110 protein-coding genes and 2 tRNA genes (2 of these 112 only partly in view) are annotated in these 115,343 nt (G+C 33.7%); 65 read left to right on the top strand and 47 right to left on the bottom strand.

The window, feature by feature from the left end; all coding sequences use genetic code 11:
- Together leuS and ITJ86_RS03100 are read right to left on the bottom strand one after the other, a co-directional pair.
- Positions 1 to 1,237: the 5' portion of a leucine--tRNA ligase gene (gene leuS / locus ITJ86_RS03105; RefSeq protein WP_195870134.1), read on the bottom strand. 1,616 nt of this gene lie to the left of the window's left edge; only the first 1,237 of its 2,853 coding nucleotides appear in the window; its start codon is at positions 1,235 to 1,237; the stop codon falls past the left edge of the window.
- A 186-nt stretch (positions 1,238 to 1,423) separates the two neighbouring features.
- A complete protein-coding gene (locus tag ITJ86_RS03100; RefSeq protein WP_195870133.1) occupies positions 1,424 to 1,981 on the bottom strand; it encodes a porin family protein in 558 nt (185 codons plus the stop codon).
- A gap of 242 nt (positions 1,982 to 2,223) precedes the next feature.
- Between ITJ86_RS03100 and ITJ86_RS03095 the strand changes: the two genes are divergently transcribed.
- The 5 genes from ITJ86_RS03095 (at position 2,224) to ITJ86_RS03075 (ending at position 5,807) form a co-directional block, all read left to right on the top strand.
- A complete protein-coding gene (locus ITJ86_RS03095; RefSeq protein ID WP_195870132.1) occupies positions 2,224 to 3,102 on the top strand; it encodes a cell division protein FtsX in 879 nt (292 codons plus the stop codon).
- An 82-nt stretch (positions 3,103 to 3,184) separates the two neighbouring features.
- A complete protein-coding gene (locus ITJ86_RS03090; RefSeq protein WP_195870131.1) occupies positions 3,185 to 3,448 on the top strand; it encodes a DUF3098 domain-containing protein in 264 nt (87 codons plus the stop codon).
- A gap of 56 nt (positions 3,449 to 3,504) precedes the next feature.
- Positions 3,505 to 4,296, top strand: coding sequence for an undecaprenyl-diphosphate phosphatase (locus ITJ86_RS03085; RefSeq protein ID WP_195870130.1), 792 nt, complete (start codon positions 3,505 to 3,507; stop codon positions 4,294 to 4,296).
- The gene (gene truB / locus ITJ86_RS03080) at positions 4,297 to 4,995 is read left to right on the top strand and encodes a tRNA pseudouridine(55) synthase TruB (protein WP_195870129.1); all 699 of its coding nucleotides are present in this window, start codon (positions 4,297 to 4,299) and stop codon (positions 4,993 to 4,995) included. It abuts the gene before it with no gap.
- 149 nt (positions 4,996 to 5,144) lie between these two features.
- Complete coding sequence (locus tag ITJ86_RS03075; protein ID WP_195870128.1) at positions 5,145 to 5,807, top strand: hypothetical protein; 663 nt, start codon at positions 5,145 to 5,147, stop codon at positions 5,805 to 5,807.
- A gap of 61 nt (positions 5,808 to 5,868) precedes the next feature.
- Here ITJ86_RS03075 and ITJ86_RS03070 read toward each other — a convergent pair whose 3' ends face one another.
- Positions 5,869 to 6,483 carry a thioredoxin family protein gene (locus ITJ86_RS03070; protein ID WP_195870127.1) on the bottom strand — a complete coding sequence of 205 codons (615 nt, stop codon included), beginning with the start codon at positions 6,481 to 6,483 and terminating at the stop codon, positions 5,869 to 5,871.
- A gap of 79 nt (positions 6,484 to 6,562) precedes the next feature.
- Here ITJ86_RS03070 and ITJ86_RS03065 point away from each other — a divergent pair, with 79 nt between their 5' ends.
- Positions 6,563 to 7,126, top strand: a complete 564-nt coding sequence (locus tag ITJ86_RS03065; protein ID WP_195870126.1) for a DNA-3-methyladenine glycosylase I — start codon at positions 6,563 to 6,565, stop codon at positions 7,124 to 7,126.
- On the opposite strand, the gene aat is transcribed toward ITJ86_RS03065, so the two are convergent.
- The 3 genes from aat to ITJ86_RS03050 form a co-directional block, all read right to left on the bottom strand.
- The gene (gene aat / locus ITJ86_RS03060) at positions 7,107 to 7,745 is read right to left on the bottom strand and encodes a leucyl/phenylalanyl-tRNA--protein transferase (RefSeq protein WP_195870125.1); all 639 of its coding nucleotides are present in this window, start codon (positions 7,743 to 7,745) and stop codon (positions 7,107 to 7,109) included. The two genes, ITJ86_RS03065 and aat, sit on opposite strands and share 20 nt — an antisense overlap.
- 200 nt (positions 7,746 to 7,945) lie before the next feature.
- Complete coding sequence (locus ITJ86_RS03055) at positions 7,946 to 8,323, bottom strand: DUF3127 domain-containing protein (protein WP_195870124.1); 378 nt, start codon at positions 8,321 to 8,323, stop codon at positions 7,946 to 7,948.
- A 44-nt stretch (positions 8,324 to 8,367) separates the two neighbouring features.
- On the bottom strand, positions 8,368 to 9,237 hold the full coding sequence (locus ITJ86_RS03050; protein WP_195870123.1) for a flavin reductase family protein: 870 nt from the start codon (positions 9,235 to 9,237) through the stop codon (positions 8,368 to 8,370).
- A 123-nt stretch (positions 9,238 to 9,360) separates the two neighbouring features.
- Here ITJ86_RS03050 and ITJ86_RS03045 point away from each other — a divergent pair, with 123 nt between their 5' ends.
- Both ITJ86_RS03045 and ITJ86_RS03040 read left to right on the top strand, forming a co-directional pair.
- A complete protein-coding gene (locus ITJ86_RS03045) occupies positions 9,361 to 10,512 on the top strand; it encodes a sensor histidine kinase (protein ID WP_195870122.1) in 1,152 nt (383 codons plus the stop codon).
- 163 nt (positions 10,513 to 10,675) lie between these two features.
- On the top strand, positions 10,676 to 11,026 hold the full coding sequence (locus ITJ86_RS03040; RefSeq protein ID WP_195870121.1) for a hypothetical protein: 351 nt from the start codon (positions 10,676 to 10,678) through the stop codon (positions 11,024 to 11,026).
- Here the strand turns inward: ITJ86_RS03040 and ITJ86_RS03035 are convergent.
- Both ITJ86_RS03035 and greA read right to left on the bottom strand, forming a co-directional pair.
- Positions 11,021 to 11,410, bottom strand: coding sequence for an HIT family protein (locus ITJ86_RS03035; RefSeq protein WP_195870120.1), 390 nt, complete (start codon positions 11,408 to 11,410; stop codon positions 11,021 to 11,023). The two genes, ITJ86_RS03040 and ITJ86_RS03035, sit on opposite strands and share 6 nt — an antisense overlap.
- Positions 11,411 to 11,654: 244 nt before the next feature.
- Positions 11,655 to 12,128 (bottom strand): transcription elongation factor GreA, encoded by a 474-nt coding sequence (gene greA / locus ITJ86_RS03030; protein WP_195870119.1) that lies wholly within the window; start codon positions 12,126 to 12,128, stop codon positions 11,655 to 11,657.
- Positions 12,129 to 12,491: 363 nt separating this feature from the next.
- Between greA and ITJ86_RS03025 the strand changes: the two genes are divergently transcribed.
- Positions 12,492 to 12,923: a hypothetical protein gene (locus ITJ86_RS03025; RefSeq protein ID WP_195870118.1), complete on the top strand. Its 432-nt coding sequence runs from the start codon at positions 12,492 to 12,494 to the stop codon at positions 12,921 to 12,923.
- Here the strand turns inward: ITJ86_RS03025 and ITJ86_RS03020 are convergent.
- The 8 genes from ITJ86_RS03020 to ITJ86_RS02985 all read right to left on the bottom strand — a co-directional run bounded on the left by ITJ86_RS03020 (position 12,920) and on the right by ITJ86_RS02985 (position 20,407).
- Positions 12,920 to 15,136, bottom strand: coding sequence for a TonB-dependent receptor (locus tag ITJ86_RS03020; protein ID WP_195870117.1), 2,217 nt, complete (start codon positions 15,134 to 15,136; stop codon positions 12,920 to 12,922). The genes ITJ86_RS03025 and ITJ86_RS03020 overlap by 4 nt on opposite strands.
- Positions 15,137 to 15,582: 446 nt before the next feature.
- Positions 15,583 to 15,987: an alternative ribosome rescue aminoacyl-tRNA hydrolase ArfB gene (gene arfB, locus ITJ86_RS03015; RefSeq protein WP_195870116.1), complete on the bottom strand. Its 405-nt coding sequence runs from the start codon at positions 15,985 to 15,987 to the stop codon at positions 15,583 to 15,585.
- Between the two features lie 2 nt (positions 15,988 to 15,989).
- Entirely contained in the window at positions 15,990 to 17,546 is a 1,557-nt protein-coding gene (locus tag ITJ86_RS03010) for a DUF4301 family protein (RefSeq protein WP_195870115.1), read from the bottom strand.
- Complete coding sequence (locus ITJ86_RS03005; protein WP_195870114.1) at positions 17,543 to 18,112, bottom strand: AAA family ATPase; 570 nt, start codon at positions 18,110 to 18,112, stop codon at positions 17,543 to 17,545. Before ITJ86_RS03005 ends, ITJ86_RS03010 begins: the two co-directional genes overlap by 4 nt.
- A complete protein-coding gene (gene pnuC / locus ITJ86_RS03000) occupies positions 18,073 to 18,705 on the bottom strand; it encodes a nicotinamide riboside transporter PnuC (RefSeq protein ID WP_195870113.1) in 633 nt (210 codons plus the stop codon). The genes ITJ86_RS03005 and pnuC overlap by 40 nt, the downstream gene beginning before the upstream one ends.
- On the bottom strand, positions 18,689 to 18,949 hold the full coding sequence (locus ITJ86_RS02995) for a hypothetical protein (RefSeq protein WP_195870175.1): 261 nt from the start codon (positions 18,947 to 18,949) through the stop codon (positions 18,689 to 18,691). Before ITJ86_RS02995 ends, pnuC begins: the two co-directional genes overlap by 17 nt.
- A 106-nt stretch (positions 18,950 to 19,055) precedes the next feature.
- Entirely contained in the window at positions 19,056 to 19,781 is a 726-nt protein-coding gene (locus ITJ86_RS02990; protein ID WP_195870112.1) for a geranylgeranylglyceryl/heptaprenylglyceryl phosphate synthase, read from the bottom strand.
- Entirely contained in the window at positions 19,781 to 20,407 is a 627-nt protein-coding gene (locus ITJ86_RS02985; protein WP_195870111.1) for a 4'-phosphopantetheinyl transferase family protein, read from the bottom strand. The genes ITJ86_RS02990 and ITJ86_RS02985 overlap by 1 nt, the downstream gene beginning before the upstream one ends.
- Positions 20,408 to 20,537: 130 nt before the next feature.
- On the opposite strand from ITJ86_RS02985, the gene ahcY reads away from it, so the two are divergent.
- A complete protein-coding gene (gene ahcY, locus ITJ86_RS02980) occupies positions 20,538 to 21,854 on the top strand; it encodes an adenosylhomocysteinase (protein ID WP_195870110.1) in 1,317 nt (438 codons plus the stop codon).
- A gap of 247 nt (positions 21,855 to 22,101) precedes the next feature.
- Here the strand turns inward: ahcY and ITJ86_RS02975 are convergent, their stop codons facing one another.
- Positions 22,102 to 24,240, bottom strand: a complete 2,139-nt coding sequence (locus tag ITJ86_RS02975; protein ID WP_195870109.1) for a S46 family peptidase — start codon at positions 24,238 to 24,240, stop codon at positions 22,102 to 22,104.
- An 83-nt stretch (positions 24,241 to 24,323) separates the two neighbouring features.
- Between ITJ86_RS02975 and ITJ86_RS02970 the strand changes: the two genes are divergently transcribed.
- From ITJ86_RS02970 to ITJ86_RS02955, 4 genes are all read left to right on the top strand, one after another.
- The gene (locus ITJ86_RS02970; RefSeq protein ID WP_195870108.1) at positions 24,324 to 25,466 is read left to right on the top strand and encodes a methionine aminotransferase; all 1,143 of its coding nucleotides are present in this window, start codon (positions 24,324 to 24,326) and stop codon (positions 25,464 to 25,466) included.
- 77 nt (positions 25,467 to 25,543) lie between these two features.
- Positions 25,544 to 26,056 carry a hypothetical protein gene (locus tag ITJ86_RS02965; protein WP_195870107.1) on the top strand — a complete coding sequence of 171 codons (513 nt, stop codon included), beginning with the start codon at positions 25,544 to 25,546 and terminating at the stop codon, positions 26,054 to 26,056.
- A gap of 67 nt (positions 26,057 to 26,123) precedes the next feature.
- On the top strand, positions 26,124 to 26,708 hold the full coding sequence (locus tag ITJ86_RS02960; RefSeq protein ID WP_195870106.1) for a hypothetical protein: 585 nt from the start codon (positions 26,124 to 26,126) through the stop codon (positions 26,706 to 26,708).
- A gap of 2 nt (positions 26,709 to 26,710) precedes the next feature.
- Positions 26,711 to 27,493 (top strand): amidohydrolase, encoded by a 783-nt coding sequence (locus tag ITJ86_RS02955; RefSeq protein WP_195870105.1) that lies wholly within the window; start codon positions 26,711 to 26,713, stop codon positions 27,491 to 27,493.
- On the opposite strand, the gene ITJ86_RS02950 is transcribed toward ITJ86_RS02955, so the two are convergent.
- Together ITJ86_RS02950 and ITJ86_RS02945 are read right to left on the bottom strand one after the other, a co-directional pair.
- Entirely contained in the window at positions 27,477 to 29,087 is a 1,611-nt protein-coding gene (locus tag ITJ86_RS02950) for an Ig-like domain-containing protein (RefSeq protein ID WP_195870104.1), read from the bottom strand. The two genes, ITJ86_RS02955 and ITJ86_RS02950, sit on opposite strands and share 17 nt — an antisense overlap.
- 56 nt (positions 29,088 to 29,143) lie before the next feature.
- Complete coding sequence (locus ITJ86_RS02945) at positions 29,144 to 29,821, bottom strand: ComF family protein (protein ID WP_317190611.1); 678 nt, start codon at positions 29,819 to 29,821, stop codon at positions 29,144 to 29,146.
- A 70-nt stretch (positions 29,822 to 29,891) separates the two neighbouring features.
- Between ITJ86_RS02945 and ITJ86_RS02940 the strand changes: the two genes are divergently transcribed.
- On the top strand, positions 29,892 to 30,776 hold the full coding sequence (locus tag ITJ86_RS02940; RefSeq protein ID WP_195870102.1) for a hypothetical protein: 885 nt from the start codon (positions 29,892 to 29,894) through the stop codon (positions 30,774 to 30,776).
- Between the two features lie 77 nt (positions 30,777 to 30,853).
- The gene (locus tag ITJ86_RS02935; RefSeq protein ID WP_195870101.1) at positions 30,854 to 32,395 is read left to right on the top strand and encodes a glycine--tRNA ligase; all 1,542 of its coding nucleotides are present in this window, start codon (positions 30,854 to 30,856) and stop codon (positions 32,393 to 32,395) included.
- Positions 32,396 to 32,499: 104 nt separating this feature from the next.
- Here the strand turns inward: ITJ86_RS02935 and ITJ86_RS02930 are convergent, their stop codons facing one another.
- The 6 genes from ITJ86_RS02930 to ITJ86_RS02905 all read right to left on the bottom strand — a co-directional run bounded on the left by ITJ86_RS02930 (position 32,500) and on the right by ITJ86_RS02905 (position 43,808).
- The gene (locus ITJ86_RS02930; RefSeq protein WP_195870100.1) at positions 32,500 to 33,087 is read right to left on the bottom strand and encodes a DUF3575 domain-containing protein; all 588 of its coding nucleotides are present in this window, start codon (positions 33,085 to 33,087) and stop codon (positions 32,500 to 32,502) included.
- A 105-nt stretch (positions 33,088 to 33,192) separates the two neighbouring features.
- Complete coding sequence (locus ITJ86_RS02925) at positions 33,193 to 34,338, bottom strand: efflux RND transporter periplasmic adaptor subunit (protein ID WP_195870099.1); 1,146 nt, start codon at positions 34,336 to 34,338, stop codon at positions 33,193 to 33,195.
- Between the two features lie 2 nt (positions 34,339 to 34,340).
- Complete coding sequence (locus tag ITJ86_RS02920) at positions 34,341 to 38,663, bottom strand: CusA/CzcA family heavy metal efflux RND transporter (protein WP_195870098.1); 4,323 nt, start codon at positions 38,661 to 38,663, stop codon at positions 34,341 to 34,343.
- 68 nt (positions 38,664 to 38,731) lie between these two features.
- Positions 38,732 to 39,121: a hypothetical protein gene (locus tag ITJ86_RS02915; protein WP_195870097.1), complete on the bottom strand. Its 390-nt coding sequence runs from the start codon at positions 39,119 to 39,121 to the stop codon at positions 38,732 to 38,734.
- Positions 39,122 to 39,219: 98 nt separating this feature from the next.
- Positions 39,220 to 40,254 carry a flavin-containing monooxygenase gene (locus ITJ86_RS02910; RefSeq protein ID WP_195870096.1) on the bottom strand — a complete coding sequence of 345 codons (1,035 nt, stop codon included), beginning with the start codon at positions 40,252 to 40,254 and terminating at the stop codon, positions 39,220 to 39,222.
- A gap of 110 nt (positions 40,255 to 40,364) precedes the next feature.
- Positions 40,365 to 43,808 carry a hypothetical protein gene (locus ITJ86_RS02905; RefSeq protein ID WP_195870095.1) on the bottom strand — a complete coding sequence of 1,148 codons (3,444 nt, stop codon included), beginning with the start codon at positions 43,806 to 43,808 and terminating at the stop codon, positions 40,365 to 40,367.
- Between the two features lie 144 nt (positions 43,809 to 43,952).
- On the opposite strand from ITJ86_RS02905, the gene ITJ86_RS02900 reads away from it, so the two are divergent.
- The 3 genes from ITJ86_RS02900 to ITJ86_RS02890 all read left to right on the top strand — a co-directional run bounded on the left by ITJ86_RS02900 (position 43,953) and on the right by ITJ86_RS02890 (position 47,001).
- Complete coding sequence (locus tag ITJ86_RS02900) at positions 43,953 to 44,714, top strand: exodeoxyribonuclease III (protein WP_195870094.1); 762 nt, start codon at positions 43,953 to 43,955, stop codon at positions 44,712 to 44,714.
- 98 nt (positions 44,715 to 44,812) lie between these two features.
- Positions 44,813 to 45,772 (top strand): OmpA/MotB family protein, encoded by a 960-nt coding sequence (locus tag ITJ86_RS02895; RefSeq protein ID WP_195870093.1) that lies wholly within the window; start codon positions 44,813 to 44,815, stop codon positions 45,770 to 45,772.
- A gap of 191 nt (positions 45,773 to 45,963) precedes the next feature.
- Complete coding sequence (locus ITJ86_RS02890; RefSeq protein ID WP_195870092.1) at positions 45,964 to 47,001, top strand: aldo/keto reductase; 1,038 nt, start codon at positions 45,964 to 45,966, stop codon at positions 46,999 to 47,001.
- Between the two features lie 64 nt (positions 47,002 to 47,065).
- On the opposite strand, the gene ITJ86_RS02885 is transcribed toward ITJ86_RS02890, so the two are convergent.
- Positions 47,066 to 47,536, bottom strand: coding sequence for an Lrp/AsnC ligand binding domain-containing protein (locus ITJ86_RS02885; protein ID WP_195870091.1), 471 nt, complete (start codon positions 47,534 to 47,536; stop codon positions 47,066 to 47,068).
- A gap of 90 nt (positions 47,537 to 47,626) precedes the next feature.
- Positions 47,627 to 48,991 (bottom strand): saccharopine dehydrogenase family protein, encoded by a 1,365-nt coding sequence (locus ITJ86_RS02880; protein ID WP_195870090.1) that lies wholly within the window; start codon positions 48,989 to 48,991, stop codon positions 47,627 to 47,629.
- Positions 48,992 to 49,072: 81 nt separating this feature from the next.
- Between ITJ86_RS02880 and ITJ86_RS02875 the strand changes: the two genes are divergently transcribed.
- Together ITJ86_RS02875 and pckA are read left to right on the top strand one after the other, a co-directional pair.
- On the top strand, positions 49,073 to 49,462 hold the full coding sequence (locus ITJ86_RS02875) for a DUF423 domain-containing protein (RefSeq protein WP_195870089.1): 390 nt from the start codon (positions 49,073 to 49,075) through the stop codon (positions 49,460 to 49,462).
- 65 nt (positions 49,463 to 49,527) lie between these two features.
- A complete protein-coding gene (gene pckA / locus ITJ86_RS02870) occupies positions 49,528 to 51,144 on the top strand; it encodes a phosphoenolpyruvate carboxykinase (ATP) (RefSeq protein ID WP_195870088.1) in 1,617 nt (538 codons plus the stop codon).
- Positions 51,145 to 51,226: 82 nt separating this feature from the next.
- Here the strand turns inward: pckA and ITJ86_RS02865 are convergent, their stop codons facing one another.
- Positions 51,227 to 51,976: a uroporphyrinogen-III synthase gene (locus tag ITJ86_RS02865; RefSeq protein ID WP_195870087.1), complete on the bottom strand. Its 750-nt coding sequence runs from the start codon at positions 51,974 to 51,976 to the stop codon at positions 51,227 to 51,229.
- A gap of 17 nt (positions 51,977 to 51,993) precedes the next feature.
- Positions 51,994 to 52,644, bottom strand: a complete 651-nt coding sequence (locus ITJ86_RS02860; protein ID WP_195870086.1) for a DUF4271 domain-containing protein — start codon at positions 52,642 to 52,644, stop codon at positions 51,994 to 51,996.
- 316 nt (positions 52,645 to 52,960) lie between these two features.
- Here ITJ86_RS02860 and ITJ86_RS02855 point away from each other — a divergent pair, with 316 nt between their 5' ends.
- The 3 genes from ITJ86_RS02855 to ITJ86_RS02845 are packed head-to-tail and all read left to right on the top strand — an operon-like array spanning position 52,961 to position 55,508.
- Positions 52,961 to 53,683: a polyprenol monophosphomannose synthase gene (locus ITJ86_RS02855; RefSeq protein WP_195870085.1), complete on the top strand. Its 723-nt coding sequence runs from the start codon at positions 52,961 to 52,963 to the stop codon at positions 53,681 to 53,683.
- 6 nt (positions 53,684 to 53,689) lie between these two features.
- Complete coding sequence (locus tag ITJ86_RS02850) at positions 53,690 to 55,033, top strand: dihydroorotase (RefSeq protein WP_195870084.1); 1,344 nt, start codon at positions 53,690 to 53,692, stop codon at positions 55,031 to 55,033.
- A 1-nt stretch (position 55,034) separates the two neighbouring features.
- The gene (locus tag ITJ86_RS02845) at positions 55,035 to 55,508 is read left to right on the top strand and encodes a DUF4296 domain-containing protein (RefSeq protein ID WP_195870083.1); all 474 of its coding nucleotides are present in this window, start codon (positions 55,035 to 55,037) and stop codon (positions 55,506 to 55,508) included.
- On the opposite strand, the gene ITJ86_RS02840 is transcribed toward ITJ86_RS02845, so the two are convergent.
- Positions 55,495 to 56,508 (bottom strand): NAD-dependent epimerase/dehydratase family protein, encoded by a 1,014-nt coding sequence (locus ITJ86_RS02840; RefSeq protein ID WP_195870082.1) that lies wholly within the window; start codon positions 56,506 to 56,508, stop codon positions 55,495 to 55,497. The two genes, ITJ86_RS02845 and ITJ86_RS02840, sit on opposite strands and share 14 nt — an antisense overlap.
- A gap of 164 nt (positions 56,509 to 56,672) precedes the next feature.
- Between ITJ86_RS02840 and tyrS the strand changes: the two genes are divergently transcribed.
- On the top strand, positions 56,673 to 57,983 hold the full coding sequence (gene tyrS, locus ITJ86_RS02835) for a tyrosine--tRNA ligase (RefSeq protein WP_195870081.1): 1,311 nt from the start codon (positions 56,673 to 56,675) through the stop codon (positions 57,981 to 57,983).
- Positions 57,984 to 58,159: 176 nt separating this feature from the next.
- Here tyrS and ITJ86_RS02830 read toward each other — a convergent pair whose 3' ends face one another.
- Positions 58,160 to 59,140 (bottom strand): LuxE/PaaK family acyltransferase, encoded by a 981-nt coding sequence (locus tag ITJ86_RS02830; RefSeq protein WP_195870080.1) that lies wholly within the window; start codon positions 59,138 to 59,140, stop codon positions 58,160 to 58,162.
- A 76-nt stretch (positions 59,141 to 59,216) separates the two neighbouring features.
- A complete protein-coding gene (locus tag ITJ86_RS02825; protein ID WP_195870079.1) occupies positions 59,217 to 60,809 on the bottom strand; it encodes a T9SS type A sorting domain-containing protein in 1,593 nt (530 codons plus the stop codon).
- Positions 60,810 to 61,040: 231 nt separating this feature from the next.
- On the opposite strand from ITJ86_RS02825, the gene ITJ86_RS02820 reads away from it, so the two are divergent.
- On the top strand, positions 61,041 to 61,727 hold the full coding sequence (locus ITJ86_RS02820) for a response regulator transcription factor (protein ID WP_195870078.1): 687 nt from the start codon (positions 61,041 to 61,043) through the stop codon (positions 61,725 to 61,727).
- Positions 61,727 to 62,770 carry a sensor histidine kinase gene (locus tag ITJ86_RS02815; RefSeq protein WP_195870077.1) on the top strand — a complete coding sequence of 348 codons (1,044 nt, stop codon included), beginning with the start codon at positions 61,727 to 61,729 and terminating at the stop codon, positions 62,768 to 62,770. The genes ITJ86_RS02820 and ITJ86_RS02815 overlap by 1 nt, the downstream gene beginning before the upstream one ends.
- Here ITJ86_RS02815 and ITJ86_RS02810 read toward each other — a convergent pair.
- Positions 62,753 to 63,781: a glycosyltransferase gene (locus ITJ86_RS02810; protein WP_317190610.1), complete on the bottom strand. Its 1,029-nt coding sequence runs from the start codon at positions 63,779 to 63,781 to the stop codon at positions 62,753 to 62,755. The two genes, ITJ86_RS02815 and ITJ86_RS02810, sit on opposite strands and share 18 nt — an antisense overlap.
- 126 nt (positions 63,782 to 63,907) lie before the next feature.
- Here ITJ86_RS02810 and trmB point away from each other — a divergent pair, with 126 nt between their 5' ends.
- The 7 genes from trmB to ITJ86_RS02775 all read left to right on the top strand — a co-directional run bounded on the left by trmB (position 63,908) and on the right by ITJ86_RS02775 (position 68,731).
- Entirely contained in the window at positions 63,908 to 64,582 is a 675-nt protein-coding gene (gene trmB / locus ITJ86_RS02805; protein ID WP_195870075.1) for a tRNA (guanosine(46)-N7)-methyltransferase TrmB, read from the top strand.
- 3 nt (positions 64,583 to 64,585) lie between these two features.
- A complete protein-coding gene (locus ITJ86_RS02800; protein WP_195870074.1) occupies positions 64,586 to 65,215 on the top strand; it encodes a LysE family transporter in 630 nt (209 codons plus the stop codon).
- On the top strand, positions 65,216 to 65,545 hold the full coding sequence (locus ITJ86_RS02795) for an MGMT family protein (protein WP_195870073.1): 330 nt from the start codon (positions 65,216 to 65,218) through the stop codon (positions 65,543 to 65,545).
- Between the two features lie 156 nt (positions 65,546 to 65,701).
- On the top strand, positions 65,702 to 66,838 hold the full coding sequence (locus ITJ86_RS02790; RefSeq protein ID WP_195870072.1) for an Mrp/NBP35 family ATP-binding protein: 1,137 nt from the start codon (positions 65,702 to 65,704) through the stop codon (positions 66,836 to 66,838).
- A 58-nt stretch (positions 66,839 to 66,896) separates the two neighbouring features.
- Complete coding sequence (locus ITJ86_RS02785; RefSeq protein WP_195870071.1) at positions 66,897 to 67,139, top strand: NifU family protein; 243 nt, start codon at positions 66,897 to 66,899, stop codon at positions 67,137 to 67,139.
- A gap of 62 nt (positions 67,140 to 67,201) precedes the next feature.
- Positions 67,202 to 68,263 (top strand): NAD(P)/FAD-dependent oxidoreductase, encoded by a 1,062-nt coding sequence (locus tag ITJ86_RS02780; protein WP_195870070.1) that lies wholly within the window; start codon positions 67,202 to 67,204, stop codon positions 68,261 to 68,263.
- A gap of 135 nt (positions 68,264 to 68,398) precedes the next feature.
- A complete protein-coding gene (locus ITJ86_RS02775) occupies positions 68,399 to 68,731 on the top strand; it encodes a 2Fe-2S iron-sulfur cluster-binding family protein (RefSeq protein ID WP_195870069.1) in 333 nt (110 codons plus the stop codon).
- Positions 68,732 to 68,763: 32 nt separating this feature from the next.
- Here the strand turns inward: ITJ86_RS02775 and ITJ86_RS02770 are convergent, their stop codons facing one another.
- The 6 genes from ITJ86_RS02770 to ITJ86_RS02745 form a co-directional block, all read right to left on the bottom strand.
- The gene (locus ITJ86_RS02770; protein WP_195870068.1) at positions 68,764 to 69,234 is read right to left on the bottom strand and encodes a hypothetical protein; all 471 of its coding nucleotides are present in this window, start codon (positions 69,232 to 69,234) and stop codon (positions 68,764 to 68,766) included.
- Positions 69,235 to 69,239: 5 nt separating this feature from the next.
- The gene (locus ITJ86_RS02765) at positions 69,240 to 70,136 is read right to left on the bottom strand and encodes a metallophosphoesterase family protein (RefSeq protein WP_195870174.1); all 897 of its coding nucleotides are present in this window, start codon (positions 70,134 to 70,136) and stop codon (positions 69,240 to 69,242) included.
- A 122-nt stretch (positions 70,137 to 70,258) separates the two neighbouring features.
- Positions 70,259 to 71,437, bottom strand: a complete 1,179-nt coding sequence (locus ITJ86_RS02760; RefSeq protein ID WP_195870067.1) for an acyl-CoA dehydrogenase family protein — start codon at positions 71,435 to 71,437, stop codon at positions 70,259 to 70,261.
- 111 nt (positions 71,438 to 71,548) lie between these two features.
- Positions 71,549 to 72,208 carry a tRNA1(Val) (adenine(37)-N6)-methyltransferase gene (locus ITJ86_RS02755; RefSeq protein ID WP_230080193.1) on the bottom strand — a complete coding sequence of 220 codons (660 nt, stop codon included), beginning with the start codon at positions 72,206 to 72,208 and terminating at the stop codon, positions 71,549 to 71,551.
- Between the two features lie 56 nt (positions 72,209 to 72,264).
- On the bottom strand, positions 72,265 to 72,795 hold the full coding sequence (gene rimM, locus ITJ86_RS02750; RefSeq protein ID WP_195870065.1) for a ribosome maturation factor RimM: 531 nt from the start codon (positions 72,793 to 72,795) through the stop codon (positions 72,265 to 72,267).
- Positions 72,796 to 72,973: 178 nt separating this feature from the next.
- Positions 72,974 to 73,486, bottom strand: coding sequence for a 30S ribosomal protein S16 (locus ITJ86_RS02745; RefSeq protein ID WP_195870064.1), 513 nt, complete (start codon positions 73,484 to 73,486; stop codon positions 72,974 to 72,976).
- A gap of 212 nt (positions 73,487 to 73,698) precedes the next feature.
- Between ITJ86_RS02745 and ITJ86_RS02740 the strand changes: the two genes are divergently transcribed.
- The 15 genes from ITJ86_RS02740 to ITJ86_RS02670 all read left to right on the top strand — a co-directional run bounded on the left by ITJ86_RS02740 (position 73,699) and on the right by ITJ86_RS02670 (position 91,053).
- Positions 73,699 to 74,913, top strand: a complete 1,215-nt coding sequence (locus ITJ86_RS02740) for a DUF6252 family protein (RefSeq protein WP_195870063.1) — start codon at positions 73,699 to 73,701, stop codon at positions 74,911 to 74,913.
- Between the two features lie 422 nt (positions 74,914 to 75,335).
- Positions 75,336 to 75,785, top strand: coding sequence for a ferritin-like domain-containing protein (locus ITJ86_RS02735; RefSeq protein WP_195870062.1), 450 nt, complete (start codon positions 75,336 to 75,338; stop codon positions 75,783 to 75,785).
- Positions 75,786 to 76,097: 312 nt separating this feature from the next.
- On the top strand, positions 76,098 to 80,477 hold the full coding sequence (dnaE, locus tag ITJ86_RS02730) for a DNA polymerase III subunit alpha (RefSeq protein WP_195870061.1): 4,380 nt from the start codon (positions 76,098 to 76,100) through the stop codon (positions 80,475 to 80,477).
- Positions 80,478 to 80,700: 223 nt separating this feature from the next.
- A complete protein-coding gene (gene ribB / locus ITJ86_RS02725; RefSeq protein ID WP_195870060.1) occupies positions 80,701 to 81,363 on the top strand; it encodes a 3,4-dihydroxy-2-butanone-4-phosphate synthase in 663 nt (220 codons plus the stop codon).
- Positions 81,364 to 81,939, top strand: a complete 576-nt coding sequence (locus tag ITJ86_RS02720; protein ID WP_195870059.1) for a Crp/Fnr family transcriptional regulator — start codon at positions 81,364 to 81,366, stop codon at positions 81,937 to 81,939.
- A gap of 139 nt (positions 81,940 to 82,078) precedes the next feature.
- Positions 82,079 to 82,642, top strand: coding sequence for a TetR/AcrR family transcriptional regulator (locus tag ITJ86_RS02715; protein ID WP_195870058.1), 564 nt, complete (start codon positions 82,079 to 82,081; stop codon positions 82,640 to 82,642).
- A gap of 64 nt (positions 82,643 to 82,706) precedes the next feature.
- Positions 82,707 to 83,453, top strand: a complete 747-nt coding sequence (locus tag ITJ86_RS02710) for an SDR family NAD(P)-dependent oxidoreductase (protein WP_195870057.1) — start codon at positions 82,707 to 82,709, stop codon at positions 83,451 to 83,453.
- A 106-nt stretch (positions 83,454 to 83,559) separates the two neighbouring features.
- Positions 83,560 to 84,540, top strand: a complete 981-nt coding sequence (locus ITJ86_RS02705; protein WP_195870056.1) for an alpha/beta fold hydrolase — start codon at positions 83,560 to 83,562, stop codon at positions 84,538 to 84,540.
- Positions 84,541 to 84,549: 9 nt separating this feature from the next.
- Positions 84,550 to 85,518, top strand: coding sequence for an alpha/beta fold hydrolase (locus tag ITJ86_RS02700; protein ID WP_195870055.1), 969 nt, complete (start codon positions 84,550 to 84,552; stop codon positions 85,516 to 85,518).
- Positions 85,519 to 85,819: 301 nt separating this feature from the next.
- The gene (gene trxA / locus ITJ86_RS02695) at positions 85,820 to 86,137 is read left to right on the top strand and encodes a thioredoxin (protein WP_195870054.1); all 318 of its coding nucleotides are present in this window, start codon (positions 85,820 to 85,822) and stop codon (positions 86,135 to 86,137) included.
- Positions 86,138 to 86,289: 152 nt separating this feature from the next.
- Positions 86,290 to 87,219: a DUF58 domain-containing protein gene (locus ITJ86_RS02690; protein WP_195870053.1), complete on the top strand. Its 930-nt coding sequence runs from the start codon at positions 86,290 to 86,292 to the stop codon at positions 87,217 to 87,219.
- 77 nt (positions 87,220 to 87,296) lie between these two features.
- Positions 87,297 to 87,370 (top strand) — tRNA-Asp (locus ITJ86_RS02685).
- A 678-nt stretch (positions 87,371 to 88,048) separates the two neighbouring features.
- Positions 88,049 to 88,225, top strand: coding sequence for a hypothetical protein (locus tag ITJ86_RS02680; protein WP_195870052.1), 177 nt, complete (start codon positions 88,049 to 88,051; stop codon positions 88,223 to 88,225).
- Positions 88,226 to 88,380: 155 nt separating this feature from the next.
- Positions 88,381 to 90,378 (top strand): ATP-binding protein, encoded by a 1,998-nt coding sequence (locus tag ITJ86_RS02675; protein WP_195870051.1) that lies wholly within the window; start codon positions 88,381 to 88,383, stop codon positions 90,376 to 90,378.
- 6 nt (positions 90,379 to 90,384) lie between these two features.
- The gene (locus ITJ86_RS02670) at positions 90,385 to 91,053 is read left to right on the top strand and encodes a response regulator (protein WP_195870050.1); all 669 of its coding nucleotides are present in this window, start codon (positions 90,385 to 90,387) and stop codon (positions 91,051 to 91,053) included.
- 236 nt (positions 91,054 to 91,289) lie between these two features.
- On the opposite strand, the gene ITJ86_RS02665 is transcribed toward ITJ86_RS02670, so the two are convergent.
- Entirely contained in the window at positions 91,290 to 91,787 is a 498-nt protein-coding gene (locus ITJ86_RS02665) for a DUF456 domain-containing protein (protein WP_195870049.1), read from the bottom strand.
- A 216-nt stretch (positions 91,788 to 92,003) separates the two neighbouring features.
- On the opposite strand from ITJ86_RS02665, the gene ITJ86_RS02660 reads away from it, so the two are divergent.
- The 5 genes from ITJ86_RS02660 (at position 92,004) to ITJ86_RS02640 (ending at position 97,086) form a co-directional block, all read left to right on the top strand.
- Positions 92,004 to 92,363, top strand: a complete 360-nt coding sequence (locus tag ITJ86_RS02660) for a BlaI/MecI/CopY family transcriptional regulator (protein WP_195870048.1) — start codon at positions 92,004 to 92,006, stop codon at positions 92,361 to 92,363.
- A gap of 2 nt (positions 92,364 to 92,365) precedes the next feature.
- A complete protein-coding gene (locus ITJ86_RS02655; protein ID WP_195870047.1) occupies positions 92,366 to 94,657 on the top strand; it encodes a M56 family metallopeptidase in 2,292 nt (763 codons plus the stop codon).
- Positions 94,658 to 94,670: 13 nt separating this feature from the next.
- Positions 94,671 to 95,801 (top strand): tetratricopeptide repeat protein, encoded by a 1,131-nt coding sequence (locus ITJ86_RS02650; RefSeq protein ID WP_195870046.1) that lies wholly within the window; start codon positions 94,671 to 94,673, stop codon positions 95,799 to 95,801.
- Positions 95,802 to 95,916: 115 nt separating this feature from the next.
- Positions 95,917 to 96,393 (top strand): hypothetical protein, encoded by a 477-nt coding sequence (locus tag ITJ86_RS02645; protein ID WP_195870045.1) that lies wholly within the window; start codon positions 95,917 to 95,919, stop codon positions 96,391 to 96,393.
- Between the two features lie 48 nt (positions 96,394 to 96,441).
- Entirely contained in the window at positions 96,442 to 97,086 is a 645-nt protein-coding gene (locus tag ITJ86_RS02640) for a porin family protein (RefSeq protein ID WP_195870044.1), read from the top strand.
- A 76-nt stretch (positions 97,087 to 97,162) separates the two neighbouring features.
- Here ITJ86_RS02640 and ITJ86_RS02635 read toward each other — a convergent pair whose 3' ends face one another.
- Both ITJ86_RS02635 and ITJ86_RS02630 read right to left on the bottom strand, forming a co-directional pair.
- Positions 97,163 to 98,305: a glycosyltransferase gene (locus tag ITJ86_RS02635; protein WP_195870043.1), complete on the bottom strand. Its 1,143-nt coding sequence runs from the start codon at positions 98,303 to 98,305 to the stop codon at positions 97,163 to 97,165.
- Positions 98,302 to 99,321, bottom strand: coding sequence for a lysylphosphatidylglycerol synthase domain-containing protein (locus ITJ86_RS02630; RefSeq protein ID WP_230080192.1), 1,020 nt, complete (start codon positions 99,319 to 99,321; stop codon positions 98,302 to 98,304). The genes ITJ86_RS02635 and ITJ86_RS02630 overlap by 4 nt, the downstream gene beginning before the upstream one ends.
- Here ITJ86_RS02630 and ITJ86_RS02625 point away from each other — a divergent pair.
- From ITJ86_RS02625 to ITJ86_RS02590, 8 genes are all read left to right on the top strand, one after another.
- Positions 99,301 to 99,939, top strand: a complete 639-nt coding sequence (locus tag ITJ86_RS02625; RefSeq protein ID WP_195870042.1) for an outer membrane beta-barrel protein — start codon at positions 99,301 to 99,303, stop codon at positions 99,937 to 99,939. The genes ITJ86_RS02630 and ITJ86_RS02625 overlap by 21 nt on opposite strands.
- 33 nt (positions 99,940 to 99,972) lie before the next feature.
- Positions 99,973 to 100,527 carry a crossover junction endodeoxyribonuclease RuvC gene (gene ruvC, locus ITJ86_RS02620; RefSeq protein ID WP_195870041.1) on the top strand — a complete coding sequence of 185 codons (555 nt, stop codon included), beginning with the start codon at positions 99,973 to 99,975 and terminating at the stop codon, positions 100,525 to 100,527.
- Between the two features lie 126 nt (positions 100,528 to 100,653).
- Complete coding sequence (gene hemW, locus ITJ86_RS02615; RefSeq protein WP_195870040.1) at positions 100,654 to 101,787, top strand: radical SAM family heme chaperone HemW; 1,134 nt, start codon at positions 100,654 to 100,656, stop codon at positions 101,785 to 101,787.
- A gap of 189 nt (positions 101,788 to 101,976) precedes the next feature.
- Positions 101,977 to 102,729, top strand: coding sequence for a cyclase family protein (locus ITJ86_RS02610; RefSeq protein WP_195870039.1), 753 nt, complete (start codon positions 101,977 to 101,979; stop codon positions 102,727 to 102,729).
- Positions 102,730 to 102,772: 43 nt separating this feature from the next.
- Positions 102,773 to 103,384: a DUF4230 domain-containing protein gene (locus ITJ86_RS02605; RefSeq protein ID WP_195870038.1), complete on the top strand. Its 612-nt coding sequence runs from the start codon at positions 102,773 to 102,775 to the stop codon at positions 103,382 to 103,384.
- Between the two features lie 102 nt (positions 103,385 to 103,486).
- The gene (locus tag ITJ86_RS02600; protein WP_195870037.1) at positions 103,487 to 103,849 is read left to right on the top strand and encodes an MmcQ/YjbR family DNA-binding protein; all 363 of its coding nucleotides are present in this window, start codon (positions 103,487 to 103,489) and stop codon (positions 103,847 to 103,849) included.
- Positions 103,850 to 103,879: 30 nt separating this feature from the next.
- Positions 103,880 to 104,455, top strand: a complete 576-nt coding sequence (locus ITJ86_RS02595; RefSeq protein WP_195870036.1) for a PhnA domain-containing protein — start codon at positions 103,880 to 103,882, stop codon at positions 104,453 to 104,455.
- A gap of 648 nt (positions 104,456 to 105,103) precedes the next feature.
- A complete protein-coding gene (locus ITJ86_RS02590) occupies positions 105,104 to 105,430 on the top strand; it encodes an STAS domain-containing protein (protein WP_195870035.1) in 327 nt (108 codons plus the stop codon).
- Between the two features lie 111 nt (positions 105,431 to 105,541).
- Here ITJ86_RS02590 and ITJ86_RS02585 read toward each other — a convergent pair whose 3' ends face one another.
- From ITJ86_RS02585 to ITJ86_RS02565, 5 genes are all read right to left on the bottom strand, one after another.
- Positions 105,542 to 106,009, bottom strand: a complete 468-nt coding sequence (locus tag ITJ86_RS02585) for a YybH family protein (RefSeq protein ID WP_195870034.1) — start codon at positions 106,007 to 106,009, stop codon at positions 105,542 to 105,544.
- 46 nt (positions 106,010 to 106,055) lie between these two features.
- Positions 106,056 to 107,156, bottom strand: coding sequence for a DUF4407 domain-containing protein (locus ITJ86_RS02580; RefSeq protein ID WP_195870033.1), 1,101 nt, complete (start codon positions 107,154 to 107,156; stop codon positions 106,056 to 106,058).
- A 157-nt stretch (positions 107,157 to 107,313) separates the two neighbouring features.
- A complete protein-coding gene (locus ITJ86_RS02575; protein ID WP_195870032.1) occupies positions 107,314 to 110,319 on the bottom strand; it encodes a M56 family metallopeptidase in 3,006 nt (1,001 codons plus the stop codon).
- A 2-nt stretch (positions 110,320 to 110,321) separates the two neighbouring features.
- The gene (locus ITJ86_RS02570) at positions 110,322 to 110,687 is read right to left on the bottom strand and encodes a BlaI/MecI/CopY family transcriptional regulator (protein ID WP_195870031.1); all 366 of its coding nucleotides are present in this window, start codon (positions 110,685 to 110,687) and stop codon (positions 110,322 to 110,324) included.
- Between the two features lie 173 nt (positions 110,688 to 110,860).
- On the bottom strand, positions 110,861 to 112,249 hold the full coding sequence (locus ITJ86_RS02565) for a dipeptidase (protein ID WP_195870030.1): 1,389 nt from the start codon (positions 112,247 to 112,249) through the stop codon (positions 110,861 to 110,863).
- A 424-nt stretch (positions 112,250 to 112,673) separates the two neighbouring features.
- Here ITJ86_RS02565 and ITJ86_RS02560 point away from each other — a divergent pair.
- The 3 genes from ITJ86_RS02560 to ITJ86_RS02555 form a co-directional block, all read left to right on the top strand.
- Positions 112,674 to 112,755: transfer RNA gene (locus tag ITJ86_RS02560), tRNA-Leu, on the top strand.
- 154 nt (positions 112,756 to 112,909) lie between these two features.
- Complete coding sequence (locus ITJ86_RS17315) at positions 112,910 to 113,041, top strand: hypothetical protein (protein WP_230080191.1); 132 nt, start codon at positions 112,910 to 112,912, stop codon at positions 113,039 to 113,041.
- A 143-nt stretch (positions 113,042 to 113,184) separates the two neighbouring features.
- Positions 113,185 to 115,343, top strand: the 5' portion of a protein-coding gene (locus tag ITJ86_RS02555; RefSeq protein ID WP_195870029.1) for a hybrid sensor histidine kinase/response regulator transcription factor. The gene runs 1,975 nt beyond the window's last position; only the first 2,159 of its 4,134 coding nucleotides appear in the window; it begins with the start codon at positions 113,185 to 113,187; its stop codon lies off the right edge, out of view.

Below are 115,343 nucleotides of genomic sequence, written 5' to 3'. Positions count from 1 at the left end.
CGTAATCGCGTTGGTCTCCACATGGAACAGACATTACAGCTCCTGTGCCATAGCCAGCAAGTACGTAATCGCCAATCCAGATAGGAATTGGTTCTTTTGAAAACGGATGCTCTGCATAAGCTCCTGTAAAGGCTCCTGAAATGGTTTTTACATCTGCCATTCTATCGCGTTCACTTCGTTTTGCAGTCGCTTCAATATAGGCTTCAACTTCTGCTTTTTGTGCTGCGGTTGTTATTTGAGAAACGAGTTCGTGCTCTGGTGCTAAGGTCATAAAAGAGACTCCGAAGATGGTATCTGGCCTTGTGGTGAAGACATCTATTTTTAAAGACTCTTCGACTTCGCTCAGAGTGACATTCGGTAAAACATTAAAAGATACAGATGCTCCAACAGATTTTCCTATCCAGTTTTTCTGACTTTCTTTTAAAGAATCTGTCCAATCAATAGTATCTAAACCTTGTAGTAAACGTTCTGCATAAGCCGAAATTCGCATGCTCCACTGCGTCATTTTTTTACGAACGACAGGATGGCTTCCACGTTCGGAAACTCCATTAACAATTTCGTCGTTAGCTAAAACGGTTCCTAATGCAGGACACCAGTTGACTTCCGTTTCTGCTAAATAGGTGAGTCTGTATTTTAAAAGAATGTCTTGTTGTTCTTCTGAGGAGTAATTAGCCCAATCTTCTGCTGAAAAAAGCTCAATATTATCATCGCAAACAGCATTGATATTTTTATTGCCCTCTGAAGTAAAGGCTTCAATTAAGGTGTCAATATGTTCAGCTTTATTTGAATCGTTATTATACCAAGATTCAAATAATTGAATAAAAATCCATTGGGTCCATTTGTAATATTCAGGATTTGAAGTACGTACTTCACGACTCCAATCGAAAGAAAACCCGATTTGATCTAACTGACGACGATAGGTTTTAATATTCGCTTCTGTAGTAACTGCAGGATGCTGACCAGTTTGAATAGCATACTGCTCTGCTGGCAAACCAAAACTATCATACCCTTGCGGATGCAACACATTAAATCCTTTGTGACGCTTGTAACGTGCATAAATATCACTAGCAATATAACCTAAAGGGTGACCAACATGCAAACCTGCTCCAGATGGATAAGGGAACATATCTAATACATAATATTTAGGTTTATCACTTATGTTAGTAGCTTTAAACGTTTGGTTTTTTGCCCAATAGTCTTGCCACTTTTTTTCTATGCTGTTAAAATCGTACTTCATTTAAATTGTTTTTTCGTGCAAAGGCATTGCGTATTCATATATTCTTTGCGCGAATTTGTCTTTACTTTAGAGCGCAAATTTAATAATAACCTCCTTAACTGCCTATTTTAAAATCAATAGGAATTATAAAAGAAAAAGCACCTTGTTTTAGACAAGATGCTTGTAGTAGGTTTATGTTCCGGTAGATTAAAATTTGTATCCCAAACCAACTTGAAAAACACTATTAGTAATATCTGGATTCTCTGCAACCGTTGAAATCCCGAAGTTATAACGTGCTTGCACAAATAGTTTTGAGTTAAGATTATAACCAAGACCTACATTGGCTCCGATATCTACACTAGACGCATCTGTATCGGCATCGGGTAAATCGCTATCTATGTACTCAGCTTTGTCATTTACGAGAAAAGAAAATTGTGGTCCTACCTCTAAGCTAAAACCTTCAGTTAAATAGTATTTTGCCATAACAGGAATAGCTAAATAATCGACTTTTATTTTTACCACATCTTGAGCTTCTGAGCCTTGTGTTGAGTATAAAAGTTCTGGTTGAAGTGAAAATTTTTCACTTAATGGAATTTCAGAAATGAATCCTACATGAAATCCGACGAGGCTATTTCTGTCTGCATCACCTCCTGTAAAGTTAGAAATATTTAGTCCGGCTTTGGCTCCAAATTCAATATCTTGAGCATTAGATTGTTGGGTGAATCCTAAAGTAGCAAGTAATGCTACAAAACATAATTTTTTCATAATAATTGATTTTTATGGTTTTTATTGATTGTTGAAGATTTGACAAAAACTATGCCATGCGAAAATTGAAAAATCATAAAATTTTAAATCTTTCAGTGTTAGTGTGTTATAAAAAAGGATGTCATTTATAATCATTCATATACTTTTTAATGTCATTTACAACACTATTAAAACTTAGCCGTTGTTATAGTAAACATAAGCAAATTCTTTATTATTTTTACAGCATAAATCTACATGTATTCATGGCATCATCTTTTGACAAATATCAAAAACGTAAACTTATATCGTCTTACGTCTCTGTAGTGATCAGTATCGCTTTGGTTTTGTTTCTACTAGGCTGTTTAGGTCTATTGGTTATCAACTCTAAAAAAGTAGCAGATCACTTTAAAGAGCAGGTAGTGATGACTATTTATTTAAATGATACCGCAAAAGAGGTAGAAGTCAACCAGCTAAAAAAGAGTTTAGCAATGGCAGATTATACCAAGGATGCGTTGTATGTCTCAAAAGAAGAAGCAGCTGAGTATATGAAAGCTGAAACAGGTGAAGATTTTATGGATTTTGTGGGTTACAATCCATTAAAGAATTCGATAGATGTTCATTTGAATGCAGAGTTTGTTACCACTGAAAAATTAACTGAAATTACAGAAGGCCTTTCCAATAAAGCGTTTATTGAAGAAGTAAGATACGATAATGATCTTGTAGAACTCATGAATGATAACGTTAAAAAAATTACGTTTTGGGTATTAATTATTAGTGGTTTGTTTACGTTAATTGCTGTGTTATTGATTAATAGTTCTATTCGTTTAGCCGTTTATTCAAAACGATTTATCATAAAAACAATGCAAATGGTTGGTGCAACCAAATCTTTTATCCGACGACCTTTTGTTTGGAAAAGTGTACAACTTGGTATTATTGGTGCACTTGTCGCCTTAGGAGGAATGGCAATTGTATTGTACTATTTAGACCTAACGTTTCCAGAATTGGAATTACTGAAGAACTCAATGCTAATTATTGGATTATTTGTTGGTATTTTCCTTTTAGGCATTCTAATCACTTGGATTAGTACATTTATCGCCACGCAACGTTTCTTAAACCTAAAGACAGATCATTTGTATTACTAGATGTTAGGAAAATACTAATGTGAACTTATATTTATAAATAAATCTGTTACTTTGCAACGTATTAAAGCATAGCTTAAAGATTATGGGAGAACAAAAACGTAAGGAAGACAATACATCTGAATTCATTTTCGGAAAGAAAAATTATAAATTCTTATTTATAGGTTTAGCATTTATTGTTGTTGGGTTTATCCTAATGTCTGGTGGTGGTAGTGACGATCCTAATGTTTTTGATGAATCTATTTATAACTGGAGACGTATCCGTTTAGCACCAACACTTGTATTAATTGGTTTTGGTATTCAAGTTTATGCTATTCTTTTAAATCCTAAAAAGGGCGTAAAAAAATAATTCATTTTTTATATACATTTACAGCGTATCACTCTCTTAATTGATACTTTTACCTCATGGAAATTATAGATGCAATTATTTTAGGGATTATCCAAGGTCTCACTGAGTTTTTACCGGTATCATCAAGTGGTCACTTAGAAATAGGAAAAGCCATTCTTGGCGATAATTCTGTACCAAAAGAAAGTTTGTTATTTACAGTTGTCCTTCATTTTGCCACAGCATTAAGTACTATGGTTATTTTTAGAAAGGATATTCTTCTAATTATAAAAGGAGTTTTAAAATTTGAATGGAATGAAGATCTTCAGTTTATTTCAAAAATCGCCTTATCCATGGTACCAGCAGTTATTGTTGGAGTCTTTTTTGAAGAAGAATTAGAACAACTCTTTAACGGAAATATTTTGCTTGTAGGATGTATGCTTATTGTTACAGCGGTTTTACTTTTCTTAGCAGACAAAGCGAAAGACACACAGAAAAAAGTATCTTTTTCTAATGCGTTTGTAATTGGTATTTCTCAAGCTATTGCAATGCTACCAGGTATATCGAGATCTGGAGCTACAATTTCTACCTCTGTATTATTAGGTAATGATAAAACTAAAGCAGCACGATTCTCTTTCTTAATGGTTGTCCCTCTTATTTTTGGTAAAATTGCGAAAGACCTTTTAGGTGGAGAATTAACTTATGATAGTTCTAATGTTACCGCTTTAGGTGTTGGATTTATTGCTGCATTTGTCGCAGGTTTATTTGCTTGTACTTGGATGATTGCTTTGGTGAAAAAAAGTAAATTATCTTATTTTGCTATCTACTGCGTCGTTGTTGGTCTTATTGCTATAATTTGGTCTCTAGTATAAATGAAAACAGAAGAAGATTATAAAACCGGACAAGTCTTATTAATTGATAAGCCACTAACATGGACGTCTTTTCAGGCCGTTAATAAATTGCGCTGGTCTATACGACAAGCTTTCAGTATTAAAAAAATTAAAGTAGGTCATGCTGGTACTTTAGATCCTTTGGCAACAGGTTTGTTAGTGATTTGTACAGGTAAAATGACCAAGCAAATTAATACGTTTCAAGGTCAAGAAAAGGAATATACAGGGACTTTTGCTTTAGGTGGCACAACTCCGTCTTTTGATTTAGAAACTGAGGTCAATGAAACCTTTCCAACAGATCATATTACAGAGGAATTAATTTATTCTACCACCCAACAATTTATTGGTAAAATAGACCAATTTCCACCAGTGTTTTCTGCGATTAAAAAAGACGGAAAACGTTTGTACGAATTTGCAAGAGCAGGTGAGGAGGTTGAGGTAAAATCGAGACAAGTAGAAATTACAGAATTTGAAATCACAAAAATAAGTGGTTTAGAGTTACATTTTAGAGTGGTTTGTAGCAAAGGAACTTACATTAGATCCTTGGCAAACGATTTTGGAAAAGCTTTGAATTCTGGAGCACATTTAGCGTCATTACGTCGCACTCGTATAGGTGATTTTAAAGTTGAAGATGCTCTTACTCCCGAAGCTTTTATAGCCAATTTGCCTTCTAAAGCTTGATTTAACACGGGTTTATGATGGGTACTTAAACTTTTTCTTCATTATATTCGTATCTATTAATAGACTAAAACTATTTTAAACTGAATTTTGTTGATAAACATAAAGCCGCAATAATTACATTTCTTTTAGTAGGAATTGTAGTTTTTGGTATGTTTAGTCTTCAGTTAAAGATCCAAGATGACTTAGTAACTGAGAGTTATTACCTTATGGAACCAGAGCCTGAAATCACAAAAGAAGAGCTTCAGGAGATTGAAGATATCAACGGTGAATCTACCAACAAAGCATTTAACGAAGATCAGGAATACAAAGAAATGATGCGCAACTTTAAAACTGTTGACGCTAATGATTTTGAACGCACTACAAAAGCCATGGCAGAAGCTAAGGCAAGTGAGGTACAGGAGGAAACGAGTATTACTAAAACCTATTCAGGTAGTAATGCATATGCCTTAAATTCTGACGAAACACAATCGTATAAAAAACTACAAGAAGCGTTAAAACAACGTCTTAACAACAAAAAACAAGCAGACGAACACGCCAAAACAAAAAGCACACTTACCTATTCATTAAAAGGTAGAACTCTAGCGCATTATAAAACACCACGATATTTATGCGAAACTGGTGGGAAAATAGTAGTGAGTATTAGAGTTAATGCGTCAGGAGATGTTATTGATGCTTATATCAATGGATCTTCTAATTCTAACAACCAGTGTTTAATAAATCATGCTATTTCTTATGCCGAAACGGTTCAGTTTGACACCTCAGACAAAAACGAACAATTAGGCACCATTACGTTTTTGTTTAAAGGGAAATAGTTGAATTTGCGACCTTTTTTAACTTTACCTAGCGCTTATGTTAGCTACTTGATTTTAGTTGTTATTTTAATAAGTTAACCAAGTCTTCAATAGTAGATTGGCCTTTATCTTTATTATACCAACGCTGTAAATCTTCTTTAAATTCTGGTGTTAACATACCATGCTCAGCCTTATAAGCTTGCACCATGTTTGTTGCAACTGTAGGTCGTGGTCCATAGGTGTTTAAAACAGTATTGGTTTCAGAATCTAACATAATTAACTTAGGTATAGATTTCCCTCCATTAGTTAAAAACTGATCCATAAGCGCTTCGTTGTCATCTCTGAGTACAATTTTATAATCTATAGCATCATTGAGTTCTGCCACTTTATTAAGTATCGGCATTACATGTGCAGCATCACCACACCAACTTTCAGAAATAACCAACCATGTTACTTTTTTATCAAAATTCTCAATTGTAGATTTTGTAGCGTCAGCAACTTTTGCAGTTTTATCCCAACGTCTCATACGTCTATCGTTTAGTTGGGTATATGCAACAATAGCTTCCGATTTATCGTTTCCGGTTGCAGATTGCTCTTCTACTAAAGTTGTAACTAAGGCTCTATATTCAGCATAAGTCATACTATTTTTTAGACTTTCTGAAATAATATCGTTTAAAGTAAGTGTCTCTGTATTCATATAACAAAAATAAGAATCTGTTGCTGTTTATTGTGCAACTGTTGTTACATTAGTAGCACTAATTTAATTTCCTTACAGTATGAAAAAACAGAGATGTGGTTGGTGTGTTGGTGATCCGTTATATGAAGCCTATCACGATGAAGAATGGGGAGTTCCGGTATATGATGATGCGACCTTATTTGAGTTTTTAATTTTAGAAACCTTTCAGGCTGGTTTAAGCTGGATTACGGTTCTAAAAAAGCGAGAGAATTTTAGAAAGGCTTTTGATAATTTCGATTATAATACAATTGTAAAGTATGACGCTTCAAAAGTTGAAGACTTATTACAAGATGCAGGTATCATAAGGAATAAGTTGAAAGTAAAAGCAACGATAACTAATGCCGAAGCTTTTGTAAAGATTCAGGAAGAGTTTGGGTCGTTTTCAAAATATATATGGGATTTTGTAGATGGGAAACCCATAAAGAATACAATTAAAAACTATAAAGAAGCTCCAGGAAATACACCGTTAAGTGATGCCATAAGTAAGGATTTAAAAAAGCGTGGTTTTAAATTTGTAGGTTCCACTGTGATATACGCACATATGCAAGCCACAGGTATGGTGAATGACCATGAGGTCTCGTGTTTTAGATACCATGAGGTTTAATAAAATCTAGAAACTCAATGCGTGAGATATGTTTTGCTCCTAAACTTTCGAGGTGTTTGGTGTGTAATTGACAATCAATTAATTTGTAATTAGAATTTTGAATATATGTTATAAAACCCGCTTTACTGGCATTACTCACTTTAGCAAACATACTTTCGCCACAGAAAACAGTATCATTAACTTCAATACCATATAATCCACCGACAAGTTCATCGTTTTGCCAGACTTCAATAGATTTGGCATAACCGAGTTCATGTAACTTTAGGTAAGCGTTAATCATATCATCTGTAATCCATGTGCCATACTGATCATTGCGTTTTACATTTGCACAGTTTTCTACAACAGCCTTAAAAGCTTTGTTTGTGGTAACCTGAAACGTTGATTTTTTTAAAACCTGTTTCATGCTTTTAGACACCTTTAAATCTTCAGGGAACAAAACAAATCGTGGATCTGGCGACCACCAAAGTATTGGTTCATCATCTTGAAACCACGGAAATATACCTTTTGAATAGGCGTAAAGTAAACGCTCTGGTGACAAATCTCCTCCAATAGCTAGAAGTCCATCAGCAGAAGCTTCAGATACCTCTGGGAATTCAATTTTTTGAGTTAAAAAGTGCATCGTTTTAAATAGAATTCAAATTTAAGTGCTGTAGTTTATGGTTGAATTTTTTAATAAGTTGATAAAAAATTAATTATCAAGGCAAAAGCTAAAACCATATTTCAATTTTAACTAAATAACTAAATAACTAAAAAAGAAAAAGACCTGTTTTTAAAATTTAAAAAACAGATCTTTTTACTATATGTGTTTAATCTTTCTGGTTAGAAAGGTAAATCATCGTTATCATCATCTTTTAAATCACTTACTGGTTCAAAAGCTTCTGTTGGTGGTACAGGAGGCATACCTTCACTTGGCGCTTGCGCTTGTAAAGCTTCAATTCTCCAACCTTGTATAGAGTTAAAGTATTTCGTTTCACCTTGTGGGTTTACCCATTCTCTTCCTCTAAGGTTTATGTTAATTTTTACCTGCTGACCTTCTTTATAGTTGTTTAATAACTCTGTTTTATCTTGAACAAATTCCACCATAATATGTTGTGGATATTGCTCTTCTGTAGTTACTACAACTTCTCTTTTTCTAAACCCGTTACTACCAAAAGTTTGAGTCTCTCCTACCATTTTAATTCGTCCTTGTACTTCCATTTTTGCTTAATCTATAATTTATTTTATTCTTAATTTTTTTGAGGCTACGAAAGTAATAACTTCCAAGCACTTTCTACGTCTCCATAGCTCAAATAATTTTGAGCTAACTTGTGTTTTTCTCTGTGAGAAGCTATTTTAATGTCTGGATAGCGCTCACTAATATCTTCAACAAATTTACTCACGTCATCTTTATTTGGCAAAGCTTCTACGTTAGCAAGCATTCCAAGATTGTTTCCTGTTAAGATCATGCTGTTTTTTACATGTTCTGGCATATTGTCTACACCAATTCCCATATTCTTTAACGGTTTAGGAATTTCAAAAAAACCTTTGTTTGCTCTACTGTAATAACTGCCTCCAGCTCTTGCGACCAAATCTAAAGCGTTTTGATTTATGGTTTGATCGTCGTTTAGAACTTCTTCTGAAATATGAAGTTTTACCACTTCACAAATCACTAAATTTCCGGCGCCTCCTTCAGTTCCCAATTGAATAATATCGTTTACCTTACATTCTAATTGTATAGGTGATTCTGCTACTCTAAAAGGCTTTACCTTATCTGACGCTAACATGGATAATCCAGATTTTTCAAACTCATTGGTGCCTTCAGGGTATTCTGTACTTGCTAAGGATGTTTGATGTACAATATCATAATTTACCACATTAATTACTACTTCTTTAGTGGCTTCTACATTATGCAATGTATGTTTTGTGGTATTATCTCTAACACGCCTTGCAGGTGAAAAAACCAAAATCGGGGGATTAGCGCTAAACACGTTAAAAAAGCTAAATGGCGATAAATTTGGATTTCCGTTGGCATCAACTGTACTAGCAAATGCAATTGGTCTTGGTGCAACAGCACTTAGTAAATAGCCATGTAAAGTGCCAGTTGTAAGATCTTTAGGGTCAAATGAAGCCATGTAGTTTGCTGATTTTCAACAAATATAATTATATTGAATTGGAGACAAAAGTATTTTGGAGATAACTAAGAACAATAATATTAACAATTTTACATTATATTTAAAATGATTTAAACCCAACTAATGACTTTTAGCTACAACCGAAATGTAATCCGTTGGATTATTATAGCATCCTCTTTTATTATTATTTCCCTTATTCTTTGGAATACCTATACGTTTTTTCAAAATTTTAAAGCCGAAGAGCGTTCTAAAATGAAAACTTGGTCCTTAGCTCAAAAAGAGTTGAGCAAGACGTTAGATTTAAATACAGATATTGGAGAATTGCCATTATCTATTTTATCAAGCAATACAACAACACCAATGATTAATGTTTCAAAGGATGGGAGTTTGGGATATAATAATATTGATGAAGAAAAAGCGCAGGATTCACTTTACCTTATTCAATTAATTGAAAAATTTAAAAGTGAAAATGAACCAATTCAAATAAGATACAAGGATGAAATTTTTTCTACTGTATATTATGGCAACTCACCTTTATTAAATAAATTAAAATATTATCCTTTAGCTTTATTGCTCATTATATTGCTCTTTGCAGCTGTTGTTTATTTCTTTTACCGAAGTTCAAAAATTGCAGAACAAAATAAACTCTGGACAGGTATGGCAAAGGAAACAGCGCATCAAATTGGGACTCCTTTATCGTCGCTTGTAGGTTGGACCGAAATTTTAAAAACTGAAAATGTAAATCCAGATTACATTGTAGAAATTGAAAAAGACATTGATAGGCTTCAAACCATAACAGAGCGTTTTAGTAAAATAGGATCTGCTCCAACCTTAAAAACAATGGATATTGTTGATGTTACGAAGTCGTCTTATGACTATTTAAAATCGAGATCATCTAAGTTAATTAATTTTGAAATTGTACTTCCCGAAAGAGCAATTCCGGTTAAATTAAACGAACAACTTTTTAGTTGGACCATTGAAAATTTAGTGAAAAATGCCATCGATGCCATGAAAGGTAAAGGCGATTTAAAACTAGAATTAACACAGATAGAAAGTAAAGTATTCATTAATATATCAGATACCGGAAAAGGAATTCCGAAGTCGTTGTTTACTAAAATTTTTGAACCTGGTTATACGACCAAAAAACGTGGTTGGGGACTTGGACTGTCTTTAGCAAAACGAATTGTGGAAGACTACCATAAAGGAAAAATTAAAGTCTTGTCTTCTGAAATTAATAATGGTACTACAATACAAATTTTATTGATACAGGTTTAAATGTCATTCTAAGCGGAGCGAAGAATCTCAATAGGTTTATATAAGGTGTTTTTTAAAAGAGACCATCTAAGAAATTCATCAATAACAGTGGTTCTTATGTATGACCAATGTCTAAAAACTAGACCTTAAATAATAAAATCAAATTTTTAGTTTAAATTTGAGCATGGATTCGTCGCGATTTTTCACATTAAAGGAAGCTAGGATAGGTAATAACTGTCCTGAATGTTATTCTAATGATAGTTTAGAAATTACCTTTAAACAAAAACTAATTGAAACTAAGCTTTACAAAGCTATAACGGACGAAACCAATTGTCAATTACGATGTTTAAATTGTGAAGTTCAAATATTTCCAATTCGTTGGACAGATGATATTGAACGTGTCGTAGATTATCACAACAGAGGACTTAAAATGAAACAGAAGTCTACCAAACTAAAACCAATGGCTTGGGCTTTGCTTATTTCTAGTGTTGTTGTTTTACTAGTAATCGTATTATTTGCGTTAGGAATCTTATAAAAACGATCCTATTTTTTTAGCTAAGGCTTTAAACTCTTCGGGTGTTACGGTTTGCTTATTGGTAAAACGAGCATCGTCCATAGTGTGCAACGGAATTAAATGCACATGAACATGAGGTACTTCTAGACCAATGACAGACATACCAATACGTTCGCATGGTACCGCTTTTTCTAAAGCCAATGCAACACGACGCGAAAATTTCATCAATGCCATATACGTAGCTTCGTCTAAGTCAAAGATTTTATCCACTTCTTTTTTAGGAATGCAAAGTGTATGGCCTTTAGAATTTGGGTTAATGTCTAAAAACGCAAAGAAATCTTCAGTTTCAGCGACTTTATAGGATGGTAATTCGCCAGAAATTATTTTTGTGAAGAGTGTTGCCATGTTTCTTGATTATATTTAGTGTTTAATTAAGCTATTAGTAAAACCAATGTTTCGTGCTAATTATTAACCATAATGGTGTCACTTTAGGTATGAAGTCTTTATTCTTTGTTCTAAAAGCGCAGCGGTCTTGATTCTAGTTTAAATATAAATATAAAAAGATTCCTTTTAACGAGGAATCTTTTTATTAATAATTGCTGAGATTACAGCTTTGCTAAAACGTGTTCAGCATAAGTCACAGAAGGTCTTATCTCGAAATTTCTAAAACATCAAATTTCATAATACCACTTGGTACTTGTATTTCGGCAACATCTCCAACAGATTTGCCTAATAAACCTTTACCTATAGGCGAATTCACAGAGATTTTTCCCGAAGCTAAATCGGCTTCACTTTCCGCAACCAAAGTGTAGGTCATTTCCATACCATTCACTTGGTTTTTAATTTTAACTTTAGAAAGTGCTAAAGCTTTAGTTAAATCTAATTGCGACTCATCTATAACGCGTGCTCCAGATAAAATTTCTTCCATTTTAGAAATCTTCATTTCTAGCATACCTTGTGCTTCTTTTGCAGCATCATATTCTGCATTTTCACTTAAATCACCTTTGTCTCTAGCTTCTGCAATTGCTTGTGATGCTTTAGGACGTTCCACATCTTTAAGTTGGCTTAATTCGTCTCTTAATTTTTTTAAACCTTCAGCTGTGTAATAAGATACTTTACTCATAATTTAATCGTTTTAAATATAACACGTTCTAAAAAGCAAATTCTTTATCATTTTTGAGCCCGTCCGAAAATCAGACAGGCTCAAAAATAACAGTAGATATTTTGTGCTTCTTAGAAGTTTGTTATAGTGTAATTATAATGTTAGCATAAAAAAAACCTCGCGCTGACGAGATTACTATGCAAATATATAAAATATTTACGGTATTGTTTAATTAATAGTAAATTGCGCTTCAAATTTTGAAGTTAAAATGCATTAAGAATGTTAATAATTTAAAAATTGATTAAGCAAAGCGAGCATTCTCGTGGGTTAAAACGTTTTTTTGTTTTAATCTACTAAATTTCAAAACATTAAAAAAATAGAGCTGTGAAGAAATTATTTTTAATACTTAGTTGTGTGGTTATTTTTGGTTGTAGTAAAAATGATCCAAAATACAACTGTAACTTCTTGCTAGATGTTGGTGTTAACCTAACGGTAAATCTTAATCTTCCTCAGTATAATCAACTTTTATTTCCTGTAAATGCGGTTAGAGTAGAAGGGTTTGGTAATAGAGGAATTATCTTAGTTAGAACCAATGCAGATTCTATTTTAGCTTGGGATGGTGCAGATCCTAGCCATACGCCTTCGTCTTGTTCTTCTTTAACCATTGTCGGTTTAAATGCCGTTTGTGGTTGCGAAGATGGTAATGAGTATAGTTTAATAACTGGTACACCCTTAAACGATAATCCTCAACCCTGTACATTAAAGCCATACAGAGTTGAAGCTATCGGAAATAATACATATTATGTAAGCGATTAAAATTTCATAGTCACTCCAACTAAAAAGTTTGTTGTGGCTTGTGGATAAAATCCAGCACCTTCAATAGTGGTTACACTAGTTGGACTTGACCAAGTATCGTCATAGGTGTAATAATAACCATTAGACACATATTCTACATTAAATATATTATTGACTAAACCTGAAAATATAATTTCGTCGAAAATTGAAGCTGTTTTTAAAGTATAATTAATGTTGAAATCATTGATAAAGAAACTATCTAATTTAGACAAGTCGGCTTCCGTATTACTCATATATTGTTCACCAACAAACTTGCTTAACAAGGCCATTTGAAGCTTGTCAATAGGTTGGAAAACAATAGCATTTGAAGCCACTATACTTGGTGAAAATGAGATGTCTGTTTTACCCAAATTTTGTAATTCGTCATCAAATGAAATAACAGTCTCATTGTTTTTATTAGAACTAAGTGTCATGTTAGGTTGTAAAGTCAGTTGAGAGCTCACCGGAATTATTGCTTCCAGTTCTAAACCTAAACGGTAACTTTCTCCGCTATTTGTTCGTATTGGATTTCCAACATCATCTAAACGACCAGACAATACCAATTGCTGATTGTAAAACATGTAATACGCGTTGGCGTTAAATATAAAGTTGCCTTTTTTGTGTCTCCAACCCAATTCAAAATCATTAAGTTGTTCTGGTTTTATGTTTTCATCGGTTTCAAAATCAGTTCGGTTTGGTTCTCTGTTGGCTCTAGCGTAAGAGAAGTAGAGATCATTACCTGTATTTAATGAATAGGTGATTCCGGCTTTTGGATTGAAAAAAGTAAAATCCTTATCTATTGCAAATTCTACAATATCAGATGTTGTTCCTGTGGTTTTATAGGTGACGTTCCTAACTTGTAGATCTCCAAACAGACTTATTTTTTCATTTAATCTATAATTCGCTTTTGAAAATAAAGACAAGTCATTTTTTAAACTATTTCCATCATAATAACGATCTCTAATTTCGGTCTGGCTTGCGTATTCTGACCAAATCACTTCACCAAAATGATCGCCATCGTAGTGACTAAATGAACCTCCAAATAATAAATCTAAATTATTCGCTTTATAATTCACGTTGGCGTTTATGACATAAAAATCGTTATCTAACCAACGTCTTCTAATTAAATCCGTTTCATCTATTATTTCACCATTAAATTCTAGTGGTTCTAGACCATAATCGCTAAAATCTTCATCGTCTTTATATTGCTCAAAAAAACCTTGACCTTTGGTGTAGTTTAAACCTAATGTGGTAGACCATTGGTTGTCGTAACGCTGATTCCAGTGCAACTGGTAATGATCTTGTTTGTAGTCATCAACTTCATTATCATAAAACTGTGTGTCGCCATTATTATCAGTGTATTCGCCAGCAGTATTATAGGTTCGGTCGTTTTCTAATTTGTCTAAATCTTCAAGACCATTCCAAGCTTGATATGTGACTTCCTTACCACCAAAAGTAATGGCTTTTATTAAGGTATTATCATCAACATAAGACCCTTGTAAAAAGTAAGATTTTAAATCTGCCGAAGCACGATCTATATAACCATCTGAAGCTATATTAGATAAACGACCAGCAATTTCTATATGATCATTTAGCAATCCTGTGCTAAACTTAACGGTGTGTTTTCTCGTATTATAACTTCCAAAGGAATTAGCAATTTCACCAGAAGCGTCTTTAGAAATGGCATCTGTTAAAACATTAATACTCGCACCAAAAGCACCAGAACCATTGGTTGAAGTTCCCACACCACGTTGCAGTTGTAAGCTTTCTGTAGAGGATGCGAAGTCACCAAGATTCACCCAAAATGTCCCTAAGGATTCGGCATCATTATAAGGAATACCGTTTATAGTAATGTTGGTAGATTGTGAGCTAACTCCACGCACTCTAATACCTGTGTAACCAACTCCTGCACCAGCATCTGTTGTGGTTACTACCGAAGGTAAAAAGTTAAGTAACATCGGAATGTCTTGCCCTAAATTACGTTTTTCCAAGTCTTCTTTAGTCACATTACTATGTGTAATTGGTGACTTTGCGTCTACACGGACGGCTTTAACAAGAACTTCGTCTAGTTTTTCAACTTTAGTAGAATCTTGTTGTTTTTCTTGTCCATAAACTGAACAAATTCCTAAAAATGCAATTGAAAGTGATAATCTCTGCCTACTTTTTTTTGAGAGATTGTTGAATAAAAATTTCATACGACTATAGTATTATAATCGAATAAAAAGAGGTCATTATTCTGGGTTAATAAATATGTTTTTGAGCTACAAGCAAGTACTTAAGTTACATGTTATTTTTTATTTTGAATCTATACATGAATATTAAAGTATATCAAGATTCAGAAGTAAAAAAATAAACATTGATAACCTTATCGCACGCGCTAAAAATGTCCTCAGGACATTTTCTTTAAGCTCGCTTCCTAAACAGCATTACCTGTTCTAGGTTCAATGGGTATGATCTCAGCCGATAATAGGCACCCCTTTATTGAGAACGCGGCAAAGATATAATAGATTTTAGATTTTAGAATAATGAATACTAATTTTTTTTTGAATACAACAAAGAAAAAGGAAGGGGTAATCGTACAGATTTGCGGCACTGATACTTAGCGTGAGTACATTGGGAGTTGATTTTTTAATTTTGGGATTTAATCTACTTTTGGTGGCTTCCGATTCGCCTTTTTTTCAGCAGTAATACGCTTATTTTTTAAACGTTTCTTTTTGGCTTTTCTAGGAATTCTGGTGGGAATTCTTTTTTTGTTTTCCTTTAATCCTTCTTGAATTAATTCTATAAACCGCTGAGTCACCAAAGCTTTATTTCTAAACTGGCTTCGGCTTTCGTCACAAGCGAGAATTAAAATAGCGTCTTTAGTCAATCTATTAGTGAAGAATTCTAATAGTTTTTGTTTTTCGTCGTCGTTAAATACGGCTGAGTTTTTAAGGTCAAAGTATAATTCTGCTTTAGAAGAGACCTTATTTACATGTTGGCCTCCACTGCCAGAGCTTCGAACGTATTTATAGTTTAATTCAGATTTAAGTAACTCTGTGTCCACAATTATTTGGTTTGGTGTGGTGTTTTTAATAAATCATTGACGGTTTTTACTGGGTTAAATGTGATAATTGGAACTTCGACAAAAATAGTGGTCCAATCTGCCATACTGCCATTCCAAAGACCAGGTAATTCTAAGGCTTTTAAATCTTTACCGTTCTTCGTTTTTTTGGTGATAAATGATGCATTATGATCGACATATTGTTCTAAATCAAATTTTTCTCCTTTATAATTTTTTACGCCACAGACTAAATCTACGGGATTAAAATGCGTGGCATTTTTAAGAATGTTTTCTTGTTTTGGGTCGTCTAAATTGATTTGAGCCGACTCAACAATTTGAAGTGATTGATTAGATTTATGGTCTTTTACCCAAAAAGGACCTCCTCCAGGTTCACCTTCATTTTTAACCATTCCACAAATTCTAATTGGCCGATTTAGTTTTTCTTGGAGGTATTCAATTTTATAACGGTCGGCATATTTTTTATATTCATCTGATATTTTGATGCTTAATTCAGATGTTAAAAAGTTTTCGATAGCACTTAAAGTAGCTTCTGAAACTTCTTCTGAGTCTAATTGGTGTAAATATTCGAATGCTTTTGATTGTAATTTTAGAAGAATTCCTGCCAATACTTTTTTATAGGTTGCCACTTCCTCCTTGTACTTATATACTACTACATTATCTATATTCTTCACAAAAATAATATCAGCATCTAAAGCATTTAAGTTCTTTAGTAAAGCACCATGTCCAGAAGGTCTGAACAATAACGCACCTTTAGAGTCTCTAAATGGTCTATCCTTTAAAGTTACCGCTATGGTATCTGTTGACTGTTGTTGGTATGAGAACGAAATATCGAATTTTACTCCTGTGTTTTCTTCAATCTGACTCTGAATACTTTTAAACTCTTGAGTAAACTTGTTCTTGTAAACTTCAGAAATTGTAAAATGAAGTTTCGCTACACCATTGCTCGATGCGTATAATGCAGCTTCATATAAATGCTCTTCAAAAGCAGTAGAAATATGATTGTTTTTATAATCGTGAAATGGTAATAATCCTTTAGGTTGATTTCCAAAATTAAGTTGATTTTCATCTAACATAGCTTTAGAAAAATGCCATATTTTTTCTTGATTAGATAAGGTTTCATACGCAATCCCTTTAGACTTGAGCAATTTCAAGACTTGGTGGTAAAACGGAAACTTTTCTAAACCAACCATAAATAGAGAAAGCTCTCTTAAATTGGTTTTATTGATGTATGAATTAAGAGATTGTTCATTTGCATTGTATTCTTCAACAAATCGGAACAAAAACTTAAACATTCTAGTTGCAGCTCCTGAAGCTGGAACAAATTTTAATATCGACTTTTTATCTTTTTCAGCTTCAAAAGTTTCGGTATATTCCTTAATACTAGCATCATTTAAGGGTATAATCCCATGATTCAACGTGGCAGCATCAGAAATATTTGTATGCGGAATTCCTGTTTCAAAAATTTCGATTTGCTTTCTAACGGCAGTTAAAGTTAAGTCGTGAGATTCTATTTGAATAATGTCGTTTTCGGTAAAACTCATGTTTTGCTTATTAATAATTTGTCGATATGCTTAACAGCTAACTCTAAGCGCTCCTTTTTATTTCCTTTTAAAAGTATATAAGGTTTATTATAGGTTTTTAAAGCGGATTCAAAAGCGTTAAACATACGTTTACGTTCATTGGGCTTGTCTCTTAGGTCATCTGCTTCCCAAGGCGTGTCAATATAAGTTAAAAAGTAAAGATCATAAGAATTTTTTAGAGCATATGTTTCTAAAATCGGGTCACATGTACCTTGGTAATAGGCTTCGCTATAAACTTTAGTTTCAAGCAGATCTGTATCGCAAATTAAAACAGAGTCGGTTTTTTGTGCCAATTCGTTTTCGAGTTTTATTTGCCCAATGGCAATTGGAAGTAAATCCTTAGGTTCACAAGTTTTACGCTCGTTATTCCACTTATCTTGTAGGTACACGCGTGCATATTCTGGCACCCAAACCGAATGGTAATGTCTCGCTAATTGCCGAGATAAGGTTGTTTTTCCTGTAGATTCAGGCCCAAATAAAACTACTTTTATGCAGTTTGAAGGTTGTTGTTTAAGTGCTTCTTCCATGCTAAATATCCAAATATGGCTATTAGTGTAAATCCTAAATATTGAAAACTGGTGAACGTAAACCCTTTATAAAAATACAAAGGAATAGAGATAAGATCACCAATAATCCAATAGATCCAATTTTCTATTTTACGTTTTGCCATTAACCACATACCAACAAAAAAGGTTGCCGTTGTAACCGTATCTACATACGCAACCCAACCCGTCCATTTGTCAAATGTTTTATAAACTATAAAAACAAAAAGAAGCGTTGCTATAAAAATTGCGATGCTTATTTTTGTTTCCCTTTTAGTGGTTCTAGAGATTGGGTTTTCAGGTTGTCCATCTGCTTTTCGAGTCCAGACATACCAACCAAAAACGCTCATTATAAAGTAGTAAGCATTAATCATCATGTCTCCTAAAAGTTGCCATTTTAATAATAAATACACAAAAATACAGGTGCTAATCATACCTGTTGGGAATACTAAAATGTTATTCTTCTTAGAGAACAAAACTGATAGAAACCCAAATATTACAGCTACAATTTCTAAGACAATATCTATGGTTTGATAGTCGGCATACTGTCCGAAAAAGAAATTAAAAATGTGGCTCATAATCACTTCTATTGGTTTTAACCACTTTCATAGTTAAGACAGAAATATCCACATCTTCAAAAGAACGTTTTATTTCTTGTGTTAAAAAGGGCATTAATTCGTCGTAATTTCCAAATATTTGCGTGCTTAATGGGTTTTCTAAAACTTTGAATTTCGAATTGCGTAAGGCTTTTATAAAATTGATGACATGCTTTTCATAATCATCTTGTAATGGCGAAAGTGTTAAATCTACTGATATTTCCATACTATTTGCCGCCAAAGCGGTAAGCTTTTTAATTTATTATACCTACAAGGTTTTTAAAACCTTGCAGGAACTAGTTAAGATGCAGAAACGAGTTCAGCATGACAATTTACTTTTGTAAATTGTCAAAAAAAGTGTCATCGTCTTCAAAAGCTGTTCCGATAACAACCAAATCTGCTCCAGCTTTGTAAGCCGATTCTAATTCGGTTTTAGCTCTAATACCACCTCCTACAATTAATGGTATGTGTAATTGTTGTTTAACTTCTGAAATGATATTAGACTCAATAGCATGTGTGGCTCCACTTCCGGCTTCGAGATATATTAATTTCATGCCTAATAATTCTCCGGCTTTTGCTGTGTCTTTTATGGTTTGAATATCTTTTCGTTGTATTGGGTTTGTTTTACTGACACGCTCAACAGATGTTTCTTTTTCATTCTTTATAAGCAAATAGCCTGTTGGAATGATTTCAAGATTAGTTGTTGCCAATTTAGGAACAGCCTCTACTTGTTTACCAATTAAATAATCTGGATTCCGACCAGAAATTAATGATAAAAACAAAATACCATCAGCTTTATCCGTAATCTGAATCACATCACCTGGAAATAAAACAACAGGTAGCTTTGTGTGTTTTTTTATCTCAATAACCAAAGTTTCAGTTACGCCTTTATCAACCTCGCTACCTCCGACAAAAATATGGGTTGCTATAGATTGATTCACTTTAGAGATAAATCCTGAAACGGCATATAAGGTCATCTTATCAGGATCGATTAATACAGCCAAAAGTTTTTCATTTTTAGCACTTGACGTTATTATATTTTGGTAAATACTATTCATTACGGAACGACATAGGCACAAGTAAATCCTTCAAATTCTAAAAACGCTGTTGTATATCTGTATTTTTTACCTTTATAATCTATCCAAGCTACGGTTTTTCCATCTTCAACCATAAACGGAATCACTAAAAAATGCTCTTTAAATAACATGCCTGGTGTCGCAAAAAGTTTATAAAGTGATTCTTTAATGCCCCAAATCACGGTTAATCTTCTAATGGAATCTTCATCTATGGTGTTTAAATAACTGAACTCATAGTCTACAAACTTATGAGCTATGATTTTTATTTTTTCACGTTGTTTTTCAATATCAATTCCCACTTCTTTATCACTCACTATAATGCCTGAAAATGTAAACGAATGCGTAATTGAAATGTGCTTTCCGTCTTTAAGATGAGGTTTTCCGTTATCGTCATAGAACAAATCTTGATCGGTATAACCAAACTCATGCAGCAAATGTCTTACACTCAAAAAGCCACGTTGGTGTAGTTCACTTTTCATACCTAAAACGCGCTTTAAACTTTGTGGTTTTAAATCTAAAGGCTGAAATAGAGAGTCGTACGATTCTTCAATCTTCCAGATTTTAACAGTAGTTTGTGAATTTACACTAATGGATTTATATAGTGGCATTTAGAATTGTTAATGATAATGATTATCTTTGCATCGCCTAAGGCGAATTTGGCATTTTTGATGTAGCGAATTTAACTATTTAAGTGTTAAACCCAAAGGCGTTTTAAAATATAAAAACAAAGAAAAAGATATGAGTACAAAAACAGTTGCTTACGTACCTAATAAGGTAAAAGATATGTCGCTTGCGGCTTGGGGAAGAAAAGAGATTGAATTGGCTGAAGCAGAAATGCCAGGCTTAATGAGTTTGCGTGAAGAATATAAAAACGAGCAACCTTTAAAAGGTGCACGTATTGCAGGATGTTTGCATATGACGATCCAAACTGCGGTTTTAATAGAAACGTTACAAGCTTTAGGTGCAGAAGTGACTTGGAGTTCTTGTAATATTTTCTCTACGCAAGATCAGGCTGCTGCTGCCATTGCTGCTGCAGGAACTGCAGTTTATGCATGGAAAGGATTATCTGAAGAAGAATTTGATTGGTGTATAGAACAAACCTTATTCTTTGGTGAAGATCGTAAGCCATTAAACATGATTTTAGATGATGGTGGTGATTTAACCAACATGGTTTTAGATAAATACCCAGAGTTATCTGCTGGAATTAAAGGATTGTCTGAAGAAACAACTACTGGAGTTCATAGATTATACGAGCGAGTTAAAAATGGTACTTTAACTATGCCAGCTATTAACGTTAATGATTCTGTAACAAAATCTAAGTTTGATAATAAATATGGTTGTAAAGAATCCGCAGTAGATGCGATTCGTAGAGCAACTGATATTATGTTAGCCGGAAAACGTGTAACGGTTTGTGGTTATGGTGATGTTGGTAAAGGAACTGCTGCTTCTTTTAAAGGTGCTGGTTCTATTGTTACGGTTACAGAAATTGACCCAATTTGTGCTTTACAAGCGGCAATGGACGGTTTTGAAGTGAAGAAATTAGAAACTGTTGTTGGTAACTCTGATATTGTTATTACAACTACTGGAAACAAAGATATCGTTAGAGCTGAGCATTTTGAGGCCATGAAAGACAAAACTATTGTTTGTAACATTGGACACTTTGATAACGAAATCCAAATGGATTGGTTAAACAAAACGCATGGTAATACTAAAGACACCATTAAGCCACAAGTTGATAAATACAATGTGAATGGTAATGATATTATCGTTCTTGCTGAAGGTCGTTTAGTAAACTTAGGTTGTGCAACAGGTCATCCAAGTTTTGTAATGAGTAACTCGTTTACCAACCAAACCTTAGCACAAATTGAACTTTGGAAAAACAGTGACAAGTACGAGAATGATGTGTATATGTTACCAAAGCATTTAGATGAAAAAGTAGCAAAATTACACTTAGAAAAAATTGGTGTTGAGCTTACCGAATTAGCAGAATATCAAGCTGATTATATTGGTGTTAAGGTTGAAGGACCTTATAAGCCTGAGCATTACAGATACTAACAAATTCCTGCGAAAGCAGGAATCTCTTAGTCTAAATTCCAATAATTAAATCTCAAATCCCAAGCAGCAATGTTTGGGATTTTTTTGTTCTTTACATTTAATGTGAAATCAGAGTGTCACTTCGAGTGATTCCGAAGAATGAGGAATTGTATCGAGAAGCGAAAATGTCAAACACAAAAAAACTTCACCGTTAAAAAACGATGAGGTCTAATAAATTTCGTTTCTAATAATAGCTGTTAACTGCTAACTAACTACGTTTCTTACGTTTATTCCTCTTCTTTTTCTTAGACTTAGAGCCATCAGTCTTAGGATGTACTAATTCCATCTCATCAATTAAATGTTGTGCACCAGCATATTTATCAATAATAAAAAGCACATAACGTAAATCGACCATGATGTTACGGCAGATTTCTGGGTCGTAATTCATGTCACTCATAGTCCCTTCCCAAACGCGGTCAAAGTTTAAACCCACTAAGTTTCCATGTGCATCAATGGCAGGACTTCCAGAATTACCACCTGTGGTATGATTGGTTCCTAAGAAACAAACCGGTACTTTTCCGTTGCTGTCAGCATATTGACCATAATCTTTAGATTCGTATAACTCAATCAGTTTTTGTGGGACATCAAATTCATAATCGCCAGGAACGTATTTTTCAATGACACCATCTAAGTAACTCACCGGACTGTAATATACAGCATCTCTTGGCGAATAGCCTCTAACTTGTCCGTAAGTAACACGCAGTGTACTGTTAGCATCTGGGAAGTAACGTTCTTCAGGTAATGCTTCCATTAAGGCCGTCATGTATTGTGTTTGTAAGGCTGTAATTGGTGTGTTTTTATCTTCGTATTCTGGATTAATCGTTTCAAAAAACTCAGCGATAATAGGTTTAGCATAAGCATAGGCCGCATCATTGTTAAGATTTTTTATCACGGTTTCCGCATCACCTTCTAATAATTGTAAAGCGGAATCTAAATTAGTAAAGGCTGTTTTTTTATAAATAGAAGCATCTACATTATCCGTATAAAGTGGCATGACATTTTTATAGACACCTTTGTCTAAATCTGCATCGTAGTTTTTATGAATACCTCTTAATTGGCCCGTTAAAACTTCTTTTCCTCTTTCAAGTATTGCAGGGTTTTCAATTAAAGCTTGTTCTACTTGATAAGCTCTAAAAGTCATTTGCATCAACTCATTGGTGGTTAAAAACACTTCTATAAAGTTTCGGCGCTTAATATTTATAGCGGCAAAATCTTTGTATAACTTATCAAATTCTGGTAGAATATGGCCGTATTTATCTTCTAATCCTTTTTCTTTTAAGGCTTTTGTGAATGTAGCTTCAAAGGCTCTACGTTGTTCTACAGCATTACTTTTTTCGATACCTAAATTAACCCCAATCCATCGTTTCCAAGAGTTAGCAATCCTAGCTTGTTTAGACGCATACTTGATTCGTACTTCGTCACTTGATTTCATTTTTTCATCAATGACTTGTAAAGCAGCTTCTCTAATAGCAATATTGGTTGGGTTAAACTCTTTAGTAATATGCTCAATGGCAACAGCCGGAAGATATTCTTCTGTAGTCCCTGGAAAACCAAAAACCATAGTAAAATCTCCTTCTTCTACACCATCTAATGATACTGGAAGGTAGTGTTTTGGTGTGTAAGGTTTGTTATCCTTACTGTATTTTGCCGGACGGTTATTTTCATCGGCATATATTCTAAATAATGAAAAGTCACCGGTATGTCGTGGAAACACCCAGTTATCAGTGTCACTTCCAAATTTTCCAATACTAGTTGGAGGAGCACCCACCAAACGGATATCTTCAAAACGCTCTGTGACGAAAAGGAAGTATTGATTACCTTCATAAAAGGCTTTTGTTTTTACATCTTGCCACGATTCTCTTGGCCAGGTTTTCATGGCAGCATTACTGTTTTTAGAAATTTGAGATTGCTTCTCTTTTTCAGTCATGCTATCGGTTATACCTTTTAAAACCACATCAGATACATCGTGTATACTTACAATAAATTCAATGAATAAACCTTCGTTAGGTAATTCTTCGTCTTTAGTCATGGCCCAAAAACCATCTTTTAAATAATCGTTTTCTAAAGAGGAATGCGATTGAATTTGGCTGTATCCACAATGGTGATTGGTAAGGATTAAACCTTGGTCTGAAATCACTTCACTAGTACAACCACCATTAAAATGACCAATGGCATCTTTTAAGCTAGAATTGTTAACATCGTAAATATCTTGAGCCGTTAATTTACTACCCAAACTTTGCATTTCGTCTTCGTTCATGCCTTCTAAAAGTGAAGGAATCCACATACCACCTTGTTGGGCTGAAACTTGAAAAGCAACAAAAAGAAAAAGAATTTTTAATAAGCGCATAGTTAATATTTTATTAGTTTTTGTAAAGATAGAAAAGCTTGTTTTATATCTTTAATGTTTTAGCATATAAAGCATATAATTTCATGAATTTTAAATCTAAATTACCGAATACAAGCACGTCAATTTTTACGGTGATGAGTGCTTTGGCAAAACAACATAATGCTATTAATTTATCACAAGGATTTCCTGATTTTCCCAGTTCGAAAAAGTTGAATGATTTGGTAGCCAATGCCATGAATACAGGTTACAATCAATATGCACCAATGGCTGGTAATTTAGACTTGCGTCTGGCGATTGCTCATAAATATGAGTTACTTTATAAAAGCCATTATCACCCTGAAAAGGAAATTACAGTGACGGCAGGTGCAACCCAAGCGATATATACTATTATTTCGGCATTTGTAAACAAAAATGATGAGGTTATCATTTTTAAACCTGCATATGATAGTTACCAACCCGCTATTGAAATTAATGGAGGAAAACCAATCGCTGTTCAATTAGAAGCCCCTAATTATAAAGTGAATTGGGATGAGGTGGCTTCAAAAATATCGTCTAAAACCAAAATGATAATTATTAATTCGCCGCACAATCCTAGTGGAACGATTTGGTCTAAAGAGGATATGCTTCAACTTCAAAAATTGACAAACGGTACCAACATTATTGTTTTGAGTGATGAGGTATACGAGCATATCGTTTTTGATGATGCTCAGCACCAAAGTGTTTGTTTATTTCAAGATTTAAAACAACGCAGTTTTATAACGGCTTCCTTCGGAAAAACATTTCATAACACAGGTTGGAAAATAGGCTATTGCTGTGCGCCAGATTACTTAATGTCAGAGTTTAGAAAAGTGCATCAGTTTAATGTCTTTTCGGTACACCATCCGTCGCAAAAAGGGATTGCAGATTATATGCAAGATTCAGAGACATACTTGGGTTTAAATGCTTTTTTTCAACAGAAACGCGATTTGTTTTTAAAATTAATTTCAGAATCGCGCTTTAAGTTTCAACCTTCAAAAGGCACCTATTTTCAAGTTTTAGATTATTCTGAGGTTACAGATGAATACGATGTGGATTTTGCAAAACGATTAACCAAAGAGTTTAAGATGGCTTCAATTCCACTATCTGTATTTAATGACAATGGGAAAGATGATAAGGTGTTGCGTTTTTGTTTTGCAAAAACAGATGAAACACTACTACAAGCGGCAGAAATTGTAAATAGGATCTAATGTTAAAACTTTCGTAAAATCGTGACTTTATGTGTTATTGGGTGTCTAAAAAAATAGAACCAATACATACTATAACTATGAAATTTCAAAATATAATAATGTGCTTTTCTTTAGTCTTAATGTTGTCTTGCGGAAGCAGTGAACGTGTCATTACAGATGAAGGTAAAGTGTATGAAGTAAAAGGTAACACCATTAAAAATGACGGAAATAACGTCACTAAAAACTTGAGTGCGGAAGAAAAAGAAGCGATAAATACTGTTCTTGAAAGAAAAGAAAATGCAAAAAAGGCTTTTGACAAGAAGCAAAAGGAATTAGAAGATGCCATTGAAGAACAAGAAAACATCCAGGAAGCAGCAGAAAATAAGCAAAAGGAACTAGAAGAAGAACTAGAAACATTGGAGGACAGTCTTAAAGAATCTCAAGATGCACGCGATAATTACGCAACAATTAAAGCGCGTTACAACGACAAAAGAAATAAGTTTAAAAAGTTGAAGAAAGAAGGTAAACTTTCACCGAATGATATCGAAGACTGGAAAGAAAAACTCGAAAAAATAAAAGAAGACGTAAATGAAGCAAAAAATAAACTTTAAACGTAATTTTAGATGTTACTTTTTAAGCATTTTTGTGTCTTATAAATGAACAATAAACTCCAAAACAATGAAATCTTATATACTCTTATTATTCGTAGCCTTTTCTTTAAACTCGTTTGCTCAGGAAGTTGTAAAAGACGGAAAAACTTATGAGGTAAAAAATGAGAAAATCTTTAAAGACGGACAAGATGTAACTGAAACCTTAAGTCTTGAAGAAAAGACCTTAATTTTTAAAGAAGCTGCTGTAATTTCAGAAAAAATTAAACTTGTAGAAAAGGCTAAAGTTGAAGCAGAAAAGTTAAAAAAGGAAGAAGCTAAAGCAATAAAAGAGGCTAAAAAAGCAAAGAAGGAGGAAGAGAAAGCTTTAAAGAAAAAGGAAGCCGTTGCCGAAAAACTAGAAAAAGAGAATAAAAAAGCTGAAAAGGCACGGAAAAAGGAAGAAAAAGCACAAAAGAAAGCTGAGAAGGAAATAAAGAAAAAGGAAAAGCTTCAAAAGAAATTTGAAAAGGCCGAAGACAAATTAGAAAAGGCTCAGAAGAAATATGAAAAGTTAAAAAGAAAAGGTAAATTGTCACCTGTAGATGAAGGAAAGTGGCTTGATAAAATTGACAAGCTCACAGAAAAGCTTACAAAAGCAAAACAAAAAATGTAACTATGCCTAACGTATTAAACGTAGCCTTAATACAAACGTCTTTAGCTTGGGAAAACCCAGAAGAGAATAGACGTTTATTGTATCATAAGATCGATGCCATTTCAACAGGTGTCGATCTTATTGTTTTACCAGAAATGTTTACCTCTGGTTTTACAATGAATCCTGAATCTGTTGCTGAAACAATGGATGGAAAAACAATGGCATGGTTAAAGCAATTAGCTAAGGATAAGGATGCGGTTATTATGGGAAGTCTTGTGATTTCTGAAAATAATAAGTTTTATAATCGAATGGTTTGCGTTGAGCCTTCTGGCGCAATTACAACCTACGATAAGCGTCATACCTTTACATTGGCAGGTGAACACAAGGTCTATACAGCAGGAACTGAAAAAGTGATTTTCAATTATAAAGGCTGGAAAATTTGTCCGTTGGTCTGTTACGATTTACGTTTTCCTGTTTGGGCAAGAAATGCTGAAGACTACGATCTTTTAATTTATGTTGCCAATTGGCCTAAAGTAAGAATTGCTGCTTGGGATGCCTTGTTGCAAGCAAGAGCCATTGAAAATATGACCTATTGTATTGGAGTGAATAGAGTAGGATTAGATGGTAATAACCATGAGTATTCAGGGCATTCAGTAGCTTATGATGTTTTAGGAAATAGAATGGATAATTTATCTGAAGACCAAGACGCTACTGCAATCGTGGTTTTAGAAAAAGATGTCATTACTAAATACCGTGAAAAGCTGAATTTTTTAAACGATAGAGACGGGTTTAATCTAAAAGCGTAAACTCTTCAACAAAATCGAAATTAGAGCGCACTTCTTCTATAGGTTCTGAGTAACTAACACGTTCTGGTTGAATACCTAATAAGAAATTACCAGTATCGTATTTTCCATTTTCATTGGTGTCGAAAATGGCCCTTAATTTGTATCGTCTTGGTACTAAATTTCTGAATTCTACAACAGGCGAATCTTTCGCATAGCGTTCGTACATAACTTTGCCTTGTTCATTAACAAGTTGAACAATTAATGGAAATTTAGCGTTTCTAATATTGACTCTAATATTTCCATATTCAGATTTCATTTTGGTTCTAATAGAATAATTTAAAGTGTCTTTATTAGTGCCCTCATAGAAATCGGTAAATGCACCTGGAAGCATAGTGAAATTGTATTTCTCATCTTCTTGCTTGTCAATTGGAAATTTATACGTGTTAAAAATAGAATCATACTCTACTTTTAACGGTACCGCTAAAGAATCTTTGTTTATTATTTTAATCTTAGTAGTGTCAATTTTAGATAACGGAATATTAGATTCCATCGTAAAATCTTCATCAAAATTTAGGATACCTTGTGTAACAGGTTTAAGAGTTAAAGAGTCTCCTTCTATGGTTCTAAAACGATGTTTAAACGTGTCTATCTGTTTGTTATTGGTGACAGTAAAGAACGTCGTGTCAATCTCAAATTTTGGTTTGTACCAATAATATAGGGTATCTGTTGTTGGGTGTTTAACAATGCGAGACTTGTAACCTTCAGGTGTTTCTCCAAGCACTTTAATTCGCATGGATTCATAATCACCTTCATACGGAAAAATAAGTCGTGTTTCACCATCTTGTGATGGCCTAAAGGCTTTATAGTTTACTTCTTCATTAAAAAGTTTAAGCTCATAAGTGTCATCGGTTGGCACTGTTATAAAGTCCTCTTTAAAACCTATTTTATCGTTTTTCTGATTGAACAAATAATTAGAATTTTCATCCTTTAACGCAATCAGTTTATATTTTCCGGCTTTAATATTATCGATACTAAATGTGGTAACACTGTCTAATGTGTTAGTAATATATCGTGGCTTTTCTTTATAAATAATAGAGTCCGTATAAGTAGAATCTACCTCGTACAACATTACAGAAATAAAAGTGTCTGGTTTTTCCTGCAGTGCATCTACAACATAACCTTTTACAGCTAAAGAATCTATAGTGCTTCCAGTAGAAAACACGTAGCGATAATAAGGATAAGGGTTTTCTTCGTTGTTATCTACAATGCTTTCTCCAAAATTAAATGCATAGGTTGTATTGGCTTCTAAAGTATCAATTATTTTAATTGTAATGTATTTACTCGCACCACTCATTGGTGTTACAATAGGATCCGTATCCATAGGCGGAGATACAATAAGTTGTTTTCTAAGATCTCGTATTTTAACGTATTCATTAAAGTAAATTTTAATTTCATCTCCTTTAAAATTGGTCGAAAAATTTTCTGGGACAGCTTGTGTTATTTCTGGTGGTAAAATATCTATTTCTCCTCCTGTTGGAGTACCACGATTAGCACAACTTGCAATGCATATTGCAATTAAAATCAGACTTAAAACTCGCAGTAATGATAAACGCATCTATTCAAAATAATTTAGCACAAAGAAACAATATAATTTATTTAGAAACGAAAAAATTAATCCGCAATTGCCATAGTTGCAAGACTTAACTTAATATTATCAATTTTTAACAAAACGGTAGCACAAGCTTCAACCGTTGCGCCAGTTGTAATGATATCATCAACGAGTAAAATATGTTTTCCTTCCAATGATTTGTTTTCGGAAATATCAAATAATGCTCCATCGTCATTCCAACGTGTTAAACGTCCTTTAAAAACTTGTGTTTTAGTCGATTTTATTTTGATTAAAACCCTGTCGTTATAGTCTGCATGGAGTGCGTTTGCAATTTCTTTTGCAAATTTCGCCACTTGGTTATAGCCACGTTTTCTTAACTTAGATTTATATAGAGGTACAGGGATCACAACATCGATGTGTTTATAAGCCTCTACAGTTGCTAATTCTGCTCCAAGCCATTCGCCAAAAAACCGTCCAATATCTTCATGACCTCTATACTTTAAGTTATGAAGTATTTGCTGAACAATTCCTTTTTTCGAAAAATGTAATAAGGCTGTTGCTTTTTCTAATTTTACGCGTCCGTAAACTATTTTTTTTACATCTTCAGTATTGTCAAAATGAAAATTAGTGACAGGTAAATGATGTCTGCACGTTGTACATAAAACGACCTCGTTATCGGTTAAAACGTTATTGCAGGCTTCACAAACCTTAGGAAAGAACAAGTTTAACAAGTTTTTCATCATTTTGTCGATTAAAATAAAATCAGACTTCAATTAGCTCTAATTTCGCTATAAATTAATAAAATTAATAATGATAGTTAACCCTCAGCTATTTAATTATAGATTAATTATTAGTTCTTTATTAGTCGTTTTAACCGTTTTAGGAATTTATAGTTTTAATAAAAATCAATCTATTGATGCTTACGAAGAGTTCTTAAAACAAGAAAAAGTTTTGATAGAAACTGAATTAGCAGATTTGCTATCTAGTTATGACGCACTTAGCCAAGACTATAATTTTATGACAACTCAGCTCCAAGCTGCGAAATTAGAGACTAGTAATGCTTTAGATTCGTTACGGTTGTTAAAAAGTGATTTATCTATAATTGCTAAATATAAAGATCAGCTTGCCGTATTAAAATCTAAAAGTAAGGTTTTGCTTCGTACTATAGATTCTTTAAATTCTGCTAATAAGAAATTGCAGAATGAAAAACGCTACGCATTAAAGACTATTAAGAATAACACAGTTACGATTACCGGATTAGAAGAAGTTAACGATTCGCTTTATAAAACCATTGATAATGCTGCTGTATTAAGAGCAAGTAATATTAATGCACAATCGTACAGGTTAAGGTCGGGTAAAAAGCGATTTACCGAACGTGCAAAACGCGCCAATGCCATTGACGTTTGTGTTACCTTAAATGAAAACCCGTTGTCTATAGAAGGGCAAAAAGATATTTATATACAAGTTGTAAGTCCTCAGGGTAATGTTGTTTCAGATAAAGGTGAAGTGTTTTTCGGAAGCACCTCATTAAATTACAGTCATAAAGAAATTGTAACTTACAAGAAGGAAAATTTAGAAATTTGTATAGCAATAGTTGCCGATAATGACGATCAACCTTTTTTAAAAGGCAGCTACTTTATTAATGTTTTTCATGAAAATGTAAAGCTTGGAAGTACAAGTCTCAATTTTAAATAAATAATTCATACAATTAAACATATAATTTTTGAAAAACCGTTCTGTTAGTCAGAGCGGTTTTTTATTTTTGCAGTATTATGGCAAACGACGATCAATTTAAAAAAGTAATCTCTCACGCAAAGGAGTATGGTTACGTGTTTCAGAGTAGTGAAATCTACGATGGACTAAGTGCAGTGTACGATTATGCTCAAAATGGAGTAGAATTAAAGAAAAATATTAGAGACTATTGGTGGAAATCAATGGTGCAAATGCACGATAATATTGTGGGTTTAGATGCTTCAATATTTATGCACCCAACCACTTGGAAAGCTTCTGGACACGTAGATGCATTCAGTGACCCTTTAATTGATAATAAGGATTCTAAAAAACGTTATAGAGCAGATGTTTTAGTGGAAGATTATTGTGCTAAAATTGAAACTAAAATTGAAAAAGAAGTCAAAAAAGCAGCAAAACGCTTTGGTGATGCTTTTAATAAAGATGAGTTTTTATCAACTAATCCACGTGTAGTAGGTTATCAAGAAAAAATCAATTCAATTTTAAAACGTTTAGGTCAGTCTTTAGAAAAAGAAGATTTAGCTGATGTTAAAGCCTTAATTGAAGAATTGGGGATTGCTTGTCCTGTTGCAGGTAGTAAAAACTGGACAGATGTTAAGCAATTTAACCTAATGTTTGGAACAAAACTTGGTGCTTCTGCCGATACAGCAATTGACTTATATTTAAGACCAGAAACAGCACAAGGTATTTTTGTAAACTTCTTAAACGTTCAGAAAACAGGACGTATGAAGATTCCTTTTGGAATAGCACAAACCGGAAAAGCTTTTAGAAACGAGATTGTTGCAAGACAGTTTATTTTTAGAATGCGTGAGTTTGAGCAAATGGAAATGCAATATTTCATAAAACCAGGTACACAGTTAAAGTGGTTTGAGTATTGGAAAGAAGAACGATTAAAATGGCATAAATCTCTTGGTTTAGGTGAAGAGAATTACCGTTTTCACGATCACGAAAAATTAGCGCATTACGCAGATGCTGCGACAGATATTGAGTTTAGATTTCCATTTGGGTTTAAAGAGTTAGAAGGTATTCACTCACGTACCGATTTCGATTTAAAACAACATGAAGAATTTTCAGGTAAAAAATTACAGTATTTTGACCATGAAGATAACGCAAGTTATACGCCTTATGTTTTAGAAACGTCTATTGGTTTAGATCGTATGTTCTTGGCTGTTTTTTCAAATGCTTTGGTTGAAGAAGAATTAGACAACAATACCACAAGAACCGTTTTAAAATTACCAGCAGTTTTAGCGCCTAATAAAGCAGCGATTTTACCATTAGTTAAAAAGGATGGTTTGCCAGAAATCGCAAAACAAATTGTTGAAGATTTAAAATGGGATTTTAACGTCACTTACGATGAAAAAGATGCCGTTGGAAGACGTTATAGAAGACAAGATGCTAACGGAACACCATTCTGTATTACCGTAGATCATGATACGTTAGAAGATCAATCGGTTACCATTCGTCATAGAGATACTATGGAACAAAAACGTGTAAAGATTGAAGATTTAAAAGATATTATAAAAGCTGAGGTTGATGTGAAGCATTGGCTGAAGAAAATGAAATAATAAGTTCCTGCGAATCCCGATAATTATTGGGAAGGAATCTCAAATACTAAAAATGTCCAAATTCTAATCATTTGGACATTTTGTTTTTATAAATATACTATCTGTTAAAAACGATAACCAAAGTTAACACCAAATCGTAATTCAACATTACTTAAATAATCGGTATCAAAATTCCCTAAGTTTCTTGCTACATCACCTTTAAGAGTTAAGGTGAATTTATTGCTAAACATCCATTTATGGCCAATCCCAAATCCTGCAGAAATACCTGAAACATCATAAGTATATTTATCTTCAACATAAGATTCAGAAAAACCATCATTATAATAATAGTAACCGTCATCCACCGAAATTTCTCCTGTTCTTGCTTTAAGTTGTGGAAAAAAGAAAAAACCGGCATGGTCTTTATGTTTTGAAAAATAAACAAGATATGCCGCATTTAAACTCATAGCTGTAGTTTTATCAATATAACCAACATCATAATATGCATAACTATCGAAGAAGTTAGCACCAATATATAGCGATTGATTGTTGTCGTATAAACGCTCATAATTCACATTTAAAGTTCCTGCAATGACCAAATCTAACAGGTTGGTTGAAATTTCTGACTCTTTAGAGGTGTCCTCAATTTGTGTTTGGGCATAAGTGGTTAAGATAGAAAATAGCAGAAATAGAGCAAAAAGTGATGATTTCATAAGTTGATTTTGATAGATTGATGATTTTTGATTTGTTTCAATAATTTATATTTTATAGATACCTAATACAACAAAAGGTTGCGTTTAAAATGCAAATTTAATTTTCTAGTGGCTATGACCTCCTTCGCTTTCATTCAGCAACATACCTTTGCCTTTAATTAATAGTTGTTTGTTTTTTAACTCGTCTGTATTTAAAACTTCAACAGCATCTTCAGTTTGTTTTCCTATTTCCAGTTTTACTTTTTTAAGATGAAATTCACCTTCTTTTTCTTCGTCCAAAATTAAAACATAGGTGCCGTCTTCTAAGGGTATTAAAGCGTCTTTGGGTAAACCCATTTGTTGGTTGCTTTCGGTGATAATTTCTGCTTCTACAAACATGCCTACAATAAAATTGTGCGCTTCATTATGCACATGACCATGCACTTGTACTCGTCTGCTTGTTGGATCAATAGTGGTACCCACCAAATGAATTTCTGCGCCAAAAGTTTCATTTGAGGCTTCTGGAATTTGAAAACGAATGCTTTGACCTTTTTTGATTTTCATAACGTCTTTTTCAAAAACTTCCAATTCTAAATGAATGTGGTCCGTATCCACAATTTCTAAAATTACATCGCTTGGCGCTACGTAAGCCCCATTACTTACGTTAACCTTACTTACAGCGCCAGAAATTGGTGAATACAACGTGATTTGAGATGAAATTCGGCCTGCTTCTACTTGCTTTGGACTAATATTCATCATTTGCAGTTTTTTGCGTAAGCCATTATAATGGGCCAAATTACTCTTGTAGGTACTTTCTGCTTTGAGATAATTTTTCTCTGAGGTTATTTGCTCATCAAACAAGGTTTTTTGTCTGTTGAATTCCGATTTTAAGTAATTCAACTGCTCTGCGACTTCAAGATAGTTTTGTTGAATTTCAACATATTCAGGATTTTCAAGTGTGACTAAGGCTTGCCCTTTTGTAACACTGTCACCAATTAATAAAGGTGTTTTGGTAATATAGCCACCTATAAACGTAGAAATGCTCGATTTGCTTTGTGGTGGTACATCTATCATGCCGTTGACCTTGATGCTTTCGTTAAAATCGAATTCACTTAAGTTTCCAAACACCATATTTTCACTTTCAAATTGGGCTTTAGTAACGGTAATGTGGTCATGGTCTGCTTTTGTCGGTGCGACTTCGACTTCATTGTTTTTTTCGTTTCCGCAGGCTGTAAATAGCACGGCGAATAAGAGTATATATAAATATTTCATCTTTAAAATTGATTTAAAATAAGGTGATTAATACTAATAACAGTTTGGTTGTACGCATTTAGATTATCGAGATACGTGAGCTCAATGTCTGTAGCGGTTTCTAAACTTTGGATGTATTGAAAAAAGTCAATTTCACCTTCTTTAAAGGTTCTATTGGCTGTTTTAATAATTTCATTTTTTAAGCGTTTGCCTTGGGTATTGTAATAGTGAATAGCTTCTTCAAATTTCTGTAGTGTGGTGAGCAACGATTTGTATTTTGAATTTAATTGCACTTCATAATCTTGTTTCTGCTCTACAATGATGTCTTTGGCAATTTTAGAGGCTTTGATTTTTGAAGAATTTCCAAAGAATAATAAGGGAATTTTTAGCCCGAATTGATAGCCTCTAATATTATCATTTAATTGGTCGTTGGTTCCTTGAAAATATTCGAAACTAAGGTCGGGTAGAAGACTTTGCTTTTCGGATTTATAAAGAGCATTCTGGTAATTTTCGGCATTTTCGAAATAGCGTAAACCAGAATTATCTTGAAGCGAAGGACTGTTTAATTCTAATTGGTCTAAGTCCTGGTCTATTATAACAATAGTGTCGACTTGTACAATTGCTTTTAATTGCTCTTTTGAATATGCAACATCTTGCAGTGCTTGCTTATACAAGGTTCGCAATTGCTTTTGCTTAGATTCGGCCGTGATGGTTTCTAAATAATTGGTCTCGCCAAGTTCAAAACGTCGTGCAGATTTCTGCGCAAAATCATGATATAAACTATCTAAAAATCGATAGGTTTCTGCCTTTTGTTTCGCATAACCTAATTGATAATAACTAGAATAAACTTGTTTTTTAAGCTGTTGTAATTGAATATTGTATCTAGAGGTTTCTAAATCTACTCTGGCTTTGTTCGCTTTTTTATCTGCAAAATAAGCCGTTGGAAATTTAAAATCTTGAGCAATTCCAAATACTTTTAAAGGTTTGTTGTTCGCTGCTAAGTTGCTCTCGTCATAATTATAATACAACGCCGTTTTATTAAAATTAAAAGCACTTGCAACCAAAGCATCCCTTTTTTCAATTTCTAAATGTGAAGCTTTTAAATGGGCATTATTCGCTATAGCGACCTCTAAAGTTTGCTCTACCGTAAGTGGTGTTTGGGCATTGCCTTGCCACATAAATAGAAAACCAAGGATAGTGACTACTGTTGTTTTATTCATCTTATGGGCTGTTTTATTTTTATACCATGTATATAGAACGGGTAAGACCACTAAGGTTAAAATAGTGGCAGTAAACAGGCCGCCAATCACTACCGTGGCTAATGGACGCTGTACTTCTGCACCTGCACTAGTAGAAATAGCCATAGGTAAAAATCCTAAGGCCGCAGCCGAAGCTGTTAATAATACAGGTCTTAAACGTTCCGTTGTTCCACGCTTTACAAGCGCTTCAATATCATTCATGCCTTCCTCATCGTGTAACGCCTTAAAATGTTCTATGAGCACAATACCGTTTAGTACGGCAATACCAAATAGAGCAATAAAACCAACCCCTGCAGAAATACTAAATGGTAAGTCGCGTAACCATAATAACAACACACCTCCAACAGCAGCTAGCGGAATGGCAGAATACACTATTAGAGCTTCTTTTACGGAATGAAATGCAAAATATAAGAGTACAAAAATTAGAATCAATGCTATGGGAATTACAACAAGCAAACGGTCTTTAGCACTTTGAAGATTTTCAAACTGACCACCATATGTAATGTTGTAACCCACCGGAAGTTGTAATTGCGTATCGAGAATAGTTCTAACCTCTGTCACTACCGATTCTAAATCTCTATTTCTAACATTTACGCCAACAACGATTCTACGTTTGGTATCATCTCTCGAAATTTTTGCAGGACCTTCCGTGTAAGTAATCGTTGCTAATTCACGCAAAGGAATCTTGCTACCATTGGGCACATCGACATATAAGTTCTGAAGACTTTCAAGATTTTTTCTACTGTTTTCATCTAATCTAACTACGAAATCAAATCGTTTTTCACCTTCAAAGACATTCCCAATGGTTTTACCAGCAAATCCCATAGAAATAAGATTATTAATATCTGAAATGTTAAGGCCATAACGGGCTATTTTATGTCTATTGTACACCACGCTCATTTGAGGTAAACCTTCTACTTTTTCTACCACAATATCAGATGCTCCTTCTACATGTGCTATTAAGGATTTAACCTCATTGGCTTTTTTTGCTAAAACTGATAAATCTTCCCCAAAAATTTTAATAGCAACATCAGCTCTTACACCTGTAATAAGTTCGTTAAATCGCATTTCAATAGGTTGGGTAAATTCTATTTCCATCCCAGGAATTACTGCTAAAGCACCTTTAAATTTCTCGGCTAATTCGTCTTTGCTATTTGCTGAAACCCATTCTTTTTTGGGTTTTAATTTTATAATTATATCACTTTGTTCCATGGACATGGGGTCGGTAGGGACTTCCGCTGCACCAATTCGGGATACGACTTGTTCTACTTCAGGAAAATTATCGATTAATATTTGTTCTATTTTTGTAGTGATTTCTATGGTTTTTCCGAGGGAGGTTCCTGTTTTAAGAACGGGCTGAATTACAAAATCACCTTCATCTAGAGTCGGTATAAATTCGCCACCCATTTTGCTAAAAATAAATGCACTTATTACCAATAAAACTCCAGAAAGACTAAGGACTATTTTTTTGTGAGCTAAAGACCAACGGATAATAGGTTCGTACCCTTTTTTGATAAAATTCATTAAGCGTACCGAAACATTCTTTGAAGATGGTTGGCTAGGTTTTAAAAATAAGGATGCTACTACGGGCACATAGGTTAAACACAAAAGCATAGCACCAACGAGCGCGAAGCTAAAGGTGAGTGCCATGGGTTTAAACATTTTGCCTTCCACACCAGTTAGTGTTAAGATAGGAATAAAAACAATGAGGATGATTAATTGCCCAAAAATGGCCGAATTCATCATTTTTGAAGCACTTTTTAGGGTAATATTGTCAATTTCGGTCTGTCTTTCGTGTTTGTTGATTGTTTTTAGTTGGTCACTTTTTGAAATTATTCGAAAGGCAATAAACTCTACAATGATAACAGCACCATCAATAATAATTCCGAAATCAATAGCGCCAAGACTCATTAAATTGGCATCTACGCCAAATACATTCATCATAGAAATGGCAAACAATAAACTCAAAGGAATAACTGAAGCGACGACCAAGCCAGAACGTAAATTTCCTAACAATAAGACCACTACAAAAATGACAATAAGTGAACCGAGGATTAAATTTTCAGACACCGTAAATGTGGTTTTGTTTATCAGTTCGCTTCGTTCTAAAAAACCATTGATATAAACGCCCTCTGGTAAGGTATGCTGAATAGAAGTCACACGTTCTTTTACGGCATCGATTACGGCTTTCGAATTACCATCTTTAATCATCATAATTTGCCCTAAAACCTTTTCGCCTTCCCCGTTTCCGGTAATGGCTCCAAAGCGTGTGGCACTGCCAAAATCAACCTTAGCAACATCTTTGATGTAAATTGGTGTGCTGGTGTTTTTAACAACAATATTTTCTATGTCTGTTAGAGATTTTACTAAACCTTCGCCACGTATAAAAAAGGCTTCATCATTTTTTTCAATATAACCACCACCAGCAACGGAATTGTTTTTTTCTAGTGCCTCGTAAATTTCAGAAATTGAAATATCCATGGCGTTTAATTGCTTCGGGTTAATAGCCACTTCATACTGTTTTAAAAATCCACCCCAAGTATTCACTTCAACCACACCAGGAATCCCGGATAGTTGCCGCTTTACTATCCAATCTTGAATGGTTCTTAAGTCAGTTGCTGAATATTGGTCTTTATAATCCGGTTTTACATCTAAAATGTATTGGTAAATTTCACCTAAACCTGTGGTAATGGGTCCCATTTCTGGGCTGCCAAAACCTTCAGGGATTTTTTCGGAGGCCGACTTTATTTTTTCCGCGATTAATTGTCTGGGTAAGTAGGTTCCCATAGCGTCTTCAAAAACAATGGTGACGACGGATAAACCGAATTTAGATACCGAACGAATTTCTTCTACGCCAGGTAAATTCGCCATTTCTAATTCTACGGGGTAGGTGATAAATTGTTCAACATCTTGGGTTGATAAATTTCGCGAGGTGGTAATAACCTGCACTTGGTTGTTGGTAATATCGGGTACAGCTCCAATAGGAATTTGCGTTAAGGAAAAGATACCGAAACCAACAATAAAAGCTGTAAATAGGAAAATAATCAGCTTATTTTTTAAGCTGAATTTTATAATGTATTCTAACATAATTCATAAAAATTAAGAAATAATGATTGCCTGTTTTGTAAAAAAAACAGGATTAAATCTAAAATGAATTAGGCGTGTTTAGGCGGTTGAAAAACAGAAGATTTCTCAAAGTTAGTATGAGAGTCTGTATAGTAAAAGTTGAAAGGAATTTTTACAAAATCTTGTTGCGTAAAATCGTAAGTAATAGCCGTGTTTATAAAAACCGGACTGATATGCGAACAAATGTGATGTGCATCTTTAAAAGGTAAGTCTTCGTGCTCTTTATGGTCGTTATCGTGGGTGACTTTAGCATCACCATAATGCTCTGTTAAAAATTCAAAAAAAGTGTCCCCATACATTTCTTTATGATAGTCCGCATGCTCCAATAAAACACCAAACTTAGAAAAGTCTTCTAAGCTGATATTGAAACTTTGGAACAGTATCAATAGTGAATATGTAAAAGCCACCAATTTAGTCATAACATTTACGAAGGTACAAATTTTAGCTAATAATTATGTCATAAATGTTACATGGCTATTAAATAAGTTGTTATTTTAAATGATTCTATTGTAGTTAGTTATAGAATTTTGTTGGCTAAATATTTGGCATCTTTTTTAATACCGCCTAATGTTGCAGAACCGCGTGTGTGTAACCAAGGTAAACCAATAAAGTAAAGGCCTTCTGTGGTGCTTATACCTCTATGGTGTTTAGGATAACCGTCTTCAGCGAGTTCTAGATTTTCAATCCATTTAAAATTTGGTTTATAACCTGTTGCCCAAATAATATTTTTTATGTCAGTTAGCTCCTTAGTAGCTGTTTTAATGGTGTTTGCTTCAGCATCTAGTGTGTGTCCAACCGTTTCTACATTATCACGATTTATTATACTTTTTACATCTGTACCAATAATGGGTTGCTTCGATTCGCTTATCTTTTTCCCTATCCATGAAGTTTTACTAAAACTTAAAAACCCAGTAATGGTAAACCACCACCATAAGGTTTTTCCTAAAATTTCTTGTGGCAATGTTCTAATATCTGTACTTCCCGAAAAATAGGTGGTTTCTTTGGTGTTTTTTGAAATTTCATCTAAAATTTGAAAACCACTATCACCTCCACCAACTACCAAAGTTGATCCTTTTTGTAATTGCGCTGGTGTTTTATAATAATTGCTATGAACTTGATAAATACTATCTGATAGCTTTTTGTGAAATTCAGGTGTGTAAGGAATATGAAACGGTCCTGTTGCAATGATTATATGTTTACAGCAAATGTCTTTTTGGTTGGTTGTTATAATAAAATGGTCGTTCTTTTTTTCAATACGTTCTGCTAAGGTGTTAAGCTGAATGGGGAACTGAAAGGTGTCAACATATTGTTTAAAATACGCTGCCACTTCAAATTTATTTGGGTAATGGCCTTTTGGAGCCGGAAACGGCATGCCTACTAAATGATTAAACTCTGTTGGTGTAAATAATTTTAACGAATCCCAACGGTTAAGCCAAGAGGCGCCAATTTGGTCTTCGCGGTCTATAATTAAAAAATCTTTTTGTTTCTGTTTTAGAAAATAAGCCATAGAAAGCCCGGCTTGTGCGGCACCTATGATTACAAAGTCTTTCATTAAATTGTTTTGTTGGTATCTGGACATAATACCATTTTTAACGGTTTTATACAAATAGATTGTCGTTAAATATCCTTGCCGTTAGATAAAGAACTTAGGCATGTATCTATCTAAAAATACGCCTTCAACTGAATAGTTCCTGTATGAATCATTTTTGAGGTTTCTGATTTTCTTCCGAAATAATTCAAATTTAAATCTAAGTATTTGGTCAGTTTTTTTTGTGCTAATAAACTCCAAGTGAAGTTTTTTCCAGGTTGTAAGCCTTCGAGCATTTGGTACGCAACAGGCGAATTTGCATTCCCTTCAAATTCATTTTCAAAAAAGTTAAACTCTCCTGTTAGTGCTATTTTTTGAGCGTTGTTATAAGTGAAAGATAAACCGTAATTATTTTGCGCCAAGGATTCTAAACTTCCTATGGTGTTTTCCTTAGAGGCGTATTGGTAAAACACATCGAACTGTGCGTTTTCGCTAAATAAATAACTCAGTTTAGGTTTTAATTGGTAATTGTCAATGATGTAATTTCTATTTGTGAAATTCTCGCTTTTACTGTCGTCATTTCCGATGCTCGCCAAGGTATTTACCAGCCAATTTACATTAAACTTATGATTGAAATTTAACTGATGACTGTTGGTTTTGTTTTGCTGAAAACCTGTAGATAATAAGTTTCTGCTTTTATTGGTTAAAAAGGTGTATGATGTGGTGTAGTGTTGTTTCCCACGGTTGAAAAATAGCACATTTCTAATACTGTAATTTAAGGATACAAAATCTTCGGTATCTAAATCGTCTTTTAAGGCTTCAAAAGGATTGAGGTTAAAAGAACTTTCATCTTTAAACTTTTTACTATCCACAATAAAAGAGGCTTGGTCGTAGAAATGGGACCAAAATTGTTTCGATTTATTTTCTGACACACTCCAGCTTTGTGGGTTTATAGTCATGGTTTGTCCAAATCGATTTTGATGGGTTTGTACAAAAACTTGGTTGGGCAATAAGACTCTAATATAGCTGCCTTGGTCTGCAAATTGGGCAATTTCAAACTCGTCTAATTCTTGAATGCCATTGTCGTTATAATCAATCCACGTGTAAGCACCTTGGCCTGCTTCAACTTCAACATACGTAAAATCTTGTTGTGCTAAGGTACCCGAATTGGTTTCAAAACTGGTATTTAAGACGATGAGGTTATTGAATAATTTCTGATTAAAATTCAATCTGCTATTCAAACTTTGTTCATCATCTACGCTACTATCTTCCGATTTTAAATCTCTATAATTTAAGAAAACTTGAAGGTTTGTATTTTGATTTTGAATCAATCGCGATTTCAAATAATAAGTGTTAGAGCTGTTAACACGCTTTAAAGAATTGTTTCGTAAACTGTCGTTATACCGTTTTACATAACCCACTTCGGCGTAAACTTTGGTACTGTCGCCAATACCAACAAAAGCTTCATACGCCTTGAATTTCTGACTCAAAGGTGTTAAGGAATCTGTTGCAAGTACACGTTGTTCGTTGTCTTCTGTTGAAAATTTAGCACCAGCCCATTTATTGTTTTTACCATAAACCACTCGGTTAAACGAGCGTAAAAATGTTGATTGATTAATGCTGCTTTCGTTGTTTAAAAGGCTTGAGTTTGAAAACACCTGAAAATCACCCAAACGTAAATTGGCAGTAACATTATGGCGGTTTCCATTGAAGTTTTCAGAATAGTTTAAATGTTCAAAATTATACGTCGCCATCCCTTTTTTAGCATGCGATAATCGCAGTCCAGAAGTGAATAACAGTTGGTTGCCATAATCAATAATTTCTTCGGTATTATCTGATGAGGTATTTAAATTCCAATCCCGATTAAATTCGGCCCTGTATAAACGTTGAATGGTATTAAAGTTCTTTTGAATAAAATCAGCATCAACAAGTGCGGAAACATTCCAAAGACTATCCGATTGTATAAGATTTTGCTTTAAGGTAAATTTTCCGGCATAGCCATCATTGTTGTTGTCATCTAGGTCTGAAAATAAATTGTCATCCTTTTTACTGGCTGCCAATTCAAAAAAGACATCCGTGTTTTTACTTGGATTGTATTGGCCGTTTACAGTGGCAATTTGCAAACGTTCTGGCGCTATGAGTTGTGTAATAGGTTCGTAATTTCCTTGAGGAACACCAGCAATTGGCGCGACATATTCATAAATATTGTTGATGGCATTGCTATTACTTAAGATGTAATTACCTTCATTTTCGCCTACTAAAGTAAAACGAAGGCTGTACAATTCATCTTCAGCATTATTAGAAAATACATAGATTTCCTCTGTGCCAATGACTTCTTTTCGATATAAAATACGATTTTCAGAATAGGTGGCAGGCGAAGCTGAAGGCGCTGTCATTAAATCTAAATCATCACCTGCATTTGCTAATATTTGCGTTTGCTCGGTTGAAAGATTTTGTTGTAAAGGTTGATTTTTAGCATCACTTTCAGAATAAACAGCGACATTTAGTTTTAAAGTTTCGGTTTCATAATTAGCACCACCAAAAACGGTAAATCTAGAATAATTACGTTCACTAAATTGATAATCGACTGTAATTCGCATTTCGGAAGTTATCGGAAACGTGGAATTAAAAATAATTTCACCGGCATTATAATCAATAACGTAATCGTTGTTTTCACCACGTTGTAACGGCACACCATTAACGTAAACGGTTTCACTTCCTGAAACCACAAGGACGTACAACTCATTGTTAGAACCACGTAATTTATAAGGCCCTTGATTCCCTTCTTGAGCCGTAAATTGTGTGGTGGTAAATTGGCCACGAACCAAAGCACCAGAAGCAAAAACAGAAGTCTTATCGCTTAAATTGGCATTGACCAACAAACCTTGTACACGCTTTGAAAAATTAGCAAAATAGCTTTTCGTGTTTTCTAGGTCAATATCACCAGCGCGTATATTCCAATCGTCACTAAACAACTCGATAAACACCTGGTCAAATTCATCTAAACGTTGCGAATAACCACTTTCTTGCAACGGAATATTGGCATCTTGAATAGAGGCTCTCAATGAGACTTTATCGCTCAGTTTTCCTGAAATTTGTAAATCGAGTTCACTATTCAATACCGAATTTTGATTGTTTCCTATGGTGACACCTCTAGAAATACTTCCGGAAGTCGTTAAACCATCAAAGGGTGTAAATGTATCTTTATTTGTAGTGTTTTGTAAGGTGTATAATTGCTGGTATTCTGAAGACCGTTCTATCACCACAGCATCATCTAATTGTTTGTAAACTTTGGTTAAGAAATCTGGATAACGCAAATAGTCTATTTGAATGCTATCGATTTCAGTAGGCATTTTAAAACGCAATAAAGCCTTTGGGAAATCGACAGTGTATAAGGTAGAATCGATAACCTTATTGTCTAATGTTTTCACCGTAAAGCGTGAAGGATTAATACTAACAGAATCAATTTGAATAGAATCTTTAACAGCTACTTTCTTTTGTATATAATTACTATTCTGCTCTTGGGAAAACCCCAAAAAAGCGCATAGCATTAGTAGAAAGGAAATAGCAATTTTCATGTAGAATAATAACTGATTTAAGCTAAAAATATTTTATCGTTAAAACAAGCTTAAAATAATGGTGTAAAAGTAGCGTATTATTTAATTTAGCGGTTAATCGAATGTATAACTAAAATGAGGTTCCCGTTTTTTCGGGAAATGTGTATGAAAATAGTGTCTTATAATGTTAATGGTATTAGAGCAGCCTTAAAAAAAGGTTTTATAGAATGGTTAACAGCGACAGATCCAGATGTTATTTGTTTGCAAGAAATTAAAGCAATGGAAGAGCAACTCGATTTAGAGGTGTTTACCGAAGCAGGTTATAAATTTAATTATTGGTTTAGTGCACAGAAAAAAGGCTATAGTGGTGTGGCTATTTTATGTAAAACGGAACCTAAGCATATTGAATTCGGCACCGGAATAGAATCTATGGATTTTGAAGGTCGAAATATCAGAGTAGATTACGATGGTGTTTCTGTAATGAGTATGTATTTACCTTCTGGAACTAATGATGCTCGATTATCGCATAAGTTTGAATATATGAACCTTATTCAAGAGTACTTAACCGAACTTCAAACAGAAAAACCAAATTTGGTGGTTTGTGGCGATTATAATATTTGTCATGAAGAAATTGATATTCACAATCCTAAAATGAAAGGTGTATCAGGATTTTTACCTGAAGAACGCGAGTGGTTAGGGGCGTTTATAGATAGTGGATTTATAGATAGTTTTAGGTATTTAAACCCTGAGCGTCAGGAATATTCATGGTGGAGTTATCGCGCAAACTCTAGAGCGAATAATAAAGGTTGGCGATTAGATTATGCCATGGTGAGCAAACCTTTACAAGAAAAAATAAAACGCAGCGTTATACTAACAGAAGCGGTTCATAGTGACCATTGTCCAATTTTATTGGAACTAGACTTATAATTACTAACAAAGAGATTTTTACCCTTAAAGTTCCTAATTTAGATTGTCCCCTTGAGGGGACTTAAGGGGTGTTAAAACGTATATAAAAATAAATAAAAATGATTAAAAAACTTTCAATCTTAGCCTTATCGATTACACTATTCACCTCTTGTGTATCGAAGAAAATTTATACAGACCTTGAAGATAAATACGCCAATTTAAAACAAGAAAACCGAGGTTTATCGGATGAATTAGAAACATTATCAAGTGATAATACAAAATTGACTAATGATTTAAATCAATTACAAGCGTCCTACGACCAAGCGGTTGCGGAGCGCGATAAACTTCAGGCAGATTATGCCGCAGCGAAATCTAATTTAGAAACTTTAAAAGCCTCTTACCAAGCTTTAGAAGAAAACAGTTCGGCTGCGATTGCTAAAAACTCACAGAAAAACAGAGAATTATTAGCGCAATTAGAAGCAAAAGAACAAGCCTTAGCAGCAGAAAACGAACGCTTAAATACTTTAAAGCAAGAATTAGAAAGTCGTTCGCAACGAGTTGCTGAATTAGAAAATGTTATTGCTAGTAAAGATGCTGCCATGCATAAATTAAAAGATGCCATTTCTAAGGCCTTAACTAATTTTGAAGGCAAAGGCTTAACGGTTGAACAACGCAATGGTAAAGTATATATTTCTATGGAAAACAAGTTGTTGTTTCAATCTGGAAGCTGGTATGTTGGAGCACAAGGAAAGCAAGCGGTAAAACAATTAGGAAGCGTTTTGGCTGAAAACCCTGAAATCTCAGTATTGATTGAAGGTCATACTGATAATGTCCCTTACAAAGGCAATGCACAATTGAGTGGTAACTGGGACTTGTCGGCAAAACGTGCCACAGCGATTGTAAATATTCTTAGAGAAAATGCCGCAATTAATCCTGAAAACTTAACCGCAGCAGGTCGTGGTGAATTTGCACCAATAGCAACGAATGATACAGCTGATGGTAAAGCGAAGAACAGAAGAATAGAAGTGATTTTAACACCTAAGTTAGATGAGATTTCTAAGTTGTTAAATGAAATATAAATCAGAACGCCATTGCAAATCAAGCATCAAAGCGTGATTTACAATGACGAATTAACAATTTTTTAGACCTCACATGTTTTTAAAACCTGTGAGGTCTGCTTATATTTACTGTCGGGTTGAGCGCAGACGAAACCTAATTTAGAAACTAAATGTTGAACTAAAACGAGAGTCCTGCTTTCGCAGGAAATGAGATGAAATACACAACACTACCAAATACAAATATAAAAGTTAGCAAAATATGTTTAGGCACCATGACTTGGGGCAACCAAAATACACAAGACGAAGGGTTTGCTCAAATGGATTTTGCTTTAGATAAAGGGGTTAATTTTTTTGATACAGCAGAATTGTATCCTGTTCCGGCAAGAAAAGAAACCTATGCTGAAACCGAACGCATTATTGGTAATTGGTTTGCTAAAACGGGAAACAGAGATAAAGTTGTTTTAGCTTCAAAAATAGCTGGAACGGGAGATTATACAGCGCATATAAGGACCAATGGTTTTAGTAAGGAAGCGCTCAACGATGCTGTAAACCATAGTCTAAAACGTTTAAAAACCGACTATATAGATTTATATCAACTGCATTGGCCAGAACGTAATACAAATACTTTTGGTGTACGTGATTACAAGAATAATCCGAAAGATAAGTGGGAAGATAATTTTAACGAAATTCTTCACCACTTAGATGAGATTATTAAGTCAGGAAAAATAAGACAAGTTGGTATTTCTAATGAAAAAGCTTGGGGAACGATGCGTTATTTAGAAGAATCTAAAAGGCACAGTTTACCTCGAATGGTTACCATACAAAACGCATACTCTTTAATTAATAGAGTTTTTGAAGGTGATTTAGCAGAAGTTGCACAGCGCGAGAATATTGGCTTATTAGCTTATTCTCCAATGGCATTTGGAGTCTTATCTGGTAAATATATAAACGGAACAGCGGCTAAAAATGCAAGATTGAATATGTTTACGCATTTTTCACGATATAGTAGTACAAATGCTACAGAAGCTACAAAGCGCTATTTAAAAATTGCTGAAGATCATAATATGTCTTTGGCACAAATGTCCTTAGCTTTTGTAAATGAAAGACCATTTGTAACGAGTAATATTATTGGAGCCACTAATATTGATCAGCTCACTGAAAATATTAATAGTATTAATATGTCATTGTCAGATGATGTGCTGAAAGCTATTGATAAGGTACATTCTGAAATCCCAAATCCTGCGCCATAAGAGGTTTAATAAATGAGATTCCTGCTGTCGTTAATCTTGAGCGAAGTTGAAAGGCAGGAATTGTTTAAATCTTAATCTGACGATTAATTTGTTCTTGTAAAGAAATAAACGTTTCTGTCCTCGAAACCCCTTTTATACTTTGTATTTCAGAATTAAGCACGTGCATTAAATGCTCATTATCTTTTGAAAGAATCTTTATAAAAATAGACCAGTTTCCTGTGGTGTAATGACATTCAATAACCTCAGGGATTTTTTGTAATTGCTTTACTGCTTCAGGATTACTAATGGCTTTATCGAGATAGACACCAACAAAAGCCATGGTGGTATAACCTAAAGCTTTTGGGTTAATCATAAATTTTGAACCGGCTAAAAGGCCTGATTTTTCAAGCTTTTTTATACGTTGATGAATTGCAGCACCAGAAATTCCGACATTACGAGCAATTTCTAGAATAGGTGTTCTCGCATCTTCCATTAATGCGCGTAGTATTTTTTTGTCTATGCCGTCAATATAAATACCGCTATCGCTAATCTTCATAAGTAGTTGTCTAATAAATTGAAAGTGAAAGATAAAAAAAGCGTTTCAATACGAAACGCTTTTATAGATTATTATATAAAAATATTCAATTTATACATTTAAAGGGTTATAACCTAAATAAGGCATTTCATATTCTTTAAAGATGACATCATGAGATTCCATTGCTTTTAGGATAGGTCCATAGACTTCTTTTGTAATTGGAATTTGTACACCAGGTGTTTTTATTTCACCATTTAATATTGCTAAGGTTGCAATAGCAACGGGTAAGCCTACAGTTTTAGACATCGCTGTATAGGTCTGGTCTTTTCCTAAGGTTACCATAGTAGCATCAATTTGATGCTTTTCACCATCGAGTTCGTATCCAAATTTATGGTACATCACAATCATATCTTTATCATCTTCGCTAAGCGTCCAACTATCCATTAAGATTTTCTGAAGAATTTGAGCAGGTGTTGCTTTATCAAGTGCTACCATTTTTTCAGAACTAAAGATATCAAGCTCTAAAAACTTATCCCAAATCATATCATCTTGGTCTATTTTTAAGGCGTGTCTAAACTTAAGCTCAACCGAATCCGTTGGACTGTATGGTAAAAACGAATTTACAAAATCGCGATAGCTCATATTTATACTGTCGTCAATGGTGTAGCTATCATCCGTCATTCCAAGTTGTACAAAAACATTCCATGCGCGACTGAAACCAACGCGTCTCATAGTACCACGGTATAATGTTTTTACATGTTCTAAACCATAAACATCTTGATATTTTAAAGAATCTCTATTGGCATAGCCTTCAAAACGGCCGTAACCTTCCACATCTAAAAATTCGGTACGTCTAAATAAACGGTTGTAGGGGATGTACTTGAATTTATCTTCTTGTAAAAATTTTGCAGCACCACCTTGTCCGGCAACCACCACGTTTCTTGGATTCCAAGTAAATTTATAGTTCCAAAGGTTATTATCACTTTCAGGGGCGACTAAACCACCTGTAAATGATTCGAATAATATAATTTTTCCACCTTTGGCTCTAATGCGGTCAATAACGTGCATAGCACTCATATGGTCAATACCTGGGTCTACACCAATTTCATTCATAAAGATGAGGTTGTTGGCTTTAGCATCTTCGTCTAAGGCTTGCATTTCTGGACTCACATAAGAAGCCGTGACCATATTCTTTTTATAAGTAATACAATCTTTAGCAACTTCGATATGAAACCGTGCAGGAAGCATAGATATCACAATATCTGCGGCTTTAATCGCAGGAATTCTTGAGTCAGCATTAAATACATCTAAATGAATTACCTCTGTATTGGGATGCGAGCCAACGAGCTTTTTAGCATTATCTACATTGAGATCGCCAATGGTGAGATGAAGTTTTTCGGATTCAGAATTATCTAGTAAATATTTTATAAGGTATGAGCAAGATTTTCCTGCTCCAATAATTAATATGTTTCGCATAATGAGTTTATATAACTAATTTTGTATTGCACGAATGTAATAAATACATCATGCATTAGAAACCGAATTAACGTTTTAATTATGAATAGAAAGGTATTAATAACTGGAGCAATTTTAGGTATTTTAGGTATTATTTTGGGAGCTTTCGCTGCACATGGTTTAGAAAAATTAGTTGATTCGGATGCTATTACATCCTTTGAAACTGGTGTGCGTTATCAGTTATACCATGCGTTTTTTCTTCTCATATTAGGAGGGACGTCAATTGTGAGTTTGAACATGAAAAAACCTATTTTTTATTTAGTGCTTATTGGTGTTATTTTCTTTTCAGGTTCTATATATGGATTGGCTACAAACGCGCTTTTAAGTTTTGATTTTAAGACTGTTGCGTTTGTAACGCCTATTGGAGGGTTACTCCTAATTATGGCTTGGGTACTGATGTTAATCGATATAATAAGAAATAAGGTCGATTAATGTTAATCAAAGGTGTGGTTTCAAAATAAAATTTTAATTTTGCAGCATTAAACAACACAAATATTATGGCAAATCATTCCCAATCAACGAAAACGATTTCGTTAGGTCAATATGGAATTAAAAATGCGAAAGTAAATTATCAATTATCATCAGATGAACTTCATGCTGAAACCATTTCAAAAGACCAAGGAGTAGAATCTTCTTCTGGCGCTTTAGCGGTTAATACAGGTGAGTTTACAGGTCGTTCTCCATTGGACAGATTTATTGTGAAAGATGATGTCACCAAAGACAAAATTTGGTGGGGAGATATCAATATTGCTTTTGATAGTGATAAATTTCAAAAACTTTACGATAAAGTTATTGACTATTTATCGGACAAAGAGATTTATGTACGTGATAGTTATGCTTGTGCAGATGAAAATTACAAGTTAAATATTAGAGTCATTAATGAGTATCCTTGGAGTAATATGTTTGCTTATAACATGTTTTTACGTCCAACGGAAAAGGAACTAGAGAATTTTTCTCCAGAATGGACTGTAGTCAATGCTCCTGGTTTTATGGCAGATCCTGAAGTCGATGGTACACGTCAACACAATTTTGCGATTTTAGACTTTACACGCAAAATTGCCTTAATTGGAGGAACTGGCTATACAGGTGAAATTAAAAAAGGCATCTTTTCGGCGTTAAACTTTATTCTTCCTGTATTTAAGAATACCTTACCTATGCACTGTAGTGCTAATGTTGGTAAAGAAGGTGATACAGCAATTTTCTTCGGTTTATCGGGAACAGGAAAAACAACCCTTTCCACAGATCCAAATCGTAGTTTAATTGGTGATGACGAACATGGTTGGACAAAAGAAAATACCGTTTTTAATTTTGAAGGAGGTTGCTACGCGAAAGTGATTAACTTATCGCAAGAACAAGAACCAGAGATTTTTGCAGCCATTAAAAAAGGAGCCATTCTAGAAAATGTAATTATGGATGATAATGGCAATGTTGATTTTGCTGATACATCTATAACTCAAAATACTAGAGTTAGTTATCCAATTTATCATATTGAAAATATTAGGAAACCATCAATAGGTAAAAATCCAAAAAACATCTTTTTCTTAACAGCAGATGCCTTTGGAGTGTTGCCTCCGATTTCTAAATTGACTCCGAGTCAGGCAGCATATCACTTTATTTCTGGTTACACGGCCAAAGTTGCGGGTACAGAAGCTGGAGTAGTAGAACCTGTTCCAAGTTTTTCAGCGTGTTTTGGAGCACCTTTTATGCCGTTGCACCCAACAGAATATGCAGCTATGTTAAGTAAGAAAATGAAGGACGCAGGAGTTAACGTTTGGCTAGTGAATACAGGTTGGACAGGTGGTCCTTACGGTGTAGGAACGCGTATGAAATTAAAATACACACGTGCTATGATTAATGCGGCTTTAAATGGCGATTTACATGATTATACTTATGAAGATTACCACATTCATTCTGTGTTTGGCGTGGCACAACCAAGAACGTGTCCTGGAGTACCAACAGAAGTGTTGAGTCCTAGAACTACATGGAATGATGATGAAGCGTATTACAACATGGCGTTTAAATTATCTAATGCCTTTAGAGAAAACTTTAAAAAGTTTGAGTCTTATGCTTCTGAAGAAGTGAGACGTGGAGGGCCTCAACGTTATGCGTTTTAATAAGTACTGTTTATAAACTAAAAAAGCGATTCAAAATTTTGAATCGCTTTTTTTATATAAAATAGAAACAATAAAGATTTTATTACTTCCCTTTGTTTACAGTGTCAATATACTTTTGTAAGGCCATGGTCATAGAAGGTGTTTCTGGTGTTGGTGCAGAAATATCTACGCGCAAACCTTTTTTCTTTACTGCTTTTACAGTTGTGTTTCCAAACACCGCAATTCGAGTTCCGTTTTGCTTAAAATCTGGGAAATTATGAAATAAAGATTCTATACCAGATGGACTAAAGAATACTAAAATATCATAAGTAACATTTGACAAATCAGATAAATCACTGATGACTGTTTTGTAAAACGTAGCTTGTTTCCAATTGACGCCTAAGTTATCTAATAATTCAGGTATAATAGGTTTAACCTTATCTGTAGTTGGTAATAAAAACGATTCGTCTTTATATTTTTTAATCAATGGCATTAGATCTTCAAACGTACGTTTACCTACATAAATTTTACGTTTTCTGTAAACCACGTATTTCTGTAAATAATATGCCACAGCTTCAGACTGGCAAAAGTACTTCATAGAATCTGGTACTTTAAAGCGCATTTCGTCTGCTACTCTAAAAAAATGATCTACTGAATTTCTACTTGTAAGAATAATAGCTGTGTATTTTGTAAGATCTACTTTTTGCTGTCTCACATCCTTAGAGGATACACCTTCAACATGAATGAAGGGTCTAAAGTCCACTTTTACTTTTTGCTTTTCTTGCAAATCAAAGTATGGAGAATTTTCTATTTTAGGCTCTGGCTGCGATACTAAAATCGTTTTCACTTTCATACGTAAACTAGGTGTTTTTAAGTGTTATACTCCCTAATAACCTTATATAAAACAACATAAGGCCCAATTTCGAGAGCGCAAAGATACAACAAAAAATAGAAAAAATTGGGATTAATTAATTTTAGATGTGTTTTGAGTGAAGATATAAATCCAATTGCATTTATCAGAAAGACAAGTGATAAAGCTGCGATTATAATAATATTGACGGCGATATCTGTGTATAATAGAAACAAATTCGCAATTAGAAAGATAAGGCCAGAAAAATTCTTGAACGTTGTTTTTTGAAACAAGTAGTCGTCTATTAAACTATCCATTTCAAATAGGCTCCCAATTAAACGTTCTAAAAGGGTTTTTATAATTATAATAGTAGAAACTGCAAAAACTAACTTTAGAAACGAAACAAGTTCAAAATCAACAGGTGATACAAATGTGTTGTAGGTGAAATATATAAAGATACTTAATGATAGCGAGAGGTTTACAAAAAGAAAACTATCAAACTGATCTATAAATTTTTGATCTTTAGCATATATTTTTAGGTATTTAGGACTTCCTATCACATACAAAAAGTCATTAAAGCGCAGCGTATTTAAATATTTTGCCACCACAATGGTAAACAATCCTATGATTGTGAAGATGGTAAACCATTCGTGTGTTATATAATTTCGCATGCTGCTAAATTAGTAAGAATTTTAAGTTAACATCCATTTCAATGCTAAATTCCGTTCAATATTACAGTTAAGTAGATCGCCTACCACATAAAATTGTTAATTTTCAATTCATCTAGTTCAATATTTTTAGATTAAAAATGATGCTTAAAACATAATAAATAATATAGGCTTTTATGCTCTGTTTTATAGTGAAACAGTTTCAAGTCTTAGTTGTTATAATCTATCAAAAACGTTAATTCTCGTATTTAATCATATAAAAACTTTATTTTTGTCCATATCCTAAAAGTCACTCAAAAGAGTGTTTAAAAGTGAATTAATGTCTGACGCAATTGTCATCATCCCTACTTATAATGAGATTGAAAATGCAGAATCAATCATTAGAGCTGTATTTGCACAGCAAAAGGAATATCACGTACTTATTGTTGATGATAACTCACCAGATAAAACAGGAGCTACAGTAAAACGCTTGCAACAAGAATTTCAGGATCGTTTATTTTTGTTAGAGCGAACTGAAAAGAGTGGTTTAGGAACGGCCTATATTGCCGGATTTGAATGGGCTTTAGAAAAATCCTATCAATATATTTTTGAAATGGATGCCGATTTTTCACACAATCCAGACGATCTTACAAGATTATATGAAGCTTGTGCCACTAACGGAGCAGATGTCGCGGTAGGTTCGCGGTATGTTAAAGGTATAACGGTTGTAAATTGGCCAATGTCTCGTATTATGTTGTCTTATGGAGCATCGCGTTACGTAAGGTTAATAACGGGTATGACGGTTAAAGACTCTACAGCAGGATTTATTTGTTATAAAAGAGTGGTTTTAGAAACCATCAATCTTAAGTCCATAAAATTCGTTGGTTATGCCTTTCAAATTGAAATGAAATTTAAAGCCTACAAAAAAGGGTTCAATATTGTAGAAATACCTGTTATTTTTAAGGATAGAACCAAAGGAAAATCTAAAATGAGTGGAAGTATTATTACCGAAGCTATATTTGGAGTGATTAGTTTAAAATTAAAAAGCTTATTTGCTAAGTAAAGATATATGAAGCGAGATACCCTCATAAAAAACGCAAAAATTGTCAACGAAGGAAAAATTGTTGAAGGAGATATTCTTATTGAAGACAATATTATCAAAAAAATTGACAATTCAATAAGTGTTAAATCGGCAGATATAATGGTTATTGATGCAGAAGGAAATTATGTATTTCCAGGAATGATTGATGACCAAGTACATTTTAGAGAGCCAGGATTAACACACAAAGCTAACATAGAAACAGAGTCTAAAGCAGCTATTGCAGGTGGTATTACATCGTTTATAGAGATGCCAAATACCAATCCGCAGACCACAACCATAGAGAAATTAGACGAGAAATTTGCTATTGCAGCCAACGCATCGTATGCTAATTATTCGTTTATGTTTGGAGGCACTAATGATAATCTAGATGAGATTTTAAAAGTTGATCCCAAAACTGTTGCAGGTTTAAAACTGTTTTTAGGATCTTCTACAGGAAATATGCTGGTTGATGATCCAAAAGTGATTGAAAAAATATTTTCGAGCACAGACATGGTCATTTCTGTACATTGCGAAGACGAAGCCACAATAAAAAGAAACTTAGAAACATATAAAGCAGAGTATGGTGATGATATTCCTATGGAATTGCATCCTATAATCCGAAGCGAAGAGGCGTGTTATATTTCCTCTTCAAGAGCTATTGAATTAGCGAAGAAAACAGGAGCGAGATTGCATGTGTTTCATTTATCAACAGGAAAAGAAACGAGTTTATTTTCAAATAAAATTCCACTAAAGGATAAAAAGATTACAGCAGAGGTTTGTGTACATCATTTATGGTTTTCAGATGAAGATTACGCTAAAAAAGGAAGTCATATTAAATGGAATCCTGCAGTGAAAACTTCAAAAGATAGAGACCAATTGTGGAAAGCGTTGTTAGATGATAGAATAGATGTTATTGCAACAGACCATGCACCACATACCTTAGAAGAGAAAAATAATAATTACACCAATGCTCCTTCAGGAGGACCATTGGTACAACATGCCTTAGTAGCTTTAATGGAAGCGCATCATAAAGGTAAAATTTCTGTTGAAAAAATTGTAGAGAAGGCATGCCATAATCCGGCCATACTTTTCAATGTTGAAAAACGTGGTTTTATAAAAGAAGGCTATTTTGCCGATTTGGTAATTGTAAATCCTCAAAGCCCTTGGACCGTTAATAAAAGTAATATTCTTTACAAATGTGGATGGTCACCTTTTGAAGGTAATACCTTTAAAAGTAGAATAAGCCATACGTTTGTTAATGGACAATTGGTATATAACAATTTTAATGTTTTAGACGTTAAAGCAGGACAACGATTAACCTTTAATAGATAAGATGTTAAAACGAACCTATATTATACTAGTTTTAGGTATTGTGCTTTTGGCCTGCAATGGTATTAAAAAACCAAAAAAACCAGATAATTTAATATCTAAAGCGCAAATGACGGATTTGCTTTATGACTTATATCTGTTGAATGCCGCTAAAGGAGTTAACAGAGCAACTTTAGAAAAAAATGATCTTGATCCAGAGTTTTATATTTTAAAAAAATATAATATAGACAGTACACGCTTTGCAGAAAGTAACGCTTATTATGCGTTTGATGCCGAAACCTATAAAGCGATTGTTGATGTGGTGAAAGAGCGACTAGAATCTAAAAAACAACACTATGATGAGGTTAAGAAAAAGGAAACAGATTCTATAAATAGACGTAGAGACTCAATTGCAAAATCAAAACGAACTCCTAAGGATTCTATTAAAAAGACAATAGATACCATTAATGTTGAAACGATAAAACCTAAAGATTTTTAAGGAATAGTTTACTGACTTCCTCTATACTTGAATCAATGGGTTTGAATTCAAAATTTAGAGTATTTTTTAGTTTTGAAGCATCGTATTTTGTAACACTAATCGCAGATTTAGTGACTTGTCTGGCTAATTGCCTACGTTGACCAAAAAGTTTATGATTTAGCCAGTCTAATCGCCATGCAATTCCTAATAACCAAGGTTTAGCTTCTTTTGTTGGCGGCTTTACGTTTAAATGATTTGCTATATTTGAAAAAAACGTTTTAAAGCTTAAGTTTTCTGAGACTAAAATAAAACCTTCGTTTTTAATGTTGCCTTCCATGAGTTGTTTCATGGCGTTAACGACGTCCCAAACATCAACATAACCAGTAACACCATTAGTGTAATAAGACATACCATTATAAATGCGTTTAAACAAACCACCACTATTTCCGCCATGCCAATAACCAGCTCCTAAAATAATTCCGGGATTTACAACCACAGCATCTAAACCTTCTTGTGTACCACGCCAAACTTCAAGTTCTGCACCATATTTCGTAATGGCATACACGCTATTATCATCTTCAGGACTCCAATCGGTTTGCTCATCTATTAATATATCGGGATTATTATGATGTCCAATCGCAGCAATAGAACTCATGTAGCATAACTTTTTAACGTTATGACTAATAGATAAGTTAACGATGTTAGCTGTGCCTTCAATATTAATTTTTCTTAAAACTTTAAACTTATCAGGTTCAAACGTGATAAAGGCAGCACAGTGATAAACATGTGTAATATCTTTAAAAGCATCTTGAAGTTGAGGAATATCAGTTAGATCTGCTTTCACCCATTCAATTCTATTAAAAAGTGATTCAGAATCATCTGAAAAGTAAGAGAAGACGTTTTTTGTACGAGCTAAAGTTTTTTCGCGACGATAAATGGCACGTATAGGTTCATTACTTTTTAAAAGTTGAAAAAGTAAATGCGAACCAACCAAACCTGTACCTCCTGTGACTAGAATCATTGGGTAAAGTTACGTTTTTTTAAGCCTTATTTAAAATGTGTAATTTGAATAATGAGGTTTTGAATTAAATAAATATTTGGAGAGCTAAATTGAGTTAAAATTGTCTTTTGACTTTAAAAGCGGAAACATATCTTTGCGAACATAAACCTGAAACTAAAATAGCAATGGCAAATACGTTTGTAGAAGAATTACGTTGGCGAGGAATGGTACACGATATCATGCCTGGAACAGAAGAGCAATTAGACAAGGAGATGACGACAGCCTATATTGGTTTTGATCCTACATCAGATTCGTTGCATATTGGTAGTTTAGTGCCTATTATTTTATTGGTTCATTTAGAAAAGGCAGGTCATAAACCGGTTGCTTTAGTTGGTGGTGCTACCGGAATGATTGGTGATCCGTCTGGTAAAAGTGACGAACGTAACTTGTTAGATGAAGTTGCTTTAGCACATAATGTAGCTGGAATAAAATCAGTGTTATCTCGTTTTTTAGATTTTAATTCTAAAGCCAAAAACGCACCAGTTTTGGTAAATAATTACGATTGGATGAAAGACTTTAGTTTCATCGATTTTGCACGAGATGTTGGTAAACGTATCACAGTAAATTACATGATGGCTAAAGATTCTGTAAAAAAGCGTTTTTCTGGTGAAGAAGGTAGTATCGGAATGTCGTTTACAGAGTTTACCTACCAATTAATTCAAGGCTACGATTTCCATCACTTATACAAAACCATGGGTTGCAAATTGCAAATGGGAGGTAGCGATCAATGGGGAAATATTACCACAGGAACAGAATTGGTAAGACGTATGCACGATGGTGAAGACCAAGCGAAAGCTTATGCCATGACCTGTCCCTTAATCACAAAAGCAGATGGCTCTAAATTTGGAAAATCTGAAGGTGGAAACATTTGGTTAGATGCAGATAAAACATCGGTTTATAAATTTTACCAATTTTGGTTGAATTCTTCAGATGAAGATGCAGAAAAGTATATCAGAATCTTTACCTTTTTAGATAAAGAAACCATTGAAGCTTTAATTAAAGATCATAAAGAAACACCACACTTAAGATTATTGCAAAAACGCTTAGCAGAAGAGATTACTGTATTTGTTCATAGTAAAGATGATTATGATAATGCGGTAAAAGCATCCTCAATTTTGTTTAGTAAAGATTTTAAAAATGAAATAGAACAATTATCAGAGTCGTTGTTTTTAGATGTTTTTGAAGGTGTGAAACATGCTAAAATTTCGCAAGTGGAATTTAATGAAGGTGTAGACATGATTGGTGCATTGGCCGCGAAAACAGACTTTTTGAGCTCAAATGGAGATGCAAGACGCGCTTTAAAGGAAAATGCTGTAGCTGTTAATAAAGTAAAAGTAAAGGAAGACTACGTATTGTCTACGGAAGATTTAATTCATGATAAATATATTATTCTAAGCCGAGGAAAGAAAACGAATTTTATTTTAGAAATTGTTTAAGGCTCAGCTTTAAAAAATATAAAAAAGACCTGTTTCGTTATACATATGAGACAGGTCTTTTTATATAAAAAAAGTGCCCAAAATAACTTTTGGGCACCCACTACCAATCAATTAATCAACTATTGAAAATCTTACTTTTTCATAGCAAAGGTTAAGTCGAAATAAAATTTAGTTCCTTACAAAGCCATTAAATTACAACCTCTAATATCTGAGTTATCAAATCTTCCGATAACTTCAAATTGACCATTGTTATAGACTTTACCTAAATCTTGAGTCGCAATAAACGAACACGAATTTATGTTTGCCAAATCAATGACGTTGATGCCTCCGGTTTTATGGAGTGGTTGTATTGTTAAGGCGTCTTCAGTGTCTCGTGTTAGTATTTTCATCCATGGTGGACACTCAAAAACACCATTTCCTTTAGAATATGCTTGGCTTAACAATTCTGTCATTCCGTATTCACTATGAATTTGGTTAACGCCAAAACCAGTTTTTAGAATTTGATGCAACTCTTGTCTAATAATTTCCTTTCGTCTACCTTTCATTCCACCAGTTTCCATAATAATGGTATGCTTCAACTGGAGTTGATGTGCTTCAACCAAATCTAATAAGGCAAAGGAAACACCTATGAGTAGTGTTTTTTGTTTTTTTGCCTCGAGTGATTTTAGTGTGTTTACTAATTCGTCTAAATTATTGAGATAGAATCCGCTTTCAGTTTGGTTAGATTTTTCAATTAAATCATTTACCATATAGATAAGAGAAGAACCGTCGCGTTCTAAATAAGATGGTAATAACGCTAAGACTACATAGTCTTCAATGTTTCCATAAAAGTGTTTAAAAGCATTTAGATAACTCTCTTCGTATAGGTTTAAGTCTGAAACGAAATGCTTACTTGTATTATTTCCAGTGGTGCCTGAGCTAGAAAAGGTTTTTTGAATGTCTAAAGACGTGCTTAAAACCGTATGGGATTTAAAAAACTGAATAGGTAAAAAAGGAATATCTGTAACTTGTTTTACATCTGCTGGGTGTTTATTAATTAAGTCACAAAACGAACGATAAACTTTATTGTTTTTAAACTGAAACTTAAAAATATCCAATGCTAAAGCATCACATTCAGCATTAGATTTTATATTGAAAATGGCGTCTTTAGATATCATACAGCAAAAATATGGAAAATAAAAAAAGCGTCCCGATAATTTTCGGAACGCTTTTATATGGTATAAATCTATTAGCTTACTTAATCACTAATTTCTTAGTAGTAGAAGTATTGTTTTGGTTGATTTTTACAATGTAAACACCAGACTTTAAGTTAGACACATTTAATGTGTTGTTTGTTACCGTTTGGTTTTTTACTTGCTTACCTAAGATATCAAATACTTGTACAGAGATAGCATCGCTACTTGTAGAAGAAATTGACACAGAACCTGTATTCGTTGGGTTTGGGTATAAGCTGAATGCGTTTGTGTTAAAATCAGTTACACTTAATGGTGCAGCAATATCAGTAGTGTATCTTGGGAAAATTTGATAATCCTCATCGAATTGTCCACCTAAACCAGTAATGCTTACAGCGGTTGTAGGTATAGCAGTACCAATTAAATCTTCATCACCAAATGCAACTCTACAAATAGTTGTATCCGCTCCGTTTGATATGTCGTAGTTAGTGTTATCAGCGAAAGTACCAGCATCAGCAAAAGTTGCACTATTTACAGTAATTAATCGGCTTTCGTAGTTTTCACCATCGTTTAAAAGATCTGAAACACTCACTACGATTGGAGTTAATGTGTTACCTGTAGAAGACGCACTTGCTACGTTTTGAGTAGGAACAAACTGAAGCGTATTAGCAAATTCAGAAAGCTGTCCTCTTAACCCTGTAATACCATCTCCAATATTAAAAGGAGTACTTAATAAACCAGCAGAATCATCGATTAAGATTCCAGCTCCTCCATCTTGGATGTATTTTTGGTTTCTACTACCATCAGTAACGATATAAGATATAATAGCCTCACCTGTTAGTTCGTAAGTACCACCAAGAGTACCAGCTCTCAATTCAGTAATATTAGAGACTTGGTTTATAGATGCGACACTAAATGTTATCATATCAGAATCTACACTTGAACCACCATCTATTAAATCAACTGTAACATCGTAAGTTTCACCATCAGTAGTTGCAATTGTAAAAGGGCTTGTTGCGTTTGTGTTTGGAGTACCATTTACTGTTACAGTAACAGTTTCACTACCAGCTAAATTAGCTGTAATGAATTCAACATCTACAGATGACATGCCTGGAGCAAATGTTGTGTTGTCGCTTGGGCTTGAGATACTAATACTAGGAGGAGCAGTTCCTGCAAAACCTGTCCAAACAATATCATCAACAGCAACTTGTCCTGCGCCATTTTCTGCATTTATAAATTTAATAGTAACATCACCTGGTGTGTTGACCGTGATTGTTCCAGATGCTTTTATAACATCTTGCTCGTCTGAGCTTGTTACATTTCCTACAACTACACCGTTCACTAATACATTTAAATTAACAGCAGTTCCAAAAGCCTGCATATAATTAAAACTAATAGTACCAACACCTCCAGAAATTAAACCTGAACTAAATTCAGCTTGAGGACTTCTGTTTCTTCCAATCATTATCGATTGTCCTGTAATTTCGTAGTCTCCTCTACATTGTGTGTAGTTCCATGTAGAACCATCTTGGCCTGTAAAAGTACCATCAGCATAGCTGTTTCCATCTACAGAAAAGCCATCAAAAGTTTCATTGCCTTGCGCAAACGAAAGCATTGAGGTTAATGTAAATAATAAAAAGTAAATTTTTTTCATAATTATTTGTTATAAAGGTTTAAGTAACAAATATAAGAACAAATGGTCAACTATAATAATCAGAATCGTTAATACTTGCCATTTTACAATATGATAACATCGTAAATTTCAGGTGTTTCTAATAGTCAAGATTTTATAATTTCAATGTTAGGTAATTGTTATCAATTTCAGAATTTTAGAAACATAACATAGATATAATTTATATTTACAATTATTTAAAACTTATTTCAATTGAAAAAGAAAGACATTAAGATATTATTGGTAGATGATGACTTAGATATTTTAGAAATCGTAGGGTTTAATTTATCTGCAGAAGGATATCAAGTTATTACAGGTGAAAATGGAGAAGAAGCTGTTAAATTAGCAAAAAAACATCAACCTCATTTAATTATTATTGATGTAATGATGCCTAAAATGGATGGTGTTGAAGCTTGTGAACGCATTAGAGAAGAACCGAGCTTAAGCGATACTATTATTACGTTTTTAACAGCAAGAGGTGAAGATTACTCTCAAGTAGCCGGCTTTGAGGCAGGAGCAGATGATTATATCGCTAAACCTATAAAACCAAAAGTTTTGATCAGTAAAGTAAAAGCCTTACTGCGACGCCTGAAACATTCTGAAGGTAGCGTTGATGCCGTAATGCAAATCGGTGATTTAACCATTTATAAAGAGGAATATAAAATTACAATTAAAGGTGAAGAAACGGCTTTACCTCGAAAAGAATTTGAATTGTTATCTTTGTTAGCAACCAAACCAGGAAAGGTATTTAAACGAGACGAAATTTTAGATAAAGTCTGGGGAAATGAAGTCGTTGTAGGCGGAAGAACCATTGATGTACACATTAGAAAACTTCGTGAAAAAATTGGAGATAAATCCTTTAAGACCGTAAAAGGTGTTGGTTACAAGTTTGTTGACTAATGCAAAATAATAGCCTTAAGAAATCTTATAAATTCGCATTGCGAACAGGATTGTATGTTACCTTGTTTACAACGTTTTTAGTTGGTGGTTTTCTACACTTATATGCTAAAGTTAGTTGGCACTTGCTGCTTTATTCTTTGGTCTGTTTCCCAATTTGTTTTGGGATTATTCAATATAGAGTTGAACGTTATATATACAGACGCGTTAAGAAAATATATGATGACTTAACACTTTTAGAATCTACAAGTTTAAGGCGACAACCCATTACCACAGATATGGGAACGCTAACAAAAGAAATTGATAAATACGCCAAAAACAATAAATTTGAAATTGAAACTCTAAAAATTAGAGAAGAGTATCGAAAAGAATTTATTGGTAATGTCTCCCATGAATTAAAAACCCCTTTGTTTACTGTTCAAAGCTATTTGCTAACACTACTAGATGGTGGTGTTGAAGACGAAAAAATAAAGAAAAAATATTTAACTAGAGCAACAAAGGGAGTCGAGCGCTTAACCTATATTATTAAAGATTTAGACATGATTACCAAATTGGAAGTTGGTGATTTAAGATTGGAGAAGGAGAGTTTTGATATGGTTAAAGTGGTTCAAAATGTGTTTGATCTTTTTGAGATGAAATCTGCAAAAAAGAATATTACCTTAACTTTTGATATAGATTATCCCGAACCCATAATGGTTTATGCAGATAAAGAACGCATTCAGCAAGTTTTAACCAATCTCGTTGTGAACTCCATAAAATACGGACGCGAAAAAGGGACTACGGAAGTAAGCATAGAAAATCTTATAAAAAACAAAGCTATTATTAGAGTTACCGATAATGGTGAAGGGATTGCAAAAGCCAATCTTCAGCGTTTATTTGAGCGGTTCTATCGTGTAGATAAGAGTGGGTCACGAAAAGAAGGTGGTTCAGGTCTTGGCTTATCTATAGTAAAGCATATTATTGAAGCACACGAAGAAAAAATATATATCGAAAGCGAGTTAGGAGTTGGAAGTGAGTTTTCTTTTACACTAGAAAAGTCCAAATAGCTTCTTGTAATTTAATTCGTATTCTTTGGCAGTAAAACCGCTAAACTCATCAATTTCAGATAGCATATTAATGTCAAAATCATCTTGATTGCAATACGGAGCAATACTTTCAGCATGTAGTCTTTGAGCCAAATAGTTTTGTTCAAACTGTCCAGGGGTTGGTATAAAAAATGCTTTCTTTTCAAGTTTTTCCAAATCCATTATTGTTGTATAACCCGATCTGCTGAGTATAAGGTCGCTTTTATTGATGGCAATTTCAAGTTGATTACTCGTCATAAAGTTATAAATAACCACATTGTCAATAACCGTTTTGTGTTGCCTTGGTTCTACTTTTCCTTTTACAAAAAGGACACGTCCTTTATAGTGTTTTAATTCATTTAAAAGTTTTTCTTCTAAAAACGTACGTTGTGGTTCAGGTCCTGAAAGTAAAACAAGAAGATTGTATTCGGTTTCGACGTTTAGTTTTTTAAATCGAGATAAAGGTCCTAAGTATTTTACAGATGCCGTAAAGTTTTTAGGATGCCCTAATTCACCACTTAAATTAACAGCTCCCCTTTGATCTGGCACCCAACATTCAGTAAATTTCGAAATTATCTTTTGATGTAACTTACTACTTAACCATGTTGTATTTCCACTTAATACGCGCAATTGGTGCGTAATAAATACTGAAGGAATAGCTTTATGTCTTACTCCAAATCTATTATCTGAAATAATACCAGAAATGCTTTCTGTTTCAACTAAGGCCTTAATAACCTTTTTTTCGCGTTTAATAGTTTTTAATAGATGCGGTGAGTCTTTTAATAATTTAATTTTAAAGTCGTTTGCTTTTTTTGCATACGTAATATTATATGATGGTAATTCAAAGGTGCTTAGTCTTGGGAATTCTTTTTGTAATAACTCTAAGGCAATACCATCACTGGCAATGACAGGTTCAAACCCATTTACGATTAAAGCATTAATAATTGGAATACATCGTGTAGAATGCCCTAATCCCCAATTTAGTGGAGCCACCAATATCCTTTTTTTTGTATTCAACTTATAGCAATATTTCTAATTTGTAGATTAGGTTGTATTTAACAAAGGTAAACCTAAAATGTTTGCTTAATTTTACCGAATTATTAATAAATCTAAAATTTAGTGGGAAGTAAGAACAAACTCAAACGCTTTAAGGAAAATGAAACCTTTCATAATGTGTTTCAACCAACACGAGAAGAATTGGTAGATGCGACGTATAAACTAAAAGGAAAATGGAAGTCAGAAGTTTTTAAAAACAACAATCCATTGGTTTTAGAATTAGGTTGTGGTAAAGGGGAATATACCGTGGGTTTAGCAAAACGTAATGCTGATAAAAATTATGTAGGTATAGATATTAAAGGAGCTCGATTTTGGCGAGGAGCTAAAACAGCGATTGAAGAAGGGATTCCAAACGCAGCGTTTATAAGAACACAGATTGAACTTGTAGATCGTGTTTTTAGCGAAAATGAAGTTGATGAAATATGGATTACATTTCCAGATCCGCAAATAAAATACCAGCGCACAAAACACCGAATGACCAATTTGCAGTTTTTAGAGCGTTATAAAAAAGTTTTAAAACCAGGTGGTTTAATGCACTTAAAAACGGATAGTGAATTTATGCATGGTTACACGCTTGGCTTACTACATGGATTAGGTTTAGAAGTGTTATACGCTAACCATAACGTATATAGATTAGAAGGCAGTCCAGAAGAAGTTACTGAAATTCAAACCTTTTACGAAAGTCAGTATTTGGAAAAAGACAAAGCAATTACGTATATTAGATTCAAAATCAACTAAAACTTGAGTATAACAGTCATTTTTTTTCTTGGTCTAATAGTAGCGATGATTGGTGTTATTCCACCAGGATTGTTGAATATGACAGCCGCAAGAATTAGCCTAAAGGAAGGAGCTGCGCGTGGAATTATGTTTTCTACAGGTGTTTGTATTGTAGTTTACATTCAAACGTATTTGGCTGCGATTTTTGCTAGATATTTGTCTAGTCATCCAGATATTGTAGAGATTTTAAGACGTGTAGCTTTCGTCATATTTGTATTAATAACCATATATTTTTTAGTCCTAGCATCTAAGGAAGAAGAAATAAAAAAGGAGACTGAAATAAAGAGTAAACATGGTAGGTTACTGCATGGAATGTTGTTGTCTGCGCTTAATATTTTTCCAATTCCGTATCAGGCTTATATGACCATTACTTTGGTGTCTTTTGGCTGGATGGATTTTCAGAAATTAAGTATCGTTACATACGTTACAGGTGCAGCAACCGGAACATTCGTTATGCTCTATTTTTATATTTTCTTTTTCGACAAGATTAAAGATCGAAGTTTTACGTCTCAAAAAAGTATGAATCTAAGTATTGGTGTTATTACCGGAATTGTTGCATTAATTACCTTTATTAATATCATAAGAGATTTCTAAATGCAACCAGAGACGCTTAGTTTTTTTGAAAAAGTATACGAGGTTGCTAAAAAAATTCCATACGGAAGAGTCACCAGTTATGGTGCTATAGCAAAATACTTAGGTGCAGGTAAAAGTGCCAGAATAGTAGGTTATGCTATGAATGGTTCTCACGGAAAAGATGTACCAGCACACAGAGTTGTGAACAGAAAAGGACTTTTAACAGGCAAGCATCATTTTGAAGGCACTAATCTCATGCAGCAGCTTCTAGAAAGTGAAGGAATTGAGGTTGTTGACCATCAAATTCAGAATTTAGAAGCGGTGTATTGGGACCCTGTAAAGGATCTTTAAAGATCTAAAATAAACTTCAAGCATCGTGCTTCATTCTTCTAGCTTTAATACTTATCTTTGCATTTAGAATTAATCTTAATAAGAATATAAATGTTGTCTGGTTGAGGGTAGTCGAAACCTATTCAGAAAAGACTTAATTGATATAATTAAAACCTTATGAAACTTAACAAACAAGATATCTTAAACGCACTTAAAACCATTACAGCACCTGGTGAAGGAGAAAATATGGTAGATAGTGGAGCCGTAACAAATGTTGTTACTTTTGCTGATGAGGTGATTGTAGATATTACCATAAAAAATCCAACACTTCAAGCACGTAAAAAAACTGAAGTGGAAATTTTACAAACCATCCACAAAGACGTTTACGAAAAAGCTAAAATAAAAGTCAACGTAAAAGTTGATGCACCTGCAGCAGCACCAAAAAATGAAATAAAAGGAAAAGCAATTCCAGGTATTCAAAATATTGTCGCTGTTGCTTCTGGTAAAGGAGGAGTGGGAAAATCTACGGTAACGGCAAATTTAGCGGTGACGTTATCTAAAATGGGTTTTAAAGTAGGGGTTTTAGATGCCGATATTTACGGACCATCTATTCCTATTATGTTCGATGTGGCTAACGAAAGACCATTATCTATAACAATTGATGGTAAATCTAAAATGAAGCCTGTAGAAAATTATGGTGTTAAAGTATTATCTATCGGGTTTTTTACAAAACCAGATCAAGCTGTTATTTGGAGAGGACCAATGGCATCTAAAGCTCTAAATCAAATGATTTTTGATGCTGCTTGGGGAGAATTAGATTTCTTACTAATAGATTTACCTCCAGGAACAGGTGATATTCACTTAAGTATTATGCAAGCGTTGCCAATTACGGGATCTATTGTAGTAAGTACACCACAAAATGTGGCTTTAGCAGATGCTAAAAAAGGTGTGGCTATGTTTCAGCAAGAAAGTATAAATGTGCCAGTTTTAGGTATTATTGAAAATATGGCTTACTTTACACCTGCAGAACTTCCAGAGAACAAGTACTATATATTTGGTAAAGAAGGAGCTAAGCATTTAGCTGAAGATTTAAAGGTCCCATTTTTAGGAGAAGTACCATTAATTCAAAGTATAAGAGAAGCCGGTGATTTGGGGAGACCAGCCGCTATGCAAACAGCAACACCAATTGAAGACGCTTTTGAAGCTATTACACGAGATGTTGTTCAACAAGTAGTGGATAGAAACGATGCATTACCTGCTACCGAAGCCATTAAAATTACAACAATGGCAGGTTGCTCTGCTGTTAAAAAATAATAATACATCCTGTTCCTATATGTTTGAAATAGGAAGGATGTGGAAAACAAGATTGAAAATGAACGCAAAGGATCTTAGATTAAACGTAGAAAAAGCATTGGATGAAATCCGTCCGTTTCTACAAAGCGATGGAGGTGATATTAATTTATTATCTATCGATGATAATAAGTTTGTAAAAGTAGAACTTGTAGGTGCCTGTACGTCTTGTAGTGTTAATCAGATGACCTTAAAATCTGGTGTAGAGATGACTATTAAGAAATATGCACCCCAAATCGAAAAAGTTATTAATGTTGAAAAATAGTATGACATTTATCACATTTCTATTGCAACAACATTAGTAGTTTTGTACTCAATTTTACATTCATGATTACAACAGATATACTTATTATTGGCGCAGGACCAACCGGACTTTTTACGGTTTTTGAGGCCGGACTTTTAAAATTAAAATGCCATTTAATTGATGCTTTACCACAACAAGGTGGTCAATGTACTGAGCTTTACCCTAAAAAACCTATTTACGATATTCCTGCTTATCCAGAAATTTTAGCTGGTGACTTAACGGAAAAATTGATGGAGCAATGTAAACAGTTTGAACCAGGTTTTACATTAGGAGAACGCGCAGAAACCATCGAAAAACAAGAGGACGGAAGTTTTATTGTAACCACTAATAAGGGTACAAAACACCAAGCTCCGGTAGTCGCCATTGCTGGTGGATTAGGAAGCTTTGAACCGCGAAAACCTTTAATTCATAATATCACCGATTTTGAAGATTCAGGTGTTGAGTATATGATTAAAGAACCTGAAATGTATCGTGGTAAAAAAGTCGTTATTGCAGGTGGAGGTGATTCTGCATTAGACTGGAGTATATTTTTATGTGATATTGCAGAAAGTGTAACTTTAATTCACAGAAGAAACGAGTTTAGAGGTCATTTAGATTCTGTTCAAAAAGTTCAAGAATTAAAAAATGAAGGTAAAATAAACTTGATTACTCCTGCTGAAGTTATTGGTATTGTTGGCGATGATAAGGTAAAAGCAGTTGTTGTTAAACAAGCGCAACACATAGAAAAAGAATTTGAATTAGAGTGCGACCATTTTATTCCATTATTTGGCTTATCTCCAAAGCTAGGACCTATTGCAAATTGGGGATTAGAGATAGAGAAAAATGCCATTAAAGTTAACAATGCATTAGATTACCAAACTAATATCCCAGGAATTTTCGCAATTGGTGATGTAAATACCTATCCAGGAAAATTAAAATTAATTTTATGTGGTTTTCATGAAGCGACATTGATGTGTCAGGCTGCATATAAAATAATCAATCCAGGTAAACGCTACGTTTTAAAATATACAACGGTTGCAGGTGTCAATGGGTTTGACGGATCACGAAAAGAAGCCCCAAAGGCAGTTGTAAAAGCATTTGAATAAGCAGGCCATTTTCTGTGCTAACTTAAATGTAAAAAGAAAATTAGATCTCTCAACATCAAAAACTTGTCAGGTTTCAATTAATAACTAATTTTACTTAAAAAATCTAAAAAAACAAATTCGGTGTTATAGTTAACTATGGAACAAGACATAAATATTACAATAATAGACAGAGAAGGAGTAAAGCATAACGTTGAAGCCCCAACTGATATGGCTATGAACCTTATGGAAATAGTGCGTTCTTATGAGCTAGCTCCAGAAGGTACTATTGGCGTTTGTGGAGGTATGGCCATGTGTGCTTCTTGTCAATGTTACGTTTTAAGTGATACCGAATTGCCAGAAATGCAAGACGATGAAGAAGCGATGTTGTCTGAAGCGTTTTATGTTAAAGACAATTCGCGCCTAGGATGCCAAATTCAAATGACACCAGATATGGAAGGTTTGGAAGTTGAGTTGGCGCCTGAGTCCTAAATTCCTGCGAACGCAGGAATCTCATAATTATCTCAACACGTATTCTCTTTTATAATAATTAATAATAGAAATAGAAGAATAACAGGTGTCGCTGATATAAAAGAAGTGTACCAACTGTAATAGCTTTCATATTTTAAATCTCCTATGTTTTCTTGATAAATTCCGTCAGAGAGTTCTATTTTAGAGCTACCAATAATTTGTCGTTTACTATATATCTGAAATCCTTCTTTTTTGGTGATTTTTTTAGATACTATCATTACAGCTTTGCAGATTAGTAATGTTATAAATGGCGAAAAAGTATAAACTAAACATTGGTAACCACAGAGATAATTCCAGTCAGTCAAAAGCATTACTATTCCAATTAGACCAATAATAAAAGAAATTTTAAGGTATTTCTTATATCTGTTTTTATCTTTCAAATCTTCAGTCAAAATTATTATAGGCATGTTCAAAACACCACAAATAATAATTATCATCCAGAAGTACATTTCTAACAGCTCCATATCGATTATTCCGTCTTATAATCAGCTAACTTTGTAGGTCCTTCCAATAAAAACCGATCAATCTTTAAGTTACCATCTTCTGAGGTTATAATTTGCCATTTAATTAGTGAAATGGCTCCATTTTCAATTTCTAAACCCGTAATACTTCGTGGGTGAACACAACTACCATCATTAAAATAAGCAATGTCACCAGGTTCTGGAAAACGTGGTCGGTGGGTATGGCCTACAACGGTAATTAAGTTGTTTCTTTCAATGATCCATTGTTTGGTTCTCTTTTCTATTTTAATGAGTTCGGTATAATTTTTAGCCGGACTTGTAGGATCTGCAATACCCATAACATTTAAAGGTTTCCACAACACACGAACCATAAATCGGCTCCATTTCCAAAATAAAAAATTCCACCAATCCGCTTGATGACCATGGGTTAAGAATAATTGTTGATTGGTTTCAGTATGTTCTAAAACAATAGCTTCATGATATTTAATATCGCAGAATAAATCTTCATCATTACCGGTTTTAGGGTCAAAAAAAGTATTCAGATGTTTTTCTACATATTTAGGGTCACGATACACCATGTCATGGTTTCCCCAAATCATATGTAAACGCGCTTCATCATGAAACTGTTTCATTAGCATATACACATTTTTGTGTGCACTAAATATGGATTCAAAGGATAGATTTTCCCAAAGTTCATCGCCATCACCAAGTTCGCAATAGCTAAAGCCCTCCAAATAATAATGTCTTAGTGCATGATAATAAATGTTACGATTATTAGCAAAATCATCGGCAAAACTGTTATCACCTCTGTGACAATCGCTAAATAGTATGATTTTAGAGGTATCGTCAAACTTTAGGTGTTTGGCATTTTTATAAGCGCGATCTAATCTCGATTTTGAAGACATGTGTATTCTTTGTTCAACTAATTTAAACAAAAAATGCTTCCCAATAATGAGAAGCATTTTTTATGAATTCTAATTTATAACCATTAGGCTTTTAAAAAACATGAAAATATAGGTGTTAAACACTATTTAAAAGCATTTAAGCCTGTAATATCTAATCCTGTAATTAGTAAATGAATATCGTGAGTTCCTTCGTAAGTTATTACACTTTCAAGGTTCATCGAATGACGCATAATACTGTAGTCTCCAGATATTCCCATGCCTCCAAGCATTTGTCTCGCTTCGCGTGCAATGTTAATAGCCATTTCTACATTATTGCGTTTGGCCATAGATATTTGTGCTGAAGTTGCTGTACCATTTTCTCGCATTACCCCAAGTCTCCACGCTAATAATTGTGCTTTGGTGATTTCAGTAATCATTTCGGCGAGTTTCTTTTGTTGTAGCTGAAACTGACCTATTGGTTTTCCAAATTGCATACGTTCTTTACTGTAGCGTAAAGCTGTATCGTAGCAATCCATGGCAGCACCAATAGCTCCCCAAGCAATACCAAAACGCGCTGAATCTAAACATCCTAATGGAGCTCCAAGTCCAGATTTGTTGGGTAATAAATTTTCTTTAGGCACTTTGACGTTATCAAAAATAAGCTCGCCTGTAGCAGAGGCTCTTAATGACCATTTATTATGTGTTTCAGGGGTTGAAAAACCTTCCATACCACGTTCTACAATAAGTCCGTGTATACGTCCTTCTTCATTTTTAGCCCAAACTACGGCAACATCACAAAACGGAGCATTAGAAATCCACATTTTTGCGCCATTTAAAAGATAATGGTCTCCCATATCCTTAAAGTTCGTCACCATACCTCCTGGATTAGAACCATGATCGGGTTCAGTTAGCCCAAAAGATCCTATCCATTCTCCAGATGCTAATTTTGGTAGGTATTTATTCCGTTGTTCTTCGTTACCGTATTTCCAAATAGGATACATCACAAGTGACGATTGTACAGAAGCCGTACTACGAACTCCAGAATCTCCACGTTCAATTTCTTGCATTATTAAACCATACGAAATTTGATCTAAACCTGCTCCTCCATATTCTTCAGGTATGTATGGACCAAAAGCTCCAATCTCTGCTAAACCTTTTACAATTTGAGTTGGAAACTCTGCTTTTTGAGCATACTCTTCAATAATAGGAGAGACGTCGCGTTTTACCCATTCTCTAGCGGCATCACGCACTAATTTGTGCTCTTCAGTCAATAATTCGTCAAGGTTGTAATAATCTGGTGCTTCGAATAAATCTGGTTTCATTCTAATGTTGTTATTTATAGCTTCTAATTTTGAGAATTTGCCAAAATTGAAGCGGTTATTTTATAAGTTTAACAAAAGTAACGAAAACGTTAGCATTGCCCAACAATAGAATTACATTTTCAGATAAAAATCTTTGGTAAGATTAATATAGTCTTCAGTGTATTGATGACGTGATGTTTCTATGACTAATTCAGCGGTTTTAACGTCGGTATCTTCAAATGAAAACTCTAATAAACTTCGCTTAATTTCAGAATCAGGGTGGCCTTTAACACGAAGTATACGATTAGGGTTTAAACCTACTGTTGACGCTAAATCAATAAGATTGGCTTCTTCTTTATGTGGAATTACTATTGAAAATATTCCGTTTTCAGATAGTAAATTAACAGCAGCAAAAATGAGATGTTTAAAAGGCATGGCATCGTTAAAACGTGCTAAATCTCTAGACTTATTTTCCGTTTTGTAATCTTCAGAATAAAACGGAGGATTGCAAATAATGAGGTCGAATTCGTCATTTACGGCTTCTACATATTCTAACAATGAGGCATGAAAACAATACAAACGATCGTTCCAAGGAGAGTCTTCAAAGTTTTCTGCACACTGTTCAAACGCATCGTCGTCTATTTCAATAGCTTCAATAGTTTCTGCGTGACTTCGTTGTGCAATCATTAAAGATAAAACACCAGTTCCTGCTCCAATATCTAAAACCGAAAAAGGCTTATGGTCTACAGAAGTCCATGCACCAAGGAGAACACTGTCTGTGCCAATTTTCATAGCGCAACGGTCTTGGTTAATTGAGAATTGTTTGAATTTAAAAGGAACACCGCTCATTATGCTTCAAGATATAGATCTATTAAACCTTCAGGCGTATCAACTTCTATGGTCTTGTTTTTTCGATCTACTTTAACAATAAATTCGTCATTCATAGGGATCAGTATTTCAATTCCGTCTCGGTCTATTTCAAAAAGTGCTTGGGCAGTGGAGTCATTGATTGCTGTAATAATCCCAACATGTCCAAAGTTTTGATCTTTGATTGCATAACCTATAACTTCATGAAAATAAAATTTATCACCCTCAAGTTTTGGTAGCAATTCTAATGGTAAGTATAATTCTGTTTTTATTAAAGCATCAGCATCGGCTTCAGAATCTACATCTTCAAATTTTATACGCAACAAATCCGATTTATGTAATTGGGACGATTCAATAAAGAATGGTACTAAATTACCTCTAAGATCTAAAAAAACAGCATCTAGATCATCATATAAGTCGGGTTCATCTGTATCTAGTTTTGCAAGAAGCTCTCCTTTAAAGCTATATTTCGATACAATTTTCCCTAAATAAAAACAGTCTTCTTTTTTCATTACAAATCTTTGATTTGTTGTTCCCGTAAAAACGGGAATCTTTTTAATGTTAATTCTAATATATTGGGCAGATTCCCACCTTCGTGTGAATTATTTAATAAACCCCTTTAGCGGCTTTATTAAATAAAAAAACCCAGACTAAAAATAGTCTGGGTTAAAAGTATAAAAAAATAATTTTTTATTCTTCTTCGTTAGCTGCTGTTTCTTCAGTTGCAACATCTTCTGCTACTTCTTCTTCAACAACTGGTGCAGCTGCAGCGATACGTGCTTCGTTTACTGCTTTTTCTGCTTCATGTGCTTTAGCTTTAGCTTCAGCATCTGCTTTAGATAAACCTTCAGTTTTTGCTTCAACCTTAGCTGCTTTTTCTTCTAACCAAGCATTGAATTTTTCTTCTGCTTGCTCTTCAGTAAGTGCTCCTTTTCTAACTCCACCAGCTAAGTGATTTTTTAGCATAGCTCCTTTATAAGATAAAATAGCTTTTGCAGTGTCAGTTGGTTGTGCACCGTTTTGCAACCATTGTACAGCTCCGTCAACATCTAATTCGATAGTTGCAGGATTTGTGTTTGGGTTGTAAGCACCTAATTTTTCTAGGTATTTACCATCTCTTTTAGCGCGCGAATCCGCTGCTACGATCCAGTAATAAGGTTTTCCTTTTTTACCGTGTCTTTGTAATCTAATTTTTACAGGCATAATAATTAATTAGTGAGGTTCTCGACCTCTGTTATTAATGAGGGCGCAAAGATACTATTATTTTTTGTAATCTGGTGAAATAAATTACTTTAACTTGTAATAAGTTCAGTTTCTCTAAAAGAAAAATCAGTGTGGCACTCATTATTAAAAATTATTATACTTTTGACATTCGTGTTTCGTTATATTTGGAGCATAGATAAAAGATATTTTAAATGATGAAAAAACTAATCCTCTTATCTCTTGTTTTTTTAACTATTTTTAGCTGTGGTGATGAAGTAAAGTTTAATACACCTGCTTTTCAAGGAGATCGCGAAAATCAACTTTGGAGAGCTTCGGGCTTTACTGCTAGTATTGGAGCTAATGGCTTTTTAACCATTACAGGTACAAAAAATGCAGAATCCGTTAAGCTTACAGTGCCTTCTGTAATCGAGTCCACTTTTATTGTCGGTGACATAGATATTATCGAAGCACAATATATTGATGCCTTAGGAACAACATATTCTACGAATAATAAACCTGATGAAAGTGTTTCAATTTATCCTGAATTAGGTGAGGTTACTATTGAAGAAATAGATGTTGTTAATAACACATTTACAGGTACGTTTAGGTTTTTAGCTTTTGATGCTGCTGGATTAAATTCGGTGGGATTTACCAATGGTATCTTTTTTAAAGTGCCTTTGGTTTCAGGTGAGTTTCCAACAAACCCAATAACCTGTTTTGATGTAGAAACTGAAGCTGAAATTGCATTATTGGCTTATGAAGCTACTTTTGCTTCAGATTTAGATTTTGTAAATAGCGATGCATATCTGGCTGCTTGTAATGCTTATTCAAATGCATTAATCAATCAGCGCACCTATTGTGGTGATGCAAATGGCGCTTTGCAATCTATTATAGATGATTTGGGTGATTGCCAGATTTCTTGTGAGATTGCTGAGGCTAATGTTGTTGAAGCAAATTCACAATATGCAACGGCAACCATTGGTAATTATATTGATAAATGTGCACAGTACTTACTTTACTTGCAAGAGCAAATAGATATTTGTGGAGATGTGGATGGTAGTATTCAGGCTGAAATAGAAGGTTTAAATTGTAGTGATACCGATGGAGATAGCATTCCAGATGTTTTTGAAGATTTTAATGGAAATGGTGATCTTGAAGATGACGATATAGATAGTGATGGTGTTCCAAATTATTTAGATGATGACGATGATGGTGATGGCGTCTTAACACAATATGAATCTAAGGATGAAAACGGAAATCCAATGGATACAGATGGAGATGGTGACGTTGATTATCTAGATAATGACGATGATGGAGATGGTATTTTAACTATTGATGAAAATGCAGATCCAAATGGAGATGGAAACTCCGATGATGCCTTAGATACGGATGGTGATGGAGTTCCTGATTATTTACAGCCGAACTAGAAACAAATTATTAAAATATATAGAAGCGTTATTCAACTTGAATAGCGCTTTTTTTTGTTCCATAGAATAGTGTTTGAAGAAAAAAGTTGGGACCTCAACGGTATTGAAACTTAGTAGTTCAGAATTTTTTGAAACAACCACACCTAATAAGTTTTAAAAGTGAAAAATTATCAAAAGAAACACCGATTATTTCTATGTAAAACAGATGTTTCATATGAAGTCAGAATCAAGTCTAATTTCTCACATCTAACAGCAAAAGCGGACTAATATCATTTACAACCTTCACTATGTTAAAAACCTATAAGCCTTTGTTAAAGGTGTTAATTTCTTCGTTTTCTCCTGCTGATTCTTTTATATTGTTTATGGTTGTGAAACAATAACCAACCTAAAAGAAATTATTGAGAATTTAAACACATTATAAAATGAATTTTTCAAAAGATATATCAAACAAACTAAACGAATTATTAATTAAAAATTACGATGCTGAAAAAGGCTATTTAAATGCTGTCGATAATATTGAAAGTGATAGACTTAAAATGTTTTTTAAACGAAGAGCCTCTGAGCGTAGCGAATTTGCTAAGGAATTAAGAACTGAAATATTACAATACGGTGAAATTCCAGAAGACTCAGGAAGTTTTAAAGGTACAATGCACCGAAATTGGACAAGCCTAAAAGCTACCTTTTCCTCTAACAACGAAGAAACAGTTTTAGAAGAAGCCATAAAAGGTGAGAAAGCCAGTTTAGAAGAGTACAATGAGTTACTCAAAGAACGAAATTTGCCACCAACTATTGATGCCTTATTGTTAAAGCATAAAAATGCAATACAAGCAGCGATTAATACAGAAAAAGTGCAAGAAGAATTAGTATCGTAATTAACATACCAAATCGAAAAAAGTCAGCCTTTATAGGCTGGCTTTTTTTTATGTTCAAAACTCTTCATAATTTCATTTCAGATAAGTACAAATTCTACGTAATTTTATCAGCTATTTTATTTGAAAATTTGCTGTCATTTCTTGCGAAGTCGAGAAACCTATAAATGGTTTTTGTAAAAGACGCTTCGACTTTACTCAGAGTGACATTTTGAAGCATTTCAGATTTTATAAAAATTTACAATTAGAGTTTTCTCTTTGTGCCTTATGCGCCTCTGCGAGAAACAACTTAACGTCAAACAACGCAACAAAAGCATGTACTTAATATTCGATACCGAAACCACAGGATTACCAAAACGTTGGGATGCACCAATTACAGACACCGATAATTGGCCAAGATGTATCCAGATTGCATGGCAATTGCACGATGGTATGGGGAATTGCATTGCGCATGAGGATTATTTGGTGCAACCAGAAGGCTTCAATATTCCTTATGATGCCGAAAAAATTCACGGTATTTCAACCGAATTGGCTCAAGAACAAGGTGTACCACTTTCTGAAGTTTTAGAGAAATTCAATGCGGCTTTAGCGAAAACCAAATTTGTAGTCGGACAAAATGTAAAGTTCGATTTAAATATTATGGGAGCCGAATTTGTGCGTGAAGACGTCACAAATCCACTTCAAGAATTACCAGTTTTAGATACCTGTACAGAACACACAGCAAGTTTGTGTCAGATTCCTGGAGGACGTTATGGGAAATTTAAATTACCAACCTTAACAGAATTACACCAATATTTATTCAACAAACCATTTGCCGAAGCACACAATGCCACAGCCGATGTTGAAGCGACCACGCGTTGTTTTTTAGAATTGATTCGTCGTAAGCAATATACTAAGGAACAGCTCGATGTAGAGCCTGAATATTTTGAGAATTTCACGCAAGAAAATCCTGCTGAAATTCAATTAATTGGCTTAAAACACATTAATCTTAAGAAGGAAAGTGCTAAAATAAACGCACGTCTTCAAAAAGAACAAGCCACACCAATTGTTGTTGATAAGGAAGCGGCTTCACAAATAAAAGATGTTGATTTTGCGCATTTGCATAACCATTCGCAATATTCCATTCTTCAATCCACCATAAGTGTTAAGGATTTGGTGGCTGCAGCGGCAAGGGAAAATATGCCAGCCGTTGCCATGACCGATCACGGAAATATGATGGGAGCGTTCCACTTTGTGAGTGCCGTTTCTGGGCATAATAAAAAAGTAAAAGCCCAACATGAAGAAGCTGAAGAGGCTGGACTAGAAAAGAAAGGCAAAATAATAAAGCCAATTATAGGTTGTGAATTCTTTGTTTGTGAAAATCACGCAGACAAAACTCGAAAGGACAACGGTTACCAAATTGTGTTACTAGCGAAGAATAAAAAAGGCTATCATAATTTGGCGAAATTATCGTCTGCAGCCTTTACTGATGGGTTTTACTACGTACCTAGAATTGATAAAAAACTGATAGAACAATACAAGGAAAATTTAATCTGTCTTACAGGAAACTTGTATGGCGAAGTGCCAAGTAAAGTGTTGAATGTTGGTGAAAATCAAGCCGAAGAAGCCTTGTTGTGGTGGAAAGAGACGTTTCAAGATGATTTATATATCGAGTTAATGCGTCATAACCAGGAGGATGAAAACCGCGTAAATCCTGTGTTGATCCAATTTGCAAAAAAGCACGATGTTAAATTAGTCGCTACTAACAATACCTATTATGTTGACCAAGAAAATGCTAATGCGCACGATATTTTATTGTGTGTAAAAGATGGCGAAAAACAAGCCACACCAATTGGTCGTGGTCGTGGTTATCGCTACGGTTTGCCAAATCAGGAATACTATTTTAAGTCTTCGGAGGAAATGAAGGCTTTGTTTAGAGATGTGCCTGAAGCCATTGTGAATATCCAAGAAGTCGTCGATAAAATTGAACCTTATGAGTTGGCTCGAGATGTCTTATTGCCTGCTTTCAATATTCCAGAAGAATTTAAACACAAAGAAGATGAAGCTGATGGTGGTAAACGTGGTGAGAATGCGTTTCTAAAGCATTTAACTTACAAAGGTGCAGAAATCCGCTATGGTGAAATCACGCCAGAAATAAAAGAACGTCTCGATTTTGAGTTGAGCGTTATTGAAAACACAGGATATCCAGGTTACTTCTTAATTGTTGAGGATTTTATTCGCGAAGCCCGAAACATGGACGTTTCCGTTGGTCCTGGTCGTGGTTCGGCAGCAGGTTCTGTGGTGGCTTATTGCTTGTGGATTACCAATATAGACCCGATTAAGTACGATTTACTTTTTGAGCGTTTCCTTAATCCAGACCGTGTGAGTATGCCCGATATCGATATCGATTTTGATGATGAAGGTCGTGGTCGTGTTATGGATTATGTGATCGAAAAATATGGGGCTAATCAAGTGGCTCAGATTATTACTTACGGAACGATGGCTGCAAAATCTTCGATTAGAGATACGGCCAGAGTTTTAGATTTACCGCTTAATGAAGCCGATCATATTGCGAAATTAATTCCGTTGATGTCCAAACTCGGAAAGATTTTTGGACTTTCGGAAAAAGAATTGGCCAGTAAATTTAGAGCCGAAGATTTAGAGAAAATTAATGAGCTTTTAAATATTTCTGATGGAGACGATTTGCAAGCCGAAACCATCAACCAAGCTAGAATCTTGGAAGGATCGGTTCGTAATACAGGAATTCATGCTTGTGGAGTCATTATCACACCAGGTGATATCACCAATTATGTTCCCGTTTCCTTAGCGAAAGATTCCGATTTATATGTCACACAATTTGATAACTCTGTCGTTGAAAGTGCAGGGTTATTGAAAATGGATTTCTTGGGCTTAAAAACCTTGACTTTAATTAAGGATACGGTTAAGATTGTAAAGGCGAAGCACGACATTGATTTAGACCCCGATAGTTTTCCGCTCGATGATGTAAAAACGTACGAATTATTTCAACGTGGTGAAACCGTTGGTGTCTTTCAGTATGAATCGCCTGGTATGCAAAAACACATGAAGAATCTTAAGCCTACGGTTTTTGATGATTTAATTGCCATGAATGCTTTATATCGTCCTGGTCCAATGGAATATATTCCAAGTTTTATTGCGCGAAAACATGGTGATGAAGAGATTGTGTACGATTTACCAGAAATGGAGGAGTACCTTCAAGAAACGTATGGTATTACGGTTTATCAAGAGCAAGTGATGTTGTTGTCTCAAAAATTGGCAGATTTTACAAAAGGTGAAGCCGATGTTTTGAGAAAGGCCATGGGTAAAAAGCAGATTGCGGTTTTGGATAAGATGAAACCAAAATTTATTGAGCAAGCGAGTGCCAAAGGTCTAGACGCTAAAAAACTCGAAAAAATCTGGAAGGATTGGGAAGCCTTCGCCAGTTATGCTTTTAATAAATCACACTCTACTTGTTATGCATGGATTGCTTACCAAACGGCGTATTTAAAAGCGCATTATCCAGCAGAATATATGGCTGCGGTTTTATCTAATAATATGAATGATATTAAATCCGTAACCTTCTTTATGGAAGAATGTAAACGGATGAGATTACCAGTGTTAGGACCGAGTGTTAACGAGAGTTTCTATAAGTTTTCGGTAAATAAAGACAATGCGGTTCGGTTTGGAATGGGAGCGATAAAAGGAGTAGGACATGGAGCTGTAAAAACCATCGTTGAAAACCGAAAAGAAGATGGTCATTATAAATCCATTTTCGATTTGGCGAAGCGTATCGATTTACGAGCAGCCAACAAAAAAGCTTTTGAAGGTTTAGCCAATGCAGGCGGTTTTGACTGTTGGCCAGAAACCCATAGAGCACAATATTTTGCACATGATGGTGATGGTATTACCTTTTTAGAAAAAGCGGTTAAATATGGTGCTAAGCATCAAGAAAATGAAAATTCGGCGCAAGTCAGTTTGTTTGGTGAAGCCAGTGATGTTCAGATTGCAGAGCCGATTGTACCACCATGTGAAGATTGGGGAACGATGGAAAAATTATCTCGAGAGCGAGAAGTTGTAGGGATTTATATTTCTGGTCATCCACTCGATGATTTTTCAATTGAAATGAAAACGTTTTGTAACGGAGTGGTTGCACATTTTAATAATTTAGAAGCTATTGTCAATAAAGAAGTTACGTTTGGAGGTGTGGTTACAGATGTACAACATCGCGTGAGTAAACAAGGGAAAGGTTGGGCGATTTTCACAATAGAAGATTATACTGATAGTTTTGAATTCCGCATTTTTGGGGAAGATTATCTTAAGTTTAGACACTTCTTTGTGATTAATTCATTCGTGTATGTACGCGCTTTTGTTCGTGAAGGTTGGGTAAACAGGGACACCGGAAAAAAAGGGGATCCTAGGATTCAGTTTAATAGTTTCCAGTTGTTGCATGATGTGATGGATACCTATGCTAAAAAATTGTCCATTCAGCTTAATATTAGGGATTTAGAGCGAGAAACAGTTTCTGTGTTATATGATTTAATAAAGTTCCACGAAGGCAATCAAACCTTAAATTTTGTGGTGTATGATAATGCTGAAAAAATAAAAGTACAGATGCCAAGTCGAAAAAATAAAGTCAAGATTTCGCAACAGCTCTTAAATAGTTTAAAGGAGAATGATATCATGTATAAGTTGAATTAGAAAGTTTCTTTGAGAATTTGAACAATAAAAAGAAGATTGGTAAATCCGATACGATACCTATGTTTGTGATAAATAGCTTGCGTGTTTCTCTTCAGACTCCGATTTTTTTTTATTATCTAAAACCAAACCAATAGGTTTTATTTAAATAAATTTATTGACATAGATCAAATAGTTTAATTTGAGCCGACACTAGTTTTGTGCCCAACTTAATCAGAATTAAATAATGGTACTTACAGAATTAGATAGATTAAAAATTTTTGGTAACAACGCTCAAGAACGCATAGAAAAAGCTATCGAACACCTCAGAAATGGCAATGGCATTATCTTAATGGATGATGAAAACAGAGAAAACGAAGGTGATTTAATATTCTCAGCGCACCACATGACAAACGAACAAATGGCCCTTATGATTCGTAAATGCAGTGGTATTGTATGTCTGTGCTTAACCAATGAAAAAGCAGATGCGCTTAAGTTACCTTATATGGTAAAAGAAAATACCAGTAGTTTTCAAACGCCTTTTACCATCTCAATCGAGGCTAAGGAAGGGGTTACAACAGGAGTTTCGGCTAAAGATAGATTGCAAACAATCAAAGTAGCTTCTCATGAGGGTGCTACAAGTAGGGATTTGGCAAAACCTGGTCATATCTTTCCGTTAAGAGCGAATAATAATGGGGTTCTTGAAAGAAATGGACATACAGAAGGCAGTGTAGATTTAATGAAATTAGCCGGGTTAAAACCAGAGGCCGTACTGTGTGAATTAATGAACGACGACGGTACAATGGCAAAAATGGATACTATTACCGACTTTGCATTTACACATAACTTGATGGTTCTATCAATTCAGGATATTGTTCATTATCGTAAATTTGTGAGAGATTACAACTAAATGAAAAACGATATTGAACTTACTAATTTTATAAAAAAGAATATAGATATTAAGGATGCCGATTTAAAAATTGTGCTGTCTTATTTTAAAACCATTAAGAAGAATAAAAAAGACATTTTACTAGCTCATGGCAAAAATAGTCAGGTAAGTTATTTTGTTAAAAAAGGCTGTCTAAGGTTGTATTATATTGATGAGCATGGTAAAGATATCACACGGTATATTGCATTCGAAAATCAATTTGCAACCGAATTGGTTAGTTTTATAACAAACGAACCTGCGCAAGAAACGATTCAGGTTATCGAAAACAGTGAACTTTTATACATTTCCCACGATGACTTTAGACATCTGATGACCATCGTACCTAAATGGAAAGATTTTTATAGTGTCTATTTGGAAAAAGCCTATGTAAATAATTCAAAAAGACTATTATCATTTACCACGCTAGATGCTTCAGAGCGCTATAAGCAGTTATTTAAGGTTAATCCTAATATTGTTAAACGGTTACCTAACAAAATAGTAGCATCTTATATTAATATTTCACAAGAAACTTTGAGTAGGATTAAATCTAAACTCTGATGTCTCACTACTTATCATTGAATTTATTCTAGGGCTAAAGGACTTGATTTTCAGGTATTAAATAGATGTCTAAGTCTTTAAAATAAAAAAAAATAGACAGACTTGTCTGTTTTTAAAAAATAGTTTATATATTTGCATCATGAAACATGCCGAAGTAAAACATAGAATTACAGAAACGGCCTCATTTTTATTTTATAAGAATGGGTATAATTCTACAGGTATCAATCAAATTATTGCCGAAGCAGGAATTGCTAAGGCAACATTATATAATCATTTTAAATCTAAAGAAGAGATTTGTCTGGCGTATCTTCAGTACAAGAACATCAATTTTTTAGGGGATTTTGAAACGTTTACAACGTCTAAGCCAAAAGGGAAAGATCAGATTTTAGCGATATTCGATTTCCTTCAACTGTTTTATCAAGATAAAGATTTTAATGGCTGTTGGTGTATTAAAACCGTTTCGGAAATTCCAAAAGATAATGAGATGATCCGGAATGAGATTCAATCACAAAAAAATGATTTTATTGCCATCATAGCAAAATTGATTGCTAATAATTTAGAACAAGTGAAAAGTGCGCAAGTAAATTCACTCGCAAGACAGATTTATTTACTCTACGAAAGTGCCGTAGGAGAAAGTCACTTGCATCAAGAGGATTGGCCTATTATGGAGTCTAAAAATTTATGTGAAAAAATAATAGCCTAAAAAAATTTGAACAAACAAAGACAGACTTGTCTGTCTAATTTTAATACTTAAATAAAAAAATAAAATGAAAGAATTTGAAAACAAAGTAGCCTTAGTCATTGGAGGAACAAGTGGCATAGGTAATGCCACTACAAACGCCTTATTAGAAGGTGGAGCAACCGTACATATTGTAGGTAGAAATACGGATAAAATTGCAGACGCACCAAACTTAGTGAAACACACAGCAAACATCTCTAGTACAACAGACGTGGATGCTTTAATCGCTAAAATTGAAGACTTAGATAACTTAGACTATTTGGTAAACGCTTCAGGGATTTTTGGTCCTAAACCTTTTTTAGATCATACGATGGAAGACTACAATTCGTATTTAGATTTAAACAGAGGCTTCTTTTTTATCACACAAAGTGCTGCTAAAAAAATGAAAGCGACTCAAGGTGGTTCTATCGTAAACGTCGGTTCTATGTGGGCAAAACAAGCTGTAAAAGCAACACCTTCTACAGCCTATTCTATGCAGAAAGCAGGTTTACATTCGCTAACACAACATTTAGCAATGGAATTAGCAGAAGATAATATTCGTGTGAACGCCGTGTCTCCTGCCTTAGTCAATACGCCTGTTTATCATGGTGTTTTTGGAGGTGAAGCAGCAGCCAAAGAAGCCTTAGTTGGTTTTAATGGTTTTCATCCAATAGGTCGTTTTGGTGAGTCGGAAGATGTTGCCAATAGTATTATCTTTTTATTGTCAGACAAGGCTGCTTGGGTAACAGGTGCCATTTGGGATACCGATGGAGGTGTTATGGCTGGTAGAAATTAAAAACCTAAAAATAATTATGAAGCCATAATCGTAACTCATTTCGGTTATGGCTTTTCTGTTTTATAAGTCTCAAAATTATTTTGAGATTTAAATTTGAATTCAAACTATGAAAAATTTAGTCCTAATCTTAAGTATTGTTTTATTGTTTTTTTCTTGTAAAGAGGAGGTAACATCAGAAACATATCGTGTTTCTAAAGCAAGAACATCTAAGGTAACAAGTGAAAAATCAACATTAAAATATAAAACATTAGAGGTTAATGGAATTAACATTGCCTATAGAGAAGCTGGTGATCCTAAAAATCCGACTATCGTTTTACTTCATGGTTTTCCTGCATCATCGTATCAATATAGAAAAGTGTTAGCACAATTATCTAACGAGTTTCATTTAATTGCTCCTGATTATCCTGGTTTTGGGAACAGTGATTTTCCAGACGTGGACACGTTTACTTACACATTTGATAATATTGCGACTACGATGGAGTCCTTTTTAGAGCAAAAAAATATTAATTCTTATGCTATAATGATTCAAGATTATGGCGCTCCTATTGGATTTCGTTTAGCTACTGCGCATCCTGAACGAATTACAGCCATCATTAACCAAAACGGTAATGCTTATGAAGAAGGTTTAGGTGAGGCTTGGGCTGGCATAAAAGCACTTTGGAAACATAGAACTAAAGAAACGGAAGCGGCGCTATTGCCTGCATTTTCTTTAGAAGGTTTAAAATGGCAATACACTCATGGAGTTAGAGATACTGAAACTGTAGATCCGGATACTTACAATTTAGATTATTTAAGGCTCTCTAGACCTAACGCACATGCTGTAAATTTAGATTTGTTTTACGATTATCAGAATAACGTAAAATTATACCCAAAATGGCAGCAATATTTAAGAGATCACCAACCTCCATTATTAATAGTTTGGGGTAAAAATGATGCGTTTTTTCCTGAAAGTGGATCCGAAGCGTTTAAAAAAGATGTAAAAGACATTGATTATAATATTTACGACACAGGCCATTTTGCATTGGAAGAAGAAGGGGATGCTATTATTGAAAATATGAGAGTATTCATGAGAAACCTGAATAAATAGATATAAAGTATGAAACAATTTGCACTAACATTGATTATTATAGCGTCTTTATTTGGTTGTCAAAATACTTCAGAAGACACCAAAAAACAATTCTTTTTACCGCCAACGACGACATATAATTATGTGGAAATTGATAGTGTAAAACTGTTTTATAGAGAAGCAGGCGATAAAAGCAAACCAACAATTGTATTACTTCATGGCTATCCATCGTCTTCACATTCGTATAGGCATCTTATTCCTATGTTGGCAATGTATTATCATGTGATTGCACCAGATAATTTAGGTTCGGGTTATAGCACGCATTTAAATCCAAGTAATACGACGTATACGTTTGATTTATTAGCGGATTATACAGAGAAGCTAATCAATACACTTGAAATTAAGAATTATGTCATGTATATGCAAGATTTTGGTGCTCCCGTGGGTTACCGAATGATGATGAAAAATCCCAAACGGATTGAGGCTTTAATTGTTCAGAATGCGAATGCGTATTTAGATGGTTTAACGCCTAAACGGCAAGATTTTTTTAGAACGGCACAAACCGATACCTCACAAGCTAAGTACGATTTCTTATACAGTCTTACAGGTAAAGACGCGATAATTAACAAACAATACTTATTTGATTTAGACAGTTCAAATATCAATATACAAAGTCCGGATGCATGGACGCATGATCTAGCATTTCTAAGCTCTGAGAAAGACAGGGCAATTCAGGTACAACTGTTTCAGGATTATAATACCAATTTAATACGTTATCCAAAATGGCAAAAGATGTTGAGAGAAAATCAACCTAAAACCTTAATTGTTTGGGGCAAAAAGGATTTAAAGTTTACTGCTGATGGAGCAAAGGCTTATTTAAGAGATTTACCTGATGCGGAATTACACTTATTGAATGCTGGGCATTTTGCGGCAGAAGAAAAGACTAAAGACATTGCAAAACTCATTTTAGAATTTTTGTCTAAGACTGGTTTAGAGTAAAGGACTTTATGCGAGACGTACTTAATGTTCGTATTAAAGGAAAAGGCTTGTCTTTATCCTGAATTTGCGCAAAGGATGGAAGTGGCATCCTTTTTTGCCATTAAAAGCAAAAAAGATATAACGGACAGCCTGACCCTTTGGGTTGCGCCCCAAAACCAATACATATAAGTCCTCTATAAAGCTATAACCAAAACATATACAGGCTTTGTAAGGTTTGCCAATTATTTTGACTAATTTTGTAATTCTAACGGAATTATGTTAGAAGAAAAGTGAAGTACAATACATTAAAAAAATAAATATTATGGCATTAGAAATAACAGATGCAAATTTTGAAGAAACAGTATTAAAGAGTGATAAGCCAGTAGTAGTTGATTTTTGGGCTGCTTGGTGTGGACCTTGTCGTATGGTTGGACCAATCATTGACGAAATCAGTACAGAATACGAAGGTAAAGCTATAGTTGGTAAAGTAGATGTTGATGCGAATCAAGAATTTGCTGCTAAATATGGTGTTAGAAACATACCTACTGTTTTGGTTTTTCAAGGTGGAGAAGTTGTTGGTCGCCAAGTTGGAGTAGCACCTAAAAAAGCATACTCAGACGCTATCGACGGACTTTTATAATCACGATTTGAAATAAGTTTCTAAAAGAAATGATAAAAGGTTTGCCAAAATGGTGAACCTTTTTTAGTTTGGACAAAGAAGTAAAAGAGTATTAGGTAATTAGTACAAAGTATAAAGTGTCTTCCCTTTGGGAAGGTTAGGATGGGCTTTTTATGGATTTACAACACGAATTAAATAAAGCAGGTGGATTTAAAAACCTTGAATTGTTAGCAAAACAAGTCGTGGAAGGCTTTATTGCTGGCATGCATAAGAGTCCTTTTCATGGGTTTTCGGCTGAATTTGCTGAACACAAAATTTATAATCCTGGAGAAAGTACCAAGCATATTGATTGGAAATTATATGCCAAAACAGATCGTTTATATACGAAGCGCTATGATGAGGAAACCAATTTACGTTGTCATATTATTTTAGACAATAGTAGTTCTATGCATTATCCAGAAACCGCTGGTACATCTATTGATAATTTGAATAAAGTGGCATTTTCGGCTTTGGCGAGTGCCTCGTTGATGCATATTCTTAAAAAGCAACGCGATGCTGTTGGTTTGAGTATTTATAGCGATAATTACGATTTTTATTCACCTGAAAAGGGTAGTGAGCGTCATCATCAAATGTTATTGCATAAATTGAGTGAGGCTGTGGTGTCTAAACCAGAAACTAAAGCGACAGAAACATATAGGTATTTGCATCAGATTGCAGAGAAAATTCATCGGAGATCATTGATTTTTGTCTTCACAGATATGTTTCAAACATCGGAAGATGATGAAAAACTGTTTGAAGCCTTACGACATTTAAAGCATAATAAGCATGAAGTGGTCTTATTTCATGTGTTTGATAAAGAAAAAGAACAAGCTTTTGATTTTGACAATAGACCAAAGCGTTTTATCGATGTTGAAACTGGAGACCACATTAATTTGTACGCAGATAACATTAAGGAAAATTACGAAAAAGCTGTAAAAGAGTACTTTGCGGACTTAAAAATTAAATGTGGTCAATACAGAATTAAGTACGTTGAGGCTGATATTAATGCTGGATTCAGCAGCATTCTCACCACATATATGATAGAGCGACAAAAATTTATTTAGAATAATATCTTTTTTTTTTAGTTTTTTGTTTGTCAAATTAAAAATCCAGTGTATATTTGCACTCGCAATTAAGCAACGGTCTGGTAGTTCAGCTGGTTAGAATGTCGCCCTGTCACGGCGAAGGTCGCGGGTTCGAGTCCCGTCCAGACCGCTAAAATTGCAAAAAAGAAGCTTCAAGAAATTGAGGCTTTTTTTAAGCAATTTAACGACGTTGTGTTGTTCTCAGAGAAATCTGAGAAGTAGTTTACCAAAGTAATTTGGTATTCCAATGAGAAGCTTTCCTTTCTTTCTGAATAAGAAGATTGGGATGCTTTTTTGTTTTTATGCAAAATGTAGTATTTATCACATGTGACTTTATTAAAACTATTGTGTCTTATAAACGCTATTAACCAACAAAAAAAAGGTGCGATAAGAAATTGTTGCCCTTTTTTTTATGCTGTTTAATCAAGTTAATGGCAACTTAAAACGCTGGGTTTTACTCGTGTGGCAAACATTTAGACTCGGCTGTATGCCTGAGTTTTCAACAGGTTATTAACAAAAAACATGTAGTTGGTCGTGTAATATTAGCGCTTAATCGATGTTAAATTTGGATAATATAGAAATATGTTTATATTTGTAGTCCTTTTTAAGCTCTCAAATCACTTATTAAGGACAATTTTAATCCATTACTATTAGACATTTATATGTCTAGAAACGTCCCTCGTTTTAATTTTAGTATCGTTTTAGGCCTCGCCTAAAAATTTTTAATTATCCATTCCCTTCCCTCAGTGTATCGCTATAGCGTTACCGATTTTGATAATAGTAAATTTTTAACCCTAAAATAATACATATGAAAACCCTAAAAATTACTTTTGCTTTACTAGCTGTTATGTTATTAACTGTATCTGGTGTACAATCAGATCGTGTTTCTGTAAATGATGAAGACAATACATCTGTTCAAAAACCAACTAATATCGACCTTTTAGCACATAGAAAAGCAAAACTTAAAATCATTACAAAAGGTTAATGATATAAATTTAGTTTTAATTTTAAGCCCTTACACTACGTAAGGGCTTTTTGTATTTTCTATATTCTTGGTAAGTGAAGATATTTTAACTTAAATTTGATTTCATTAATCAACGGTTTCATTAATTGAATTTTAAAAGCTTTACTTCTATCTGCTTGGTATTAATATCGAGTCTTGGTTTTTCACAGTCGCTCAGTGATAAGGTGTTGGTAGACAGTATTCAAAAATTAGTCAATTATTCTTCGGATACTAACTTAAATGAAGCCAAACGTTTTGGATATGCTGAAAAAGCAAATGTGTTGGCTAAGTCGTTGGGCAATGACTCTATTAACCTTTTAACTAATAGTAATGTAAAAGATTTTTACGTAAGGCAAGGAGATTTAGAAGCTTATAAAATAGCTAATAGAAAACTAATTGTTTTATCTGAAAAATTAGAAGATTCTTTAACATTAGGACATGCGCATTATGGTTTAGCGTATTCACTATCTACACAATATCAAGACAGCGCATATTCTCATTTTAGTAAAGCTGTAAAGATATTTGACAAATTAAATGAAAGAACTTTACTCTCTTATGGTTTGGGTAGTTTGGCTAGCTTACAGCTAGATGGTAAAGATTATTTTGGAGCTGAAGAAAATGCAGTAAGAGCTCTAAAAGTCTTAGATGGAGTTGATGAAACTAATGATATTTTAGACCAAAAATGGATTCTTTACAATCTTCTTGGAAACGTCGCTAATTCTTTGAAAAACTATGACAAATCCTTAGAATATCATTATGAAGCAATAGATGTGGCTAAAGCGATGGACGATGATTTTAATAACGAAATCTATTCTCTTAATAATATCGCTTATGTCAAAGGAGAACAAGGTTTATATGACGAGGCCGTAAAAATTTATAAAGACATTTCTCAACGAAAAAACTTAAGCATCGAAGACCCTTCTTTTTATGCTTTAATATTAGAGAACTTAGCATATTCCACTTATTTAACAGGAACCTACGATAAAAATACAGTAGAACATCTTTTTGAAAGATCTTATACCATTAGCGATAGTATAGACGATCCTATAACTAAAACCTATGCCACCATTAGCATGGCTAAATATTATAAAGGTATTGGAGAAAGCGCGAAGGCAAAGTCGTTTGCTATAGATGCTTACAATTTAGCCAAGCGTCTTAATTCTAATGAGATTTACTTAGAATCAATGAAATTGTTGTCTGAATTGAATGAAGGTGAAAAAGGTAAGATGTATTTAAATGAATACATAAGGGTTAGTGATAGTCTACTTAACGTTGAGCGAAACGTAAGAAATAAATCTGCTAGAATTGAGCTTGAAACGGATAAGCTTGCGGCAGAAAACAAACAAATATCTAAAGAAAACCTATACTTAGTTATTCTCTCAATTGGTCTGTTACTTACCGCAATATTGACGTACTTGTTCATTGCACAACGTGCTAAAAACAGAAAATTGAAGCTTATACAAGTTCAGCAAAAAGCTAATGAGGACATTTATAATTTAATGTTAGGTCAACAAGATAAAGTAGATGAAGCTAGAGCAAAAGAAAAAACAAGAGTGTCAAAGGAGTTGCACGATGGTGTTTTGGGTGGACTCTTTGGTGTACGTTTAAGTTTAGATAGTATTAATTTTCAAGAAGGAAAAGAGGCGATGATGACTCGGGCAAAATACATTAGTCAGCTTCAAACAATAGAACAAGATATTCGGAAAATATCACACGAGTTAAATACTGATTTTGTATCAGGTTCTGGGTTTATTGACATTATTAGAGAGTTAATAGAAACACAATGTGATGCCTATGGTTTAGAGCATAAATTTAATTATACTGACGATATTAACTGGGATTTAATATCTAATAAAACAAAAATAAATTGCTTTAGAATCATCCAAGAATCGATGCAAAATATATATAAACATGCCAATGCAAAACACATTGAAATTAGTATTTCATTAGAAAATAACTTAATTTGCTTAGCTATTATTGACGATGGATCTGGTTTTGATACCTCTAAAAGTAGAAAAGGTATTGGTTTAAAAAACATGCATTCTCGAGTAGATGATATCCAAGGCAGTATACTATTTACGTCTAAGCCTGGTACAGGAACAACTGTTAATGTAAAAATTCCCTACACAAATTAAATTCAAATGGACCACATCAAAATATTAATGGTAGATGACCATCCCATAATTATTGAAGGCTATCAAAATGTGTTGATGGCGACTAAAAAAGAGAATCAAACATTATACATTGATACAGCAAATAACTGCGATACTGCAGTAGCTATGATGGAACGCGCATCAAAAAAGTACCCGTATCACGTTTGTTTTTTTGATATTAGCTTACCAGGTTCGGCAGATGGGAAATATGCTTCTGGTGAGGATTTAGCGTTATTGGCAAAGCGTATAATGCCAAGAACAAAGATTGTAATTTTAACGATGTTTAATGAAACGTATAGAATACATAATATTATAAAGGAAATCGATCCAGAAGGATTTCTTATAAAAAGTGATTTAACATCTATGGAATTAGCTGATGGTTTTCAGCAGATTTTAAAATCGCCTCCATACTATAGCAGTACAGTAAGTAATTATACTAAAAAAGCAATTTCGAGTGATATTTATGTCGACGATATTAACCGAAAAATTTTGCACTTATTATCCCAAGGCATAAAAACTAAAAGTCTAAATGAGTATTTTGATATTTCTACGAGTGCCATAGAAAAACGTAAAAAACAGCTTAAAAATTTGTTTTCTGTTGAAGACGGAAATGACGAAACTTTACTAAAAGAAGCGCGAGAAAAAGGATTTTTATAAAAAATATAAAGAAAATTGCCGATTTTAAGATGTTATAAAACGCTTGAAATCACCATAAAACATGAAAACTACGGTTTTACCACAGTAAGTTTACGGTTTTTCCACAGTAAAAAGTTAAATGTGTTTTATATATTTACAATTGTCAACAAGAGTTAATTAATCCCTTATTAAGTATTTGTTGAATTAATAGCAAGAATAAAAACCTAGTTATATGTTATATAGCTAGGTTTTTTCTATTAAAACCAATAGGTATTGTGTTCTGAAATTTTCACAATAAAAAAGCCTAAGTAAATTATAGCGACAATAAATTTTAAAAAAGTTGAAGCAATAAACCCTAGGAACGACCCAAAAGCAGCTTTCAGAGCTTTGTTAAAATCATTTTTATAGATCATCTCGCCAATAAGCGCACCAACAAAAGGGCCAATAATAATACCAAAAGGAATAGGTGAGAACAAACCAACAATTAAGCCTAGAGTTGTGCCTATCATTCCGGCTCTACTACCACCAAAACGTTTGGTACCAATGGCTGGAATGATGTAATCTAAGACATAAATAAAAATAGCAATTATAAGCGTCATGATTAAAAACGTCTGACTCAATGTTACACCTTCTGTAAAATGAAGCACCAAAAGACCTGCCCAACTTGTTAGAGGTCCAGGTATAACTGGTAGAAAGCTACCAAGAATTCCTAAAATCATTAAAAGTAGTGCAATAAGCACTAGAAATAGTTCCATATAAATACATTCAATTCATAAATAAGACGTCATAACAGTGCATTTGTTACATTTTATTAACTAAAAAATTAGTTTGAACTAAATTTTTAGTTATATTAGCGGTGTGATTTGAAAATATCATACAGCGTATCCTGAATTTGTTTCGGGATTTCAAATTAGTATTAAAACTGAATTTCATTATATATTAATGAGATTCTGAAACAAGTTCAGGATAAAATGAAACAATTAACAAAAGCCGAAGAAGAAATTATGCATGCTTTATGGCAACTTAAAAAAGCCAATGTAAAAGCAATTATTGAAACACTGCCAGAACCAAAGCCTGCATATAATACGGTATCTACAATCGTAAGAATTTTAGAGTCTAAAGGTTTTGTAGACTATGAAAAAAAGGGAAAAGGCCATGTGTATTTTCCTATAGTTGCTAAAGAATCTTATAGCAATCAATCTATTAATAAATTAGTAGATAATTATTTTCAAGGCTCTTTTAAAAGTATGGTGTCTTTCTTCGTTCAGAAAAATGATGTGGATGTTAAGGACATTGAAACTTTACTGAACGAAATCAATAAAAAGGACTAATCATGTTGTATTCTATTCTTCAAATTATCGCATTTCAGGCTTTGTTTTTATTGATTTACGATTTGTTTTTAAAACGAGAAACCTTCTTTAATTATAATAGAGCGTATTTAATTGTAACCTCAATTTTAGCGCTTGTATTACCATTTCTAAAGTTTCCAGAGTTAAAAACAATGACCACTAGAGATATGGTCATTCACTTGCCAGAGGTGTTTATCGGAACCAAAACACCAACGGTTTACGATATACAAATTGCCGAACAAGCAGGTATTATTTTAGAACAGCCACAAACACCTATTTGGCAACAAATTGTTGTAATAGGCATTGTCTTTACAGCCTTAATTTTTCTTGTAAAACTCACCAAATTATTTTGGTTAAAATACAAAAATCCAAAACGTTGGAAAGGGAATGTGCTTATTGTTCATTTAATAAAAAGTAGTGCTGCGTTTTCATTTTTCAACACTATATTCTTAGGAGAACGTATTTCAGAAACAGAAAAACCTACGATATATGAGCACGAGTTGGTGCATATTAAAGAATTTCACACGGTAGATTTATTGTTTTTTGAACTGCTCAGAATTTTGTTTTGGTTCAATCCGTTAGTGTATCTGTATCAAAATAGAATTAAGGAGTTACACGAATATATTGCCGATGCTAAAGCCGTAAAACAAAGTGGAAAAAAAGACTACTACACAAGTTTACTCAATCAGGTATTAGACGTTAATCAGGTGTCTTTTACCAATACATTTTTCAATAAATCATTAATCAAAAAACGAATCGCTATGTTACAAAAATCAAAATCAAAACAGCTCAATCTCATCAAATACGCGTTGTTAATTCCTATGGTATTTGGGATGTTAATCTATACATCAACAGAAGTTAGAGCGCAGCAAAAATCAACGCAAAAAGAGCAAGTTGCTAATCAAGAATTAACAGATGCTGAGTTAATAAAAAAGTACTATGATAAATATGTTGCCATGGAAAAAAGTGGTTCAACGTTTTTCGAAATTTCAGATTATGCAGGACCTGCAGATAAGAGTATGATGAAATATCTACTCAGTAGAACAGAATTCTTAAAAATGAAAGCATATGGACAATATATTTCTGATGGTATTGCTCAAAGAAAATCTGAAGATGGAACCTTATCTCAGAAAGATGTTTCGACTTTAGGTTTAATGAGAATGGATAAGTTTGAAACTTATGACGATTTTAAAGCCTTTAAAAATACAAAAGCTGAAAAAGAACGATGGGAATCTCATACGCAGGATGGCATTTTAAGACTATATGTAGAAGACGCTGGTAATAAAACAGAAGCAGAAACAAAACGTTTTAATGATTTAGTAAATCAGCTTGAAAACAATGATTATTTTAAGAAACTTGTTATTTCTAGTAATACCACAACGTTGATTCTAGATGCACCAAATACTCAAAACCGAGAAACTCATGTGCTTAAAGACAAGGTGCAACGTGTAGAAGTTCCATTTTCTGTTGTAGAAGAAAGTCCTACACTACCTGAGTGTAAAGACTTAGAAACTAATTTCGAACGAAAAAATTGTATGAATAATTTTGTTAATAAACACATTGGTAAAAATTTCAATACAAGTGTCGGAGATAATCTAAGTCCAGGAAGAAAACGCGTTTTTGTGCAATTTAAAATTGATACCCTTGGTGCCGTTAAGGATATTGTTGCCAGAGGGCCAAGCCCAATGTTAGAGGAAGAAGCTAAACGTGTTATTGCGACATTACCTCAATTTATTCCAGGGAAACAAAAAGGAAAAGTTGTTGTAGTGCCTTTTTCTGTGCCAATCGTTTTTCAAGTTAAAGGAGATGAGGTTAGTAGTCCTAAAAAAGATAGTTTACAAATAATTAAAGAGCATAAGCAATTAGCAACTGCATTACGAAAATCCCGTCAAGATAATGCGAAACCATTAGAATTTGTTCCGTTTTCTCGAGTAGAAGTCGCACCTACACTTCCAGATTGTAAATCGGTTTCTAATGATAAAGAACAAAGACAATGCACTAACAATAAAATATTGAGTTCAATCAATAAAAACTATAATACTAGCATTGCGGCTTCAGTGGGTTTATCATCAGGTAGAAAACGTATTTTTGTACAATTTATAATCGATAAAGAAGGAAACACTAAAAACATAGTTGCAAGAGGTCCACATCCTCAATTAGAAGAAGAAGCGGTTAGAGTCATAAAATTATTGCCTCAGTTTATTCCAGGTGAACAAAAAGGGAAAGCTGTAGATGTGGCATTTTCAATTCCAATTACTTTTCAAGTTGTAGACTAAAACCATATAAATTATGAAATTAAACCTGTGGCTCTTATGTTTTGTTTTTACCATTAATTTATGTTCTCAAAATCTAAAAGAAGAGGCCGATGATTTTTATAATAATGGCAATTTTTCAAAAGCTATAGAAACGTATCAGGCTTTAGATAATTTAGATGTTGTTTACGATGAGATTGCAAAGGCTTATATGGCAATCGGTAATTACGGTGAAGCTTTAGTAAATTACGAAAAAGCGATTACAGCTAATCCAGAAGATCTTTTGGTACAGTATGAATACGCAAAACTTTTATCTAGAACTAAAAAGTACGATAAGGCAAATCAATTGTTTTCAAACTTAATCGCATCAGATAGTTTAAACCCAAATTACTATTACGAATTAGGTGTCGTTTTAGAAAAGCAAAAAGATACAACGTCTTTGCAAAAGTTTTTACATACGTTTGGCTTAGATCAAACGCATCAAAAAGCGGTTTTTAAAATTGCCAAACATCATCTCATTAAGCGAAATTTTTTGGAAGCTCATAAGTATATAGATCGCGGTTTAGAAAGTTATAAAAATAATGTAGAGCTTATAAGTCTAAAAGCGCAAACCTATTACCACCAAGAATATTATACACATGCTGTGGTTTGGTTTAATAAACTTTTAGATTTGGGCGAAAAGTCTGAGTTTATTCATGAAAAATTAAGTTTAAGTTATGCTCAAAATTCAGATTACAAAGCTGCTATTTACCATAGACAACAGGCTTTAAAATATAATCCATATGATGCCAATGCTATTTTTGTTATTGGTAACTATTATCAACGTTTAGAGAATTTTGAAGAGGCCGAAAAACATATCACACTAGCTTTAACCATGAAAGATCTTCCCCTTTCAGACGAATATCAACAATTAGGAACCATTTTTAATCGCCAGAAGAAATATGACCAAGCTATTAAAGCGTTTCAAAAATCGTTAAAAGAAGATCCTTCAAATAAGATGTCTGAGTTTTTTTTACTGCGAACAAAAGACGAATATTACGCAGATGTTGATAGTAAAATAAAGTTGTACGAGCAATTTATTGAGAAAAACGAAAAGAACCCATTTGTGAGTTATGCTCAGGGGAGATTAAAAGAATTGAAGGAAGAAAAATTTTTAGCAGGAGAGTAAAAATTGAAACAAAAACTGAAATAAACACATTAATCGGATTCGTAATTCTAAAAGCGAAGTGGACTGCCCTCTTTTTGAATAAAAAATTGTACTTTTCGCTATTAGAATACTAGTAATGAATCGAATTGTTTGTCTTTTAATCTTACTTATCGCAACTTCTTGTGATTATTTTGAAAAGAAGAAAGTCTATCCTGAAGAACTTCTTGAGGAAGAACTGCAAACCTTTAATTGGAACGAGGTAGATACATACCCAACATTTATTAATTGCGAATCTTTAACCGAAAAGATAGAACGAAAAGTCTGTTTTCAGAATACCTTAATTAATAATGTTAATCACTATTTAGAAACGCAAAACTTAGTGGTTTCTAATGATGTAAATGATACCATTACTTTAAACATAAAAATTGATAAAACAGGGCAATTAGAAGTAGAATCCATTAAAATTCACCCTGAAACTATACAAGAAATTCCTGAAATTGACAGTTTGCTGCGTCAGAGTTTAAAAGGCATTCCTAAAATATATCCAGCGATTAAAAGAAACCAACAAGTGACTACAGCTTTTGAGCTGCCTGTGATTGTTAGGATTAATTAAAACTATCTAGCTAGCAAAAGAAATAATTAAATTAAGCAACTCTAAGTTATGAAGAATATCAAACTACTTTTACTTGCATTGGGATGCGTCTTTACGTCTCAGATAAGCGCCCAAAATGATTTTAAAATTGGTGTTAATGCAGGTCTCAACTATCCGAGTAATAGAGGCTATGTCTACGCTAAAAACAACAATTTTAAAATCGGACATTTATTTGGAGTTACCTTAGAATATTACCTCAAAGAAAACCTCTCAATAAAAGCAAATGTTAACTACGAGCGAAAGGTTAGAAAAAAGCAATTAACCTATTTTAATAATCAAGCAGAAGAAACAGGAAAGGAAAATTTTGAGGACCTCTATGAATATATCAATATACCAATTGTATTAAAACACGAATTTGGAAACTCTAAATTCTTTGTCAATGGAGGCGTGTTTGTCAATTATTTATTTAATCAAAAATTAGATACAGATTATCCTAATGACAATAGAATTAGTAAAACGGAACAGAAAAAAATTGACTTTGGACTTTCGGTTGGAATAGGAACTATTATTGCACTTAACGAAAAAAACGAATTAACCATTGAGTTAAGAGACGACTTGGGAGTTATAGATACAGGCGGAGTTCCTGAAATTTATGAGGGATCCATAAATACTAATGCTGTTAAATTAATATTAGGTTGGAATTTAGGGATTTAATATCCTGTAAATTTTTGCTTATCCTGCAAGGCGGCCAATAACTTGTAGATTTTTATAGTTGAAGTAATCAATGCTTTTACTTAGCAAAACGTCTGCCTTTCCAGTTATAAGGTGTAAAGAATGATAAAAAAGCGATACAGACATTAAAAATTGGATATAAAAAACTCGAAAAGACGTAAGACACTAAAAGTGTTTCCTGCTTAAAAAAGCGTACTGTTTTAAATAACAATAAGAAGTCGATACTAAGTTTAATAACAAATAAAGCTATAGCTGTTTTTAGCGTTATACCATTGAAATACATGGCAGGAAGTAATCCTAAACACACAAAATTTCCCAAGAAAACGATTAATCCAACGGCCTTTGTAAACCAATAGGTGTTTTGGCTTGTTTTAGAAGCCCAACGCAACCGTTGCTGAATTAAATCAGTCATGGTTTTTGTAGCATTTGTGGTGACAATCGCATGTCTAGATTTTAGATACTGTACTTTTTTAGCGTCTAGTTTTATAAATTTTTCAAGTAGAAACACATCGTCACCACTTGCTATAGTATCGTTGCCTTCAAAACCTTTAACGGATTTAAATTCAGATTTTCGATAGGCAAAATTAGCACCATTGCATAAGAATGGTTTTTTAATACCAAAGCCACCAATAGTTGCACCTTGTAAACTCAAAAAATCCAAGGTTTGAAAACGATTTAAAAACGACGTTTTACTATGATATGTTACAGGAGCTACAATGCAATTTGAATGGTTTAGCTGAATACAATCATTAAAAGTATCGAGCCAGTATTGAGGCAAAATACAATCGGCATCAGTAGTTACAATCCAATCATATTTTGAAACCCTAATAGCAGATGTTATCGCATCTTTTTTTGGGGAATTAGATGTTCTCTTATTTTTAATGACCTGAATGTCACCTTGAGCGCAGTCGAAAGGTCTATCGGAAATCAATTTATTTAGTATAGCAACCGAATCATCCTCAGAATCATCATCAACTAAAATAACTTCAAACATGGATTTTGGGTAATTCAATTTTGAAATGGACTCTAATAGTTTCGGTAGATTTTCAGCTTCATTTCGAAACGGAATAACCACAGAAAATGTTGTCTTTAATGGTAAATCTTGCATTTTAAAATCGTCAACCTTATTAAATCCATAACTCAACCATCCTATAATAAATAGATAGGCCATTATGATAAAAATGAATAAAAACGATATCATTTTGCAACGGGTTTTGGAAGTTTAAAATTAAGCACAAAATAACTTCCAAATAGACTTGGAATCACAAAATTGAGCAACCACATTAGGCTTGTGGTGGATAGAATGATAAATTCATTCACGCCAAGATAACTGAATAAAAATACAGCGACACTGCCTTTAATTACTACATCGAAAATTGAAATGGATGGCACAATTGACGCTAATAAATACATACTCGTTATAACGACCATAGCATCATAATAACTAATATTGACACCAAAAATGAGTAATAAATAATACAATTGAAATGAAAATATAAGATAGCGCGTTAATGAAAAAACCAGATTAAACCCATGTGATTTTAAGGGAATAGATGTTATAAAATTGATGATTGAAGCAAATGAAAATCCTTTTATTTTAAAACGGTTTTGTTTACTAGCAAGCCAAACAAATAACCCAATTAATAACATTAGGATTCCAACAATTACAATCTTATAATAACTAACAGCAATAGGATAGCGATTTATAAATATTAAAAGCCCAATGCCACCCAAAATTGTAGTTATGGTCATTTGCGCCATGTTTCCTAACAGGTTCAGTAATACAATTTTTGTTCGTAATGTTTTGGCATAGTAAATTGCTTTCGCACCATAATCACCGATACGGTTTGGTGTTATTAACGATGCTGTTAAGCCGGCTAAACTTTGTTCTAATGCAGATGTAAAGGAAATGGATGTAATATATTTAACTAAATATCGCCATTTTAAAATTTCAAAAAACCAGTTAAAAAAGCTTAAAATCATTAAAATAATGATGTTTTTAAAAGAAAAAACATCATTTTCTTTCAAAAAAGACAGAAAACTGCTGAATTCTAATTGGTCGTTTTTAATAATTTTAGAATAAATAAAAGAAAATGCAGCAACAACAATACTCAACTTAATAAGTACAAAGAAGAATTGTTTAATTTTGTGAGGTACATTGTAACGCATACTACAAATAAAATCAAAAACTAACAGATGCAATACTATTTTAAACAATACCTTTTCTATTTTGCTATCGTTTTAATAACATGGAGTAGTCAAGCACAATTAAAAGATACAGCACAATGGAAAGCGTTGTTTGCGGTTGGAGTTAATTATGCAACTACAGACGGGTTTGTGAAAGGCTCTTATGCAAAGGCTATGAATTTTCCAACCGTTAATCTAGGCGTTCAGCATATGATAAAACGAGAATATGGTGTAAAATTAGATTATGGTTTTAACCGTTTTAAAAACCATGAAGATACACCAGAATTTAAAATTAACTACTCTCGGATAAATGCTCAGTTTGTTTTTGATCCTTCTAACTATATGGGCTTTCTTCCAAGGCGATTTCGAACGGTTCTTCACGCAGGACCAGGAATGTCTTTTGTAAAGCCATTGGGAACCTTAGGCGATAATAAGCAGTCTTTCGTTAACCTATTAGGTGGTTTAGAGTTGCATTATGCCATTAATGAAAAAGTTTCAGTATACACAGATGTTGCCTACATATACGGATTAACATCCTTAGATGATTACGATCCTGTACAAAATGGCTTAGGTGCTTTTAATGGCAGTGTTTTTAACCTTACCTTTGGCTTAGCGGTTTCGTTAAGCGGTTGTCAGTATTGCGATTAACTAATAAGATATCCATTTACTTGGGTAATAAATATGAGCAAAGAAAAAATTATATTAGGCATAGATCCTGGAACTACCATTATGGGTTTTGGACTCATAAAAATTGTGGGTAAAAACATGGAATTTTTGCAGCTCAATGAGCTTATACTAAAAAAGTACGATGATCATTATCTAAAACTCAAACTTATTTTTGAACGCACGGTAGAACTCATTGATACCTATCATCCAGATGAAATTGCGATTGAAGCACCATTCTTTGGTAAAAATGTACAGAGTATGCTTAAGCTAGGACGCGCACAAGGAGTTGCCATGGCTGCAGGTTTATCTCGCGAAGTGCCGATTACAGAATATGCACCTAAAAAAATTAAAATGGCAATTACCGGAAATGGAAATGCTAGTAAAGAGCAGGTCGCTAAAATGTTGCAAAGCATGTTAGGACTTAAAACTATTCCTAAGAATTTAGATTCAATGGATGGTTTAGCTGCTGCTGTTTGTCATTTTTATAATGAAGGTCGCGTTGAGGTTGGCAAGAGTTATTCAGGTTGGGCTTCTTTTGTGAAACAGAATGAAGATCGCGTTAAAAAGTAACCTCTTTGTCATTTCTACGAAGGCAAACAAACCTTTAAGTTCAGCGAAACTAATCTAATTATTATGAAGCATTTTTTTCCTATTCCACTAAGTTGATATTACAATAAGCCCAAACGAAAAAACTAAATGAGCGGCATATACATCCACATACCATTCTGCAAGCAAGCATGTCATTATTGCGACTTTCATTTTTCAACCTCATTAAAGAAGAAAGATGAATTAGTAAATGCCTTGTGTCGAGAATTAGTACTTCGTAAAGATGAGTTTAAAAATACGAGTGTAGAAACCATCTATTTTGGAGGTGGCACACCAAGCTTATTGGCTAATGAGGAATTACAGGTTTTAATTGACTCCGTTTATCAAAACTATCAAATTTCTGAACATCCTGAAATTACGCTCGAAGCCAATCCGGATGATTTATCTAAAGACAGAATCATAGAACTCGCTAAAAGTCCAATTAACCGCTTATCTATAGGTATTCAATCTTTTTTTGAAGCCGATTTAAAACTGATGAATCGCGCACACAACGCAAACGAAGCTATAGAATGTTTATCTGTGGCGACGCGCCACTTCGATAATATTTCTTTAGATTTAATTTATGGCATTCCAGGAGCTTCAAACACACAATGGTTAAAGAATATTGAAATGGCATTAGAGTTTAATGTGCCACATATTTCGAGCTATGCGTTAACGGTTGAGCCAAAAACAGCTTTAGCATCGTTTATAAAAAAAGGTGTGATTGAGGATGTTGATGACGAGCAAGCACACCAACAATTTCATCTGTTGAAAGAAACATTGGAAGCATCAGGATTTGTACATTATGAGTTGTCTAACTTTGGAAAAGAAAGTTATTTCAGTAGAAATAATTCGGCTTATTGGCAAGGGAAGTCCTATTTAGGTATTGGACCTTCGGCACATTCGTTCAATGGCAAGCAACGCGGTTGGAATGTGAGTAACAATTCAAAATATATAAAAGCTATTCAACAAAACGAGTTACCTATAGAAATAGAAACCTTAACACCAACAGATCAATATAACGAATATGTAATGACAGGGTTACGAACCATTTGGGGAGTGTCGTTTTATAAAGTTGAAAACGACTTTGGAACCGTTTTTAAAGATTATTTAATTGAGCAATCCAAAGTTTTTATAAATCAACAATTATTGTATATTGATGATGGACATTTACGTGTCACAAAGCAAGGACAATTTTTAAGTGATGGTATTTCTAGTGAACTATTTATGCTGAATTCGTTTTAATATATGTTTAAATTTGTACACCAAAAAAATGGCTTTATGCAAAGTGTCAGTCTGAGCGCAGTCGAAGATATTTGGAATCTAAGTTTTAAAAGCATTTCGACTGCGCTCAATGTGACACATTTTTTGTCATAGTCTTATCAAAATAATGAAAGAATAATAATAAAATTTACTGAAATAAATTCAGCATAAATGATCGCAACAATTCAATACAATTCCCGAAAATTAAAGGTCAACTTATTACAACCCTTAGATATTTCAATTCCTGTTACAGGAAAATCAACTAATGTTAATGCATGGTGTTTAGAGCCGCCAAAAATAGCACCAGAAGTTATAGATGGAAAAACCATTAGTGTAGCCAAAGGAGCTGTTGTAAATTTTAATACTATAAGTTTTAATCCACATTCGCATGGCACACATACGGAAACAGTTGGTCATATTACGGAAAAAGAATACTCTATAAATCAACATTTAAAGCAGTTTTTCTTCTTAGCTGAGGTTGTTACTGTAGCGCCAGAAAAATTAGGTGATGATTATGTGATTTCACGTAAGCAGTTACAATTTGCTTTGGGTAATAAAAAGCGTGAAGCTATTGTCATTAGAACCATGCCAAATACACGAGAAAAGCATACAAGACAGTATTCAAATACAAACCCTACGTATTTACTCGAGGAAGCAGCAAATTATCTCAAGTCAAAAGGCATAAAACACTTATTAATAGACTTGCCAAGTGTAGATAAAGAGCAAGATGGAGGTGAATTGTTAGCGCATAATGCATTTTGGAATACCAAAGGAAAACTACGATTAGACGCTACAATAACAGAGTTTATTTATGTGTCTAATAAAATTAAAGATGGTAAGTATATGCTCAACCTTCAAATTGCACCTTTTGAGAATGACTCAAGTCCAAGTAAGCCTATTTTATATAAAATTATGAATAAATAAGATGTGACGCTTAACATAAGCTCGTGTCAAATATTTATATACTATGGAAACATTTTTTATAATTATCATCAGTATTTTAGTCACTTTAGGATTAGTGACGATCTATAAACAGTGGAAATCCAAAAAGGTTTCTGATGAGCAATCCATTTTAATATTAGACAAAATAAAACGGGTCTGTAAGTTTGTAACTGTTGAAGGTGATTTTGCTGAAATTTACCACTACGAAGATGTTAAGGAGAAGTTCTTAAAATTAATATCTAGCCGCAAAAAAGCTTTAGTCGTCATTAATGCTAAAGCACATATTGGTTTTGATTTAAGTAAGGTTGAAATGTCTGCAGATGCGCAAACAAAAACAGTAACCTTTGCTCATTTTCCACAGCCGGAGATTCTCTCTATAGAAAGTAATATTAACTACTACGATAAAAGAGATGGTATGTTTAATAGGTTTGAAGCTGCCGATTTAACAGAGTTACACACCAAAGCTAAAGCACATATTGCAGATAAGGTTCCGGAAAGTGGCTTGTACAATGTGGCGAAGCAAGAAGCTTTAGAAGCGATTCATCTTATTGAAAATTTGGTGGAAACTATTGGTTGGACCTTGGATTATTCGGCCTTGAAAATTGAAGGTGGAGACGATAAAAAGATGTTGAAGTAGTATTCTGTTTTTGAAAGCTGTCACAATGAGTATCGTCTATTTACTTTAATTAAATTCGCTGTATTATACATTAATAAGATTCCTGCTTTCACAGGAAATACTATGAACATCGAAGACTATAGAAATTATTGCCTCAATAAAAACGCGGTTACAGAACATTTTCCGTTTAATGATGATGCGTTGGTGTTTAAGGTTTTAGGTAAAATGTTTGCTTTAACATCTTTAAAACGATGGGAAAATGGAGACGCTTTTATAAACCTTAAATGTGACCCAGAATATGCGCAAGAACTCAGAGCGGAGCACGACAGTATACAACCGGGTTACCACATGCACAAACAACAATGGAATAGTGTTTATATCCATAATGGCGACCTCTCACCAAAATTAATACTAGAGTTAATTGATCATTCTTATGAGATGGTAGTAAAAGGCTTACCTAAAAAACTACGTGAAAGTCTGAATTAATTTTACATTTGCAGAATACAATAATTTATTATGTCATTAGAAAGAGAATTACAAAAACGCAGTGGCTCTAAATGTGAGCTTTGTGGTAGTGAAGAAAAATTGTCAGAATACGGAGTATCTGATATTAAAGAAAACGGATTAAAAACAGTTTTGTATGCATGCCAAGTGTGCGCAGAACAAATGAATGATTCAGATGCTATTGATGCCAATCATTGGAGGTGTCTTAATGATAGTATGTGGAGCGAGCACGATGCCGTAAAAATAATGGCATGGAGAATGTTGAACAGGATTAATGCCGATTGGACGCAAGATTTACTAGGAATGATGTACATGGAAGATGAAACTTTAGAATTGGCTAAAGCGTCTGGAGATGGTGAAGATGAAGCTGAAAAATTAATTCATAGAGATGTGAATGGTGTGATTTTAGAACACGGAGATTCTGTAGTTTTAATTAAGGATTTAAAGGTGAAAGGTTCTAGTATGGTAGCCAAGCAAGGTACAGCGGTTAGAAACATTAGACTAGACCACGAAAATGAAACCTATATCGAAGGTCGTGTTGATGGTCAGCAAATTGTAATTATCACAGAATATGTGAAGAAAACTTAATCAGAATCTTTCTTATTAAAAAAATCGAAACTTATAGGTATTAAAAATACCATAAACAAATATTGGCCTGTTACTAATCCATAAATTGTGATTGCGGCTAATATTACCATTAATATGATCTTATACTTGTATTGCATAATGCAAAAATATAATTTTGAGCTGTAACAAATAAGATCGACATACGAAAGCTACAATAATTCATGGCCTTTTGACGCTGTAGAAGTAATGATTTGCAGCTTTTGAATGCGCAGCGGTTATATAGGTGGAATCGCATTGTAAATAGAAGTTTGTACAAGCTTGTAATGGTAGTTTTTAAAACAACCATTAAGACCATCTTACTTACTTAAAAATTATGCTGTTTTTTAAATTACTTTGCACTAATTTTTGGATATAGGAACATATCTTCAAAAGCCTGATTCTTAGTTGATTCAGGTTTTATTTTTCTTACAATTTATGAGTTTTAAAACGTGTTGTTTGTCGAAAAAACAAACAGTCTATCTCACGTAAACCATTCAAATTAACCCTTTATCGAAAATATCTGAAAGACCGACAGTTAAATGCGATATTGCAGTCATCCCTCTAAATAATAGCACAGAGTATACTGATTAATAGCCTTGAATTAGTATGAACACTTAAACATTATTTATTATGGATTTACACATTTCAAATTACAACAATCGTTTTCAAATTAAAGGTGATTTAAATAAGTTGAATTTAAAAATCTTTAACGATCAATTTTCTAACATTTTTGATAAACGCGATAGTATTCTACTCGATATAGAACATGTAAGTAGTATAGATAGAGCAGGTGTAATGGCATTAGCTAAATTACACAATGAGTCTATAACAAAATCTAAACAATTATCTATTGTTGGTATTGGCTGTAAAGAGTTATATCAGCATTTTAAATCTGAAGAGCCAGTACGAGTTGTAAAGGAACACGTTGATTTTTCAAATGCAATTGTCGCGGCTTAAAAACCTGAATTAAATATGTCATAAAGCGTTTCCAATGTGCCTATGGTGATAAATAGGTGTTTTGGATGCGTTTTATTTTTAAATTGAAATTATCCACGTCGTTATGGAGTTTCAACAAGACATGTCGGCGACAATTTTCCATTTTCCATTTATCTTCTTAAAAATAATAATGAATATGCCATTAGCATCGCCAGCAATACGCTTTAGATGGTATTCTCCCATAACCCAGTAGTTATCACCTTCGATTTTGGAAATATCATTAATCACAAATTTTAGTGTGCCACTTTCTGCTTTTGTTGGATACCCTTTTTTATAATTCGCTAAGGTTTGATCCCAACCAAGCGTCAATCCGTTACTTCCATGAAATTTAAGCGAATCGCTTTTCCAATAGCCTTGCATAAAACCTTCCAAATCGTGATTGTTCCATGCGTTTTCTTGTTCAGCCATAACCAATCTAATACCAGCTTCAGCATGTTCTATAGAATCAGATGTTTTAACGGTATCTGTGGTGACGTCTGCCTTGATACTAATACAGCTAAATAATAATAAGGTCATTGTAACGGTAACAATATATTTCATATGATTGAAGGTTTTTATTTTCAATCTAAAAGTATTAACAAATTGTCTAAAGAATACCCTTTTGTTGCTTTAAAAAAGCATCGGCTTGATTTTGCATAAGTATTCTTGCCTGCTTCCGTTTATAATTCAATATGTCTTTTTCATCAGCAACTTCATTATAAACTTTGTTATTTATAGTATTATCTGTTTTTATAAGGAGTTTACGTTCTTCAACCTTTTGCAGTGTCCATGTTTTAATGGCCGTTTCTTGGTCTTGAAGTTTATAATCAAATTCACTTTTAGGTGCCAATAATTTTGCAATGATTGGCGAGGTTTCAATGGCCAAAAACAATAGAAAAATAAAGAACGAAGGCAGCCAAGGTAATGCTCCCAAAGCTGTAATACGTGCCATTAAACCATCAAAATTGTCAATAATAGGTTGCGATGTTTCAACAGTTGTAGTATAATTATCTTGAAGTGTTGCGATTTGTGTTTCAAGAGCTTCAATTTTAGTTGTAGTGACTGTTTTTAATTGTTGAAGTTCGGTCAAGGCAGCATCATGCTTATCACGTTTTTCTTTGTAAACAGGACCTTTTCCTAAAAGGTTAGTGCCTGCGGTACCTTCTGCTTCTGAGATATAAGTATCGTACAAGGCATTGACTTCTGATTCTTTGGTTTCTATTTGAGATTGTAAACTCGAAATTTCAGTTTCCAACTCCGCAATTTTAGGATTGTACTGTTCCGCAATCTGATGTTGATTAGCTAAGGTTAAATCATTTTTTTGCTCTAATAATACCTGATTGATTTCCTTTTCAAAAATCTTTAATTCTAAAGGTTTAGAAATAACGATTGCAATAATAATAGCCAATATAATTCGTGGAGTGGCTTGAAGGATTTCGCTAATAACATTATCTCGTTTTTTAATCGTGGAAACAATATAACGGTCGAGATTAAAAATAAGTAAGCCCCAAATTAACCCGAAAAAAATGGCGGTGTAAAGATTGTCAAAAACAGTAAAAAGCGCATAACTAGCGGCTATGGTTGCCATTACTGCGGTAAAGAAAACGGTAGCTCCAATACCAGCATATTTGTTTTGTTCGCCATTAGAACAGTCGTTTAAAATGTCGGTGTCAGCGCCAGAGCAAAGGATGAAGAATTGCTTTAACATAAGTGTTTGTTTTTTGATTGACCTAAATTTTAGGCTGATTGATTGACTATTAGAACGCTAAAGGATTGGTTTTGTTACACTTTTGGGTAAAAAAAATAGACCTCAAAGATTTTTAAATGCTTTGAGGTCTGAAAAATTTTAGATTTTTACGATAATGTTAGTCTATAACTTCTATAGAAACCGGTGAAACTTCGGAGTCCTTATCATCTTTAATATCAAATAGGACTATAAAATCTCCTGTTTTAAGGGTGTTGAGGTTTTTTATGGTGTCACTGTTAGCAATGTTTCCTTTAAATTGCTGGGTTTTTATTCCGGGAATTTTCAATTTAAAAGCAGTGACTTTGCTATTTGGTAATGTGAGTATTATTTTTTTAATTTCAGTTAAGGACATAGATAATTGTCCTGTTTTTAAAACCCTACCATTAACGATAGGCAAAATACTTTCTTGTTTTTGAGGCTGAGGGTCTTCTACAACTTCAATGATTTCACCACTTTCGGTTTTAAATTTATAAGTTTGCTTTTGTTTAGATGATGGAACTGGTGGAGCTGGTGGTGGAGGCAGTCCTTCCGATTTCTTTTGTTGCTCTTCTGTCATTAGGTTATAAATGCCTGTGAAGTATTCATAATGTTCTTTTTTAACCATGAGATGGTTGCCATTTGGGTCTTTTAAACTTTTAACCCATTTATTATACGACTTAAATTGACTGTCACTTATTTTGCCAGTTTTAATAGCTGGTGGAGGTGGAGGAGGTGGTAAATTATCCATTTTTACTTCTTTACCATAAGTGTCATAGTACGTTGTTACACCATTTTGTTGCGAATAATAATAGTTTGTTCCGTTGATTTCTATTGGACCAGATTTTTGCTTAGTTTCTTTGACAGAAGTCACTTTAGTTTCAATAGCCCAAGGAGAATCTTTTGGTAGTGTAAAATCTTTATATTTCTCAAGTCTTTTTTCTTGTTCAATTTTTGCTTGTTCAACAGTTAAACCTGCGTTAGGGCTAACGTGTTTAGCTTTTAAACCTGTTTTTTTTATGCTTTCTAAATAACGAACACTGCTAGACATTATATCTGCTTTATGAAGTTCTAATTGGACTTTTTTAACGAAATCAATGTTATTATTACTTTCTGTAAAAATAGAAGCAGTCACATAATTTCTGCGTTCTTCAATAGTGAGATGTTTGTTGATTTCGGTAGCTGATTGAGCTAAATCGTTAAATTTTATAATCTTTTCATTCAATAGTATACTGTTATCTTTTTTGATTAGTATTTCTACAGGTTGTATTACTTTATTGCTTTGTGTTTTAGTAGGAGTATGCGGAGTTGATGGAACTGGTGGAGCTGGTGGAGGCGGAGGTGCTATTAAAGGTGCATCTGCTTGAATAACTTTAAAGTCATATTTTCTTATCAAGGTTATGACGTTTTTCAATGTCTTTTCTGAAGCATTACTTTTATCGTATCTAACGAAAACTGAGTTAGAATCGTCAAAGGACTTTGATAATGTTTTTAGTTTAGATTCAATGCCCTCCAAAGAAGTACTCTTATTCTTTGCTAGTAATTCTCCGTTTCTGTTTATTAGAATTACCATGATTGGTTCTTCTTCACTTTTAGAATTACTATATTGAGCTGGCACAGGTGGAGCCATTAAAATATTATATTTTTTTATTTCTTCTTCTGTAAATGAATTATAGATTTTATCTATTTGCGCTTTTAATATTTTAAGTTCAGAATTATCTGTTTGAGGACCTTTTAAGTATTTTCCAATAGCTTCAGAATACGTCTTGCTAATCTTATTATAACTATTTATAGCAGATTCTTGATAATGGGTTTTAAAACCATTTTTTGTATATAAGCTAAATTGAAACGGCTGTGGAAACTTTTTACTCCGTGCGTTATTATGAATTTTAGAACCTGTAAAATATACGATATCGTCAATAGTGTAATTGTTAAGTTCAAAGTTTGAAACATGATTTCCGTCTAACCATATTGCATATTCGTTTTCATTTTTCCAAGATTTAAATTGAGCGGTAGTTGGCTTTTTGGGTTGAACTTTTGATAAGTTGCTTTTAGGTAATAAATTATCTGGATACTTTTCGACAGTGGCACGTTGTTTATCAGACATTAATTGGTCATAAATTATAATTGCACGTTCGTATTTTTGACTATAAATGATGTTAGTGTCTTTGTATTCGATGATAAAATTGCGATACTCTTCCATTAATTTTTTAGAAGCACCATCATTTTGAATTTGGTTTTCAAGTTGGAAGACTTCTGAAGTATCAATAGACTTTTTTTCAACATATTCCTTTTTAGTAAAATTGTAAAAAAGAATAGCAATAATTGGTAGCACTAATAACGTACTTAGCCAAATTCTGGTTTTGGATGTTTGTGTTTTCATAACTGTAAATCGTTTTTTGATTGATGAATAATTGATGGCACTCGCTAATTGATGATTTTGAGTGTTTGATGAAAATTGTAATAAAATAGTTTGATACGTTTTAATATCAGAACCTTGTTGTAAAACCGCTTGATCTGCTAAAAATTCGTGATTGAGTTTTATATGATGTTTCAGAATGTATATTAAGGGATGAAACCAAAATATAATTTGAAGTAGTTCTAGTAATACAATATCTATGCTATGTAATTGCTTGGCATGGGTTTCTTCGTGTAACACTACCTCTTTAGGAATGTGATTAGATTCATATCTAGTTTTATTAAAGAAAATATATCTAAAAAAGGAATGTGGAATGAGGTTGTCTTGTAACAACACATAAATGAAAGGTCGGTGTTTTACGGTTTCATTTTTAGAAATGCGACGTTGCATTTTAAATAAATTGACAACAAAACGTAAGGTGAATAACAAGACACCAAAGCCGTAAATGAACCAAAGAGTCGTTTCTAAATCGAAAAAGGAAGGTTCTTCAATTGTTGTATCAATAAGAGCAGGATCAATATTGATGAATGTAGGTGCTGTTTCAATAGTGGTCACTACAGGTTCAACATATTCGGTAATAGTTAATTTTGGTATGATTAAAGCTAAAGTCAGCGCACCCAACAAATAGAAGCGTTTAAAATGATGCCTATTCTGACGTTCTAAAAAAAGCACATAAACCAACCAAAAGATTCCTAAGCAAACTGAAAATTTAAATAAGTAAGTTTCCATAATCACTTGTTTTTAATTTCTGCATCAATGATTTCTTTTAAGGCTTCTAATTCTTCTTTGCTTAAATCGGTTTTGCGTGTAAAAAAGGAGGCAAACTGCGATGCGCTATCATTAAAAAAATTTTTTATAAGCCCTTTAAACTGTTTTGAGAAATAATCTTCCTTCTTTACTAAAGGAAAGTACTCTCTAGATTTACCGAAGGTCTTATAATCAATAAAGCCTTTGCCAATCATGCGTTTTAGTAGTGTGGCAACAGTTGTAGTTGCTGGTTTTGGTTCAGGATAACATTCTAATAAATCTCTCATAAAAGCTTTATCGAGCTTCCAGAGGTATTGCATTAGTTGTTCTTCGGTTTTTGAAAGTTGCATGCTCTACAGATTTAGAATTAACTCTACAAATGTAGAAATAAATTTTGATTCTACAAGTGTAGAGTTGGAAAAATAGTCAAAAAAAATCCGCTCACGGGGAGCGGATGCTTTCAATTTTTGAAATAATGATGTTAAATTTAATAGGTTTCTATACCATTCAACCTATCATTATTTTATTTCGATAATTCTGTAAAATGCTTGTAAAACCAAGGAATGGTTTCAATGCCTTTAAGGTAATTCCAGACTCCAAAATGTTCGTTTGGTGAGTGAATAGCGTCACTATCCAATCCAAAGCCCATTAAAATAGTTTTACTTTTTAGTTCTTCCTCAAACAGAGATACAATTGGAATACTTCCTCCACTACGTTGCGGAATTGGTGTTTTTCCAAAGGTTGCTTCATAAGCTTTTGAAGCGGCTTGGTAACCAATACTGTCTATTGGAGTTACATAACCTTGTCCGCCATGATGCGGATTTACTTTTACAGTAACACCTTTTGGCGCAATACTTTCAAAATGTGTTTTAAATAATTGGGTAATCTCTTCCCACTCTTGATGAGGTACTAAACGCATAGAAATTTTAGCATAAGCCTTACTAGCAATTACGGTTTTTGCTCCTTCGCCTGTATAACCTCCCCAAATACCATTCACATCTAATGTTGGTCGTATTGAGTTACGTTCGTTAGTTGAATAACCTGCTTCACCATAAACGGCATTAATATCCAATGATTTTTTATAGGCTTCTAATGAGAATGGTGCTTTTGCCATTTCGGCACGTTCAGCATCCGAAAGGTTTTCAACCTTATCATAAAATCCAGGAATAGTGATATGATTGTTTTCATCGTGAAGCGAGGCAATCATTTTGGTTAACACGTTTATAGGATTTGCCACAGCACCTCCGTAAAGTCCAGAGTGTAAATCTCTGTTTGGTCCTGTAACTTCAACTTCAACATAGCTTAAACCTCTTAATCCCGTTGTAATTGACGGTACGTCTGGCGCAATCATTCCTGTATCTGAAATAAGAATGACATCATTTTTTAGCTTTTCATGATTGTTTTTTACGAATGTCGATAAATTAACACTACCAACTTCCTCTTCACCTTCAATCATGAATTTTACATTACATGGCAATTCATTGTTAGCTGTCATGTATTCCATAGCTTTCACATGCATGTACATTTGGCCTTTGTCATCACAAGCTCCTCTGGCAAAAATGGCACCTTCAGGATGTAAGTCTGTTTTCTGAATAATAGGATCAAATGGAGGTGAATTCCACAAATCTAACGGATCTGGTGGTTGCACATCGTAATGACCATAAACTAAAACGGTTGGTAAATTTTTGTCTATAATTTTTTCACCATAAACTATTGGATAGCCTTCGGTTTTACAGATTTCTACATGGTCGCAACCTGCTTTTTCAAGACTAGTTTTAACGGCATCTGCTGTTGTTAATACATCTTTCTTGTATGCTGAATCAGCACTGATGGATGGAATTTTTAAGAGCTCAATGAGTTCGTCTAAAAATCGTTGTTTATGTTCTGAAATATAAGAATTAATGCTTTGCATAAGTATTTTTGGTTTGTATCAAAAATAAGAATTATAAGAGTAATAAATTAGCCTGTTGTCAACTTTAAGTTTTTATTTAGAAATAATTATAGTGGAACACTGCGAAAGTATAGCGGTTAGATCAATTTTATAACAATATTTATAGCTAATAGTGTACGACTAAAAATATTTAGGTTTATTAAATACAGTGTAAATAGTTGTATTACAGTTGTTTGTAAGTTGGAAATATTCTTTTTGGAAAATTTTATTCAATATAGAATAGAGAAAATTGTAATCTAAAATGACGCTGTAAATCAATTAGTTGTAATTAAGTCAGGGTTCTTATGTCTAACAGCGAAGCGGTCTTATGTCTTTTATCCGACAACAATGATTTGTATATTAAAACTATTGTTTATATTTGCATCCCAATAATTATTGGATAGTTGCAGGCGTGGTGGAATTGGTAGACACGCTAGACTTAGGATCTAGTGCCGCGAGGTGTGAGAGTTCGAGTCTCTCCGCCTGTACAAAAGTTGAAAAGTCGAAGAGAAATCTTCGACTTTTTTTATTTAAAATCCACATGTAAAAAAGGACAGGTAAAACTTATTTTCCATGACTTTAATTTAGAATGGCGAGTTTTAAATGCATTTGATATAAAAAGACATATGAAAGCTTTTTTTAATGGGTGCAGAACTTTATTTATATCCAAAGCGTACTGTTGCTACTGATGGAAAACTCAGATTACTTTTAGACTGTAATTCCACGGCGTTTTTAACAGAACAAGCAAATGGTATAGCTACTGTTGGTGATTAAAGACTATAAGATATTGTGCCTACTCAAATTCTAGAACGTGCTCCGATTTATTATGGAAGTCGTGATAGAATAAAAAAATTACTTGAATTTATTAGTCAATAAATTAAAATACGTATATTCTTGTGTCAAACTAAATATATAACATGCGTAGAATTATATGCTTTCTTTGTGTTTTAATAACATTATTGATTCAACAAGCTTATTCTCAAAACTTTGAAAGAATTTCTAATAAAGAAGGGTTTAATCAAAATACGGTTAATGCCATAGCACAAGATAAATATGGGTTTTTATGGTATGCTACTCCCAATGGCTTAATTCGTTATGATGGCTATGAGTTTAAAACATTTAGCACTCAATCTAAAGGTGAGCAAACCATTTCTAGTAATAATATTACCTATTTATTTAACGATAACGATGGTATACTTTGGATAGGTACCAATGTTGGGGTGAATATCTACGTGCCTTGGTTAGAACGCTTTTTTACAGTTCCGATTAACCGTAATATTGATGTAAATAAGATAGACTCTAAAAACGATGGCTATGTTTGGGTGACGTCTTCTAAAGAATTAATACGATGCCAGTTAAAGGATGTGAATAATGGTGTTTTTGAAGTGTCTGATAATGTACTTGATATAAAAGAAGAAACAGAATTAAAGCTCAATACATTTACGTTTGGTCAAAATGCTTCCATTTTTTTAGGTACAACAGATGGCTTAAAAAAAGTGAAATACCAATCGGAAAGTCCAATATTAAAATCTGAACTGCCAGCTATAGATGATTTTGAATTTTTTAAGGATAAAGAAATCACTGAAATCATAAAAACGGATAACATCTTTTGGATTGGTACAACAAAAGGGTTGTACAGTTCAAATTTGGATTCAAATGCGAATTATTTAATTAAAAAAATAAAGGTTCCCAATGAAGATTCTACATTTTATGTCAATAGTCTTTTTAAAGATAATGATAATGCTATTTGGATTGGAACAATAGGAGATGGACTTTTTAAGTTTAACCCAATTCTAAATTCTTTTAAGTCTTTTAATTACGACCCAAAGAATAAAAACAGCATCAGTAGCCATCAAATTAATGCGGTTTATCAAGATAGTTTTAATGTGCTTTGGATAGGCACTGCGCAAGGTGGAATTAATAAATTAGATCTTTTTCAAAAACCATTTTATTCCTACAGTAACAACCCATATGAAAAGTTCTCTATTGGTGATAATTTAATTACCTCAATTTTAGAAGATAACACGGGTAAAATTTGGGTTTCTGGTTATAATAAAAATTTATTCAGAAGTAAAGATGTCGTTAATGAATCTAATATAGATAAAATTCAATTTGAAGATTTACAAAGTCAACTGCCTATTGAAAATAATGATGTTATCAGGTGCATTTATCAAGATCAACAGAATTATATTTGGTTTGGTACTGACAAAAAAGTCATGGTCTACAACCCAAGAAGGAAAGATTTTAAAGCCGTTCAATTTTTATCAAAAGGAGATAATATCCCTTTATTCTTAACCCGAAAAATTGAACAAATAAATGATACTGAATTTGTTTTAGCCGGAAATAGAATTATAGTTATTCAAAATCCATGGAACACAATTGATGCTTCAAGTCAGCCAGAGATCCCTATAAAATCGACCTTAGAAATATCAGCAGGTAAAGTACAAAGCTTTTTGCAAGATAGTAATAGCCAGTTATGGTTTGGTACAGACAATGGATTATTACAATCGACGTATGTCGATGGGAAAATTGAGGTGGTTAGAGAATACCGAAAAAATAAAGAAGGGAGTCGAAAACTAAGTTATAATAGTGTTTTTACACTTTATGAAGATGCTAAAAAGAATCTTTGGATTGGTACGTTTGGTGGTGGCTTAAATAAATTGACTTTAGATAAGGACAGCAATCCGTTAAAAATGGAATACTTCCGGAAAAATGATATTCTACCAGATGACGTTATTTATGGAATTTTACCAGAAGCTAATAGCGATAATTTATGGATTAGTACAGACATGGGCTTGGTGCGATTTAATACGGTCTCAAACAAAGTCAATGTTTTTGATGTAAGTGATCGTTTAATTCAAAATAATTTTAGACAATCAGCATATACCTTAGGAGCATCTGGCTATATGTATTTTGGTGGTTTAAATGGTCTAACCATTTTTGACCCTCAGAAAATAGCCTTAAATAGACAGTCGCCAAGAGTATTAATTACATCGTTATTAATTAATAATAAACGCGTAAAAATTGGTGAGAAATTTAATGATATTACAATACTAGAAAAAGCAATTTCAGAAAC

The organism is Winogradskyella marina (assembly GCF_015645385.1).
GTDB lineage: Bacteria > Bacteroidota > Bacteroidia > Flavobacteriales > Flavobacteriaceae > Winogradskyella > Winogradskyella marina.
This window is presented reverse-complemented; position numbering and strand designations above follow the sequence as displayed.

Bases quoted from the DNA above. Each gene is read 5' to 3' on its own strand.
- ITJ86_RS03100 (WP_195870133.1), bottom strand. From the start codon at position 1,981: ATGAAAAAATTATGTTTTGTAGCATTACTTGCTACTTTAGGATTCACC.
- ITJ86_RS03095 (WP_195870132.1), top strand. From the start codon at position 2,224: ATGGCATCATCTTTTGACAAATATCAAAAACGTAAACTTATATCGTCT.
- ITJ86_RS03090 (WP_195870131.1), top strand. From the start codon at position 3,185: ATGGGAGAACAAAAACGTAAGGAAGACAATACATCTGAATTCATTTTC.
- ITJ86_RS03085 (WP_195870130.1), top strand. From the start codon at position 3,505: ATGGAAATTATAGATGCAATTATTTTAGGGATTATCCAAGGTCTCACT.
- truB (WP_195870129.1), top strand. From the start codon at position 4,297: ATGAAAACAGAAGAAGATTATAAAACCGGACAAGTCTTATTAATTGAT.
- ITJ86_RS03075 (WP_195870128.1), top strand. From the start codon at position 5,145: ATGTTTAGTCTTCAGTTAAAGATCCAAGATGACTTAGTAACTGAGAGT.
- ITJ86_RS03070 (WP_195870127.1), bottom strand. From the start codon at position 6,483: ATGAATACAGAGACACTTACTTTAAACGATATTATTTCAGAAAGTCTA.
- ITJ86_RS03065 (WP_195870126.1), top strand. From the start codon at position 6,563: ATGAAAAAACAGAGATGTGGTTGGTGTGTTGGTGATCCGTTATATGAA.
- aat (WP_195870125.1), bottom strand. From the start codon at position 7,745: ATGCACTTTTTAACTCAAAAAATTGAATTCCCAGAGGTATCTGAAGCT.
- ITJ86_RS03055 (WP_195870124.1), bottom strand. From the start codon at position 8,323: ATGGAAGTACAAGGACGAATTAAAATGGTAGGAGAGACTCAAACTTTT.
- ITJ86_RS03050 (WP_195870123.1), bottom strand. From the start codon at position 9,237: ATGGCTTCATTTGACCCTAAAGATCTTACAACTGGCACTTTACATGGC.
- ITJ86_RS03045 (WP_195870122.1), top strand. From the start codon at position 9,361: ATGACTTTTAGCTACAACCGAAATGTAATCCGTTGGATTATTATAGCA.
- ITJ86_RS03040 (WP_195870121.1), top strand. From the start codon at position 10,676: ATGGATTCGTCGCGATTTTTCACATTAAAGGAAGCTAGGATAGGTAAT.
- ITJ86_RS03035 (WP_195870120.1), bottom strand. From the start codon at position 11,410: ATGGCAACACTCTTCACAAAAATAATTTCTGGCGAATTACCATCCTAT.
- greA (WP_195870119.1), bottom strand. From the start codon at position 12,128: ATGAGTAAAGTATCTTATTACACAGCTGAAGGTTTAAAAAAATTAAGA.
- ITJ86_RS03020 (WP_195870117.1), bottom strand. From the start codon at position 15,136: ATGAAATTTTTATTCAACAATCTCTCAAAAAAAAGTAGGCAGAGATTA.
- ITJ86_RS03010 (WP_195870115.1), bottom strand. From the start codon at position 17,546: ATGAGTTTTACCGAAAACGACATTATTCAAATAGAATCTCACGACTTA.
- ITJ86_RS03005 (WP_195870114.1), bottom strand. From the start codon at position 18,112: ATGGAAGAAGCACTTAAACAACAACCTTCAAACTGCATAAAAGTAGTT.
- pnuC (WP_195870113.1), bottom strand. From the start codon at position 18,705: ATGAGCCACATTTTTAATTTCTTTTTCGGACAGTATGCCGACTATCAA.
- ITJ86_RS02995 (WP_195870175.1), bottom strand. From the start codon at position 18,949: ATGGAAATATCAGTAGATTTAACACTTTCGCCATTACAAGATGATTAT.
- ITJ86_RS02990 (WP_195870112.1), bottom strand. From the start codon at position 19,781: ATGAATAGTATTTACCAAAATATAATAACGTCAAGTGCTAAAAATGAA.
- ITJ86_RS02985 (WP_195870111.1), bottom strand. From the start codon at position 20,407: ATGCCACTATATAAATCCATTAGTGTAAATTCACAAACTACTGTTAAA.
- ahcY (WP_195870110.1), top strand. From the start codon at position 20,538: ATGAGTACAAAAACAGTTGCTTACGTACCTAATAAGGTAAAAGATATG.
- ITJ86_RS02975 (WP_195870109.1), bottom strand. From the start codon at position 24,240: ATGCGCTTATTAAAAATTCTTTTTCTTTTTGTTGCTTTTCAAGTTTCA.
- ITJ86_RS02970 (WP_195870108.1), top strand. From the start codon at position 24,324: ATGAATTTTAAATCTAAATTACCGAATACAAGCACGTCAATTTTTACG.
- ITJ86_RS02965 (WP_195870107.1), top strand. From the start codon at position 25,544: ATGAAATTTCAAAATATAATAATGTGCTTTTCTTTAGTCTTAATGTTG.
- ITJ86_RS02960 (WP_195870106.1), top strand. From the start codon at position 26,124: ATGAAATCTTATATACTCTTATTATTCGTAGCCTTTTCTTTAAACTCG.
- ITJ86_RS02955 (WP_195870105.1), top strand. From the start codon at position 26,711: ATGCCTAACGTATTAAACGTAGCCTTAATACAAACGTCTTTAGCTTGG.
- ITJ86_RS02950 (WP_195870104.1), bottom strand. From the start codon at position 29,087: ATGCGTTTATCATTACTGCGAGTTTTAAGTCTGATTTTAATTGCAATA.
- ITJ86_RS02945 (WP_317190611.1), bottom strand. From the start codon at position 29,821: ATGAAAAACTTGTTAAACTTGTTCTTTCCTAAGGTTTGTGAAGCCTGC.
- ITJ86_RS02940 (WP_195870102.1), top strand. From the start codon at position 29,892: ATGATAGTTAACCCTCAGCTATTTAATTATAGATTAATTATTAGTTCT.
- ITJ86_RS02935 (WP_195870101.1), top strand. From the start codon at position 30,854: ATGGCAAACGACGATCAATTTAAAAAAGTAATCTCTCACGCAAAGGAG.
- ITJ86_RS02930 (WP_195870100.1), bottom strand. From the start codon at position 33,087: ATGAAATCATCACTTTTTGCTCTATTTCTGCTATTTTCTATCTTAACC.
- ITJ86_RS02925 (WP_195870099.1), bottom strand. From the start codon at position 34,338: ATGAAATATTTATATATACTCTTATTCGCCGTGCTATTTACAGCCTGC.
- ITJ86_RS02920 (WP_195870098.1), bottom strand. From the start codon at position 38,663: ATGTTAGAATACATTATAAAATTCAGCTTAAAAAATAAGCTGATTATT.
- ITJ86_RS02915 (WP_195870097.1), bottom strand. From the start codon at position 39,121: ATGACTAAATTGGTGGCTTTTACATATTCACTATTGATACTGTTCCAA.
- ITJ86_RS02910 (WP_195870096.1), bottom strand. From the start codon at position 40,254: ATGAAAGACTTTGTAATCATAGGTGCCGCACAAGCCGGGCTTTCTATG.
- ITJ86_RS02905 (WP_195870095.1), bottom strand. From the start codon at position 43,808: ATGAAAATTGCTATTTCCTTTCTACTAATGCTATGCGCTTTTTTGGGG.
- ITJ86_RS02900 (WP_195870094.1), top strand. From the start codon at position 43,953: ATGAAAATAGTGTCTTATAATGTTAATGGTATTAGAGCAGCCTTAAAA.
- ITJ86_RS02895 (WP_195870093.1), top strand. From the start codon at position 44,813: ATGATTAAAAAACTTTCAATCTTAGCCTTATCGATTACACTATTCACC.
- ITJ86_RS02890 (WP_195870092.1), top strand. From the start codon at position 45,964: ATGAAATACACAACACTACCAAATACAAATATAAAAGTTAGCAAAATA.
- ITJ86_RS02885 (WP_195870091.1), bottom strand. From the start codon at position 47,536: ATGAAGATTAGCGATAGCGGTATTTATATTGACGGCATAGACAAAAAA.
- ITJ86_RS02880 (WP_195870090.1), bottom strand. From the start codon at position 48,991: ATGCGAAACATATTAATTATTGGAGCAGGAAAATCTTGCTCATACCTT.
- ITJ86_RS02875 (WP_195870089.1), top strand. From the start codon at position 49,073: ATGAATAGAAAGGTATTAATAACTGGAGCAATTTTAGGTATTTTAGGT.
- pckA (WP_195870088.1), top strand. From the start codon at position 49,528: ATGGCAAATCATTCCCAATCAACGAAAACGATTTCGTTAGGTCAATAT.
- ITJ86_RS02865 (WP_195870087.1), bottom strand. From the start codon at position 51,976: ATGAAAGTGAAAACGATTTTAGTATCGCAGCCAGAGCCTAAAATAGAA.
- ITJ86_RS02860 (WP_195870086.1), bottom strand. From the start codon at position 52,644: ATGCGAAATTATATAACACACGAATGGTTTACCATCTTCACAATCATA.
- ITJ86_RS02855 (WP_195870085.1), top strand. From the start codon at position 52,961: ATGTCTGACGCAATTGTCATCATCCCTACTTATAATGAGATTGAAAAT.
- ITJ86_RS02850 (WP_195870084.1), top strand. From the start codon at position 53,690: ATGAAGCGAGATACCCTCATAAAAAACGCAAAAATTGTCAACGAAGGA.
- ITJ86_RS02845 (WP_195870083.1), top strand. From the start codon at position 55,035: ATGTTAAAACGAACCTATATTATACTAGTTTTAGGTATTGTGCTTTTG.
- ITJ86_RS02840 (WP_195870082.1), bottom strand. From the start codon at position 56,508: ATGATTCTAGTCACAGGAGGTACAGGTTTGGTTGGTTCGCATTTACTT.
- tyrS (WP_195870081.1), top strand. From the start codon at position 56,673: ATGGCAAATACGTTTGTAGAAGAATTACGTTGGCGAGGAATGGTACAC.
- ITJ86_RS02830 (WP_195870080.1), bottom strand. From the start codon at position 59,140: ATGATATCTAAAGACGCCATTTTCAATATAAAATCTAATGCTGAATGT.
- ITJ86_RS02825 (WP_195870079.1), bottom strand. From the start codon at position 60,809: ATGAAAAAAATTTACTTTTTATTATTTACATTAACCTCAATGCTTTCG.
- ITJ86_RS02815 (WP_195870077.1), top strand. From the start codon at position 61,727: ATGCAAAATAATAGCCTTAAGAAATCTTATAAATTCGCATTGCGAACA.
- ITJ86_RS02795 (WP_195870073.1), top strand. From the start codon at position 65,216: ATGCAACCAGAGACGCTTAGTTTTTTTGAAAAAGTATACGAGGTTGCT.
- ITJ86_RS02790 (WP_195870072.1), top strand. From the start codon at position 65,702: ATGAAACTTAACAAACAAGATATCTTAAACGCACTTAAAACCATTACA.
- ITJ86_RS02785 (WP_195870071.1), top strand. From the start codon at position 66,897: ATGAACGCAAAGGATCTTAGATTAAACGTAGAAAAAGCATTGGATGAA.
- ITJ86_RS02780 (WP_195870070.1), top strand. From the start codon at position 67,202: ATGATTACAACAGATATACTTATTATTGGCGCAGGACCAACCGGACTT.
- ITJ86_RS02775 (WP_195870069.1), top strand. From the start codon at position 68,399: ATGGAACAAGACATAAATATTACAATAATAGACAGAGAAGGAGTAAAG.
- ITJ86_RS02770 (WP_195870068.1), bottom strand. From the start codon at position 69,234: ATGGAGCTGTTAGAAATGTACTTCTGGATGATAATTATTATTTGTGGT.
- ITJ86_RS02765 (WP_195870174.1), bottom strand. From the start codon at position 70,136: ATGTCTTCAAAATCGAGATTAGATCGCGCTTATAAAAATGCCAAACAC.
- ITJ86_RS02760 (WP_195870067.1), bottom strand. From the start codon at position 71,437: ATGAAACCAGATTTATTCGAAGCACCAGATTATTACAACCTTGACGAA.
- ITJ86_RS02755 (WP_230080193.1), bottom strand. From the start codon at position 72,208: ATGAAAATTGGCACAGACAGTGTTCTCCTTGGTGCATGGACTTCTGTA.
- rimM (WP_195870065.1), bottom strand. From the start codon at position 72,795: ATGAAAAAAGAAGACTGTTTTTATTTAGGGAAAATTGTATCGAAATAT.
- ITJ86_RS02745 (WP_195870064.1), bottom strand. From the start codon at position 73,486: ATGCCTGTAAAAATTAGATTACAAAGACACGGTAAAAAAGGAAAACCT.
- ITJ86_RS02740 (WP_195870063.1), top strand. From the start codon at position 73,699: ATGATGAAAAAACTAATCCTCTTATCTCTTGTTTTTTTAACTATTTTT.
- ITJ86_RS02735 (WP_195870062.1), top strand. From the start codon at position 75,336: ATGAATTTTTCAAAAGATATATCAAACAAACTAAACGAATTATTAATT.
- dnaE (WP_195870061.1), top strand. From the start codon at position 76,098: ATGTACTTAATATTCGATACCGAAACCACAGGATTACCAAAACGTTGG.
- ribB (WP_195870060.1), top strand. From the start codon at position 80,701: ATGGTACTTACAGAATTAGATAGATTAAAAATTTTTGGTAACAACGCT.
- ITJ86_RS02720 (WP_195870059.1), top strand. From the start codon at position 81,364: ATGAAAAACGATATTGAACTTACTAATTTTATAAAAAAGAATATAGAT.
- ITJ86_RS02715 (WP_195870058.1), top strand. From the start codon at position 82,079: ATGAAACATGCCGAAGTAAAACATAGAATTACAGAAACGGCCTCATTT.
- ITJ86_RS02710 (WP_195870057.1), top strand. From the start codon at position 82,707: ATGAAAGAATTTGAAAACAAAGTAGCCTTAGTCATTGGAGGAACAAGT.
- ITJ86_RS02705 (WP_195870056.1), top strand. From the start codon at position 83,560: ATGAAAAATTTAGTCCTAATCTTAAGTATTGTTTTATTGTTTTTTTCT.
- ITJ86_RS02700 (WP_195870055.1), top strand. From the start codon at position 84,550: ATGAAACAATTTGCACTAACATTGATTATTATAGCGTCTTTATTTGGT.
- trxA (WP_195870054.1), top strand. From the start codon at position 85,820: ATGGCATTAGAAATAACAGATGCAAATTTTGAAGAAACAGTATTAAAG.
- ITJ86_RS02690 (WP_195870053.1), top strand. From the start codon at position 86,290: ATGGATTTACAACACGAATTAAATAAAGCAGGTGGATTTAAAAACCTT.
- ITJ86_RS02680 (WP_195870052.1), top strand. From the start codon at position 88,049: ATGAAAACCCTAAAAATTACTTTTGCTTTACTAGCTGTTATGTTATTA.
- ITJ86_RS02670 (WP_195870050.1), top strand. From the start codon at position 90,385: ATGGACCACATCAAAATATTAATGGTAGATGACCATCCCATAATTATT.
- ITJ86_RS02665 (WP_195870049.1), bottom strand. From the start codon at position 91,787: ATGGAACTATTTCTAGTGCTTATTGCACTACTTTTAATGATTTTAGGA.
- ITJ86_RS02660 (WP_195870048.1), top strand. From the start codon at position 92,004: ATGAAACAATTAACAAAAGCCGAAGAAGAAATTATGCATGCTTTATGG.
- ITJ86_RS02655 (WP_195870047.1), top strand. From the start codon at position 92,366: ATGTTGTATTCTATTCTTCAAATTATCGCATTTCAGGCTTTGTTTTTA.
- ITJ86_RS02650 (WP_195870046.1), top strand. From the start codon at position 94,671: ATGAAATTAAACCTGTGGCTCTTATGTTTTGTTTTTACCATTAATTTA.
- ITJ86_RS02645 (WP_195870045.1), top strand. From the start codon at position 95,917: ATGAATCGAATTGTTTGTCTTTTAATCTTACTTATCGCAACTTCTTGT.
- ITJ86_RS02640 (WP_195870044.1), top strand. From the start codon at position 96,442: ATGAAGAATATCAAACTACTTTTACTTGCATTGGGATGCGTCTTTACG.
- ITJ86_RS02635 (WP_195870043.1), bottom strand. From the start codon at position 98,305: ATGATATCGTTTTTATTCATTTTTATCATAATGGCCTATCTATTTATT.
- ITJ86_RS02625 (WP_195870042.1), top strand. From the start codon at position 99,301: ATGCAATACTATTTTAAACAATACCTTTTCTATTTTGCTATCGTTTTA.
- ruvC (WP_195870041.1), top strand. From the start codon at position 99,973: ATGAGCAAAGAAAAAATTATATTAGGCATAGATCCTGGAACTACCATT.
- hemW (WP_195870040.1), top strand. From the start codon at position 100,654: ATGAGCGGCATATACATCCACATACCATTCTGCAAGCAAGCATGTCAT.
- ITJ86_RS02610 (WP_195870039.1), top strand. From the start codon at position 101,977: ATGATCGCAACAATTCAATACAATTCCCGAAAATTAAAGGTCAACTTA.
- ITJ86_RS02605 (WP_195870038.1), top strand. From the start codon at position 102,773: ATGGAAACATTTTTTATAATTATCATCAGTATTTTAGTCACTTTAGGA.
- ITJ86_RS02600 (WP_195870037.1), top strand. From the start codon at position 103,487: ATGAACATCGAAGACTATAGAAATTATTGCCTCAATAAAAACGCGGTT.
- ITJ86_RS02595 (WP_195870036.1), top strand. From the start codon at position 103,880: ATGTCATTAGAAAGAGAATTACAAAAACGCAGTGGCTCTAAATGTGAG.
- ITJ86_RS02590 (WP_195870035.1), top strand. From the start codon at position 105,104: ATGGATTTACACATTTCAAATTACAACAATCGTTTTCAAATTAAAGGT.
- ITJ86_RS02585 (WP_195870034.1), bottom strand. From the start codon at position 106,009: ATGAAATATATTGTTACCGTTACAATGACCTTATTATTATTTAGCTGT.
- ITJ86_RS02580 (WP_195870033.1), bottom strand. From the start codon at position 107,156: ATGTTAAAGCAATTCTTCATCCTTTGCTCTGGCGCTGACACCGACATT.
- ITJ86_RS02575 (WP_195870032.1), bottom strand. From the start codon at position 110,319: ATGGAAACTTACTTATTTAAATTTTCAGTTTGCTTAGGAATCTTTTGG.
- ITJ86_RS02570 (WP_195870031.1), bottom strand. From the start codon at position 110,687: ATGCAACTTTCAAAAACCGAAGAACAACTAATGCAATACCTCTGGAAG.
- ITJ86_RS02565 (WP_195870030.1), bottom strand. From the start codon at position 112,249: ATGCAAAGCATTAATTCTTATATTTCAGAACATAAACAACGATTTTTA.
- ITJ86_RS17315 (WP_230080191.1), top strand. From the start codon at position 112,910: ATGGGTGCAGAACTTTATTTATATCCAAAGCGTACTGTTGCTACTGAT.